Annotated in this window: 111 protein-coding genes and 1 tRNA gene (1 of these 112 running past the window's edge); 42 read left to right on the forward strand and 70 right to left on the reverse strand. The window is 74.0% G+C overall.

The features are described 5' to 3' along the window. On the reverse strand, positions 1–409 hold a 409-nt coding region (locus LPA27_RS02775), incomplete at its 3' end, for a PmbA/TldA family metallopeptidase (RefSeq protein ID WP_324251232.1). A 57-nt stretch (positions 410–466) separates the two neighbouring features. On the opposite strand from LPA27_RS02775, the gene LPA27_RS02780 reads away from it, so the two are divergent. Further along, entirely contained in the window at positions 467–1,213 is a 747-nt protein-coding gene (locus tag LPA27_RS02780; RefSeq protein ID WP_056864474.1) for a sulfotransferase family protein, read from the forward strand. Positions 1,214–1,315: 102 nt separating this feature from the next. Here the strand turns inward: LPA27_RS02780 and LPA27_RS02785 are convergent, their stop codons facing one another. The 5 genes from LPA27_RS02785 to pepN form a co-directional block, all read right to left on the reverse strand. Then, positions 1,316–4,552 (reverse strand): AAA family ATPase, encoded by a 3,237-nt coding sequence (locus LPA27_RS02785; RefSeq protein WP_228941431.1) that lies wholly within the window; start codon positions 4,550–4,552, stop codon positions 1,316–1,318. Next, positions 4,552–5,823: an exonuclease SbcCD subunit D gene (locus tag LPA27_RS02790; RefSeq protein WP_228941432.1), complete on the reverse strand. Its 1,272-nt coding sequence runs from the start codon at positions 5,821–5,823 to the stop codon at positions 4,552–4,554. The genes LPA27_RS02785 and LPA27_RS02790 overlap by 1 nt, the downstream gene beginning before the upstream one ends. Positions 5,824–5,939: 116 nt before the next feature. Beyond that, positions 5,940–6,992 carry an NAD(P)-dependent alcohol dehydrogenase gene (locus LPA27_RS02795; protein ID WP_056864472.1) on the reverse strand — a complete coding sequence of 351 codons (1,053 nt, stop codon included), beginning with the start codon at positions 6,990–6,992 and terminating at the stop codon, positions 5,940–5,942. A 144-nt stretch (positions 6,993–7,136) separates the two neighbouring features. Further along, entirely contained in the window at positions 7,137–8,012 is an 876-nt protein-coding gene (locus tag LPA27_RS02800) for a formate dehydrogenase accessory sulfurtransferase FdhD (RefSeq protein WP_056864471.1), read from the reverse strand. Further along, positions 8,009–10,546, reverse strand: a complete 2,538-nt coding sequence (gene pepN, locus LPA27_RS02805; RefSeq protein WP_228941433.1) for an aminopeptidase N — start codon at positions 10,544–10,546, stop codon at positions 8,009–8,011. Before pepN ends, LPA27_RS02800 begins: the two co-directional genes overlap by 4 nt. Positions 10,547–10,698: 152 nt before the next feature. Between pepN and LPA27_RS02810 the strand changes: the two genes are divergently transcribed. Then, positions 10,699–12,441 carry a SpoIVB peptidase S55 domain-containing protein gene (locus tag LPA27_RS02810; RefSeq protein WP_056904094.1) on the forward strand — a complete coding sequence of 581 codons (1,743 nt, stop codon included), beginning with the start codon at positions 10,699–10,701 and terminating at the stop codon, positions 12,439–12,441. Between the two features lie 99 nt (positions 12,442–12,540). Here the strand turns inward: LPA27_RS02810 and LPA27_RS02815 are convergent, their stop codons facing one another. Further along, positions 12,541–13,539, reverse strand: a complete 999-nt coding sequence (locus tag LPA27_RS02815) for an NADP-dependent oxidoreductase (RefSeq protein WP_228941434.1) — start codon at positions 13,537–13,539, stop codon at positions 12,541–12,543. A gap of 214 nt (positions 13,540–13,753) precedes the next feature. Between LPA27_RS02815 and LPA27_RS02820 the strand changes: the two genes are divergently transcribed. Further along, positions 13,754–13,897 carry a hypothetical protein gene (locus tag LPA27_RS02820; protein WP_156697893.1) on the forward strand — a complete coding sequence of 48 codons (144 nt, stop codon included), beginning with the start codon at positions 13,754–13,756 and terminating at the stop codon, positions 13,895–13,897. A gap of 119 nt (positions 13,898–14,016) precedes the next feature. Here LPA27_RS02820 and LPA27_RS02825 read toward each other — a convergent pair whose 3' ends face one another. Then, positions 14,017–14,310: a hypothetical protein gene (locus LPA27_RS02825; RefSeq protein WP_056904092.1), complete on the reverse strand. Its 294-nt coding sequence runs from the start codon at positions 14,308–14,310 to the stop codon at positions 14,017–14,019. 105 nt (positions 14,311–14,415) lie between these two features. Between LPA27_RS02825 and LPA27_RS02830 the strand changes: the two genes are divergently transcribed. Next, on the forward strand, positions 14,416–14,910 hold the full coding sequence (locus tag LPA27_RS02830) for an OsmC family protein (RefSeq protein ID WP_228941435.1): 495 nt from the start codon (positions 14,416–14,418) through the stop codon (positions 14,908–14,910). Between the two features lie 112 nt (positions 14,911–15,022). Here the strand turns inward: LPA27_RS02830 and LPA27_RS02835 are convergent, their stop codons facing one another. The 12 genes from LPA27_RS02835 to LPA27_RS02890 form a co-directional block, all read right to left on the reverse strand. Further along, positions 15,023–15,781 (reverse strand): peptidylprolyl isomerase, encoded by a 759-nt coding sequence (locus tag LPA27_RS02835; protein WP_056864467.1) that lies wholly within the window; start codon positions 15,779–15,781, stop codon positions 15,023–15,025. Positions 15,782–15,833: 52 nt separating this feature from the next. Then, a complete protein-coding gene (locus LPA27_RS02840; protein ID WP_228941436.1) occupies positions 15,834–16,907 on the reverse strand; it encodes an alanine racemase in 1,074 nt (357 codons plus the stop codon). Beyond that, positions 16,907–17,749, reverse strand: a complete 843-nt coding sequence (locus LPA27_RS02845) for an aldo/keto reductase (RefSeq protein ID WP_228941437.1) — start codon at positions 17,747–17,749, stop codon at positions 16,907–16,909. The genes LPA27_RS02840 and LPA27_RS02845 overlap by 1 nt, the downstream gene beginning before the upstream one ends. Before the next feature lie 83 nt (positions 17,750–17,832). Then, on the reverse strand, positions 17,833–18,291 hold the full coding sequence (locus LPA27_RS02850) for a hypothetical protein (RefSeq protein ID WP_228941438.1): 459 nt from the start codon (positions 18,289–18,291) through the stop codon (positions 17,833–17,835). Positions 18,292–18,308: 17 nt separating this feature from the next. Further along, positions 18,309–18,533: a hypothetical protein gene (locus LPA27_RS02855; protein ID WP_056864463.1), complete on the reverse strand. Its 225-nt coding sequence runs from the start codon at positions 18,531–18,533 to the stop codon at positions 18,309–18,311. A 69-nt stretch (positions 18,534–18,602) separates the two neighbouring features. Next, positions 18,603–19,706 carry a glycoside hydrolase family 26 protein gene (locus tag LPA27_RS02860; protein WP_228941439.1) on the reverse strand — a complete coding sequence of 368 codons (1,104 nt, stop codon included), beginning with the start codon at positions 19,704–19,706 and terminating at the stop codon, positions 18,603–18,605. Positions 19,707–20,031: 325 nt separating this feature from the next. Continuing rightward, on the reverse strand, positions 20,032–20,610 hold the full coding sequence (locus tag LPA27_RS02865) for a hypothetical protein (RefSeq protein WP_228941440.1): 579 nt from the start codon (positions 20,608–20,610) through the stop codon (positions 20,032–20,034). After that, entirely contained in the window at positions 20,607–21,134 is a 528-nt protein-coding gene (locus LPA27_RS02870; RefSeq protein WP_228941441.1) for a DUF6286 domain-containing protein, read from the reverse strand. The genes LPA27_RS02865 and LPA27_RS02870 overlap by 4 nt, the downstream gene beginning before the upstream one ends. Beyond that, a complete protein-coding gene (locus tag LPA27_RS02875; RefSeq protein ID WP_056904085.1) occupies positions 21,131–21,544 on the reverse strand; it encodes an Asp23/Gls24 family envelope stress response protein in 414 nt (137 codons plus the stop codon). The genes LPA27_RS02870 and LPA27_RS02875 overlap by 4 nt, the downstream gene beginning before the upstream one ends. Beyond that, a complete protein-coding gene (locus tag LPA27_RS02880; RefSeq protein WP_082500291.1) occupies positions 21,537–21,713 on the reverse strand; it encodes a DUF2273 domain-containing protein in 177 nt (58 codons plus the stop codon). The genes LPA27_RS02875 and LPA27_RS02880 overlap by 8 nt, the downstream gene beginning before the upstream one ends. 378 nt (positions 21,714–22,091) lie before the next feature. Continuing rightward, the gene (locus tag LPA27_RS02885) at positions 22,092–22,439 is read right to left on the reverse strand and encodes a hypothetical protein (RefSeq protein WP_228941442.1); all 348 of its coding nucleotides are present in this window, start codon (positions 22,437–22,439) and stop codon (positions 22,092–22,094) included. 4 nt (positions 22,440–22,443) lie between these two features. Further along, a complete protein-coding gene (locus LPA27_RS02890) occupies positions 22,444–22,917 on the reverse strand; it encodes an Asp23/Gls24 family envelope stress response protein (RefSeq protein WP_056864457.1) in 474 nt (157 codons plus the stop codon). A 216-nt stretch (positions 22,918–23,133) separates the two neighbouring features. Between LPA27_RS02890 and LPA27_RS02895 the strand changes: the two genes are divergently transcribed. The 3 genes from LPA27_RS02895 (at position 23,134) to LPA27_RS02905 (ending at position 26,111) form a co-directional block, all read left to right on the forward strand. Continuing rightward, entirely contained in the window at positions 23,134–23,700 is a 567-nt protein-coding gene (locus LPA27_RS02895) for an RNA polymerase sigma factor (protein WP_228941443.1), read from the forward strand. Beyond that, complete coding sequence (locus LPA27_RS02900; RefSeq protein WP_228941444.1) at positions 23,691–24,218, forward strand: hypothetical protein; 528 nt, start codon at positions 23,691–23,693, stop codon at positions 24,216–24,218. Before LPA27_RS02895 ends, LPA27_RS02900 begins: the two co-directional genes overlap by 10 nt. 153 nt (positions 24,219–24,371) lie before the next feature. Further along, positions 24,372–26,111: a hypothetical protein gene (locus LPA27_RS02905; RefSeq protein WP_228941445.1), complete on the forward strand. Its 1,740-nt coding sequence runs from the start codon at positions 24,372–24,374 to the stop codon at positions 26,109–26,111. Positions 26,112–26,252: 141 nt separating this feature from the next. On the opposite strand, the gene recQ is transcribed toward LPA27_RS02905, so the two are convergent. Both recQ and LPA27_RS02915 read right to left on the reverse strand, forming a co-directional pair. After that, positions 26,253–28,094, reverse strand: a complete 1,842-nt coding sequence (recQ, locus tag LPA27_RS02910) for a DNA helicase RecQ (protein ID WP_228941446.1) — start codon at positions 28,092–28,094, stop codon at positions 26,253–26,255. A 98-nt stretch (positions 28,095–28,192) separates the two neighbouring features. Continuing rightward, the gene (locus LPA27_RS02915) at positions 28,193–28,570 is read right to left on the reverse strand and encodes a pyridoxamine 5'-phosphate oxidase family protein (protein WP_228941447.1); all 378 of its coding nucleotides are present in this window, start codon (positions 28,568–28,570) and stop codon (positions 28,193–28,195) included. Positions 28,571–28,628: 58 nt separating this feature from the next. Here LPA27_RS02915 and LPA27_RS02920 point away from each other — a divergent pair, with 58 nt between their 5' ends. Further along, complete coding sequence (locus LPA27_RS02920; protein ID WP_228941448.1) at positions 28,629–29,423, forward strand: DUF3626 domain-containing protein; 795 nt, start codon at positions 28,629–28,631, stop codon at positions 29,421–29,423. Positions 29,424–29,500: 77 nt separating this feature from the next. On the opposite strand, the gene LPA27_RS02925 is transcribed toward LPA27_RS02920, so the two are convergent. Continuing rightward, positions 29,501–30,073, reverse strand: coding sequence for a hypothetical protein (locus tag LPA27_RS02925; protein ID WP_228941449.1), 573 nt, complete (start codon positions 30,071–30,073; stop codon positions 29,501–29,503). Positions 30,074–30,166: 93 nt separating this feature from the next. Here LPA27_RS02925 and LPA27_RS02930 point away from each other — a divergent pair, with 93 nt between their 5' ends. From LPA27_RS02930 to LPA27_RS02950, 5 genes are all read left to right on the forward strand, one after another. Beyond that, positions 30,167–30,745 (forward strand): MOSC domain-containing protein, encoded by a 579-nt coding sequence (locus tag LPA27_RS02930; protein WP_228941450.1) that lies wholly within the window; start codon positions 30,167–30,169, stop codon positions 30,743–30,745. Positions 30,746–30,782: 37 nt separating this feature from the next. Further along, positions 30,783–31,772: a phosphotransferase gene (locus LPA27_RS02935; RefSeq protein WP_228941451.1), complete on the forward strand. Its 990-nt coding sequence runs from the start codon at positions 30,783–30,785 to the stop codon at positions 31,770–31,772. A gap of 9 nt (positions 31,773–31,781) precedes the next feature. Then, positions 31,782–32,330: a GrpB family protein gene (locus tag LPA27_RS02940; RefSeq protein ID WP_228941452.1), complete on the forward strand. Its 549-nt coding sequence runs from the start codon at positions 31,782–31,784 to the stop codon at positions 32,328–32,330. Between the two features lie 29 nt (positions 32,331–32,359). After that, entirely contained in the window at positions 32,360–33,640 is a 1,281-nt protein-coding gene (locus LPA27_RS02945) for an MFS transporter (RefSeq protein WP_228941453.1), read from the forward strand. Positions 33,641–33,782: 142 nt separating this feature from the next. Next, positions 33,783–34,481 carry a class I SAM-dependent methyltransferase gene (locus LPA27_RS02950; protein ID WP_228941454.1) on the forward strand — a complete coding sequence of 233 codons (699 nt, stop codon included), beginning with the start codon at positions 33,783–33,785 and terminating at the stop codon, positions 34,479–34,481. Between the two features lie 184 nt (positions 34,482–34,665). Here LPA27_RS02950 and LPA27_RS02955 read toward each other — a convergent pair whose 3' ends face one another. The 4 genes from LPA27_RS02955 to LPA27_RS02970 all read right to left on the reverse strand — a co-directional run bounded on the left by LPA27_RS02955 (position 34,666) and on the right by LPA27_RS02970 (position 36,785). Next, on the reverse strand, positions 34,666–35,133 hold the full coding sequence (locus LPA27_RS02955; RefSeq protein WP_228941455.1) for a hypothetical protein: 468 nt from the start codon (positions 35,131–35,133) through the stop codon (positions 34,666–34,668). A gap of 9 nt (positions 35,134–35,142) precedes the next feature. After that, the gene (locus LPA27_RS02960; RefSeq protein ID WP_228941456.1) at positions 35,143–35,379 is read right to left on the reverse strand and encodes a hypothetical protein; all 237 of its coding nucleotides are present in this window, start codon (positions 35,377–35,379) and stop codon (positions 35,143–35,145) included. A 100-nt stretch (positions 35,380–35,479) separates the two neighbouring features. Continuing rightward, on the reverse strand, positions 35,480–36,211 hold the full coding sequence (locus tag LPA27_RS02965; protein ID WP_228941457.1) for a carbon-nitrogen hydrolase family protein: 732 nt from the start codon (positions 36,209–36,211) through the stop codon (positions 35,480–35,482). A gap of 88 nt (positions 36,212–36,299) precedes the next feature. Further along, positions 36,300–36,785, reverse strand: a complete 486-nt coding sequence (locus tag LPA27_RS02970; RefSeq protein ID WP_228941458.1) for an AAA family ATPase — start codon at positions 36,783–36,785, stop codon at positions 36,300–36,302. Between the two features lie 30 nt (positions 36,786–36,815). On the opposite strand from LPA27_RS02970, the gene LPA27_RS02975 reads away from it, so the two are divergent. Further along, positions 36,816–37,241 (forward strand): GNAT family N-acetyltransferase, encoded by a 426-nt coding sequence (locus LPA27_RS02975; protein WP_228941459.1) that lies wholly within the window; start codon positions 36,816–36,818, stop codon positions 37,239–37,241. A 51-nt stretch (positions 37,242–37,292) separates the two neighbouring features. Here the strand turns inward: LPA27_RS02975 and LPA27_RS02980 are convergent, their stop codons facing one another. Together LPA27_RS02980 and LPA27_RS02985 are read right to left on the reverse strand one after the other, a co-directional pair. Then, positions 37,293–37,919 (reverse strand): GrpB family protein, encoded by a 627-nt coding sequence (locus LPA27_RS02980; RefSeq protein WP_228941460.1) that lies wholly within the window; start codon positions 37,917–37,919, stop codon positions 37,293–37,295. 10 nt (positions 37,920–37,929) lie between these two features. Continuing rightward, positions 37,930–38,772: an alpha/beta fold hydrolase gene (locus LPA27_RS02985; RefSeq protein ID WP_228941461.1), complete on the reverse strand. Its 843-nt coding sequence runs from the start codon at positions 38,770–38,772 to the stop codon at positions 37,930–37,932. Between the two features lie 36 nt (positions 38,773–38,808). Here LPA27_RS02985 and LPA27_RS02990 point away from each other — a divergent pair, with 36 nt between their 5' ends. The 6 genes from LPA27_RS02990 to LPA27_RS03015 all read left to right on the forward strand — a co-directional run bounded on the left by LPA27_RS02990 (position 38,809) and on the right by LPA27_RS03015 (position 41,856). Beyond that, on the forward strand, positions 38,809–39,459 hold the full coding sequence (locus tag LPA27_RS02990) for a CG0192-related protein (protein WP_228941462.1): 651 nt from the start codon (positions 38,809–38,811) through the stop codon (positions 39,457–39,459). Positions 39,460–39,485: 26 nt separating this feature from the next. Then, positions 39,486–40,061 (forward strand): hypothetical protein, encoded by a 576-nt coding sequence (locus tag LPA27_RS02995; RefSeq protein ID WP_228941463.1) that lies wholly within the window; start codon positions 39,486–39,488, stop codon positions 40,059–40,061. Between the two features lie 86 nt (positions 40,062–40,147). Beyond that, the gene (locus tag LPA27_RS03000) at positions 40,148–40,564 is read left to right on the forward strand and encodes a hypothetical protein (RefSeq protein WP_156697892.1); all 417 of its coding nucleotides are present in this window, start codon (positions 40,148–40,150) and stop codon (positions 40,562–40,564) included. Between the two features lie 50 nt (positions 40,565–40,614). After that, on the forward strand, positions 40,615–41,007 hold the full coding sequence (locus LPA27_RS03005; protein WP_267477177.1) for a DUF6314 family protein: 393 nt from the start codon (positions 40,615–40,617) through the stop codon (positions 41,005–41,007). A gap of 183 nt (positions 41,008–41,190) precedes the next feature. Next, the gene (locus LPA27_RS03010) at positions 41,191–41,352 is read left to right on the forward strand and encodes a hypothetical protein (protein WP_193660834.1); all 162 of its coding nucleotides are present in this window, start codon (positions 41,191–41,193) and stop codon (positions 41,350–41,352) included. Between the two features lie 177 nt (positions 41,353–41,529). Beyond that, entirely contained in the window at positions 41,530–41,856 is a 327-nt protein-coding gene (locus LPA27_RS03015) for a hypothetical protein (protein WP_228941464.1), read from the forward strand. 37 nt (positions 41,857–41,893) lie between these two features. Here the strand turns inward: LPA27_RS03015 and LPA27_RS03020 are convergent, their stop codons facing one another. Together LPA27_RS03020 and LPA27_RS03025 are read right to left on the reverse strand one after the other, a co-directional pair. Next, positions 41,894–43,567: an alkaline phosphatase D family protein gene (locus LPA27_RS03020; protein ID WP_056904067.1), complete on the reverse strand. Its 1,674-nt coding sequence runs from the start codon at positions 43,565–43,567 to the stop codon at positions 41,894–41,896. Positions 43,568–43,698: 131 nt separating this feature from the next. Beyond that, complete coding sequence (locus tag LPA27_RS03025; protein ID WP_056864437.1) at positions 43,699–44,730, reverse strand: zinc-dependent alcohol dehydrogenase family protein; 1,032 nt, start codon at positions 44,728–44,730, stop codon at positions 43,699–43,701. Positions 44,731–44,833: 103 nt separating this feature from the next. Between LPA27_RS03025 and LPA27_RS03030 the strand changes: the two genes are divergently transcribed. Continuing rightward, a complete protein-coding gene (locus LPA27_RS03030) occupies positions 44,834–46,360 on the forward strand; it encodes a helix-turn-helix domain-containing protein (protein WP_056864692.1) in 1,527 nt (508 codons plus the stop codon). A gap of 175 nt (positions 46,361–46,535) precedes the next feature. Here the strand turns inward: LPA27_RS03030 and LPA27_RS03035 are convergent, their stop codons facing one another. After that, positions 46,536–49,676: a crotonase/enoyl-CoA hydratase family protein gene (locus LPA27_RS03035; RefSeq protein WP_228941465.1), complete on the reverse strand. Its 3,141-nt coding sequence runs from the start codon at positions 49,674–49,676 to the stop codon at positions 46,536–46,538. A gap of 58 nt (positions 49,677–49,734) precedes the next feature. Between LPA27_RS03035 and LPA27_RS03040 the strand changes: the two genes are divergently transcribed. The 4 genes from LPA27_RS03040 to LPA27_RS03055 all read left to right on the forward strand — a co-directional run bounded on the left by LPA27_RS03040 (position 49,735) and on the right by LPA27_RS03055 (position 53,429). Further along, on the forward strand, positions 49,735–50,424 hold the full coding sequence (locus LPA27_RS03040) for a TetR/AcrR family transcriptional regulator (protein WP_228941466.1): 690 nt from the start codon (positions 49,735–49,737) through the stop codon (positions 50,422–50,424). Between the two features lie 106 nt (positions 50,425–50,530). Next, complete coding sequence (locus tag LPA27_RS03045) at positions 50,531–51,400, forward strand: glycerophosphodiester phosphodiesterase (protein ID WP_324251233.1); 870 nt, start codon at positions 50,531–50,533, stop codon at positions 51,398–51,400. After that, on the forward strand, positions 51,397–52,818 hold the full coding sequence (locus tag LPA27_RS03050; RefSeq protein WP_228941467.1) for an MFS transporter: 1,422 nt from the start codon (positions 51,397–51,399) through the stop codon (positions 52,816–52,818). Before LPA27_RS03045 ends, LPA27_RS03050 begins: the two co-directional genes overlap by 4 nt. Before the next feature lie 224 nt (positions 52,819–53,042). Continuing rightward, positions 53,043–53,429, forward strand: a complete 387-nt coding sequence (locus tag LPA27_RS03055) for an RNA polymerase-binding protein RbpA (RefSeq protein ID WP_056864435.1) — start codon at positions 53,043–53,045, stop codon at positions 53,427–53,429. Between the two features lie 44 nt (positions 53,430–53,473). Here the strand turns inward: LPA27_RS03055 and LPA27_RS03060 are convergent, their stop codons facing one another. The 4 genes from LPA27_RS03060 to LPA27_RS03075 form a co-directional block, all read right to left on the reverse strand. After that, positions 53,474–54,049 carry an FxsA family protein gene (locus LPA27_RS03060; RefSeq protein WP_228941468.1) on the reverse strand — a complete coding sequence of 192 codons (576 nt, stop codon included), beginning with the start codon at positions 54,047–54,049 and terminating at the stop codon, positions 53,474–53,476. Beyond that, entirely contained in the window at positions 54,046–54,858 is an 813-nt protein-coding gene (locus tag LPA27_RS03065; RefSeq protein ID WP_056864434.1) for a polyprenol monophosphomannose synthase, read from the reverse strand. Before LPA27_RS03065 ends, LPA27_RS03060 begins: the two co-directional genes overlap by 4 nt. After that, complete coding sequence (gene lnt / locus LPA27_RS03070) at positions 54,855–56,435, reverse strand: apolipoprotein N-acyltransferase (protein ID WP_228941469.1); 1,581 nt, start codon at positions 56,433–56,435, stop codon at positions 54,855–54,857. Before lnt ends, LPA27_RS03065 begins: the two co-directional genes overlap by 4 nt. A gap of 355 nt (positions 56,436–56,790) precedes the next feature. Beyond that, complete coding sequence (locus LPA27_RS03075; RefSeq protein WP_228941470.1) at positions 56,791–57,426, reverse strand: TetR/AcrR family transcriptional regulator; 636 nt, start codon at positions 57,424–57,426, stop codon at positions 56,791–56,793. A gap of 79 nt (positions 57,427–57,505) precedes the next feature. On the opposite strand from LPA27_RS03075, the gene LPA27_RS03080 reads away from it, so the two are divergent. From LPA27_RS03080 to LPA27_RS03105, 6 genes are all read left to right on the forward strand, one after another. After that, positions 57,506–58,252 (forward strand): enoyl-CoA hydratase/isomerase family protein, encoded by a 747-nt coding sequence (locus tag LPA27_RS03080; RefSeq protein WP_228941471.1) that lies wholly within the window; start codon positions 57,506–57,508, stop codon positions 58,250–58,252. Then, a complete protein-coding gene (locus LPA27_RS03085) occupies positions 58,245–59,780 on the forward strand; it encodes an AMP-binding protein (RefSeq protein ID WP_228941472.1) in 1,536 nt (511 codons plus the stop codon). The genes LPA27_RS03080 and LPA27_RS03085 overlap by 8 nt, the downstream gene beginning before the upstream one ends. Continuing rightward, positions 59,777–61,408 (forward strand): amidohydrolase, encoded by a 1,632-nt coding sequence (locus LPA27_RS03090; protein WP_228941473.1) that lies wholly within the window; start codon positions 59,777–59,779, stop codon positions 61,406–61,408. The genes LPA27_RS03085 and LPA27_RS03090 overlap by 4 nt, the downstream gene beginning before the upstream one ends. After that, the gene (locus tag LPA27_RS03095; protein ID WP_228941474.1) at positions 61,405–62,079 is read left to right on the forward strand and encodes a GNAT family N-acetyltransferase; all 675 of its coding nucleotides are present in this window, start codon (positions 61,405–61,407) and stop codon (positions 62,077–62,079) included. Before LPA27_RS03090 ends, LPA27_RS03095 begins: the two co-directional genes overlap by 4 nt. 85 nt (positions 62,080–62,164) lie before the next feature. After that, a complete protein-coding gene (locus LPA27_RS03100) occupies positions 62,165–63,631 on the forward strand; it encodes a KamA family radical SAM protein (RefSeq protein WP_056864430.1) in 1,467 nt (488 codons plus the stop codon). 175 nt (positions 63,632–63,806) lie between these two features. Beyond that, positions 63,807–64,754: a type IV toxin-antitoxin system AbiEi family antitoxin domain-containing protein gene (locus LPA27_RS03105; RefSeq protein ID WP_228941475.1), complete on the forward strand. Its 948-nt coding sequence runs from the start codon at positions 63,807–63,809 to the stop codon at positions 64,752–64,754. 228 nt (positions 64,755–64,982) lie between these two features. Here LPA27_RS03105 and LPA27_RS03110 read toward each other — a convergent pair whose 3' ends face one another. Then, positions 64,983–65,438 (reverse strand): Lrp/AsnC family transcriptional regulator, encoded by a 456-nt coding sequence (locus LPA27_RS03110; RefSeq protein WP_082502899.1) that lies wholly within the window; start codon positions 65,436–65,438, stop codon positions 64,983–64,985. Positions 65,439–65,515: 77 nt separating this feature from the next. Between LPA27_RS03110 and LPA27_RS03115 the strand changes: the two genes are divergently transcribed. Both LPA27_RS03115 and LPA27_RS03120 read left to right on the forward strand, forming a co-directional pair. Next, complete coding sequence (locus LPA27_RS03115) at positions 65,516–66,421, forward strand: 5'-3' exonuclease (protein ID WP_056864684.1); 906 nt, start codon at positions 65,516–65,518, stop codon at positions 66,419–66,421. A gap of 77 nt (positions 66,422–66,498) precedes the next feature. Beyond that, a complete protein-coding gene (locus LPA27_RS03120; RefSeq protein WP_228941476.1) occupies positions 66,499–67,155 on the forward strand; it encodes an SDR family oxidoreductase in 657 nt (218 codons plus the stop codon). A 115-nt stretch (positions 67,156–67,270) separates the two neighbouring features. Here the strand turns inward: LPA27_RS03120 and LPA27_RS03125 are convergent, their stop codons facing one another. From LPA27_RS03125 to LPA27_RS03215, 17 genes are all read right to left on the reverse strand, one after another. After that, positions 67,271–70,087 carry a DEAD/DEAH box helicase gene (locus LPA27_RS03125; protein ID WP_228941477.1) on the reverse strand — a complete coding sequence of 939 codons (2,817 nt, stop codon included), beginning with the start codon at positions 70,085–70,087 and terminating at the stop codon, positions 67,271–67,273. Positions 70,088–70,097: 10 nt separating this feature from the next. Then, positions 70,098–70,529 (reverse strand): hypothetical protein, encoded by a 432-nt coding sequence (locus LPA27_RS03130; protein ID WP_228941478.1) that lies wholly within the window; start codon positions 70,527–70,529, stop codon positions 70,098–70,100. Further along, the gene (tatC, locus tag LPA27_RS03135; RefSeq protein WP_056864426.1) at positions 70,526–71,362 is read right to left on the reverse strand and encodes a twin-arginine translocase subunit TatC; all 837 of its coding nucleotides are present in this window, start codon (positions 71,360–71,362) and stop codon (positions 70,526–70,528) included. Before tatC ends, LPA27_RS03130 begins: the two co-directional genes overlap by 4 nt. A gap of 22 nt (positions 71,363–71,384) precedes the next feature. Continuing rightward, positions 71,385–71,672, reverse strand: a complete 288-nt coding sequence (gene tatA, locus LPA27_RS03140; protein WP_082500281.1) for a Sec-independent protein translocase subunit TatA — start codon at positions 71,670–71,672, stop codon at positions 71,385–71,387. Positions 71,673–71,757: 85 nt separating this feature from the next. Then, positions 71,758–72,768 (reverse strand): helix-turn-helix transcriptional regulator, encoded by a 1,011-nt coding sequence (locus LPA27_RS03145; RefSeq protein WP_228941479.1) that lies wholly within the window; start codon positions 72,766–72,768, stop codon positions 71,758–71,760. Then, a complete protein-coding gene (locus tag LPA27_RS03150; protein WP_056864424.1) occupies positions 72,765–73,754 on the reverse strand; it encodes a helix-turn-helix transcriptional regulator in 990 nt (329 codons plus the stop codon). Before LPA27_RS03150 ends, LPA27_RS03145 begins: the two co-directional genes overlap by 4 nt. Next, on the reverse strand, positions 73,751–74,707 hold the full coding sequence (locus tag LPA27_RS03155; protein ID WP_228941480.1) for an FKBP-type peptidyl-prolyl cis-trans isomerase: 957 nt from the start codon (positions 74,705–74,707) through the stop codon (positions 73,751–73,753). The genes LPA27_RS03150 and LPA27_RS03155 overlap by 4 nt, the downstream gene beginning before the upstream one ends. Before the next feature lie 108 nt (positions 74,708–74,815). Next, the gene (gene pafA, locus LPA27_RS03160; RefSeq protein WP_056864422.1) at positions 74,816–76,177 is read right to left on the reverse strand and encodes a Pup--protein ligase; all 1,362 of its coding nucleotides are present in this window, start codon (positions 76,175–76,177) and stop codon (positions 74,816–74,818) included. A gap of 114 nt (positions 76,178–76,291) precedes the next feature. After that, entirely contained in the window at positions 76,292–77,947 is a 1,656-nt protein-coding gene (locus tag LPA27_RS03165) for an amidase (RefSeq protein WP_267477174.1), read from the reverse strand. Beyond that, positions 77,923–78,228 (reverse strand): hypothetical protein, encoded by a 306-nt coding sequence (locus LPA27_RS03175; RefSeq protein ID WP_056864420.1) that lies wholly within the window; start codon positions 78,226–78,228, stop codon positions 77,923–77,925. Before LPA27_RS03175 ends, LPA27_RS03165 begins: the two co-directional genes overlap by 25 nt. A 203-nt stretch (positions 78,229–78,431) precedes the next feature. After that, complete coding sequence (gene prcA / locus LPA27_RS03180) at positions 78,432–79,241, reverse strand: proteasome subunit alpha (protein ID WP_228941481.1); 810 nt, start codon at positions 79,239–79,241, stop codon at positions 78,432–78,434. Further along, a complete protein-coding gene (gene prcB / locus LPA27_RS03185; protein ID WP_416383225.1) occupies positions 79,238–80,062 on the reverse strand; it encodes a proteasome subunit beta in 825 nt (274 codons plus the stop codon). The genes prcA and prcB overlap by 4 nt, the downstream gene beginning before the upstream one ends. A 20-nt stretch (positions 80,063–80,082) precedes the next feature. Beyond that, positions 80,083–80,280, reverse strand: a complete 198-nt coding sequence (locus LPA27_RS03190) for a ubiquitin-like protein Pup (RefSeq protein WP_056864417.1) — start codon at positions 80,278–80,280, stop codon at positions 80,083–80,085. A gap of 41 nt (positions 80,281–80,321) precedes the next feature. Further along, positions 80,322–81,830 carry a depupylase/deamidase Dop gene (dop, locus tag LPA27_RS03195; protein ID WP_324251234.1) on the reverse strand — a complete coding sequence of 503 codons (1,509 nt, stop codon included), beginning with the start codon at positions 81,828–81,830 and terminating at the stop codon, positions 80,322–80,324. 76 nt (positions 81,831–81,906) lie between these two features. Continuing rightward, positions 81,907–83,607: a proteasome ATPase gene (arc, locus tag LPA27_RS03200; protein ID WP_156697921.1), complete on the reverse strand. Its 1,701-nt coding sequence runs from the start codon at positions 83,605–83,607 to the stop codon at positions 81,907–81,909. Positions 83,608–83,825: 218 nt separating this feature from the next. Continuing rightward, positions 83,826–84,737, reverse strand: a complete 912-nt coding sequence (locus LPA27_RS03205; protein ID WP_228941520.1) for a tRNA (adenine-N1)-methyltransferase — start codon at positions 84,735–84,737, stop codon at positions 83,826–83,828. Positions 84,738–84,903: 166 nt separating this feature from the next. After that, the gene (locus LPA27_RS03215) at positions 84,904–86,070 is read right to left on the reverse strand and encodes a site-2 protease family protein (RefSeq protein ID WP_056864414.1); all 1,167 of its coding nucleotides are present in this window, start codon (positions 86,068–86,070) and stop codon (positions 84,904–84,906) included. 76 nt (positions 86,071–86,146) lie between these two features. Between LPA27_RS03215 and LPA27_RS03220 the strand changes: the two genes are divergently transcribed. Continuing rightward, positions 86,147–87,073, forward strand: a complete 927-nt coding sequence (locus LPA27_RS03220; protein WP_228941482.1) for a RecB family exonuclease — start codon at positions 86,147–86,149, stop codon at positions 87,071–87,073. Here LPA27_RS03220 and LPA27_RS03225 read toward each other — a convergent pair. The 5 genes from LPA27_RS03225 to metH all read right to left on the reverse strand — a co-directional run bounded on the left by LPA27_RS03225 (position 87,034) and on the right by metH (position 94,100). Next, positions 87,034–87,759: a response regulator gene (locus LPA27_RS03225; protein ID WP_228941483.1), complete on the reverse strand. Its 726-nt coding sequence runs from the start codon at positions 87,757–87,759 to the stop codon at positions 87,034–87,036. The two genes, LPA27_RS03220 and LPA27_RS03225, sit on opposite strands and share 40 nt — an antisense overlap. Beyond that, complete coding sequence (locus LPA27_RS03230) at positions 87,756–89,060, reverse strand: sensor histidine kinase (protein ID WP_228941484.1); 1,305 nt, start codon at positions 89,058–89,060, stop codon at positions 87,756–87,758. Before LPA27_RS03230 ends, LPA27_RS03225 begins: the two co-directional genes overlap by 4 nt. A 28-nt stretch (positions 89,061–89,088) precedes the next feature. Further along, positions 89,089–89,484 carry a hypothetical protein gene (locus LPA27_RS03235; RefSeq protein WP_228941485.1) on the reverse strand — a complete coding sequence of 132 codons (396 nt, stop codon included), beginning with the start codon at positions 89,482–89,484 and terminating at the stop codon, positions 89,089–89,091. A gap of 157 nt (positions 89,485–89,641) precedes the next feature. Next, positions 89,642–90,364, reverse strand: coding sequence for an HAD family hydrolase (locus tag LPA27_RS03240; protein WP_056904048.1), 723 nt, complete (start codon positions 90,362–90,364; stop codon positions 89,642–89,644). Continuing rightward, positions 90,357–94,100: a methionine synthase gene (gene metH, locus LPA27_RS03245; protein ID WP_267477175.1), complete on the reverse strand. Its 3,744-nt coding sequence runs from the start codon at positions 94,098–94,100 to the stop codon at positions 90,357–90,359. Before metH ends, LPA27_RS03240 begins: the two co-directional genes overlap by 8 nt. Before the next feature lie 169 nt (positions 94,101–94,269). Between metH and LPA27_RS03250 the strand changes: the two genes are divergently transcribed. Next, positions 94,270–95,118 carry a PAC2 family protein gene (locus LPA27_RS03250; RefSeq protein ID WP_056864408.1) on the forward strand — a complete coding sequence of 283 codons (849 nt, stop codon included), beginning with the start codon at positions 94,270–94,272 and terminating at the stop codon, positions 95,116–95,118. Positions 95,119–95,146: 28 nt separating this feature from the next. On the opposite strand, the gene mshC is transcribed toward LPA27_RS03250, so the two are convergent. From mshC to LPA27_RS03270, 4 genes are all read right to left on the reverse strand, one after another. Continuing rightward, on the reverse strand, positions 95,147–96,385 hold the full coding sequence (gene mshC, locus LPA27_RS03255) for a cysteine--1-D-myo-inosityl 2-amino-2-deoxy-alpha-D-glucopyranoside ligase (RefSeq protein WP_228941486.1): 1,239 nt from the start codon (positions 96,383–96,385) through the stop codon (positions 95,147–95,149). A 135-nt stretch (positions 96,386–96,520) separates the two neighbouring features. After that, a complete protein-coding gene (locus LPA27_RS03260; RefSeq protein WP_156697887.1) occupies positions 96,521–97,297 on the reverse strand; it encodes an SCO1664 family protein in 777 nt (258 codons plus the stop codon). 19 nt (positions 97,298–97,316) lie between these two features. Continuing rightward, positions 97,317–97,892: a DUF3090 domain-containing protein gene (locus LPA27_RS03265; protein ID WP_056864678.1), complete on the reverse strand. Its 576-nt coding sequence runs from the start codon at positions 97,890–97,892 to the stop codon at positions 97,317–97,319. 10 nt (positions 97,893–97,902) lie between these two features. Next, positions 97,903–98,625 carry a histidine phosphatase family protein gene (locus tag LPA27_RS03270; RefSeq protein WP_056904047.1) on the reverse strand — a complete coding sequence of 241 codons (723 nt, stop codon included), beginning with the start codon at positions 98,623–98,625 and terminating at the stop codon, positions 97,903–97,905. Here LPA27_RS03270 and corA point away from each other — a divergent pair. Then, positions 98,624–99,664, forward strand: a complete 1,041-nt coding sequence (gene corA, locus LPA27_RS03275) for a magnesium/cobalt transporter CorA (RefSeq protein ID WP_162242278.1) — start codon at positions 98,624–98,626, stop codon at positions 99,662–99,664. The genes LPA27_RS03270 and corA overlap by 2 nt on opposite strands. Positions 99,665–99,692: 28 nt before the next feature. Here the strand turns inward: corA and LPA27_RS03280 are convergent, their stop codons facing one another. Continuing rightward, positions 99,693–100,517 (reverse strand): undecaprenyl-diphosphate phosphatase, encoded by an 825-nt coding sequence (locus LPA27_RS03280; protein ID WP_056864406.1) that lies wholly within the window; start codon positions 100,515–100,517, stop codon positions 99,693–99,695. Positions 100,518–100,612: 95 nt separating this feature from the next. On the opposite strand from LPA27_RS03280, the gene LPA27_RS03285 reads away from it, so the two are divergent. Together LPA27_RS03285 and LPA27_RS03290 are read left to right on the forward strand one after the other, a co-directional pair. Then, positions 100,613–101,560, forward strand: a complete 948-nt coding sequence (locus LPA27_RS03285; RefSeq protein WP_056864405.1) for an aldo/keto reductase — start codon at positions 100,613–100,615, stop codon at positions 101,558–101,560. A 34-nt stretch (positions 101,561–101,594) separates the two neighbouring features. Beyond that, entirely contained in the window at positions 101,595–101,819 is a 225-nt protein-coding gene (locus LPA27_RS03290) for a DUF5703 family protein (RefSeq protein WP_193661619.1), read from the forward strand. Between the two features lie 24 nt (positions 101,820–101,843). Here LPA27_RS03290 and LPA27_RS03295 read toward each other — a convergent pair whose 3' ends face one another. Next, a complete protein-coding gene (locus LPA27_RS03295; protein ID WP_267477176.1) occupies positions 101,844–103,199 on the reverse strand; it encodes a M20/M25/M40 family metallo-hydrolase in 1,356 nt (451 codons plus the stop codon). Positions 103,200–103,301: 102 nt separating this feature from the next. Here LPA27_RS03295 and LPA27_RS03300 point away from each other — a divergent pair. Continuing rightward, positions 103,302–103,387: transfer RNA gene (locus tag LPA27_RS03300), tRNA-Leu, on the forward strand. Positions 103,388–103,749: 362 nt separating this feature from the next. On the opposite strand, the gene LPA27_RS03305 is transcribed toward LPA27_RS03300, so the two are convergent. From LPA27_RS03305 to LPA27_RS03320, 4 genes are all read right to left on the reverse strand, one after another. After that, positions 103,750–104,220 carry a YdeI/OmpD-associated family protein gene (locus tag LPA27_RS03305; RefSeq protein ID WP_228941487.1) on the reverse strand — a complete coding sequence of 157 codons (471 nt, stop codon included), beginning with the start codon at positions 104,218–104,220 and terminating at the stop codon, positions 103,750–103,752. A gap of 600 nt (positions 104,221–104,820) precedes the next feature. Further along, positions 104,821–105,231, reverse strand: a complete 411-nt coding sequence (locus tag LPA27_RS03310) for a hypothetical protein (protein ID WP_228941488.1) — start codon at positions 105,229–105,231, stop codon at positions 104,821–104,823. 97 nt (positions 105,232–105,328) lie between these two features. Then, complete coding sequence (locus tag LPA27_RS03315; RefSeq protein ID WP_228941489.1) at positions 105,329–106,612, reverse strand: methyl-accepting chemotaxis protein; 1,284 nt, start codon at positions 106,610–106,612, stop codon at positions 105,329–105,331. Further along, entirely contained in the window at positions 106,609–107,169 is a 561-nt protein-coding gene (locus LPA27_RS03320) for a PAS domain-containing protein (protein WP_228941490.1), read from the reverse strand. The genes LPA27_RS03315 and LPA27_RS03320 overlap by 4 nt, the downstream gene beginning before the upstream one ends. A 179-nt stretch (positions 107,170–107,348) precedes the next feature. Between LPA27_RS03320 and LPA27_RS03325 the strand changes: the two genes are divergently transcribed. Continuing rightward, complete coding sequence (locus LPA27_RS03325; protein WP_056864401.1) at positions 107,349–107,780, forward strand: Fur family transcriptional regulator; 432 nt, start codon at positions 107,349–107,351, stop codon at positions 107,778–107,780. Positions 107,781–107,844: 64 nt separating this feature from the next. Continuing rightward, the gene (gene katG / locus LPA27_RS03330; protein ID WP_056864400.1) at positions 107,845–110,139 is read left to right on the forward strand and encodes a catalase/peroxidase HPI; all 2,295 of its coding nucleotides are present in this window, start codon (positions 107,845–107,847) and stop codon (positions 110,137–110,139) included. A gap of 97 nt (positions 110,140–110,236) precedes the next feature. Here the strand turns inward: katG and LPA27_RS03335 are convergent, their stop codons facing one another. Further along, positions 110,237–110,683, reverse strand: coding sequence for a pyridoxamine 5'-phosphate oxidase family protein (locus tag LPA27_RS03335; RefSeq protein ID WP_193660874.1), 447 nt, complete (start codon positions 110,681–110,683; stop codon positions 110,237–110,239). Positions 110,684–110,830: 147 nt separating this feature from the next. On the opposite strand from LPA27_RS03335, the gene LPA27_RS03340 reads away from it, so the two are divergent. Then, positions 110,831–111,728, forward strand: partial view of a universal stress protein gene (locus LPA27_RS03340; RefSeq protein WP_228941491.1) — the 5' portion only. 53 nt of this gene lie beyond the right edge of the window; 898 of the gene's 951 nt are visible here — the first part of the coding sequence; the start codon lies at positions 110,831–110,833; its stop codon lies beyond the right edge, outside the window.

Below are 111,728 nucleotides of genomic sequence, written 5' to 3' on the forward strand. Positions count from 1 at the left end.
CGAGCGGGTTGACGGCGTAGGAGGAGACCCAGGTGACGTCGTCGTGCACCGGCTCGGGCGCCAGCACCACCGGCTCCGCGGTCATGCTCGCGGCGACCTCGGCCACCCCGACCGCGGTCTCCGCCACGCGGCGGGCCTCCTCGGGGGTCAGCACCACGCCGGAGGCGAAGCCCCAGGACCCGCGGTGCACCACCCGCACGGCGAAGCCGAGGTCCTCGCTGTCGCTGGCGTCCTGGAGCACCCCGTCGCGCACCGCGAGCGACTGGTAGCGCACCCGCTCGAAGCGGAAGTCGGCGTGCGTGGCCCCCAGCTCGGCGGCCCGCGCGAGGGCGGTCTCGCCCAGCGACCGGAAGGGCAGCGCCAGGAACGTCGGGTCGAGCCTGGCCTGGTCGGGTCGCGCGGCACTCATGGCGCCGAACCTAGCCGACGCGGCCCATGGGCGCCGCCCGTCAGTAGGGTGAGCGCCATGGAACAGCGCCCCGTCTCCCGCTGGCTGCCGGGTCGTCGCCGCCCCGCGCCGCCGACCGGCCCCGCCTGGCTCGGGCTGGGTGCCCAGCGCTCGGGCACCACCTGGTTCACCGAGCTGCTGACCCAGCATCCGGAGGTGGGTCTCGGCACCAACGGCAAGAAGGAGCAGCAGCTCTTCCACCGCGTCGCCGACGGCCTGGTGCCGGCCCAGGAGTACGCCGACCTCTTCCCCGCCGACGGCCTGCGTCGCGGTGAGTTCACCCCGCAGTACCTGCGCCACGCCTCGCTGCCGGCCTACGCCGCGGCCCACCTCGCCCCGGAGGTGCCGGTGCTGGTGCTGCTGCGCGACCCCATCGAGCGCTTCCGCAGCGCCATGCGGTGGGCCGGCACACGCGGCAAGTCGTGGCCCTACCCGCTGCAGATCACGATGCAGACCTTCAGCGGCTTCTACGCCGACCAGCTCGACACCTGGGCCGCCGCGATCGGGCGCGAGCGACTCACGGTGATGGTCTACGAGCAGGTGCGACGCGACCCCCAGCCCGCCGTCGACGCGGTGTGGCGGGCCCTCGGCGTGGAGCCCGTGCCGCTGGCGCAGGTCGAGCGCGAGTCGACCTCCTCGAGCCGGGTCGAGTGGGACTGGCCCGAGGGCCTGAGCGACTCGCTGCGGGTGATGTACGGCCCGCAGCTGCCCCGGTTGCGTGACGACTGGGGTCTCGACCTCAGCGCGTGGACCCAGATGCTCTGAGCCGGGACGCGTCGTCCCCGGGGCCGCGCCGGGCCGCCGGCGACCGGGGCGGCCGCCACGGTCAGGTCGGCCGCGACCGACGCCGCGGCCGCGACGGACCGGTCAGCGGCTGACGGCCAGCGTCGACCCCGACCGCCCCTTGCTCACCTGGAGGCGGGCCGTGATGCGGTCGCGCATCTCGCCGACGTGGCTCACGACGCCCACGACGCGTCCCCCGTCGCGCAGCGAGTCGAGCACGTCCATGACGTCGTCGAGGGTGTCGGCGTCGAGCGACCCGAAGCCCTCGTCGACGAAGAGGGTGTCGAGGTCGGCGCCGCCGGTCTCCTGCGTGATGACGTCGGCCAGGCCCAGGGCCAGGGCGAGGGAGACCACGAAGGTCTCACCGCCCGACAGTGTCGCGGGGTCGCGCGACTCCCCGGACCAGTCGTCGCGCACGAGCAGGCTGAGCCCGCCGCGGGTCTCACCGGCGCCGCGGCGCCCGGAGTGCTCCAGGGCGTAGCGGGCGTCCGACATCCGGGCCAACCGCTCGTTGGCCGCGGCCACCACCTGGGAGAGCCGGTAGGCGAGGACGTAGGCGGAGAGCCGCATCTGCAGGGCGTTGTCGGCGGCCTTGCCCTCGACGAACGTGGACAGCCCCGTCGCCAGCTCCAGCCGCTCGCGCACCGGCGCCCACTGCTCGAGGGCACGCTCCAGCTCTCGCACCAGGTCGGTGAGCCGACCGCAGCGCGTGGTCCAGGTGGCGGCCACCGCGCGCGCCGACTGGAGCTCGGTCTCCGCGGCCTCCCAGGCGCTCTGCGCGGCGGCGGGGTCGGTGTCGGCGCCGTCACGGGGACCCACGTCGCGCAGCTCGTCCTCGACCCGGGTCAGCGCCCGGTCGTGGGCGTCGACGGCATCGGCCAGCCGCTCCACCTCGGGCTCCTCCAGCACCGCCGCCAGAGCGGCGCCCGGGTCGGCGAAACCGGCCTCGGCCGCGGTCTCGGCCAGACGCGTCCGGGCGTCGGCGACAGCGTCGCGCCCCCGCTCGAGGTCCTCGAGCGCCGTCCGTGCCTCGCGGAGGCGCTCGGCCTCGCCGCGCAACGAGGCCAGCAGCGAGCCCAGGTCGCCGGGCTCGCCGTCGTCGTCGCCGTCGTTGTCGTTGTTGCCGTCGTCGCCGACGTTGCCGACGTTGCGGCGACCGACGCGCTCGAGCACGGCGGCGATCTCGGAGCGGATCTCGGCGATCTCGGCGGTCACCGCGCGGGCCGTGGCCTCGTGGTCGGCCACCGCGGCGTGCGCCGCCTGGAGGCGGTCGGCGAGGTCGCCACGCCGCTGCTCGAGGCGACGCTCCTCGGTCTGGAGGGCCTCGACCTCCGCTGCGGCCGCCGCGCCGGTCGTGGCCTGCTCGCGCAACGCGGCGGCGCGGGACTCGAGCGCCTCGAGGGCCTCCCCGCCCGACCGCTCGCGGGCGAGGGCGTGGCGCGTCCTCAGGTCGCGCAGGTGCGACTCGCGCACGTGCTCGTCGGCCTTGGCGTCGTCGAGCGCGCGCTGTGCCTCCTTCTCCGCCGCCGCATCGGCCGAGCCGGGGGCGGCGACGGCCTTGGCCGGGTGCTCGGCGGAGCCGCAGACGGGGCAGCAGCCGCCGACGGCCAGGGCGCCGGCGAGCTCGGCGGCCATGGCCTCGATGCGGGCCTCGCGCACGGAGAGCAGGTGCTCGTGGGCCTGGCCGGTGGACTCGCGCGCCTCCAGCCACACCTCGTGGGCCTGGGCGGCCGACGTCTCCAGGCGGGCGGCCTCGAGGGCGGCCTCGAGCCGTGCGGTGGTCTGGTCGAGGTCGGCCCGGACGACGCCGAGGAGGGCGGTGGCGGCGCGGGCCGCGTCGAGACGCTCGCGCGTCGCGGCCAGGAGGGCCGGGAGCGCTGCGGCCTGCTCAGCGTCACGGGCGAGGTCGGCTCGCAGACGCTCCAGCGCGGCACCGGTCCGCTCCTCGAGGCGGCGCGCCGTGACGAGGCGCTCCTCGCGCGGCACCAGCGCGGTGACACGTGCCGCAGCGTCGACCGCCGCGGCCTCGCGCTGCGCCAGGTCGTCGGCGGACGGTCCGGTGGACGCACCGGTGCACGGGGTGGACGTCTCGTCGGACAGCTCGCGCCGGTCACCGTCGGACAGCGCGCCGAGGGCCGCTGCTGCCCGCCGCTCCGCGGCGTCCGCCGCCAGGGCGCTCTCCTCGGCCCAGCGGTGGAGGGGCGCCACGGCCGCGGCCCGCCGGGCCTCGGCGAGCCGCACCCTGCGTCGCTGCTGCGCCGGCTCCTCGGCGACCAGTCGGCGGTGCTCGGACTCGGCGACGCGGCGGCGACGGTCCCGCTCGGCCGCGAGCCGGGCGCGCTCGAGCGCCTCCCGGGTCTCGCGCTCGCCGAGCGCGGCCGCGGCCACGGCCTCGGTGGTCGCCGCCAGCGACGAGGTCGCCAGCGCGCGCAGGTCGCGACCCCACGCCAGCAGGGTGCCGTCGGCCGCCAGCAGGTCGAGGCCCGGCACCGTGTCGACGGTCGTGTCGGCGGTCGTGTCGGCGGTCCTGGCGGCGCCGGACCCGGTGACGGCGCCCGGGGCTGCGCCGGGCGTGGCGTCGGGCGCGGCGTCAGGCGGGGCGTCAGGCGGGGCGTCTGCATCGGCGGCTCCAGATGCGAGGCCCGGCAGCGCGGCGTCAGCGGCCTCGCTGACTCGACTGACCAGGTCGGCGACGCCCTCGCGGCGCGACTCGGAGTCGCGGCGCAGCGCGGTGCGGTGCTCGCGCAGCCAACGCTCGACGTCCTCGAAGCGGCCGGTGCGGAAGAGCTGCTGCAGGAGCCGGTGGCGCTCCTCGGAGCGGGCGCGGAGGAAAGCCTGGAAGCGGCCCTGCGGGAGCATGGCGACCTGGGTGAACTGGGCGACGTTCATGCCGACCAGGCCGGTCACGAGCTGGCCGGTCTCGTCGAGCCGGGTCGACAGGGTCGTCCACTGACCGCCGACCCGCTCGGCGACCACGACGCTGGCCTGCTGCGTGGTCATGCCGGTGCCGCGCCGCTTGGGCCGTTCCCACTGCGGGGAGCGGGTGATCCGGAAGCGGCGTCCGGAGAGCGTGGCCTCCAGCTCGACGCGGGGCGCCACGCCCTCGGCGGCGTGGTCGGAGCGCAGCCGGCGCGCGGCGTTGCGGTCGCCGGGCACGTCGCCGTAGAGCGCGAAGCACACGGCGTCGAGCACGCTCGTCTTGCCGGCGCCGGTGGGGCCGGTGAGCAGGAAGAGGCCCGCGGCCGAGAGCTCGTCGAAGTCGACGGAGACGGTGTCGGCGAAGGGGCCGAAGGCGGTGACCTCGAGGTGGTGCAGCCGCATCAGAAGAGCCGCCCGTCGGCCGCGGCCGCGGAGGCGGCCAGCAGCATCTCGGGGTCGGCCCGGTGGTCGGACTCCTGGTCGGACCCGTGGTCGCCGGGGCGCCGCACCGGATCCAGGTCGGGGTCGTCGCAGCAGGCGTCGACGGCGCGCCGCAGCAGCGCCCGCTCGGCCGGGGAGGCCTCCTCGCCCCTCATCGCGGTCATGAACTCCAGCGCGATGTCGTGGTCGCTGCGGCCCTGGGTGCGGCTGGACGGCACCGCTCCGACCGTGACGGGGGTGCTGTCGAAGCCCAGGACGAGGGTGTGGGGGAAGCGGCGCCGCAGCCGCTCCATGGCTTGCGCGGGGCGGCCCGCGTCGGTGAGGGTGACCTGCACCCAGGACTGCTCGTGCTCGGCGAGTCGCGGGTCGCTCAGCAGGGTCTCCAGCTCGCCCCGCAACCGGGCCAGCGGGCGGGGCACCGGGGCGTCGACGAACTGCGCCGACAGCCTCGCCGTGCCCTCGCCGGGCGCCGCGGGTGCGCCGAGGTCGACCAGCCAGGACCCCTTGCGGTGGGTGGCCTCCGAGAAGGAGTACGCCAGGGGCGATCCGCTGTAGCGGACCGCGTCGGTGAGGGTGTGACGGCCGTGCAGGTGTCCGAGCGCGGTGTAGTCGACGCCGTCGAAGACCGACGTGGGCACCAGCGAGACACCGCCGACGCTGATGTCGCGCTCGGAGTCGCTGGACTCGGCGCCGGCGACGAAGGCGTGCGCGAGCACGACCGACCGGGTGCCGGGACGCCCGGCCAGGTCGGCGCGCACGCGCCGCACGGCCTCGGTCAGGGCCGCCTGGTGGGAGCGGGAGGTCAGGCCCCACGGCTCGCGCACGGCGTCGGGGTCGAGGTAGGGCAGGCCGTGGACGGCCACCGGACCGTGCTCGTCCTCGAGCAGCACGGGGCGCCCGACGGTGGCGGGGTCGGTGCGCAGGTGCACGCCGGCGGCGTCGATGAGGCGCGCGCTGAAGCCGAGCCGCTGGGCGGAGTCGTGGTTGCCGCTGGTGACCACCACCCGGGCCCGCGACGCGGCCAGCCGGGAGAGCGCCTCGTCGGCGAGGCGCACCGCGTCGACCTGCGGCAGCGCACGGTCGTAGACGTCTCCGGCCAGCACCACGAGATCGACCTGCTCGGACTCGACGACCGCCAGCAGGTGGTCGACGTAGGCCGCCTGGTGGGTCAGCATCCCCTCGCGGTGGAACGACCGGCCCAGGTGCCAGTCGGAGGTGTGCAGGATGCGCATGGGAAGAACCTACGAGGGGCCGCCGACACTGCGGGGGACCCACGCCGCACGGCCCCGGGACGGGGTCCCGGGGCCGTGCGGTCGCCGCCACGGGGGCGGCGACGAGAGGTCGCCGCTCAGCCCTCGAGGGCCGCCATGTCGATGACGAAGCGGTAGCGGACGTCGCTGCCCACGACGCGCTCGTAGGCCTCGTCGATCACGGCCGGCTCGGGGGCCAGCACCTCGACCTCGGCCCCGATGCCGTGCTCGGCGCAGAAGTCGAGCATCTCCTGGGTCTCGCGGATCCCGCCGATCTTGGAGCCGGCCAGGCTGCGGCGCATGCCGGCCAGCGAGAAGGCGTGGTAGGTGTCGGCGTCGGCGGGGATGCCGACGTTGACCATCGCGCCGTCGAGGCGCAGCAGCGAGAGGTACTTGTCGACCGGCAGCGTCGCGGCCACGGTGTTGACGATCAGGTCGAAGGTGCCGGCGAGGGACTCGAAGGTCTCGGGGTCGGAGGTCGCGGCGTAGTGGTCGGCGCCGAGACGGCGGCCGTCCTCCTCCTTCTTCAGCGACTGGCTGAGCACGGTGACCTCGGCGCCCATGGCCGCGGCGATCTTGACACCGAGGTGGCCCAGGCCGCCCATGCCGACGATGGCGACCTTCTTGCCCGGCCCGGCGCCCCAGTGGTGCAGGGGGGAGTAGGTGGTGATGCCGGCGCACAGCAGGGGAGCGGCGACGTCCAGCTCGATGCCCTCGGGGATGCCGAGGGTGTAGTCCTCGTGGACCACGATCTGCTTGCTGTAGCCGCCGTAGGTCTCGACGCCGTCGTAGTCCTTGCCGTTGTAGGTCGGCACCTCGCCCTTGAGGCAGTACTGCTCCTCGCCGGCGCGGCAGTTCTCGCACTCGCGGCAGGAGTCGACGAAGCAGCCGACGCCGACACGGTCGCCCACGGCGTACTTGGTGACGCCCGGGCCGACCTCGGCCACGGTGCCGGCGATCTCGTGGCCCGGGACCATCGGGAAGATGCCCTCGGCCCACTCGTTGCGGGCCTGGTGGATGTCGGAGTGGCAGATGCCGCTGTAGGCGATGTCGATCAGCACGTCGTGCTCACCGACGGCGCGGCGCTCCACGGTGCTGGTCTCGAACGCAGCGCTCGGGGTCGGCACGGACAGGGTGGCGGTGGTGCTCATGGGGTCGTGCTCCTCTGGTGTCGCGGATGAGGGACGACTCCACGCTAGGCAGGCGCGGGCCGGGATCCGCCCACCCCCTTGGGTCAGACACCGCCGGAGCGGGGAACGTCACAATGCGCCGCCGGTGACCGGCGGTGACAGGGCTCAGACATAGCGCACGGTACGCCGCGGCGAGGTGAAGCCCCACAGCTCCAGGCCGCTCTGGGCGGCCAGCTGCGCCGACAGGCTGGTCGGGGCACCGACCGAGACCAGGGAGCCGAAACCGGCGGTGACCGCCTTCTGCACCAGCTCGAAGCCGGCACGTCCGCTCACCACCAGGCAGGCGCCACCGGGTCGCTCCCCGGCCATCGCCCGGGCGCCGCTGACCTTGTCGACGGCGTTGTGGCGACCGACGTCCTCGCGCACCAGGACCGCCTCGCCGTCGGCGGTGAAGAGCCCGGCGGCGTGGATGCCGCCGGTGCGGGCGAAGACCGGCTGCCGCTCGCGCAGCAGGTCGGGCAGACGGCGCACGACGTCGGCGGTCGGCGTGGCGCCCTCCCAGCGCGCGCCGCGCGCGATGTCGAGCACCGCCGAGACGCTGTCGGCGCCGCAGACGCCGCAGGCCGATGACCCGGCCGAGAGGGCGTCGTGGCGGTGGCCCGGCGGCCGGGCCGGGGGCTCGGCCAGGGTGAGGGTCACGACGTTGAACTCCTGCTCCGGGGCGAGGTCGACGTCGGTGCAGTAGGCGATGCCCGCGATGCCGGCGGGCCCGGGCAGTCCCTCGTGCACGGCCCACCCCGCCGCGAGCTCGAAGTCGTGACCGGGGGTCCGCATCGTCACCCAGGCCCGGTGGGCCTCGGCGCCGGGCCAGGCGAGCCGGATCTCGAGCGGCTCCTCGGTGACCAGCCGGTCCTCGTGGCGGCGGACCTCGTCGGGCCCCTCGCCGTCAGGGCCGGCTCGGTGCTCCTCGACCCGCGTGCGGACGGTGGGCCCGGGACGCCGGGCGCGGGCACCGGGAAGGCCGCGCGCTGCGCCGCTCATGCGCCGAAGGCCCGGGCGACGGCCAGGCGGTGCTCGAGGTCGTCGGTGGCGTCGACGACGCGGCGGCGCACGGTGGCGTCGAGGCCCGGGGCGTCGGCCGCGGCGTGCAGCGCCGCGACGGTCTCGTCGCGCAGCGAGGTGAGGGGGAAGAAGGCGGTGACGACCTGGCCGAGCACCCAGCCCTGGTGGACCTCGGCGATGGTGGGGAGCGCCTGGAGGTAGCGGGCGACGTAGGGCTCGGTCAGGTGCTCCTGACCGGGGCGCCACAGCCCGAGCCCGGCGGCCTCGAGCTCGTAGTTGGTGGCGGGGACCGCACCGGTGAAGCGCTCCCAGGCGAACTCCTTGGCGGCGGCCTCGGGCAGCGACGCGACGGCCCTCGCGTGCTCGACACGGGTGCGGGTGGTGGGCTCCTGGGCCAGCCAGCGGTCGAGAGCGGACCGGTCGGTGGCGCCCAGCGCGGCGAGCCGGACGAGCAGGCGCCAGCGCAGCTCGTCGTCGACCTCGACGCCGTCGGGCAGTCCCTCGCCCGCGATCCAGTGCTGGAGGCGGTCGGCGGGTGCCGTGGCGGCGGCGGCCTGGAAGGCGGCGAGCTGGAGGGTCGAGCCGGCGGGAGCGGCGAGCGCCCCGGCCAGCCCCGCCTCGTGCACCCGCGCCGCGGCGTCGTCGCCGTCGGTGGTCAGCGGCAGCACGTCGCGCAGCAGCCACGGCACGGTGAAGGCGATGGCCGCGTCGCTGTCCTCGGTCGGCAGCCAGGCCTCGACGAGGTCGACCACCGCCCCCGGCGCCACCGTGGCGTGGTGGTAGCCGCTGCGCACGCCGTTCCACACCCCGGCCCGCAGCAGCGCGTCGTCGGTGCGGGGGAGCAGCGCGGGCAGCTGCGCCAGCGTCTCGCCGTCGGGCTCGACGACGGCCCACGTGTCGTCGTAGGGGTCGAGCACCACCGCGGCCCCCGCCTCCGGCTCGTACGGCGTGCGCCCGCCCCGGGTGGTGACCCGGGTCAGCGCCCACGGGCCGGTGCCGGCGGTGCCGCCGGACGGAGCCGTCGCCCGGGCGGTCGCGACGCGGAAGGTGTGCGACCGGTCCGCCGGGCTGCCGGGCGGCGGCGTGCGCACCAGCTCGCCGGCGGAGCGGTCGAGCACGATGCGGTCGGGCCCCGCGGTGACCAGCCAGCCGCGGGTGAAGTCCGAGAGGTCGCCGGCGCCGGCGCGCTCCCAGCTCGCGAAGAGGTCGTGCATGGTGGCGTTGCCGAAGAAGTGGCTGCGGAAGTGGTCGACCGCGCCGGCGAGGAAGACCTCGTCGCCCATCGTGGCGTTGAGCTGCTTGAGGATGCTCGAGCCCTTGGCGTAGGAGATCCCGTCGAAGTTCTGCAGGGCCGCCGTGGCGTCCTCCTCGCCGTTGCCGGCGACCGGGTGGGTGCTGGGCCGCTGGTCGGCCAGGAGGCCCCACTGCCGGCGCGAGAAGGAGTTGTAGACCCAGGCGTCGGTGTACTCGGTGACGTCGGCGGTGACCCGGTTGCCCATGTACTCGGCGAAGGACTCGTTGAGCCACAGGTCGTCCCACCACAGCGGGGTGGTGATGTTGCCGAACCACTGGTGGGCCATCTCGTGGGCCACGGTCGTCGCACGCTGGATGCGCTGGCCGCGGGTCACCTTGCTGGAGAAGACGAGCTGGTCGCGGAAGGTGACGCAGCCGGGGTTCTCCATGGCGCCGGCGTTGAACTCCGGCACGAAGGCCTGGTGGTAGTCGCCGAAGGGGTAGCGGATGCCGAAGAGACGGTGGAACTCGTCGAAGCACTGCTTGGTCATGGTCAGCAGCTCCTCGGCGTCGGCGTCGAGGTCGGCGGCCAGGCTGGCCCGTGCGCTGAGGCCCAGGGGGATGCCGTCGTGCTGGTCGCGCACGAGGTGGTAGGGCCCGGCGACCAGGGTGACGAAGTAGGTGGACAGCGGCTGGCTCGTCTCGAGCTCCCACACGCCGGGCTCGGGGTTGGTGGCCGGGGCGTTGCCGATCACGACCCAGTCCTCGGGCGCGGTGACGTGCAGCGTGTAGGGGGCCTTGAGGTCGGGCTGGTCGAAGCAGGCGAAGACGCTCGGGGCGGCGTCCATGAAGGACATGCCGTAGACGTAGTGGCGCCCGTCGGCGGGGTCCACCGAGCGGTGCAGCCCCTCGCCGTCGTTGCGGAAGGCCATGACCGCGTCGACGACGAGCTCGTGGGGACCCTCGGTGGTCTCGAGGGGCAGGCGCCCGCGTCGCAGGAGGTCGACGTCGACGGGGTGCCCGTCGAGGTGCACGGAGCGCAGCGAGGCCGGCTTCAGGTCGACGAAGGTCGTCCCGCCGCGCGAGGTGAACCTCACGGTGGTGACCGAGCCGAAGGTCTCGGTGTCGGAGGCGAGGTCGAGGCGCAGGTCGTAGGACTCGACGTCGAGCAGCGCGGCGCGGGCGACCGCCTCCGCGCGCTTGAGCCCACCGGGGGCGGCGGCCTCGGCGGAGGCGGTGGGGTCGGTCGGCGGGGCGGTCGGGGTGTCGGCGGAGCTCACTCCCTCACCCTAGGACGTGCCTCCCACGGTCACGATCGGGCCACGGTCACCAACCTGCCCGGCCCGGCGTGCAACCAAAAGGGTGAGGAGCACGTCACCCTTCACGAGGGACGCAGACCGCGCCCTCGCCACACAGGAGGAATGAGGACGCGATGACGCGACCCAGCACCACGCGCCGGGGCCGGGCCCTGGTCGCCAGCACCGCCGCAGCCGGACTGTTTCTCGGGGCCGCAGCCGTCGCCTCCGGGCCGGCACAGTCCGCCGAGCCCGCCGAGGACTGCACCCCCACCTACCCCCAGGAGCAGATCACCGCGGACGCCGCGGTGACCGGCCTGACCGTCTCCGAGGGCACCACGCCCGAGGCCTTCGAGGGCTCGATCATCGGCGTGCTCGACGACGGGATCGCTCCCGGCGTCGACATGATCATGGCCGACCTCACCTCGCCGGCCATCGACGCGGCCGGCGGCATCTGGTCGGGCATGTCCGGTTCGCCGGTCTACATCGACGGCCAGCTGGTCGGCGCCGTCGCCTACGGCCTGTCGTGGGGATCCTCGCCGATCGCGGGCATCACCCCCTTCGCCGAGATGGACGACTACCTCACCTCCGGCACGCGCCGCGTCGACGTCGACGCGCGCGCGGCCCGCCAGATCGCCGCGAGCTCCGACGTCACCGCGAGCCAGGCCGAGCAGGGCTTCCGCCAGCTCCGCATGCCGGTCGGCATCAGCGGGATGACGCAGAAGCGCATCGACATGGTCCGCGAGAGCGACAAGAAGTACTTCTCCGAGCAGACCTACGCGGTCGGCGCCGTGGGTCGCGCGGCCGCGGCCGACGCCACCGAGGAGACCATCGTCGCCGGAGGCAACCTCGCCACCACGCTGTCCTACGGCGACGTGACCGCGGGCGCCGTCGGCACCGCCACCTCGGTCTGCGGCGGAGAGGTGGTGGGCTTCGGCCACCCGTTCGCCTTCTTCGGCGAGACCACGCTGGGTCTCAACCCGGCCGACGCGCTCTACGTCCAGCCCGACAGCCTGGGCGCGCCCTTCAAGGTCGCCAACATCGCCCCCGCCGTCGGCACCATCACTGACGACCGCACCACCGGGATCACCGGCACCTTCGCCACGCTGCCCGACACCACCACGGTGGCCTCGACGGTCAGCTTCGACGGCCGCGAGCGCACCGGCAGCAGCGACGCCTACGTCAAGCGCTTCCTCGCCGACACGGTCTTCGGCCAGCTGCTGGTCAACCACGACCGCGTGCTCGACTCCTACATCCCCGGCACCGAGGCACAGAGCTGGACCATCACCGGCACCGACGAGCTGGGTGCGCCCTTCGAGATCTCCTCGGCCGACACCTACGTCTCGGACTACGACATCTCCTTCGAGTCGGTCTTCGAGCTGGCCGACCTCGCCTACGCCCTGAGCCGCATCGACGGCGTCCAGGTCGACGACATCACCGTCGACAGCGACGTCGACACCTCCACCGACACCCTCAAGGTGACCGGTCTGCAGCAGCGCAAGGGCGGCGAGTGGACGACGATCGGGCGCCGCACCAACCTGGTGGCCAAGGCCGGGAGCACCCTCGACCTGCGCGCCGTGCTCACCGCGGTCGACGACACCGTCACCTACGCACCGGTCTCGGTGAAGATCCCGTCGCGCGCCAAGCGCTCGGCCTTCCTCGTCGTCCAGGGCGGTGCCTCGGACTACACCAACAACTACCGCATCAAGTCGGTGGCCCAGGCCGTCAAGGCCTACGCCGACCCGGTCCGCAACGACGAGGTCTCCGCGGAGCTCTACGCCAACGGCAAGGGCCTGCGACGCTCCTTCGTCACCCAGAGCGGTCCCTACGACGAGGTCGTCCGCGGCCAGCGCTACGTCGACATCCGCGTGCGCCGCTGACGCGACCGCACCACCCTCGCAGCACAGCACGACCCGCACACACGACGGCGGGCCCGGACCACCTGGTCCGGGCCCGCCGTCGGCGTGTGGGGGGCTCGCTCAGAGCCGCACGAGCATCTTGCCGGTGTTGGCACCGTTCAGCACGCCGAGGAACGCCTCGACGGCGTGGTCGAGCCCGTCGGCGAAGGTCTCCCGGTGCTTCAGCGAGCCGTCGGCCACCCAGGCGCCGGCCTTCTCGTAGAACTCCGAGGCCAGGTCGTAGTGGTCGGTCACGATGAAGCCCTGCAGCCGCAGCCGCTTCTGCACCACCATCATCATGTTGCGGGGGCCCGCGGCCTGGCTCGGGTCGTTGTAGCCCGCGATCATGCCGCAGACGGCCACCCGGCCGAAGTCGTTGAGGTGCGTGATGGCGGCCTCGAGGTGCTCCCCGCCGACGTTGTCGAAGTAGACGTCGACCGGGCCGTGCTCGCCCAGCCGGTCGCTCACCCGGCCGTCGTGGTAGTCGAAGGCGGCGTCGAAGCCGAGGTCGTCGGTCAGCCACGAGACCTTGTCGGCCGAGCCGGCGGACCCGATGACCTTGCCGGCGCCCAGCAGACGCGCCATCTGGCCCACGGAGGAGCCGACGGCGCCGGCCGCACCGGACACGAAGACGGTCTCGCCCTGCTTCATCTCGGCGATGCGGGTGAGGCCGACGTAGGCGGTCAGCCCGGTGCTGCCGAGCACGCCGAGGTAGGTCGAGGCGGGCAGCGTGGAGACGTCGAGCGTGCGCACGGCCTTGCCCGACACCACGGCGTGCTCGCGCCAGCCCAGCCCGTGCAGCACGGTGTCGCCGACCTCGATGCCCTCGGCGCGCGACTCCAGGACCTCACCGACCGCGGCCCCCTCGAGGGGCGCGTCGAGGGCGAAGGGGGGCACGTAGGACTTCGCGTCGTTCATGCGTCCGCGCATGTAGGGGTCGACCGACATGACGTCGGTGCGCACGAGCACCTCGCCCTCGCCGAGGTCGGGGAGCGTGGTGGTGACGAGGCGGAAGTCGTCGGGCACGGGCGCGCCGGAGGGTCGTCGGGCTAGGTGGATCTCGCGGGTCTCGGTGGTCATGTCCTCGATGGTGCCACCGGCTCCCGAGGGGCGACGGAGGTGGTGCTGGCAGGGCGTCGACGGGTGCGCGACATCACAGCCTCGAGGATGAGGTGCGGTGTGTAGCAGTCGCTACGATGTAAGAGTCGAAAACGACGATGACCAATGACAGGTGTGCGGGTACCCGCACACCGGACGCCAGCCCCGAGACGGGGCGAAAGGGATGAGAGACACCATGAACTCGCAGCTGTACGTCGCCTACGGGATCTCCTCGACGAGGTTCCGCCCCGAGCGTGAGGCGACCGAGCGGCGGAACCTGGGTCTCCTGCTGGCGCACCGCCGACGCGTGCGCCTGGGCCTCGAGCCCGCCGAGGACTGAGCCCGGGCCGCCGGAGGGACTCCGGCGCCCCGGACGGTCGACGGGCCCCCGACACCACTCCGGTGTCGGGGGCCCGTCGTACGTCGTGGCCCCGGCCCGCCTGGGGCCGGGTCCGGGTCCTACGGCTGCACGGCCAGGGCGAACTCGACCTTGCCGTCGGGGTGCACGGCGGCGTCGAGGATCTTGTCGTCGAGCAGCAGCGCGGCGGTCTGGTCGAGGTAGACCGTGGCGCCGTCCTGCTCGACGGTGACGTCGCCCGGCTCGGGCGCCGCGGCGGTCGACACCAGCAGCGCCGGCTCCACCTCGCTCTCGGAGACGATGCGGAGGCCGGCTGCGCCGGGCTGGCCCGGCTGGGCCGGCTGGGCCGCGAGGTCGGTGACGATGGACTGGGCGTTCTCGGTCAGGAAGAGCACGTGCTCGCCTTCCGATGGGGTGCGGGGGGACCACTCGAACGTCTCTCGGCTGGGCGCTGAGGTCAAACCGGACGACCTCCCGGGCGTGTCTGGGAGGCTGCTGGCATGGACGAGACCATGCAGCAGCCTCCGACCCCGACCCCCGACCACGTGCGCGAGCCGGGCCGAGACCCCGCGACCCGGCGGGCGGTCGACCTCGAGCGCATCGGGGAGCGCCGCTACAAGGCCACCAACGGCCGCGGTGGCGTGCTGCCGGTCGGGTCGGGCGACGACCCCGACTTCACCCCGGTCGAGCTGCTGCTCGCCGCTCTGGTCGGCTGCGGGGCGGTCGACCTCGACCACGTCACCGGCAAGCGGTCGCCCTTCGCGTCCTTCGCGGCGCGGGCCGAGGGGCACAAGGTGCGCGACGAGCAGGGCAACCACCTGGTGGACCTGCGGGTCACCTTCGACGTGACCTTCCCCGAGGGCCCCGAGGGCGACCGGGCGCGCGAGGTCGTGCCGCGCACCCTGCAGATGGTGCAGGAACGCCTGTGCACGGTGGGGCGCACGGTCACCCTGGGCGAGCCGGTCACCTTCGCCGCGGGCGACCTGGGCCACTGAGCCCGGGCGCCCAGGACCGAGCGCCCAGAACCGGGCCCTCAGAACCGAGCGCCCAGAACCGGGCCCTCAGAACCGGGCCCCCAGAACCGGGCCCCCGGGGCCGCGGAGCCGGTCAGCCGACGGTGACGCTCTCGATGTCGACCGGCGTGGCGGGCGCGCCGTCGCCGGTGCCGTTGTCGGTGCCCTCGTCGCCGATCTCGGTGAGCAGGTCGAGGCCGGCGTCGTCGATGGTGCCGAAGACGGTGTAGTCCGGCGGCAGCGGCGACTCCTCGTAGACCATGAAAAACTGCGAGCCGCCGGAGTCGGGGTACATCGTCTTGGCCATGGCCAGGGTGCCCGCCGGGTAGGTCTCCTCGCCGGTCAGCTCGTCGGGGATGGTGTAGCCGGGCCCGCCGGTGCCGGTGCCCGTCGGGTCGCCGCACTGGAGCACGTAGATGCCCTCGGTGGTGAGGCGGTGGCAGGTGGTGCCGTCGAAGTAGCCCTGCTCGGCGAGGCTGACGAAGGAGTTGACGGTGCAGGGTGCGGCGTCGGCGTCGAGGGTCAGGCCGATGTCGCCGGCGCTGGTCGCGACGTCGGCGCTCACCTCGCCGCTGACGGTGGGGGTGGTCTCGGGCGGGTCGACCTCCTTCGCGGGCTGACCGTCCTGCGGGTAGTCGCAGGAGCCCGACCCGGCGGCGGACCCGTCGTCGGAGGGGGAGCCGGAGGCGCTCTCGGAGGTGGCGGGGCTCGCGGCGGAGGTGTCCTCGGCCGTCGGCTCCTCGTCGGACCCGCAGGCGGCGAGCGAGGTGAGGCAGGCGACGACGGCGACGGCGGCCAGGGGGCGGGTCGCGGCGCGGCGGGCGAGGACACGGGGGGCGGGTCGGGTGCGCATGGCGCCGATCGTAGGCGCCGGGTGTGAGAGCAGCCTGAGCGGCCCGGCGCGCTCAGCCGTTCTGCCCGCGGGCCGTCACCGACCACGCGCGCAGGCCGCCCGCCTCCTCCACCCACAGGTCGTCGGCCAGGTTGACCGCGGAGCACACGTGGTTGGGCACCACGTCGAGCACCGAGCCGAGCGCAGGCAGGGCGGCGCCGCCGAGCTCGACGGTCGCGTGGTGCTCGGAGAGGGCGGTGATCCGGGCGCCGGGGTGGTCGAGCAGCCGGCCGAAGCCGGAGGAGTACGCCGCTCGGTCGGCACCCAGCACCTTGCTCCCGGCGTCGAGCACCAGGCGACCGTGGGCGTGGCTGACGACCGTGGCCCGGCAGGTGAGCGCGATGTCGGCGGGCTCGACGACGCCGAGCTCCCACTGCTGGGCGTCGCCGAAGACGTAGACGCCGGGGCGCAGCTCGTCGACCACGTCGGCGGCACCGGGCACGAGGCTCGCGGCGAGGGTCGGCGTCGAGCCGCCCGAGACCACGCGCACGTCGATGCCCTCGTCGAGCAGGGCGTCGCGGGCGGTGCGGAGGGCCTCGATCTCGTCGCGCACGGCCGCGGCGGTGGCGCCCGGGGCGTAGCCGTGGCCGGGGAACGTGAACACCCCGCGCACGACGAGACCGGCCCGGCGGGCCGCGACGGCGACGTCCCCGGCCCGGTCCGCCGGCACCCCGGTGCGGTGGTGGCCGGAGTCGACCTCCACGAGCACCTCGACCCCCGACCCGCCGAGGCGACGCCCGGCGTTGGCGGCGCCGGCGACGGAGTCCACGCCGATGGCCAGCCGGCAGATCTCGGAGAGGTCGTGCAGGCGGGAGGCGCGGTCGTCGTCGAGCCAGAGGGGGTAGGCGATGAAGACGTCGGTGCAGCCGTGGCGCGCGAAGACCTCGGCCTCGCCCACGGTGGCGACGGTGATGCCCACGGCGCCGGAGACCAGCTGCAGCCGGGCGATCTCGGCGCTCTTGTGGGTCTTGACGTGCGGGCGCAGCGAGACCTGCAGGCTGCGGGCGCGCTCGGCGGTGCGGCGGACGTTGCGGCGCAGGCGGTCGAGGTCGACGCGGAGGTGGGGGGTCGGCGGGGCCGACGCCATCACATCTCCTCGTGGGTGTCGGGATCCCCGCCGAAGAGCCGGCCGTCGACGCGAGCGAGGGCGGAGATGTCGGCGACCTCCGCGTCGGTGAGCTCGAAGCCGAAGAGGTCGAGGTTGGCCCGCTGTCGCTCCGGGGTGGCCGACTTCGGCACCGGCACGGAGCCCAGCTGCACCTGCCAGCGCAGGATCACCTGACCCGGGGTGACGCCCAGGCGGGCGGCGGGGCCGGTGACGGCCGGCTCGTCGAGGGGGGCGTTGCGCTTGCCCAGGGGGCTCCACGACTCCGTGCGGATGCCGAGACGCTCGTGCACCGCACGCATCGCGGCCTGCGGGAAGTGCGGGTGCATCTCGATCTGGTTGACCACCGGTGTCACGCCGGTCTCGTCGATGATCCGCGCCAGGTGGGCCTCGGTGAAGTTCGAGACCCCGATCGAGCGCACCAGGCCGTCGCGCTGGAGGTCGACCAGGGCGCGCCAGGCCTCGGCGTACCGGTCGACGCTCGGGTTGGGCCAGTGGATGAGGTGCAGGTCGATGCGCTCGAGCCCGAGGGCGCGCAGCGAGCCCCTGACGCTGGCGACCGCCTCGTCGTAGCCGTGGTCGCGACCGGGCAGCTTGCTGGTCACCACCAGCTCGTCACGATCGACCTCGGCCCGCCTGACCGCCTCGCCGACCGCGGCCTCGTTGCCGTAGTTGACCGCGGTGTCGAGCAGGCGGTAGCCCGCCGCGATCGCCGACCCGACGGCCTCGACGCACGCGTCGTCGCGCAGCGGGTAGGTGCCGAACCCGACGGCCGGGAGCGTCGTGCCGTCGAGCAGGTCGTGGGTCGGGATCGCAGGTGCCATGGGCTCCAACCTAGTCTCGTGGCGCCCGTCACCACCGCGCCCGTGGGCCAGGTGCCGGGTCAGGTGCCGGGTCAGGGGCCGGGTCAGGGCGCCTGGGGCCCGCGGTCGTCGGGAGCGGCCTCGTGGTGGCGTCGCCCGCGGGTGCGCTCCGACTCCTTCATCTCGGCCTCGAAGAGGTGGCGCCGCCCACCGACGAGCTCCTCGCGGGCGGTGCGCTCGAGGTCGCGGAAGACCGACCAGTAGGTGTCGTCGTACTCCTCCATGATCTGGAAGGTCCAGCGGCCCTCGATCACGTTGCGGCCCACGAGCTCACGCTCGATGCGGTCGGCCAGCTCGGTGTGCCCGGCCTCGCGCAGCTGCTCGACACCCTCACCGAGGGTCAGGTCGGCGGTGCCGGAGAGCCGGTGGAAGGTGTACAGGTGGCCGCGCGCCACCTCGACGGCCTCCAGGGCCTCGGAGATCTTGCCGAGGGCCTCGACGGTGGCGTCACTGACGCCGTCGGGGCGCCGGTGCTCGGCGACGGGACCGTCGCCGGAACCCACCTCGGGCGCTGCGCCGGTCAGGACAGCACCGACGCGGCCTGCACCGGCCCGTCGCCCTCCTCCGCGGCCTCGATCGCCTCGGCCAGGGCCGTCACGTCGGCGTCGGGCAGGTCGAGGCCGGCCTCGCCGAGGCCCTTGCGCAGCTCGGCCTCGACGGTGCCCTCGGGGGCCGACTCCTGGTAGGAGGTCACGCGGTCGACGACGGCCTGGACGGCCTCGGTCTTCTCGTTGCTCTCGGTCATGGGTCGAAACTAGGCGCCGAGCAGCGGCGGCGGCCCCACCCCTACGGGGGTCGGTGCCGGTCGGCCTCCTCAGGAGGCGAAGGCGCCCACGCCGGCCCGGAAGGCGTCGTGGGAGGCCTGGCTGCTGGTGATGCGCCAGTCGGCCTCCTTCTGGAAGTGGAACCAGGTCAGCCCGCGCACCTCGCGGTGCTGGTCGAGGTAGGTCCACATGTCACGGATCCAGCCGGCCTTGTCGCCCACGCCCTCGGGGCAGCCGACCTCGCCGATGAAGACGGGCTTGGCCGTCAGCGAGGTGAGCTGGGCGAGGCCGGGCCCGAAGACCTCCCCGAAGGACTGCCAGGAGGTGGAGGGGATGAGTCCGGCCCAGTTGTAGCCGTCGAGGCCGACCCGGTCGACCCACCGGTCGCCGGGGTAGAGCCCGGGGAGCGCGACGGACCCGGGGAAGGGCACGTTGGGGGTCCAGGTCCAGATCGCGTTGGTCGCCCCGACCGAGCGGAAGATGCCGACCACCCGGCGCCAGGCCGCGACGTAGTCGCCGGAGGTGTTGCCGTTGACGCCCTCCGACCAGGGGTACCAGCTGCCGTTCATCTCGTGGGCGAAGCGGAAGGCGACCGGAGCGCCGTAGGCCTTCACCTGCTGCGCCCAGCGCGTGACGTAGGCGTCGAAGGCGCCGCCGGCGATGCGGTCGAGGGAGTAGGCGGGCTGGTCGGGCGTGCCGACAGCGGGGTCCCAGGGCTCCCAGGTGACCTCCGGCACGGCACCGGTCGAGGCGACCCGGCGGGCGTCGGCGGTGGGGAAGTCGGCGGCGTAGTGCCACGAGGAGTAGAAGGTGAGCTGGGTGGCGCGCCGGCCGAGGCTGGAGGCGAGGGCGTCGGCCTCCGACAGCTCCGTGGGGGCGCCGGGGATGGCGAGGCCGAAGACACGGGCCGGCAGGGTCCTCGCCCGGGCCTTGCGGGTCGTGCGCGACACACGGTCGAGGGCGGTGGCCACGGGCTTGTCGACGGTGTCCGCGGCCAGCGGACCGGCTGCGCCCGCGACGGCGGCCGGGGCCGGTGCCGCGTCGGCGACGGCCGGCAGCGCGCCGAGCCCCACGACGGTGGCGGCGGCGAGCGCGGTCGCCACGAGGGCGCGACGCAGCCCGCGGCGGGGCGGGAGGGGGTGCAGGTGGGACATGGCAGACCTCGGGGGCGGTCGTGGTCGCGGGCGATGGGTGGTCGCGCGCGGGTGGGGTGGGGGGCGACGGTGCCGTACGCCGGCTCGGGGAAGCCGGTGTCGTGCGGGCCGGTGTCGTGCGGGGGAGGGCCGGCGGGTCACGGCCCGTGGGGGACGGGTCGCCCCACCAGGGTCGCACCCCTCGCCCCGGTCGGGGAGCCACTCACCCCGGCAGGGGGGGCAGTGGTCCAGACCCCCGGGGGCCGACGGTGTGACCTGCACGACGAACGACCCCCGATCCCTCAGGTCGAGGGGTCGGGGGTCGATGTCGCGTCGATCGGGTCCGTTACTGCACCCGCACCCGGTCGGTGCGCTCACGGCGAGCCGCCTTGGGCCTGTCGAGCACGACGCGCACCGCCACGTCGCCGGCCGGGAAGGCCTGCTCCACCTCGCGGGTCACGGTGGTGACGGCGTCGCGCAGCTCCTGCACCTCGGCGGTCTCCTCGACGCGGCCCCTCAGCTCGACCACGGTCGAGCCCCGGTGGGTGCGAGCGGTGCCCGACAGGCCCGTGACCGGCGCGAGGGACTCCAGGCGCGCGGCGGTCGCGTGGGCCAGCGAGCGGAGGTCGACCTCGAGGCGACCCTCGGGGCCGCTCGCCGGGAGCCGGAGCGCCGGGACCGACGCCGGCCTGAGGTGGGCCAGGACCCAGGCCAGGCCGAGCAGGCCGAGCAGCACCCCCACGGCGGCGGAGGCCCACGGCCACCAGCTGGTGGCCAAGACGTCGTCGACGGGGGCGGTGTCGAGGGTGTCCCCCCACGACAGCACCCACCCGAAGCGCCAGTCGAGGAGGGCCAGCGACACGGCGACGAGCACCAGCCCGACGAGGGCGACGACCAGGCGGTCGGTCTTCGCGGGCGCGGTCATCGCGGTGCCTCCTGGGCGTGGACGGAGATGCGGGCGGGGGAGAAGCCGTCGAGATCGGCGGCGACGGTCTCGCGCACACCGGCGACGGTCTGGTCGGTGTCGCGCGGCGCGACGACCTCGACGCGCACGCGATGACGGCGGGAGACCGTGGCGCTGGCGCCGACGACGCCGCTGCTGCGGTCGGCGCGCTGGCGTGCCAGGGCGGCCACGGCGTGCGCCGAGACCCAGAGGTCGCCGTCGGCGGTGGCCGGCAGGTGCGTGACCGGGGCGGGCTTGAGGGCCAGCACGAGGAGCACCAGCCCGACGAGACCGGTCACCGCGGCGGCCACCACGACCGCGGTCGTGGCGCCGAGTCCGTCGAGGCCGTCCACGGCGTCGCGCAGCCAGGGACTGCCGCCGGTCCACCCCTGGGCGACGGCGAGGTCGCGCACGGTGACGACGGCCAGCGCGACGAGCGCCAGCGCGAGGAGCAGGGCCACGGGCACGACGGCCGATCGGCCCCGGGGCGGGTTGCGACGGCTCACTGGACCCGCCCCCCTCGCCCGTGGTCGTCGGCGGGCTCAGCCTCGACGAGGTGCACGGTGACGTCGACCGTCGTGATGTCGATCCCGCTGATGCGGGAGGTCTCGCGCTGCACCGTGGCCCGCACGCCCTCGGCGATGTCCGAGACGGCGCAGGGCCACACGGCAGCGACGTCCACCTCGACGCGGGCCCGTGCCCCGTGGACGGTGACGGTGGCGTGCGGGGAGCCGGATCCGGTGAGGCGACCCAGGGCCGACCCCACCGAGGACCCCAGGGCCGAGCCCATCGCCGGGCGGCGCGACACGGTGCCGGGCGCCTCGAGCGCCGCGCGCTCCGCGACGTGCTGGAGGGCACGCGTGCGCACGTCGAGGCGACCCCGGTCCTCCGGGGGCGCGAGGGCGGGCTCAGCCACGACGGCCCCGCACCAGCGCGCCCAGGTCGAGCTCGCCGTCGACGTGGCCGCCGATGAGGTAGCCGGCTCCGCCCAGCACGACGCCGAGCAGCAGGCCGAGCAGGCCGCCGACGACGATGGCGATCGCCAGCAGCAGTCCGGCGATGAGGCCGATGGTGGAGGTGGTCATGGTGGTGTCTCCTTCAGAGTTGGCCGTAGCGGCGAGAGCCGGGCAACGACCGTGGGATGCGGCGTCTGACGTCGCCCACGAGCCGGCGGCTCGTGGTGCGCACTGCTCGTCTGGCCCGCGACGCCGCGGTCGAGGTGACGGTGATGGTGGGGGCGGACGCCGGGCCGGCGGCCGGGCCGTCCCCCCACGGCCCGACCCCGGCGGTCGGGGTGCCTCCTGCGGTGCGACCCGCTGTGCTCCCTGTGCTCCCTGCCGCCCGCGCCGCCTCGAGGGCGTCGAGCGATCGCATGACCGCGACGAAGGTCGCCGCGTCCCCACCCACGTCGGGGTGGTGACGCCGGGCGGCCTCGCGGCGCAGGGCGCGCAGGTCGGGGTCGTTCATCGGGACGCGCCGCCCGGGGGCTCGACGTCCTCGACGACGACGTGGACCGGTCCGGGCACGAGGGGACGGACCACCTCGCGCACGGCGGCCGTGGTCGTCGCCACGGCGGCGCCCCACGTCAGCACGACGTGGACCGAGGCCCCGGGCTCCAGCAGCTTCACGCCGGAGACCCGGCGCCCGGGCAGGTAGGTCGCGACCTCGCCGAGCACGCCGCCGTGCAGGTCGGCCACCCCGGGCACGGCCAGGACGGCCGCAGCGACAAGGTCGACCTGCTCCGGGGCGTCGTCGGACGACCCGGCCGGGTGCCGGTCGGAGACGCCGAGGTCCTCGGGCTGCTCGGTCACGCGCTCACTCGACCCGCGGGGCGCTGGAGGCCGAGGTGTCGGCGTCGTCCGAGCCGTCGTCGAGGAAGATGTCGTGCACGGTGATGTTGACCTCCGTCACCTCCAGGCCGGTCATGCGCTCGACCGAGCCGATGACGTTGCGGCGCACGGCCTGGGCGAGGTCGGCGATGGAGACGCCGTACTCGGCGACGAGGTCGAGGTCGACGGCGGCCTGCCGCTCGCCCACCTCCACGGCGACGCCCTGGCTGAGGTTGGTGCGCGAGCCGGGGATGCGGTCGCGCAGGGCGCCGACGGCGCGGGCGGTGCCGCCGCCGAGGGCGTGCACGCCGCTGATGTCGCGTGCGGCGATGCCGGCGATCTTGGAGACGACGGCGTCGGCGATCGAGGTGCGGCCCTGCTCGCTGGCGAGCGCGCCGGTGCCGCGGGTGGCGACGTCGGTGGTCGTGGTGGCGGTGGTCTCGGGCTTCTTCTCGGTCATGGGTGAACCTCTCTGTTCCCTGGTCGTCGTGCTGCGCGGGTGGTGTCCCCGCGCTGACGGTGCACGCACGTCGTGCGTCTGACATCAGGTAGTCGCGCAGTCCTCCCCGATCGTCACGGATCTGGTGGTGTGATGTGGAGCACGCGGTCTCCGCGAGGAGTGGGGACCACTGGGGTGGGGAGGTCGGTGGGCCTGCCTGGACAGGATGGAGCCGTGGTGACCGCCGAGCCTCCCGAGGAGGAAGCCTCCGACGCAGCGCTGGTGCGCGCCGTCGGCGCGGGTGACGCCGAGGCCTTCCGAGAGATCGTGGACCGCTACGGTCCGCGGATGTACCGCTACGCCCTGCGGCTCGTCGGCGGCAACGACACCGACGCGGCCGAGGTCACCCAGGAGGCGCTGATCTCGGCGTGGAAGGACCTCGGCACCTTCCAGGGCCGCTCCAGCCTCAAGACCTGGCTCTTCCGGCTGGTCCACCGCCGCGCGGTGGACCTGCAGCGCCACCGGCGTCCCACGCCCATCAACGACGACCTGCTGTCGCGCTTCGTGCCCGAGGCCAGTAACAACCCTCTCCAGGACGTGCTCGACGCCGAGCTCCTGGCGGCCTTGCAGCAGGCGCTGGACGAACTACCGTGGCACCAACGCGCGGTGTGGCTGCTGCGCGAGGTCGAGGGCATGTCGTACGACGAGATCGGCGAGGCGCTGGCCCTCCCGGTCGGAAGCGTCCGCGGTCACCTGCACCGCGGACGGCGGACCCTGGCGGAGAGGATGGCGCGATGGCGGTAGAGCCGCAGCGAGACGACGGTGACGACCTCGTCGGCGCCGACCAGCCCGATGTCGTGGGAGGCGAGCTCCTCGACCGCGCCCTGCGCGCCGTGCGCGAGGACGACCCGGGCGGCTTCGAGGGTGTGCGCAGCTCCGTGCTCGAGCGGGTGCGGCGCACCGTCGTGCCGGCCGACCCGGTCCTGCTGCGACGCGCCGACGGCGGCGTCGACCACGATCCCGACGGCTCGCGCACCTGGGTCTCCAGCCGGGTGGTGCGCTCGGCGGTGAGGCGTCTGGCGCAGCAGCGCGTCGCGAGCGCCCCGGCGTCGGTGCAGGTGGACGTCGACGCGGAGCGCGTGACCCGGGTGCGACTGGGTCTCGTGTGCTCCTACGGCACCGACGTCCGCGCGGAGGCCGCCGAGGTGCGCGGGGAGGTCCAGGAGCTCCTGGTGTCGCTCGTCGGGCCCAATCCCCGGGGCGCGGTCGACGTCGACATCGACGTGGTCGACGTCGTGGAGGGCGACCCGCGCCTGGTGTGAGCAGGGAGAAAGGCCTCCTCCCGGCGCGGATCGACGTACCGTGGCTCCGGTCGTCGGCCGACCCCCGCGGGGGCGCCCCCGCGCCCCGTGCCCTCGGGTCGTCCCGGCGCGGCTTCACCTGCCCCTCTCCGTCGCCCCCCTCAGGAGACCTTCATGCGTGACTCGGGTCCGCTCGCGTCCAGACCGTCCCGTCGACGCGCCACCGGCGCAGCCGTGGCCTGCTTCCTCGCCCTCTGCGTCGGCTCGGTCGCGCTCAGCGCCCCCGGCCAGTCGGCGCCGTCGCCGGAGCGGGCCACCACGGCGCCCCGCCCGGCGGGCGACCTGCGCACGGGCCCCGACGCGTTCGTCGGAGGGCAAGCGCTCCTCTTCAGCGGGCGGGTGGGTCCGCGACGCAAGCAGGCGATCCGTCTGCAGTTCCACATGAACCGTCCGGGCGACGTCTGGACCGACGTCCAGGACTCCCGCGGCACGACCGACGGGTCCGGGGCCTTCCGGTTCACCTTCCCCGCACCGGCCATGGAGAACATCAGCTACCGCGTGGCCTCCTCGTCCGGCGTCACCCCGGGGCGGCTGCTGCGGGCCCGCGCCCAGGAGGTCGTGCTGTCCCTCGGGCGACGCCACCCGGCGGCGTACGTCGACCGCCCCTTCGTGCTGAAGGCGGACACGACGCCGGTGGTCCGCGGACGCCGCCCACCGGTCTTCCCCGGTCGTCGCGTGGAGCTGCAGGAGCGCGTCGACGGACACCGCTGGCGCACCGTCGACACCGACACCACCGACGCGCGCGGGCGGGCTTTCTTCACCCGCACCGAGGCCGAGGTCGGCAACCACGTCTACCGCGCCCGCCAGGACGACTGGACGCAGGGCGGCGACCGGATCGGCTGGTTCGCGTCGTTCCCGACCACGTTCACGGTCGTCGCGGAGCCGCCCCCGGCGCCCAGCCCCACTCCGGACCCCACGTCCAGCACCACCCCCAGCACCATCCCCAGCGGCACCTCCGGCGGCGCCGGCTCGCGCGCGGACACGCCCGCGGTCACGACGACGGCGACACCCGCAGCGGTGCCGGCCCGGCTCACCGTGACCCGGGCGCAGGAGAGCGACGCGCAGCCCGCACGTGCGGCATCGGGCGACGCCGTCCTCACCACCGCCGGGCGCGCGTCGGGCTCGACCAACGCCAGCTCCCGCTGGGGCTGGGGTCCGTCGCTGTTCGACTTCGCCTGGGAGTTCGGGGAGTCCCTCACCTCCCGTCCCTACCGCGGCAGCCGGCTCGAGGGCGGGTGGCGCGACACCTCCAACGGCACCGGTCGGGCCGCGCACGTCAACGGCGGCCTCTTCCTGCAGAGCGGCTCCGGCGCCACGGCCCGCCACCGCGGCACCACCACCGCCACCCTCGACGGCAACGCCCAGCGCACGGGGCGGTGGGAGTTCCGGCTGCGGGCCTCGGCCGACCGCGGCCGCGCCGCCGACTACGACGTGCGCGTCGAGCTGGTGCCCGAGGGCTCGTCGATCGACGCGTGCACCGGCCCCGTGGTCACGGTCGCCGACTTCACCATGCGCGAGCGGGGGATGCGCTTCGGCGTGCGCTCCCGCGAGGGCGGCACGGCCCGGGTGGGACGCGAGGCGGTCAGCCTCACCGACCAGCCCCGCAACGTCGCGGTCGAGGTGGGTCGGCGTCACGTGACCTGGTTCTACGACGGCGCCGTGATCGGCTCGGTCGACGTGGCCGACCTCGGCGCGCCGCTGACGCCGCGCATCAGCCTCGTCGGCAAGCGTCGGTCGACGATGAGCCCGACCGTCCTCACCACCGACTGGCAGCGCGCGTGGACCCTCGACCACGGGAAGCAGGTCCGGTCGGGGCCCTCGCTCGGCCGGGTCCGGACCGACCCCGCCTGCTGACCGGCGCCAGCGGCGTCAGCGGCGGTCCGCGACCCGGACGCGCGGGGGTCACGAGGCGCGGTCACGGCGCCCACGGTAAAGGACTGCCGCGGCTCGTGACCACCACGACCCGGGCGCGACCCGCGCGGGGCGCCGGACGGCTCAGGCTCCGTCGCCCCCGGTGACCACCGCGAGGAGACCCTCGCCCCAGCGCTCGAGCTTGCTGGCGCCGACCCCCGAGATCGAGCCCAGGGCGTCGAGGGTGGTGGGTGCCTCGGCGGCGACGTGGCGCAGCGTGGCGTCGTGGAAGACGACGTACGCCGGCACGCCGGCCTCCTTCGCGGTCTCGGCCCGCCAGGTGCGCAGCCGCTCGAAGAGCGCAGCGCCCTCGGCGTCGAGGTCGACGACGTCGGCGGTCTTGGCGCGGCGCTCGTTGCGGCTGCGGGTGGAGCGCTTCGGCTCGGTGCGCAGGTGCACCTCGCGCTCGCCGCGCAGGACGTCGGTGGAGGCCTCGGTGAGCTCGAGGGTGCCGTAGCCGTCGGCGCCGACGGCGAGCAGGCCCTGCGCCAGCAGCTGGCGCACCACACCGCGCCACTCGCCGGCGCTGAGCTCCGTGCCGACGCCGAAGACGGTGAGGCTGGTGTGGTCGAGCTCCACGACGCGGGCGGTGGCGTTGCCCAGCAGGATGTCGACGACGTGACCGGCGCCGTAGCGCTGTCGTCGCTGCGCCAGCCGCACCACCGCGGAGAGCAGCTTCTGGGCGGCGATCGTGCCGTCCCACGTCTGCGGGGGAGCGGTGCAGGTGTCGCAGTTGCCGCAGGGCTGGCCCTGCTGGCCGAAGTAGGCCAGCAGCTGCACGCGGCGGCACTGCACGGTCTCGCAGAGCGCGAGCATCGCGTCGAGGTGGGCGCCGAGCCGACGGCGGTGGGCGGCGTCGCCGTCGGAGGTGTTGATCATCCGGCGCTGCTGCACGACGTCGGCCAGGCCGTAGGCCAGCCAGGCGGTGGCGGGCAGCCCGTCGCGACCGGCGCGGCCGGTCTCCTGGTAGTAGCCCTCCACCGACTTCGGCAGGTCGAGGTGGGCCACGAAGCGCACGTCCGGCTTGTCGATGCCCATGCCGAAGGCGATGGTCGCGACCATCACCAGCGAGGGCTCGCGCAGGAAGCGCGACTGGTGCTCCGCGCGCTGCTGCGCGGGCAGACCCGCGTGGTATGGCAGGGCGGGGATGCCGTGCTTGCTCAGGTGGGCCGCCGTCTCCTCGACCGACTTGCGCGAGAGGCAGTAGACGATGCCGGCGTCGCCGGCGTGCTCGCTGCGCAGCAGGTCGAGCAGCTGCTGGCGGGGGTTGTCCTTGGCCACGATGCGGTACTCGATGTTGGGGCGGTCGAAGCTCGCCACGAACTGCCGCGCCTCCGCGAGCCCCAGGCGGTGCACGATCTCCTCGGCCGTCTCCCGCGTGGCCGTCGCGGTGAGCGCCACCCGGGGCACCCCGGGCCAGCGCTGGCCCAGCACGGTGAGGTTGAGGTAGTCGGGACGGAAGTCGTGGCCCCAAGCCGAGACGCAGTGGGCCTCGTCGATGGCGAAGAGCGCGATCCGGCCGGCGTCGAGCAGCCGCAGCGTCTCGGCCACGGCGAGCCGCTCCGGGGCGAGGTAGAGCAGGTCGAGCTCGCCGGCGACGTAGGCCTGCTCGACCGCGCGTCGCTCGTCCGTGGTCTGGGTGGAGTTGAGGAAGCCGGCCCGCACCCCGAGCGCGTCGAGGGCGTCGACCTGGTCCTGCATCAGCGCGATCAGCGGCGAGATGACGACGCCGGTGCCCTCCCGCACCAGCGAGGGCACCTGGTAGCACAGCGACTTGCCGCCGCCGGTGGGCATGAGCACCAGCGCGTCGCCGCCGCCGACGACGGTGTCGATGATCTCGGCCTGGTCGCCGCGGAAGGCGTCGTAGCCGAAGACCCGCTCCAGCACCTCGAGGGGCGAGCCGGCGGGGGAGTCGGTGACGGTCATGGGGTCCATCGTGCCGACCCCTCCCGACCGTACGCCGACCCGGGCCACCCCACCTGTGGACGCAGCGGCCGTCGCGGGCCCGCGTCGGGCGTGTGGTCTCAGGCGTCGGGCCGCAGCAGCCAGCGCTCCACGGCCACCTCGACCAGCACCCGGGCGCCGTAGCGCGACGGGTCGGCGGCGTCCCACCCGTCGTACCGCTCGGCGAACGCCGCCAGCACCGCCGCGTGCGCCTCGCGCCCCCGCGGTCCGGACAGGTCGTGGACGACCGCGCGCCCCTCGCCGACGGTGGGGTCGGCCGCGGTGCCGTCGAGGGCGAGCGAGACCCGCGGGTCGTGCTCGAGGTTGCGCGTCTTCACGGCCGCGCGGGAGGTCGCGATCCAGACCACGTCGGCGTCGCGCACGAACCACACCGGGGTCGTGTGGGGCGAGCCGTCGGGACGCAGCGTGGTCAGCCACAGGCAGGGAGGGGCGCTCACCCGCCGATCGTCACAGATCCCCGTGACGCCCGCGCGCTGCTGCCCTAGGCTGACGGTCGTGGACGCCGGTGCCGACGGAGCCCCCGCTGCGCCCGCGCGCGCCGTGGAGGCCGTGACGGTGCAGTTCCACCCCGACTGGCCGCACGGTGGCTCGACCGTGGTGGCGTCGCTGGCCGCCGACGGTCGCTATCGCTCGCAGTTCGTCACGGGCGTCTCCAACGGCGGACTCACGGCCTTCCCCGGCGGCGACCGGTGGCGGTGGGAGAGCAGGCTCTTCGCCGGGCGCTACGACAAGGCCCCTCCCGGCGACCGCCCGGTCTACGGCGCCTGGAACCGTCACGCCGACCCCTACGGCGGCGCGGTGCGCTTCGGCTCGTCTTACCTGCGGCTGCGCCCGGAAGTCGTCACACGCTCCACGTTCTGCTTCCCCGACTCCGTCCTCGAGCCGGACCCCGCCGACGTGGGGGAGGCCGACCTGCTGCCGCGCCTGTGCGCGATGGCCGACGCCTCCGGTCTCGACCCCCTCGACGACTGCGTGGAGGCCCACGTGCATGGGCCGCTGAGCCTGGCCGACGACGTCGAGGCCCTCGTGCTCGACCCGTGCTACGCCGGCACCGAGGTGAGCGGGATAGCCGCGAAGCAGGGATGGCCGGTGGAGCTGCACCCCGGCTTCAGGGCAGCCGCCGACGACCTCGACCCCGCCTACCGCGGCGCGCACGTCGTCGACCTGGCCCGCAGGCTGGGCGGGGAGCTGACGCCCGCGGTGCTGGGCCGGGCGGCCCGGTCGGGGGACCACCCGCCGCAGACGGTCAAGCAGCTGTGGCACTGCCTGGCGCGCTTCGGGCGAGGGTGACCCCGGCCCACGACGTGAGCCCACTCCGGGCCGTCCGGGCCGTCCGGGCCGTCCGGGCGGTCCGGAGAGGGCGGCGGTCAGCGGTCTCGCAACCACGCGTCGAGGGCGAGGGTGACCTCGGTGTGGGCCGCGAGCATCGCCCCCGGGTCGCCGGGCACCCGCAGCACGTGGTCGCCGGGGACCAGCACGGTGCGACCGCCCAGGGCTGCGAGCACGGTGCGGTCGAGGTAGGGGTCGGACTCCCCGATGGCGGTGAGCTGCGGTGCGGGGTACGCCAGCAGCGCCTGGCTCACCAGCGGCTCGGTGAGCAGCGGGGTCAGCCACGCGGCGGGACAGCCGAGGTCGGCCGCGACGGGAGCGGCGAGGGTGCCCAGCGACTTGGCCACGACGACGAGCCGGCCGTCGTACCCCTCCGCGGCGGCGCGCAGCTGCTCGCCCACCCAGACCGCCTCGTCCTCGACCTCGAGCGCTCCGCGGGCGGCGGGGTCCCACCAGACCTGGCGCACGTGCCACCCGCGGGCCAGGGCGACCTGGGCGGCGAAGAACAGCAGCGGGGCGTCGGGGGAGTACTGCCTGCCCGGCAGCACGACACACAGGCCGCGGACGCCCTGGGGCGAGGTCTCGGCGGCGAGGTCGACGTAGCGGGTCACCGTGACAGCCTCGGCGCGGCCCGCGACGTCGTCAACGTGCCTGGTCGTCGCGGCTAGCCTCGGTGCATGGCCGGGACAGGCAGGGTCGTCGCCGTGAGCCGGGACGAGACCCACCGCTTCAGCAAGACCCCGCGTGAGTCGATCACCCTCGTGACCGGCCTCGGCGTGGTCGGCGACGCCCACGCGGGTGCGCTCGTGCAGCACCGCTCGCGCGTGCGCCGTGACCCCGGCCGGCCCAACCTGCGCCAGGTGCACCTGATCCAGGACGACCTGCTCGCCGAGGCGCGCGCGGCCGGCCACGACCTCGGCCCGGGCGGGCTCGGGGAGAACGTCCTCACCACCGGGGTCGACCTGCTCGCCCTGCCGACCGGCACCCGTCTGCGCCTCGGCGAGGTGGTGCTGCGCGTGACCGGACTGCGCAACCCGTGCCGCCAGATCGAGGACCACTCCGCCGGGCTGCTCAAGGTCGTCGTGGGCCGCGCCGACGCCCGGCACTCGACCTCCGAGGTCACCCTCGGTCCGACCGGCGGGGCGGAGTCGATCGACGGAGTCGGCATCACCCGCCGGGCGGGCGTCATGGCCGTCGTCGAGCGCGGGGGAGAGGTGCGCCCCGGCACGGCGGTCGAGGTCGAGCTGCCGCCCGAGCCGCACCAGCGGCTCGAGCCGGTCTAGGACCGCTTGTGCGCGCCGCTCATGATGGGGTGGACCGGTGAGCGACTCCCCGACGACCGCGCCGCAGGTCGCGATGCTGTGGGAGGACGCCGACCCCGACCGCGTGCTGCGGCAGCGCTTCGGCCTCGACGGCGCGGCCGCAGCCGGGCGATGGGTGTGCTCGCTGGTGGGGCGGGTGTGGGGCGCGCACGACGTCGCCTGCGAGCGGATCGTCCTCAGCGACGTCAACGCCCTCGCCTGGCTGTCGACCGACGACGGACCCCGGCTGGCGAAGTGGACGCGCTCACAGGAGCGCTTCGCCCGGCTGCAGCAGCTCGCGGGGCTGACCGGCTGGCTGGAGGGGGAGGGACAGCCGGTCTCGGCGCTGGTGCCGGCTCGCGACGGACGGCTCCAGGTCGAGCACGACGGGGTCTCGACGGGTGTGCAACGCGTCGTGCGCGGCGAGCTGCTCGACGTCGACGACCCGGCCCAGGTCCGGGCCGCGGGTGCCGCGCTCGCGCGTCTGCACGTGGCTCTCGCGCGCTGGCCGGGCGGCGTGCACCTCGCGGGCTCGCCGGATTACGTCGACCCGCGGCGAGCCCTCGCGGGCAGGCTCGGGGCCGACAGCAGCCACCTGCCAGCCCCGGCCGGTGCCCTCCTGCGCCGCCTGCTGCGGGAGGCACCCGAGCTGGGTGGCGCGCCCCAGCTCGTCCACGGCGACGTCCGCTCGGCCAACGTGCTGTGCCGGGGAGCCGAGGTCGTGGCGCTGCTCGACCTCGAGGAGGCCCGCGCCGAGCAGCGCGTGGTCGAGCTGGCGCGGGCCGCTGTGCTCCTCGGCACCCGCTTCCACGACTGGGCGCCGGTCCCGGGCGGGGTCCGCCAGACGTTCCGGGCGGGTTATGAGTCGGTGAGCCGGCTCTCGCCTGCCGAGAGCCGTTGGTTCGACGTCGTGGAGCTCGCGACGTCCTGGGCGATGGTGCCGACGGGTGGAGATCCGACAGGCTGGGGGAGCGAGGCCCGAGCCGTCACGACCCGCCTCGGCGGCTAGCATCGCTGGGTGCCGGTCGAGGTGGTCCCGTACTCCGCGCAGTGGCCTGTGCAGTTCGACCGGGTCGCCGCGCAGCTGCGGTCGGCCCTGACCACGGTGCCCTCGGCGTACGTCGAGCACGTCGGCTCGACCGCGGTGCCCCGCCTGGCCGCCAAGCCGGTGCTCGACATCGACGTCGTGGTCCCCGCGGATGACGTCGACGCCGCCGTGGCGGCGTTGGAGTCGGCCGGCTACGTGCACCGCGGCGACCTCGGCGTGCCCGACCGCGAGGCCTTCCACGCACCCGACGACGACCCGCGGCGTCACGTCTACGTCTGCCGCGCCGGCACCCTGAGTGTGCGCAACCACCTCGCCGTGCGCGACGTGCTCCGGCGCCGCGAGGACCTGCGCGAGGCCTACGCCGCGGTCAAGCTCGCCCTGGCCGCCGACCCCGCCATGGACATCGACACCTATGTCGCCCGCAAGTCGGCGGTGCTCCAGGAGGTGCTCGCGGTCGCGGACCTCACCGCCGAGGAGCGACGCCGGATCCTGCGGCTCAACGACCCGAGCAGCGCCTGAGGGACGTGAGGCACGACTAGCCTCGGACCATGGCGCAGCCGCGGGCGGGGGACCGGAGGACGCGCCCGACCGGGCCGGTCGCGCCGGGATTCCGGTGGTTCTGGACGGGGGAGACGGTCTCGGCGGCCGGCTCCTACGTCACGGTGCTGGCGCTGCAGACGCTGGTCGTGCTCGACCTCGGGGGCGACGCACAGGACGTCGGCTGGCTCAACAGCAGCCGGTGGCTTCCCTACCTCGTCATCGGTCTGCTGGTCGGTGCCTGGGTGGACCGCTGGCCCCGTCGTCCCGTCATGATCGCCACCGACCTGGCCCGGGCGGCGCTTCTCGTGGCGATCCCGCTCGCGTGGTGGGCCGGGGTGCTGACCCTCCCGGTGCTGCTGGGGGTCGTGGTCGCCTTCGGTGCCGCCTCGCTGTTCAACGACGCCGCCTCGCAGTCGTTCGTGACGCGGCTCGTGCCACGGCCCCGACTCCAGCAGGCCCATGCCCGGCTCGACACCGGCGACGCCGCCGCGCAGACCACCGGGCCCGCGCTGGCCGGGGGCCTCGTCAGCCTGGTCGGCGCGCCGCTCGCGGTGCTCGTGGACGCCGTGAGCTTCCTGCTCTCCGCGGCGGTCGTGTGGCGACTGCGGGTGGAGGAGCCACCGGCGGTGGACCGCCGGGCTCGTCCCTCGCACCTGCGCCGCGAGGTGGCGGCCGGGATCCGGTGGGTCTACCGCGACTCAGGCCTCACCCGGCTCGCGGTGTCCACCCACGTCTGGTTCGCCGGCCAGGCGGTCCTCGGGGTGGTGATCGCGCCGTACGCCCTGGTGGAGCTCGGCCTCAGCGCCTTCCAGCTCGGCCTCGCCGTCGCCTGCGCCGGGGCGGGGGCCGTGCTGGGCGCCGCCGTCACCGGCGTGGTGGGGCACCTGCTCGGCACCGGTCCGACCATCGCTGCCGCCCGGGTGCTCGCGGTCGCTGCGGCGCTGGTGACGGCGGGTGCGGCGTCGGTCGGCGCGGGGGAGCAGGGGACTGCGGTGGTCGTCTTCGCCACCGGTCAGCTGCTCTCCGGCCTCGGCATGGGCCTGAGCAACTCCCACGAGATGGCTTACCGCCAGCTGCGCACCCCCGACGGGCTCCAGGCACGCACCAACACGACCATGCGGTCGGTCAACCGCGGCATCCTCGTCGTCGCGGCGCCCGCCGCCGGGCTGCTCGTGGTCCTGCTCGGCAACGCAGCCGCCCTCCTCGTCGCCGCCGCGGTCTTCGCGGTGTCGGTCTGCGTGCTGCTCACACCCACGATGCGGGCCGACCGGTCCACGGTCTCGACCTGAGTCCCTCCGCCCGTCGCCTTGACGCGAGCAGGTGGAGGTGGTGCGTTGGTCCGGGCACCGATCCGGGCACCGATCCGGGGGAGCAGGGGGATCCCGGCGCTCTCGGTGCGACCACCGACAGCGCGAGGGGACGAGGACGACGATGCGGGCCGACCACTACGACGACTTCGCCGAGGCCTACGCCCGCGACAACGAGTCGAACCTCTTCAACGCCCACTACGAGCGACCCGCCATGCTCGACCTCGCCGGCGACGTGACCGGACGTCGCGTCCTGGACGTCGGGTGCGGCGCGGGCGCGTTGGCGCAGGCGCTGCGGGACCGCGGGGCCCTGGTGACCGGCCTCGACGCGAGCCCGGCGATGGCCGCGCTGGCCCGACGGCGCCTCGGCGACGACGTCGACGTCGTGGTCGCGGACCTCGCCGAGCCGTTGCCGTTCGCCGCAGGGGAGTTCGACGACGCCGTCGCCTCGCTGGTGCTGCACTACCTGCCGGACTGGTCAGGCCCGCTGGCCGAGCTGCGACGGGTGCTGGAGCCCGGCGGTCGGCTGCTGCTCTCGGTCAACCACCCGGTCATCCGCCCGGTCGTCTACCCGCAGGAGGACTACTTCGCGACGACGGCCTACACCGAGGACTACACCTTCGACGGCCGCACGGCGGCGCTGACCTTCTGGCACCGACCGCTGCACGCGATGACCGACGCGTTCTCGCGGGCCGGGTTCCGGATCTCCACCCTGGCTGAGCCGCCGTTCTCGCCGCAGACACCGGCGGAGCTGCTGCCGCCCGACCTCGGCGACCGCACCGCGTTCCTCTGCTTCCTCTTCTTCGTCCTGGAGGCACGGTGACCCACCGTCTCGGCCGTTCGTCGGGACGTGGCTCGGGAGCAAGTACCGGGGAGGGGCGGATACGTCCTCCACGGCTGTCATTCGCCGCGACCTGACATAATGTCAGTTATCGGCGGCATGTTCAGGCCGCGGTGAATGGGTCGAGAGGGTGCTGATCGCGGGTCAGAACCCGTCAGCGTCGAGCTCAGGACCCGGCGAGGCTGGCCCCGGTCCACGACTCGTCCTCGGAGACGTTCCGGATGACGTCGAGCCAGCCCGGGGGCTCGAGGGCAGGCTGGTCGCCGTCGTCGATCTCGGCGACCAGCGAGCCGTCCTCGTGCTCGTCGACGACGACCAGCAGGCCGTCGCGGCGGACCATGTGGCGCCGCTTGCGCAGCACCCGGCTCGGCAGCGCGGCCAGGACGGCCCACTCGGCGTCGTCGAGGTAGAGGTTGGTGCACGCGACCTCGGCCGGGCCGTCGGTCAGCCGTACCTTGTGCCCGAGCTTGCGGACGACGGTGCCGTCGGCCTCCCGCACCTCGCGCAGCCGCAGCCGCGTGCCCGTGACGTAGCGGTCGACGATGTCCTTGGTGCTCGACACCTCCTCGGGGATCCGACGGACCAGCCAGCGGCGCTCGCGCTCGACCACGGCGTACTTCAGTGAGACGGACATCGCGACAGGCTAGGGCCCGGAGGGGTTCGGGCCCGACGACCCGGGCTGGTGGAACCGTACGGCGTCGCGCTGGGCCTTCGCCGCGCTGGCACGGGCGCGCTGGTCGGCCTCGTGGCGGCTCGACAGCTGCTCTCCCCCGGTCTCACCGCTGCGCAGGCGGCGTGCGAGCCGACCAGCGCTGACCCAGCCGGCGACGGCGTAGAGGACGACGGCCGCCAGACAGGCGACGAGGATCCAGGTGAACACGACGGGCCTCCCGAGACGGAAAGTAAAGACGACGCGATCCTAGGCCACAGCGACACCGGGCGCGGCTGACCGCGCAGGACGGTCGCCCTGCCGACTCGGGCTACGTCGGGGCGACGAGCGTGGCACGCACGACGCGGCCGACGGCCTCGTCGGCCTCGACCAGGACCGATCCGTCGGCGGCGACGACCACCGAGCGGCCGGCGGTCTCGGTGAATCCCCCGCCGGTGCCGCCGGCGTGACTGGCGATGAGCACGGGCACACCGAGCGCGCGACTGATCACGAAGGCCCGTGCACGGCACTCGACGACGTCGGCGGGCACGTCGACGACACCGGCGGCGTAGAGGTCGACACCGAGCGGGGCCAGACCCGCGGTGTGCTGGCTGGCTCCGGTGTCCTTGCAGATGGCCAGGCCGACGACCCAGCCGTCGACCGTCGTGGTGGCTGGGCCGTCGCCGGGGGTGAAGCGGCGGTGCTCGTCGCCGTGGAGCCAGCTCTTGCGGTAGGCCAGCGAGACCCCGTCGCCGTCGACACGGACGGTGGCGATGAAGAGGCGGTCCTCGACGGCCACGGGAGCGCCGACCAGGGCCACGGCTCCCGCCCGGGCGCAGGCCTCGACGATGACCGCCCAGTGCGGGTCGTCGAGCTCGACGGGCTCCGCGTCCAGCTCGTAGCCGGTCAGCGAGAGCTCCGGGAAGACGACCAGGCGGGCACCGGCCGAGGCGAGGGCGAGGGCGTGCTCGCGCGCGGTGGCGGCGAGGTCACCGCGATGGACCCTCGGCTGCGCGACGGCGACGGGCAGGTCGGGCAGGTCGGGCAGGTCGGGCTTGCTCACGCGGCACACGATCCCACGGCCCGTCGCGGCACCACGCGCCACGGCGACCCCACGCGCCACGGCTACCGGAGTGCCGCGACCACCCCTCTCAGCTGCTCGGCCCCGTCTGCGGGGCGTCGACCACCACGAGCGGCCCCTCCTCGGGCGTCGGCGCCTCGACGTGGTCGACGTAGCGCTCGGCCAGCGCCTCGTCGATGACGAAGTCGTCGGGGTGCGCCGCACGACGCCCGCGCAGGCGGGCCAGCACGGTGGCGCGGTCGGTGGCGAGGTGGACGGTCTCGGGCACGACGCCCAGCGGCGCCAGGAGCCGGCGGTAGTCGTCGCGCATCGCGCGCGACCAGAAGGAGAAGTCGAGCACCACGTCGGCGCCGTCCCCGACCAGCTGCAGCAGACGGGCGCGCAGGTCGGTCTCGATCTCGGCCCGGACCCCGGGTGGCAGCGGCACCGTGGTGATCCCGCGCCGCCACATCTCGACGTCGAAGGACAGCCGGGTCATGCCGGCCGTCTCGAGACGTCTCGCGTAGGTCGTCTTGCCCGACCCGGCCGGCCCGCACATGAACACCACCCTCGGCATCCCGCCAGGCTAGTGCGCGAGACTCGCTGCGTGATCCGCCCCCTGAGCACCGACGACCTCGACGCCTGCGTGGAGATCTACGTCGAGACCTTCGCCGCCCCGCCCTGGGAAGAGTCGTGGGCGCCCGTCGACGCGCGCCTCCGCCTGTCCGACTTCCTCGCGACACCGCGCAGTCTCGGGGTCTGCGCGCTCGACGCCGGGGCCGTGGTGGGGTTCGCACTCGGGCACCGCGAGCGCTCCGGACCCGAGGACCACTTCCTGCTCCAGGAGATGTGCGTCGCCCCCGGCCGCCAGCGGGCCGGCGTCGGCGGCGCCCTGCTCGAGGCGCTGGGAGCAGCGATGCCCGACGTACGGCACTGGTTCCTGCTCACCGCCCGCGACAGTCACGCCGCCGACTTCTACGCCCGGCATGGCTTCCGCCCGGCGGGCCGGCTCGGAGTTTTCGTCCGACCCTGAGACGTCCGAGCCCGAGCCGTCCGACCCGGAGTCGGCGAGCGTGTGAACGGGTCAGTCCGACAGGCCTGCGGCGCGGAAGGCACGGGCGTAGATCGCGCGCACCACGTCCTGCTTGCGGGCGTTGTAGAGCATCGAGTGCTCCCCCGCCGCGCTCGCGGCGTCGGCGGCGGAGCGCTTTGCGGCGGCGTAGAGCTCCCGCTCGTCGGGGTGCGCGCGCAGCCAGTCGCGCAAGAGTCGGTGCTTCCACGGCTCCGCACTGTCGGGCCCGAAGACGTGCAGGTGGCAGCCGAGGCTCTCCCCCAGCGCCGGCGGGTCGAGGCGCAGCAGCCGGTGGCCCTGCCACCACGGCTCACGCACGGTGAGCACGAAGCCCAGCGCCTCCAGCGCCGGCACGTAGGCGTCCTCGTCGTCGGGGTCGGCGAGCACCAGGTCGAGGTCGAGGGTGGGCTTGGCGGCGAGCCCCGCCACGGCGGTGGAGCCCACGTGCTCCAGCATCAGCACCCGCCAGCCCAGGGCGGTGCGCAGCTGCGCCATGACCTCCTCGGAGCGCTGCGCCCAGGAGGGGTCGGGGTCGACGACGACGACCGAGGGGCTCGGGCCCCTCCCGGCGACCCAGGGCGACTCCCCCGGCGGCGGCGCGTCGCCGGCGAAGGACACGATCTGGGCGCGGGTCGGCATGCCGGTCAGGCTAGAGCGCCGCGGTGAGGAAGACGCGCAGCGCGGAGACGAAGGCCTCCGGCCGCTCCGAGTGCACCCAGTGCCCGGCGCCCTTGATGGTCACCTGGCGCGTGCGCGGGAAGAGGGCACGCATCAGCGGCTCGTGCTCGGGCTGCACGTACGCCGAGCGTGCGCCGGCCATCCACAGCACCGGGTGGTCGAACGGCGCGACGTCGTCGAGCTCGGGGAAGCCCGCGATGGCGGGCAGCTCGCGACGCAGCAGGTCGAGGTCGGCCTGCCAGCGGAAGCCGTCCTGGCCCGAGCGCAGGTTCTGCAGCAGGAACCCGCGCACCCGCTCGTCGTCGATCGGGCCGGCCAGACCCGCGTCGGCGTCGGCGCGGCTGGTCAGCGCGGGCAGGTCGAGCCCGGCCAGCGCCCCCAGCAGGTGCTCGAACTCCCCCGCGCCGTCGCTGGGCGCCGGGGAGATGTCGACCACGACGAGCCGGTCCACGAGGTCGGGGTGACGCAGCGCGAGGACCATCGCCACCTTGCCGCCCATCGAGTGGCCCACGAGGTGCACCGGGCCCTGCGCGGCGTAGCTGGCGCGCAGCCAGGCGGCGACGGTCTCGGCGACCGTCTCGTAGTCGGCGGTGCCGGTCCACGGTGAGCGGCCGTGGTTGGGCAGGTCGACGAGCACGGAGCGGAGGTCGGGCTGGAGGGCCTTGGCGACCTGGGTGAAGTTGCGACCCTGCCCGAAGAGCCCGTGGAGGAAGACGACGGTGGGGCCGGTCGAGCCGACCTCGGTCGTGTGCAGCGCGGGCGGGGGCGTGTCAGAGGTCGACGGCTCGGGGGCAGCGGCGTCGGGCGAGGTCACCGGTGCAGCCTAGGAGCCCCGGCTAGCCTGCCGGGCATGGCCCTCCTGCACCGCGCGAGCATCGTCCCGACCAAGCTCGAGGCGATCAACGCCTGGCTGCCGCAGCAGCCGTGGGCGCTCGACGCGGGCGAGGTCGAGACCCTGGGCGCCTTCCGGTTCGACGACCCGGCCGGCGAGGTGGGTGTGGAGACCTTCCTCGTGCGCGACGCCGCCGGCGGTGTGCTCCAGGTGCCGCTGACCTTCCGTGGCGCGCCGCTGCCCGACGGCGAGCGCTGGCTGGTCACGACCATGGAGCACACCGTGCTGGGTCCGCGCTGGGTCTACGACGGCTGCGGCGACCCGGCCTACGTCGCGACGCTGGCGGCCACGATCGCCGACGCGGCCGGCGAGGCCCGCGAGGTGGTGCGCCAGGACGACGGCACCGAGGTGGAGCGCGACCCGTCGGCGCGCGCGAGCGGCACCGGCGGCGCTGCGCCGCTGGCGGACACCGCACTCGACGTCGGGCGCGCGCTGGGCGAGGAGGCCGTCACCGACGTCGACGGCTGGACCCTCGTGCGGGTCGGGGGCGCGACGCTCGGCGTCTCCCGTCACCCCGCCGCCGCCCCGGCCGACCCGCCGGCCGGTGTGCTCACGGGCCACGCGGGCGAGGCGACCGGCCCGCTGCTGCTCGCCACGCTCACCAGGTGAGGGCTGCGGTCCGGCAGGATGGCGCCGTGATCCCCCTCGTGGCCGGCCTCAGCACGACCCAGCTCGTCGCGCTGATCGTCGTCCTGCTCATCGCGCTCGCCGTCGTCTCGGCCGTCGTGACCCGCTTCCTGGTGCGGCGCGGGCTGCGCACGCCCTTCGCGATCCGCCAGATCAACAAGGGCCGCGACAAGGTGGTCTCGATGGTCAAGCGCCCGATCACGATCATGGTGCTCGACGAGGTCGCCGACGTCATCCAGACCGGTCACTACACCAAGAACATCTCCGACGCCCTGCTGGAGAACCACGACGAGCTCAAGGCCCTCGTCACCGAGAAGGTCCGCCACGACCCGACCTCCCGGCTCATCGGACGCCTGCCCGGCTACGACCTCGTGGTCTCCGAGGTCACCGAGACCACGCTGCGGGTGCTGATCGAGATGCTCGGCGACCCCCGGATGGACGAGCTGGTCTCCGACCTGCTGCGCAACAACCTGCAGCAGATCAAGCTCGCCGTGCGCGAGCGGCAGAACGAGCTGCTCCCGCCCCCGCCTCCGCCCGATCCCCCGCCCCACCTGGCCCACCGGCGGCGGCGCACGCCCGGCTAGGATCGGCCCCAGCAGCACCCCGCACGAGCGCAGCCCGGCTGCACGCACCACCCCCGATCGAACTCCGAGCAGAGAGCGGCCCGACCGTGTCCCTTCCCGTGTCCCGGCCCGAGGCGTCGACCCCGGCCACCCCCGAGACCGTCACGCAGCAGCCCTACGTCGCTCCCCCGCCGGTCGCCGGCCCGCTCGGCTGGGCCCTGGCGCTCGGCGCCGCGACGGCGCTCCTGCTCTCCAGCTGGATGCTCTACTCCACCGACACCCCCGACGGCATGTGGTCGGGCTACATCTCGCAGTCCTTCGCGCTGGTGATCATCCTCGCGGCGCTCTCTCTCAAGGTCGACCTCCCGGCCGCGCCCGCCATCGGCGTGCTCTTCCTGTGCGGCATCGGCCTGGTGCTGGTCGGCATCTTCGCCAACAGCTCGACGACCGTCATGGTCAGCGACCTGTCGGCCGGCATCGTCGTGCTGATCGCCGCGACGCTGCGCACCACCCAGAGCCGCTGACGCCGGCTCCCCCGCCCGGCCGGTCGACCCCGGCCGGGCCGCTCGACCTGCTGGGCACGTGGTCGGTCGAGCGCGACATCGACGACCGCCACGACGGGCTGCGCCGCAGCGTGGTGGGGCTCGCCGAGCTCAGCCTCCTCGGCGACGGCCGCGTGAGGTGGCACGAGCACGGCACCATGTCCTGGCCAGGCACGAGCGTGCCCGTCTCCCGCACCCTCTACGTCGAGCCCCGCGACCAGGGCTGGTGGGTCACCTTCGAGGACGGACGCGACTTCCACCCCTGGGAGCCCGGCGTGCAGGTCGACCACCCCTGCGGGCGCGACCACTACCGCGGGCTGCTCGAGCCCGGCTCCCCGGCCGGCGGCTGGACCATCACCTGGGAGGTCCGGGGCCCGGCGAAGGACTACACGATGGTCGCCGCGCACCGCCCGCTGCACGGCTGATCCGACGGCCCGGCGCCACACGTGGTCACAGGTGACCACGGCGCATGGCCCGTCTGGGCCAGGCCTCCCCCGCTCCGTCCGGACAGTCTTCGCGACGCGCGTGTCGTTCACCTCACATCGGCCCCCCGGTGTCCGTACGGTCAGGGGACGGATCCCGGACCGACGCCGAGAGGAGGAACCGCCATGTGGGACACCACCCCCGCCACCGACACGCACCTGTCGCACGACATGCCGTGCCTGCGCTGCGGCCACGCCGTGCACACCTTCCTGGCCTGCGGCGACAGCTGCTCCTGCGAGCCCGTCGTCATGCCGGGCACCCCCGTGCGCACCGCCCGCGTCGCCTGACCCCGCAGGCCGGCCACGAGGCCCGCTCCGGTGGTTGAGGAGCGAGCGCCAGCGAGCGTCTCGAAGCCACCACCCGGCCATGGCGGTCGTGGAGGAGCGCCTCGGCACCAGCCGCCTTCGCACGCACGTTCTGTCATCCTGGTGCGCGACCGAGTCACCGACCCGCGAGGACCAGCCGTGCCCCCACGCCCCGAGGTCGTGTGCCTCTGCGGCTCCCTCCGCTTCGCCGAAGAGCTGACCGAGGCGACGCGCGTACTCACCCTCGCCGGGGCGATCGTGCTCGCGCCGGTCGTGCTCGACCGGCCGTCGGACCTGTCCGTCACCGACGAGCCCGTGAGCGAGGAGCAGCGCACCGCGCTCGGTGAGCTCCACCTGCGCCGCATCGACCTGGCCGACCGGGTCCTGGTCGTCGCCCCCGGTGGACACCTCGGCGAGTCCACCCGCCGGGAGGTCGCCTACGCCCGTGCCCAGGGCAAGCCCGTCGCCTTCGCCGGGCCCGCCTGAGCGGGCTCCCCTCCCCGGGGTCGACCCGCCGCGCGGCTCAGACGTCGACCGAGGACACCGCGCGCCAGACCGGCCGGTCGTGGTCGCCGTCGCGGACCTCGCCGGTCGACCAGGTGATCGACAGCCCGCCGGGGCGCACGTCGAGGGTGGCCAGCAGGTTGGTGAACCACGGCCCGTCGGTGACCTCCCAGTGCAGCGGCGAGCGCAGGGTGCGCCGCCCCATGACCCAGCCCCGCGGGCGGGCCTTGCCGCGCACGCCCAGCGAGAAGGCCAGCCGCATCACCGTGGGCAGCGGGTTGCGGATGGGCGAGCACACCGCCTGCACGATCCGGCTGCGCGCCTCCACCCCGGCCCTCGGGTCGGGCCAGGCGCGGGCGAGGTAGCTGTGGTGCACGTCGCCGCTGAGGAAGGTGACGGTGATCGGGGCCCGGCCCCGCTCGCCGGCGGCCACCTCGCGCGCCATGAGACCGACCTTGCGGAAGCCGTCCTGGAACGCGGCCCAGTGCTCGATGTCGACGGCGCGGCGCAGCTTCTCGGCGAGTCGCGCGACGTGCTTGCCCCACACGCCCTCCGCGACCGCCTCCACGACGGCCTCGGTGTGGTGCAGGCCGGGGGCCATGAGGAACGGCAGCGAGGTGCCGATGAGCAGGTGGTCGACGTCGCCGCGCATCTGCGAGTCGAGCCACGCCATCTCCTCGTCGTCGATGATCGAGCGCAGCTGGGGCTCCAGCACGCGGGCGGCGCGGGAGTCGACGACGACCAGGCGCGCCTGGGTGTCGAAGGTCCGGGCGTAGCTCCACCGGTAGGTGGTGGGCTCGCGGTCGGCGAGGTCGGCCAGCTCGTCGAGGGTCTGGGTGAGGTCGAGCTCCTCGGGGCCCTCGTGGCCGGCCACGAGCTGCCACACCCGGTCCTCGGCGCGACCGGCGGCGTCGAGGTTGCCCAGGTGCTGGTAGACCCAGTAGGAGGCGAGCCCGCCGACGATGCGGCCCTTCCACCACGAGGTGGCCTCCATGTCGCGTCGCCAGGTCACCGAGGTGTTCCAGTCGTCGCGGATGTCGTGGTCGTCGAAGATCATCGCGCTGGGCACGGTCGAGAGCAGCCAGCGGTTGGCGGGGTCGCTCCAGGCGAGGCGGTAGAGCTCGGCGTACTCCTCGTAGTCCTGCAGCTCCCAGCCCGGGTCCTGGTCGGGGTCGCGCCGTGCGGCGATGAAGTCGCGCATCGACTCCGAGGTCTCGTCGGCGTAGACCTGGTCGCCCAGGAACATCATGAGGTCGGGCCGTCGCTGCTCGGGGTGACGGATCAGGTGCAGGCCGAAGGTGCGCAGCGAGTCGACGCCGAAGCTCTCGTGGTGCTCCTCGTCGTGGGGCACCGCGACGCGGCACGACCCGAAGAGCAGGTGCAGCGGACGCCCGGCCAGCAGGGTCCCGATGACCGAGTCCTCCTGGGGCGTCTCCGGCGGGGGCCAGACCTCGGCGCCGTCGAGGGAGACGGTGTAGGCCGAGCGCGACCCCGGCTGGAGGCCGGTGAGCTCGACGAGCGCGTAGTGGTGCCCGTGCACCCGCCAGGTGCGGGCCTGCGCGCTCGGGCCCGCTCCCCCGCCCTCGGCGGTGGTGCTGACCGTGACCGACGTGGCGTCGGAGGTCTCCACCCAGATCGTCGCCGACGTCTCGTCGACGTGGCGCAGCAACGGTCCCAGCACCAGCTCGGTCATGCGTCCTCCCACCGGTCCGTGCGGACCTCTCCCGCGGGCACGCTACTCGCGGCCGACGGCGCCGGGCCCACCCGTGTGGGCCCGGCCGCTGCCGGGGCGCGCGGCGGCGCGCCCCGGTCCCTCCGGTGCCCTCAGGGCTGCAGCAGCACCTTGGTGGCGCGGCGCTCGTCCATGGCGGCGTAGCCCTCGGCGACCTGGTCCATCGGCAGGGTCAGGTCGAAGACCAGCCCCGGGTCGATGCGGCCGGCCAGCACGTGGTCGAGCAGCTCGGGCAGGTAGCGGCGCACGGGGGCCATGCCGCCGGCGAGACCGACGTTGTGGGAGAACATCCGCCGGATCGGCAGCTCGACGCCGTGCGGTACGCCGACGAAGCCGACCGTCGAGCCGGGGCGGGCGACCGTGAACGCGGTGCGCATGGCCTGGTCGGTGCCGACGCACTCCAGGACCGCGTCGGCCCCGACGCCCCCGGTGATCTCCATGACCTCGGCCTCGCCCTCCTCGCCGCGCGTGGCCACCACGTGCGTGGCGCCGAAGTCGCGGGCGATGCGCTGGCGCGACTCGTGGCGCGACATGACCACGACCTTCTCGGCGCCCATCATCGAGGCCGCGAGCACACCGCACAGGCCGACGGCCCCGTCGCCCACGACCACGGCCGTGCCGCCCTCGGCGACGCCCGCGCTCACCGCGGCGTGCCAGCCGGTGGGCATGACGTCGGAGAGGGCCATCAGCGAGGGCACCAGGGCGGGATCGGGGCGGCCGTCGCCGAGCACGCCGTCGACGCGCACGAGGCTGCCGTCGGCGTGGCCGACGCGGGCCAGCTCGCCCTGGCCGCTCTGGGTGATGGAGAGGTCGACGCAGGCCGACTGCATGCCGGCGCGGCAGTGGGCGCAGGTGTTGTCGCAGTGGTCGAAGGGCACGACGACGAAGTCGCCGACGCGGATCTGGGAGACCGAGGAGCCGACCTCCTCGACGACGCCGATGCACTCGTGGCCGATGGTGGAGCCGGCCTTGATCGGGTTCTCGCCCCGGTAGGGCCACAGGTCGGAGCCGCAGATGCAGGCGGTGGTGACACGGACGACGGCGTCGGTGGGCTGCTCGACGCGCGCGTCGGGCACCTCCTCGAAGCGGATGTCGCGGGCAGCGTGGATGGTGGTGGCCTTCATGGTGCCGATCCTGGCACGCCCTCCCCGACCGCCCGGAGCGGCCCGACACGCGCGGGTCACGGAGGATGCGGCGCTATCTCACATGTGAGTTACCGTGGACGGCATGAGCGAGGGATACAAGGGTCGGATCGGCAACCTCATCCGCGACGCCCGCAAGCACCGAGGCCTCACCCAGCACCAGCTGGCCGAGCTGCTCTCCACCAGTCAGAGCGCGATCAACCGCATCGAGAAGGGCCATCAGAACCTCTCCCTGGAGATGCTGGCCCGCATCGGCGCTGCGCTCGACTCCGAGATCGTGGCCCTCGGCGCCGGTCCGACGCACCTGCGCGTGAGCGGTCCGACCACGCTGACCGGCAGCATCGAGGTGAAGACCTCCAAGAACGCCGGCGTCGCGCTGCTGTGCGCCTCGCTGCTCAACCGCGGGCGCACGACGCTGCGGAAGGTCGCCCGCATCGAGGAGGTCAACCGTCTGCTGGAGGTGCTCGGCAGCCTCGGGGTGCAGACCCGCTGGCTCAACGCCGACAACGACCTGGAGATCATCCCGCCCAAGGAGCTGCGCCTCGACGCGGTCGACGAGACCGCGGCGCGGCGTACGCGCTCGGTCATCATGTTCCTGGGTCCGCTGCTGCACCGCGCCGACGCCTTCGAGCTGCCCTACGCCGGCGGCTGCAACCTCGGCACGCGCACCGTCGAGCCGCACATGGCCGCGCTGCGGCCCTTCGGCCTCGAGGTCAAGGCGACCGACGGGATGTACCACGCCCAGGTCAACCGGGCCATCGAGCCGGGCCGCCCGATCGTGCTCACCGAGCGCGGCGACACCGTCACCGAGAACGCCCTCATGGCCGCCGCGCTGCACCCGGGCACCACGGTGATCCGCAACGCCTCGTCGAACTACATGGTCCAGGACCTCTGCTTCTACCTCCAGCGCCTCGGCGTCACCGTCGAGGGCGTCGGCACCACGACGCTGACCGTTACCGGTTGCGAGGTCATCGACGTCGACGTCGACTACGCCCCGGCCGAGGACCCGATCGAGGCCATGTCGCTGCTGGCCGCCGCGATCGTCACGAAGTCCTCGATCACGATCCAGCGCGTGCCGATCGAGTTCCTCGAGATCGAGCTGGCCACGCTGGAGGAGATGGGCTTCCGCTACGACCGCACCGAGGAGTACGTCGCGCGCAACGGCCACACCCGGCTGGTCGACCTCACCACCCACGCCTCCGACCTGCACGCGCCGCTGGACAAGATCCACCCGATGCCGTTCCCCGGCCTCAACATCGACAACCTGCCGTTCTTCGCCGTCATCGCCGCGGTGGCGACGGGCCAGACGCTGCTGCACGACTGGGTCTACGAGAACCGCGCGATCTACCTCACCGAGCTGACCAAGCTCGGCGCCTCGGTCAAGCTGCTCGACCCCCACCGCGTGATGATCGAGGGGCCGACGCACTTCTCCGGCACCGAGATCGTCTGCCCGCCGGCGCTGCGCCCGGCCGTGGTGATCCTGCTGGCGATGCTGGCCTCGAAGGGCACCTCCGTGCTGCGCTCGACCTACGTCATCCACCGCGGTTACGAGGACCTCGCCGAGCGCCTGAACACCCTCGGCGCCTCGATCGAGACCTTCCGCGACATCTGAGGTCGGGCCGCGCCCGGCGGTGCGGGTGTCACCAGCCGGCCGGTGAAACCCGCACCTGTCGGCCCACGCACGGGCCGACAGGTGCGGGTCCGGGCCGACAGCTCCGCCTCCCGCCGTACGACGGGCACGCGCGGCACGGGTGCGCCCGCGGCCCCGGCAGGGGCGGCGGCCGGGGTCAGCGACCCCGCCACACCGGGTCGCGACGCTCGGCGAAGGCCTCGACGCCCTCGCGGGCGTCGTCGGAGAGCAGCACCGCCGAGGCCAGCTCGCCCTGCCGCTCGAAGGCCTCGGCGGACGCCCAGCCCGGTGACTCGTCGACGACCCGCTTGCCCAGCGCGACGCTGAGGGGTGCGTTGCCGGCGATCCGCGCGGCCAGGGCGACGGCCTCCTCGAGGGCGTCGCCCGGCGCCACGAGCCGGTTGACCAGGCCCAGGGCGTGCAGGCGCGGCGCGTCGACGGGCTCGCCCAGGAGCACCAGCTCCATGGCGACGTTGCGCGGCAGCCGCTCGCGGGCGCGCACCATGCCGCCGGCGGCGGCCACCAGCCCGCGGCGGGCCTCGGGCAGCCCGAAGGTCGCGTCCTGCGCGGCCACGACGAGATCGGCGGCGAGCACGAGCTCGCAGCCCCCGGCGAGCGCCGCTCCCTCCACCGCCACCACGAGCGGCGTCGTGGGCGGTCGACCGGTCAGCCCGAGGGGCCCGCGCCCGGCGGTCACCGGCAGCTCGCCGCGGGCGGCGGCCCGCAGGTCCATGCCCGCGCAGAAGGTGCCACCCGCTCCGGTGAGCACGATGGCCCGCACCCCGGGGTCGGCCTCGGCGTCGTCGACAGCCTGCTCGAGTGCCTCGGCGGTGCGGGCGTCGACGGCGTTGCGCACCTCCGGGCGGTCGAGCGTGACGACCAGCACGGCACCGCGACGCTCGGTGCGCACCGGAGGGCGCGGCGCCGCGGGCAGCGGGGCCGGCGTCGAGCCCGGGCGCCCGGGGGCGGTCACCACGAGACGCTCCTCCCCGCTCCCGCTCCCGCTCCCGGTCCCGCCGCCGACGGCGACCTCGACCTCGGCGCCGAGCAGCACGTCGTCGACCATCGCCGTGACGAGCGCGGGGTCCTCGCTGCGCACCAGCACCCGCTCCCCCGTCGGCGTGAGCAGGCTGGCCACGACGGCCTCGGGCTCGCCGGAGCGGTCGTAGGGCAGCGTGGCGGCCTCCACGACGGCGGGTCCGGCGTAGGAGGCGAGCACGGGGCGCCGGGGCGGCCGGTCCACCACCGGGCGCAGGTGGGCGAAGGCGCGCTCGGGCGGGGTGGCGGAGTAGAGGCCGAGGGCGTGCTTGGTGGCGTACCAGCCCAGCGAGGTGCTGAGCCCGAGCGCCCCCGGGCGGGCCCGCAGCAGCGGCACCATCGTGGCGACGGCGTGGCTGCCGTAGTTGTTGCCGGGACCGCCGGCGAAGGTGAGCCCGCCGGTGACCGTCAGGGGTCGGGCGGGGTCGTCGAGCGGCAGTCCGAGCGCGTCGGCCGCGATCTCGACCGCGGAGGGGAAGCAGGCGTAGAGGTCGACCAGGTCGACGTCCTCGATCGAGGCGCCCGCGTGGGCCAGCGCGGCCGCGCCGATCGCGGCGATCGCGGGCGAGCGCGACAGGTCGTCGCGCTCGGAGACGAACCACTCGTCGTGGGCCGAGGCGCCCGCGTGCACGAAGACCCACCGCTCCTGCGGGACGCCGGCGGCCTCGGCGGCGGCGACGCTGGTCAGCACCGTGCCCGTGGCCAGGTCGACCTGCAGGTTGGCGCACAGCAGCTTGGTGTACGGCGCACTGACCGCGCGGTTGTCGGGTGCGGGCGTGGCCAGGTCCTCCGCGGCGACCCGGTGCGGCGACCACGCGTAGGGGTTGGCGGCGGCGACGCCGGAGAAGCGCGACCACAGCCGCGCCACGTGGTCGAGGTGCTCGCTCGCGCTGCGACCCAGGCGCCGGCGCACCGCCGACTCCAGCAGGGCGTAGACGTAGACGGGCGCGCCGAGGCCCACCCCGGTCTCCGCCTCGGTGTTGGCGACGCGGTCGACGCCGACGGTGCGGGTGGGGGCGGTGCCCTCGGGCTGGCGGGGCCAGTCGAGCTCGATCCCCAGCGCCTGCGCCCGCGAGACCGTGGCGCCCGCCTCCGCGCCGGCGAGCAGCACGACGTGCGCGCGACCCTCGGCCACGGCCTCGGCGGCGTCGTTGACGACCAGCTGGCCGCCGTCGCCGCCGTAGGGGCTCGACTGCACGGTCGCGACCGGAGTCGCGCCGACGCCGGCGGCCACGAGGGCGGCCTGGTCGGCGTAGGTCCACGACGCGCTGGGCACGGCGTAGACGTGGTCGGCGGCGGCGAGCAGGTCGAGCGCCGCGCCGGCGTCCTCGGCGGCGAGCCGCAGCGCCTCGACGGCCAGCGCGACGGGGTCGCGGTCGGGCCGGGCCGCCGGGTCGGGGTCGCGCTGCACGACCTGGCCCACGCCCACGATCACCGGGGTGCTCGCCTCGAGCATCCGGCCCGAGGCCCGGTGGAGCACGGGGGCGGAGCCGACCCGCAGCCGCGGGCCCGCCGGTGCCGCGCCGCTGAGCGCCTCGGAGAGCGCCACCAGCGAGGAGGCGAGGGCGGCCTCGACGCTGCGGGTGGCGGTCGTGCCGACGGGGCCGCGCAGGGGTGCGCCGTCGAGACCGGCGTCGAGCCTCACCACGCTGCCGCCGTCGGTCGGCGCGACGCGCAGCCACAGCGCGAGGGTGACGCCCATCGGACCGGTGCCGCGCAGGGCCAGGCCGTGCTCGTCGGCCGCCTCCACCCGCCAGCGCGCCTCGGCGGGGATGTCCATGAGCAGGATCTGCTGGCGCAGGGTGTCGCCCTCGGCCAGCACCTCCGGCACGTCGCCGCGGTAGGCGGCGTGCAGGGTCAGCCACGAGGCGAGCGCTCCGGTGGAGTGCAGCTGCTCGACCACCGCCGCTGCGGGCGACGCCACCGACCGGGCCGCGCCCACGTGCCGCGCGAACCCGTCGAGCCCCGCGGGCGCGGGCATCGCGGCGTCGGGGTCGAGCACGCCGTGCTCGCCCGTCCCCGCGCCCTCCTCCGGCCCGCTGCGCGCGGAGCCGGCCAGCCCCACCCGCGCGGCGAGGCCCTCGCCCACCCCGGCGGCCAGGCCGCGCACCAGCCCCGGGGTCCGCGCGAGCGCCACCGATCCCCGCGCCCCCGCCGTCGTACGCCGCACCGCGCGCGCCACCCGGTCGGCGGGGGCGGGCGCGCGGCCGGGGGCGGCGGGTCGGGCGGGGTCGGTCGCCGCGGAGGGCTCGGGGTCCATGGGCCCAACATACCGTCGGCCCGGACTGTTTGTGGGCCAGGACCGTTAGCCTGGCCCGATGACCGCGACCCGCCCGTCACACCCCCGGCGCAGCCAGGCCGAGCGCAGCGCGGCGACCCGGACCCGGGTGCTCGACGCGACCGTGGCCTCGCTGCTGGAGAAGGGCCACGCCGCCACCACGCTGGCCGAGGTGCAGCAGCGCGCCGGTCTGGCCCGCGGCACGCTGCTGCACCACTTCCCCACCCGGGCGGCGCTGATGGTGGCGGTCGTCGAGGAGGTCGCCGCCCGGCGCCTCGGGGTGCTCGGTGAGCGGGCCGGCACCAGCACCGGCACCAGGGCCGACGCGCAGGCCGACGCGCGGGCCGGCACGCAGGCCGACACGCAGGCCGGCCCGCAGACCGGCTGGGACGCGGCGGTCGACCTCGTGCAGGCCGACCTGGCCGACCCCGTCTTCCTGGCCGTCCTGGAGCTGTGGGTGGCCGCGCGCACCGACCCCGACCTCAGGTCGGTGCTGGGCCCGGTCGAGCGCCGGGTCTTCGCCACGGTGCACGCCACCGTGGCGGGGGTCGTCGGCGACGAGGACCCCCGCGTCGCGACCCTCGTGCAGTTCACCGTCGACCTGCTCACCGGCGCCGCCATGACCCGGCTCGTCGACCCCGGTGGCTCCGCGCAGGCGCGGGTCGTGGAGCGGTGGCGGCGCGCCCTCCCCGTGCTCCTCGGGCGCGCCGACGCCGACACCTGGCTGTGACCCGCCCCCGACCGGCCCCCACCCGCGCCGGGCCGGCGGCCGACACGCGCGGCGGGCCCCACCCGCCGCTCCCCGGGGCCGGGCGCGGAGGTGCATACTCACGCCCGTGACCCGACGCCCGCGCACCTCGGCCGCACCGCGGGCGTCGCGGGCCGACGCGGTGCCGGCGTACCTGCGGGAGGGCACCACGGACGCCGGGCCGACGCGACCGGTGCTGGCCTTCGCCCACCGCGGTGGGGCCTTCCACCCCGAGATCGAGGGTCTGGAGAACACGCTGGCGGCCTTCCGCCACGCCGCCGACCTCGGCTACCGCTACCTCGAGACCGACGTGCACGTGACCCGTGACGGCGTCCTGCTGGCCTTCCACGACAGCGTGCTCGACCGGGTCAGCGACCAGCGCGGCGCGATCTCCTCGCTCAGCCTGGCCGAGGTCCGACGAGCCCGGGTCGGCGGCCGGGAGCAGGTGCCGACCCTGGCCGAGCTCTTCGACGCCCTGCCCGGGGCCCGCTTCAACGTCGACCTCAAGTCCGACGGCGCCGTGGCGGCCCTCGCCGACTTCGTCGCCGCGCGCGAGGCGTGGGACCGGCTGCTGGTGGGCTCGTTCTCCCCGCGACGGCTGGGGCGGTTCCGCCGGCTCACCGGCGGGCGCGTGGCCACCTCGGCCCACCCCGTGGAGGTGGCGGTGTGGCGGCTGTGCCCCAGTGCGCGCCTCGCCGACCTGCTCACCGGACGGCGGGTCGCGGCCCTCCAGGTGCCACGGGAGCGGCGGTGGGGCCGCTGGCGGCTGCAGGTCGTGACCCGCTCCGTCGTGCGCCGGGCGCACGCGGCCGGCAAGCACGTGCACGTGTGGGTCGTCGACGACCCCGAGGAGATGACCGCGCTGCTCGACCTCGACGTCGACGGCCTGATGACCGACCGCACCGACGTCCTCCGCGAGGTCCTCCTCGCGGCGGGGCGGTGGAGGGAGCCCGCATGAGCACCGACCCCGAGCAGTCGACCGGCGCCCCGCGCGGGGTCGCCGACCTGCGTCCGCTGGAGCGGCGGCGCGAGCAACGGGCCTGGAGCTGGTACGACTGGGCCAACTCCGCCTTCTACACCTCGGTGCTGACGGTGCTCTTCGCGCCGTACATGATCACCGTCGCCGGGCGGGCCGCCGGCTGCCCCGACCCCGACGAGACCTGCAGCCGCACCGTCTCGCTGCTGGGGCTCGACCTGGCCGCCGGCTCGCTGCCGGCCTACCTGACGACCTTCGCCACCATCGCCAGCGCCTTCGTGCTGCCCGTGGTGGGGGCCTTCGTCGACGGCTCGGCGCACAAGAAGCGCCACATGGCCGGCTTCGCGTGGGCCGGCGCGCTCGCCGGGTCGCTGCTGTTCTTCATGGAGGGCGACGACTGGCAGCTCGGCGCGGTCGCCGTGGTGGCCGCGAGCATCCTCGGCGGCTGCTCGCTCGTGAGCTACTACGCGATCCTCGTCGACATCTCCACCGTCGAGGAGCGCGACCGGGTCTCCTCGCGCGGCTGGGCGTGGGGCTACCTCGGCGGAGGCCTGCTGCTCCTGCTCAACCTCGTCGTCGTGCTGGGCCACGACGCCTTCGGCATCGGCACCGAGCTCGCCGTACGGCTCTCGATGCTCTCGGCGGCGCTGTGGTGGGCCGGCTTCACGATCGTGCCCTTCGTGCGGCTGCGCGACCACCAGCCCTCCCCCGAGGCGCCGTCGCGCGAGGGCTCCCTCGTGCAGCGCAGCTTCGGGCAGCTGTGGACCACGATGCGCGAGCTGCGCGGCTACCCGATGACCATGACCTTCCTGATCGCCTACCTCTTCTACAACGACGGCATCCAGACCGTCATCGCGAGCGCCTCGACCTACGGCTCCAAGCAGCTCGGTCTCAGCCAGACGGTGCTCATCGCGACCATCCTGATGATCCAGTTCGTCGCCTTCGGCGGCGCGCTGCTCTTCGGCCGGCTGGCCTCCACCCACGGGGCCTACCGCTGCCTGTTGTGGGGCACGGTCGGGTGGATGGCGATCGTCGTCGCCGCCATCGCCCTGCCCGCGGGCGACGTCGGGCTCTTCGTGCTCACCGGAGCCGCCATCGCGGTCGTCATGGGCGGCACCCAGGCGCTGTCGCGCTCGTTCTTCAGCCTGCTCATCCCGCGCGGCCGCGAGGGCGAGTACTTCGCGCTCTACAACGCTGCCGAGCGCGGCACCTCGTGGTTCGGCACGCTGCTCTTCGGCGTGGTCTTCCAGCTCACCGGCTCCTACCGCCCCGCCATCTTCGCCCTCCTGGTGTTCTTCCTGCTGGGCTTCCTGGTGCTGCTGCGCCTCGACCCCCGGCGCGGCATCGAGGAGGCCGGCAACACCGTGCCGGCCTCGCTGATGCGGCGGGCGGCGGCCTGAGGGGCTCGCCCGCCGCCCGGGGGCCGCATCCTGAGAGGCGACTGTGAATCCGCGGGGGTGAGCCGCGTCGCGGTGTTTTCCGGAATTGTCCGGACCTCAGTACCGTTGATCACTTCGTGAGACCGGCATCGCGACGGCCGCTGCGTTCCCGCGGCCCACGGCGACCGTGCCGTGCTTCGGCCTCACGTCAGACCACCCGGGGGACAAGGAACTGGAGGTGCCTCATGGCTGAGCGCACGTTGCGCGGAGCGCGACTCGGAGGACAGAGCTTCGAGGACGAGCGTGGCATCGAGTTCGCGGCCCGCCAGCAGGTCGGCTACCGCTGCCCGCAGGGTCACGGCTTCGAGATCACGATGTCGGTCGAGGCCGAGATCCCGGCGGTGTGGGAGTGCCCGCGCTGCGGCGCCGAGGCGCTGAGCACGTCGGGCATCGAGAAGGAGGTCAAGGCCGAGAAGCCGGTGCGCACCCACTGGGACATGCTGCTCGAGCGCCGCTCTGAGAAGGAGCTCGAGGACATCCTCAAGGAGCGCCTCGAGCTGCTGCGCGGCGGCGAGATCGGCCCGGCCCACCTCCACCGCGCCAACGCCAAGAAGCGCCAGGCCTCCGCCTGACGCCCGCGCGGGTCCGGCCCCGGCCGGACCCCGCGACGCGGCGGCTACTCGCCGTCGACGACCTCGCCCCGGACCACCGGCCCCTGCGGCCCCGGTCCGGGGCGTCGTGCGTCCGGGCGGGGTGCGCCCGGGAACCCGCCCGGGAAGCCGCCCGGTCCGGCGGGGCCGCCGCCGGCCACACCCCCCACCAGGCGTCGCGAGACGAGCGTGGTGAGCACGCCGCGGAAGAGCGGGCGCGTGATCGGCAGGATGAGCAGGATGCCGAAGACGTCGGTCACGAAGCCCGGGCTCAGCATGAGCGTGCCGCCCAGCACCACCAGCCCGCCGTCGGCCAGCTCGCGCGCGGGCATGCGCCCGGCCTCCAGCGTGGTGCGCATCGCCCGCCACGCGCGCGCCCCCTCGCGGCGGATGAGCCATCCCCCGAGGATGCTGTCGAGCACGAGCAGCAGCACGGTCCAGCCCACGCCGATGACCTGGCCGACCTGGATCAGCACGTAGATCTCGACGATCGGCATCACCACGAAGGCGACCACGAGCAGCAGCGCCCAGGGGCGGCGCCGGCCGGCGGCCGGGCTGCCGGGTCGCCGGCCGGGCCGGGGTGCGTCGTCGGGCTGGCTCACGGGCGTCCCGCCCCGCTGCGCGCGCGGTGCGAGCGGCCCGACCCGGCGGTGCGGGCGCGGCGGCGGCGTACGGCCTCGGCGAGCTGGCGGCGCCGCTCGCGCAGGCCCCACTCGGTGACGCGCCGCAGCGACTCCGAGGCCACCGACCCGCTCATCTTGGAGTCGCCGCGCACGCGCTCGACGAACTCGATCGGCACCTCCCGCACCCGCAGGCCCGCCCGCAGCGTGCGGGCGGCGAGGTCGGTCTGGAAGACGTAGCCCGTCGAGGCGACCGTCGACAGGTCGATCTTCTCCAGGGTGGTGCGCCGGAAGACCCGGAACCCGGCGGTGGCGTCGCGCACCGACATGCCCAGGAGCAGGCGCACGTAGAGGTTGCCCCCGCGCGAGAGCGCCTGGCGGTGCCACGGCCAGTTCACGACCGAGCCGCCGGGCACCCAGCGCGAGCCGATCACGAGGTCGGCCTGCTGGAGTGCGTCGAGGAGGGCACCGAGCTGCTCGGGCTGGTGGGAGCCGTCGGCGTCCATCTCGCCGATGACGTCGTAGCCGGCGCGCAGCGCGACGTCGAAGCCGTGGAGGTAGGCCGCTCCCAGGCCCTCCTTGGCGGTGCGGTGCACGACGCTGACCTGGGGGTCGGCCGCGGCGAGGGCGTCGGCGAGGTCGCCGGTGCCGTCGGGCGAGCCGTCGTCGACGACGAGCACGTCGACGTCGGGCTGCGCCCGGCGCAGCCGCCCGACGATCCAGGCGATGTTCTCGGCCTCGTCGTAGGTCGGGACGACCATGACGACGCGGCCGAGTCCGGCGATGCTCATGCGGGGCCTCGTTCGCTCGAGTGACCGGCGAGCGCGGGCGCGCTCCCGGAGGTGCGGTGCGTGAGTGTGGGTCGACGACGATACGGGACGACGGCCGCCAGGAGTCCGAGGAGCGACGCCAGGATGCACAGCCGGGCCACCCACGGCCCGACCCTGACCCCCGGGGTGACGGTGCTGGTGAGCCCGACCTCCGAGACGAGCACGGCGGTGGTGCGGGGGTCGGCGGTCTCCACGACCTCGCCGGTCGGCGAGACCACCCCCGAGACGCCGTTGGTGGAGGCCACCACCGTCCAGCGCCCGGTCTCGATCGCCCGCAGCCGCGTGATCGCGAACTGCTGGTCGATCTGGTCGGTCTGGATGAAGGTGGCGTTGGAGGTCTGCACGGTGAGCAGCTCCCCGCCGCGGGTCACCTGGGCGTAGATGCCGTCGTCGTAGGCGATGTCGAAGCAGATGGCGTCGGCCACGCTCACCCCGGCGACCTCGAGCGGCTCCACCCGGGTGCCGGCCCGCATGTCGCGCTGGATGCGGGCCAGCTCGCCGAAGTTGAAGTCGAGCAGCTGTCGGAAGGGGATGTACTCCCCGTAGGGCACCGGGTGCCACTTGGTGTAGCGCTCCCCCGCCCCGCTGACCGGGTCCCACACGATGCCCTGGTTGAGCACGTGGTCGGGGCCGTCGTCGACCAGCCCGCCGACCACGACCGGCACCCCGATCGCGCCGACCGCCCGCTCGATCCCGGCACGCGTCGTGACGTCGCTGAAGGGGTCGACCGCGGTGGAGTTCTCCGGCCACAGCACGAAGTCGGGACGGGCCGCCTCGCCGCGCGCGACGTCGTCGGCGAGGTCGACGGTGGCCTGCACGTGGTTCTCGGTCACCTGGCGGAAGTCGTAGAGCACGTCGTTGCCCAGCGGTCCGGGCACGTCGCCCTGCACGGCGGCGACGGTGGCGGTGCTCGGGGCCTCGTCGAGCTCGCGCGCCCCCGCGTCGTACGGCGCGAGCGCCGGCACCGCCAGCAGCGCGACCAGGCCCGCCAGTGCTCCGCCCGCCGCGAGCCGGGAGCGGCCCGTGGCCACCACGAGCCAGGCCAGCAGCGCCGAGCCGAGCGCGAGCAGCGCGCTCACGCCGACCATGCCGACCCACGGCAGCGAGGCGGCCACCGGGGTGTCGACGACGGCGAAGGCCAGCCGGCCCCAGGGCATGCCGCTGAAGGGCCAGCCGCTGCGCACGACCTCGGCGGCCACCCAGGCGGCGCCCGCCCACAGCGGCCAGGCGCCTCGTGTGCGCGGCGCGGTGGAGAGCCGTGCCACCGCGGCGCCGAGGGCGGCGTAGAAGAGCGCCTCCACCACCGACAGCGCGATCCAGGCGGGCACGGCGACGGCGCGCATCCACCAGATGTGCACCAGGTAGAAGGACAGCCCGAAGACGAGGCCGACCACCAGCCCGCGCCGCGCCGACAGGCCGTGGGCGCAGACGAAGAAGCCGGCCACGGCCAGTGGCAGCACCGCCGGCACCGCGACCGGCTCGAAGGCCAGCGAGAGGGCGACACCGGCGAGGAGGGCGCCCAGGCTCCGGATCAGCACGCGACCACGGTACGGGGCGTGTCCCGGCAGAGGTACGGAAGGATCCCGGCACCCGTCGGTCCAGCCCGGGCGAGACCGGCTGCCGCGGCCGCGCTGTTGTCTAGGGGGACCAGGATCCTTCCGTGCCCACTCCCGCGGAGCGGACCGACCTCCGCGAACAGCGTCGGACAGGTGCGTGGCACCCACACCCTCCGACACGGCCACTCGGACGTCGGTCCGACTCCCGCGATCTGCGCGAGCGGACGGCACACGATGACTTTCTGCGCGCCCGGGTGTCAACCGAGCGCTGACCTGCGGCGACGCGCGTCTGCGCAGGTCAGCGCGGCGCTCTGGATCGTGAAAATCCCCGAGAAATCTAGACCGGTCGCGGCGTGTCGCCGTCGACGCGCCGACCCGCTGTGGCAACAGCCCCGAGGAGGGCGCGGGCGAGGTCGACGTACTGCTCCGCGAGGTCGGGCAGCGCCGTCGGACCGGTCGGGTCGAACCACCGCGCGACCCCGCTGCACATCTCCAGCAGGGCCCGGCGGGCCAGGGCCGGCGAGCTGACGTGGAAGAGCCCCGCCGCGAGCCCGGCGTCGATGGTGTCGTGCCAGACCGCCTCGTAGCGGTCGCGGAGCCCGACCACCTCCGCGCGCACCGGCCCGGTGAGCGCGGCGACCTCACCGTCGACGACCCGGGTCTCCAGCGGGCGCTCGCCGTGGCTGCGCACGTGCAGGCGCACCAGGGCGCACAGCCTCTCCCCCGGGTCGGGCTCCCGGGCGGCCACGTCCTGCGCCTCGGCCAGCAGCCGCTCGAGGCTCTCGCGCATCAGGGCGCCGAGCAGCTCCTCCTTCGACCCCATGTGGTGGTAGAGCGAGGCCGAGGAGAGCCCGGCGCGCTCCGCGAGCTGGCGGATCCCGGTGCCGTGGTAGCCGCGCTCGGCGAAGAGCTCGAGGGCGGCCTCGCGCACGCGCTGCGCCGTCGGGGCCGGTGCGGTCTCCGCGGCTCTCATCCGGCCTCCCGGTGGTGTAGCGTCGGATCCGATCGATCGATCGATCGATGGAGCCCGAGACTAGCAGGAGGCCGCGCCGGTGAGCGTCGACTACACCTACGACGGCACGGTGGCCCAGCTCCACCTGGCCCGCCCCGAGCGGCTCAACGCCGTCGTCCCCGCCCTCACCGACGCCCTCGCCGCCGGGCTGCGGCGCGCCGAGGCCGACGGTGCGCGCGCCGTGGTCCTGGCCGGGCGCGGCCGGGCCTTCTGCGCCGGCCACGACCTCAAGGAGCCCGAGCCGGTCGAGACCGTCCTGGAGACCCGGGCCCGGCTCGAGGCCATCCAGGACGTCACCCGGCTCGTGCGCCGCTTCCCCGGCCCGGTCGTCGCCGCCGTGCACGGCTACGCCCTGGGTGCCGGCGCGGAGTTCGCGCTGGCCTGCGACGTGGTCGTCGCCGCCGAGGACGCCGCCTTCGGCTTCCCCGAGGTCAGCGTCGGCCTCAGCGTCACCGGCGGGGTCTCACGGCTGCTGCCCGTGCTCGTGGGCTGGGCCCGCGCCAAGGAGCTGCTGCTCCTGGGCGAGCGGGTCTCCGGCGCCGAGGCCGCCGCGATGGGCCTGGTCGCCCGCTCCGTGCCCCCGGGCCGGCACGAGGAGGTCGCCCTCGAGCTCGCGCGCCGCGTCGCCGCACGGCCGCCGCTGTCGGTGAGCCTGGCCAAGCAGGTGCTCGACCTGGGCCTCGACGCCACGATCGAGGAGGCCATGGCCCGCGAGGTCGACCACGCCGTCCTCACCTCGCTCTCGGGCGAGGGCGAGGCCCCCCGCGAGGAGTTCGTCCGTGGCTGAGGTCGACGCGCCGGGGACGCCCCGGGAGGAGCCGCCGCTGGCCGGGGCCGACCTGCAGGACGCCAGCCTCGCCGACCTCGTCGTGCGGGCCGCGCGCCGCTGGCCCGACCGACCGGCCTGGACCTTCGAGGACGCCGACGGCGGCCTCACCCGGCTCGACTTCGCCGCGGTCGAGGCCCGCACCGCCGCGTGGGCGCAGCAGCTGCGCGAGCGCGGCGTCGACCAGGGTGACCGCGTCGGCGTGCTGCTGGGCAACACCGCCGACTTCCCGACCGCGTGGCTGGCGCTGGCCCGGCTCGGTGCGGCGATGGTGCCGCTCAACGTCCGCTACCGCAGCGCCGACGCGGGCCACGTGCTCGCCGACGCCGGTGTGCGGCTGGTGCTGGCGTCCCCGGCGTACTCCGCGGTGCTGGCGGGCGTCGAGCCGGCTCCCGAGGTGCTCGACGTCGCCGACCTCGACGCCGGTGCCGCCACCGTGGCGCCCTTCGAGCAGCGGCCGGTCGACCCCGCCACGACCGCCAACGTGCAGTACACCTCCGGCACCACCGGTCGCCCGAAGGGCTGCCTGCTCCCCCACCGGTACTGGACGACCCTCGCCGGCTCGCTCACCACCGGGTTCCCCCACCTCACCGGCGACGACGTCATGCTCACCGCCCAGCCCTTCCACTACATCGACCCGCAGTGGAACGTCGCGACCGCCCTGCTGGCCGGGGCCCACCTCGTGGCCCTCGACGGCTTCCACCCCTCCACCTTCTTCGCCCGCGTGCGCGCCCACGAGGTGACCTACTTCTACTGCCTGGCCTCGATGCCCGTGCTGCTGCTGCGCATGGACCCCGACCCCGCCGACCGCGACCACCGGGTGCGCGCGGTGCAGTGCTCGGCGATCCCGCCCGGGCGCCACGCCGAGATCGAGGAGCGGTGGGGGGTCGGCTGGCACGAGGCCTTCGGGATGACCGAGACCGGCGCCGATATCCGCGTCGGCGCCGAGGAGCACGACGCGCTGGTCGGCACCGGCTGCCTGGGCCGGCCCGCCGCCCACCGCGAGGTGCGCGTCGACGACGACGGGCAGCTGTGGCTGCGCGGGCCGGGCATGATGGACGGCTACCTCGGACACCCCAGCCCCTTCGACCCCGACGGCTGGTTCCCCACCGGCGACCTGGCCCGCCTCGACGAGCAGGGCCGTGTCTACCTCGCGGGCCGCATGAAGGACATGATCCGCCGCAGCGGGGAGAACGTCGCCGCCCACGAGGTCGAGGACGTGCTCCAGTCGCACCCCGAGGTGCGGCTGGCCGCCGTGCTCGGCGTGCCCGACGAGGTGCGCGGCGAGGAGGTCAAGGCCTACGTCGTGGCGCCCGGCCTCGGTGAGGACGCGCCCGAGGTGCTGCGTGCGTGGTGCGAGGAGCGGCTCGCAGCCTTCAAGGTGCCGCGCTACTGGGAGCTGCGCGCGTCGCTGCCGCTGACCGCCTCCCAGCGCGTCGAGAAGGCCGCGCTGCGCCGCGAGGCCGCCGCTGCCGGGGCCGCCTCGTGAGCCCCGCGCTGCAGGCCGACGTCCTGCTCACCAACGCCCGGGTCCGCACCCTCACCGGCCCCGGTCGCGCCGACGTCGCCTCCCATCTCGCCCTGCTCCACGGTCGGGTGGTGGCCACCGAGGAGGTGCCCGCCCGGCGGGTGGTCGACCTCGGCGGCGCCGTCGTCGTGCCGGGCTTCCACGACGCCCACAACCACATGGCGTGGTACGGCCTCAGCCTGGCCGAGGTCGACCTGCGACTGCCCGACCTCGACGCGCTCTACGCCGCGGTCGCCGAGCGCGCCGCGACGCTCCCCGAGGGCGCCTGGGTGGTCGGAGCCGGCTACGACGAGAACAAGATCGGCGCCCACCCCGACCGCGACGCCCTCGACCGCGCCGCCGGCGGACGACCGGTCTGGCTGCGCCACACCTCCGGCCACATGTGCGTGGTCAACACCCCGCTGCTCGCCGAGCTGGGGCTGGCCGACGCCGCCCGCGACGTGCCGGGCGGCCTGGTCGTGACCGACGCCACCGGCCGGCCGACCGGGCTGCTGCAGGAGCAGGCGCAGCAGCTGCTCAACGCGCTGGTGCTGCCCTACCCCGTGGCCACGCTGGTCGACGCGATCGAGCGCGCGGGGCGGGTCTACCTCTCGCAGGGCATCACCTCGGTGGTCGAGGCCGGCGTGGGCGGCGGCTGGATCGGCAAGAGCCCGGTCGAGGTCGCGGCGTACCTCTCCGCGCGCGAGCAGGGCCGCCTGCCCGTGCGGGTGGAGCTGATGGTGGCCGCCGACGCGCTGCACCCGCTCACGGCGCACGTCGACGACGACATGCCGCTCGGCCTCGACCTGGGCGTGCGCACCGGCCTGGGCGACGACCGGCTGCGGCTCGGGCCGGTCAAGGTGTTCTCCGACGGCTCGCTGATCGGCCACACCGCCGCCATGTGCGAGGACTTCTCCGACACCCCCGGCGAGCGGGGCTACCTCCAGGACGACGCCGAGGCGCTGCGCACCCGCATCCTGCAGGCCCACCGCTCGGGGTGGCGCGTGGCCGCCCACGCCATCGGCGACGCCGCCATCGACCTCGTCCTCGACGCCTACGCCGAGGCCCAGGATCGCTGGCCGCGACCCGACGTGCGCCACCGCATCGAGCACTTCGGGGTCTCGCGGCCCGACCAGGTGCTGCGCGCCGCGGCGCTCGGGGTGGTGCCGGTGCCGCAGGGCCGCTTCGTCGGCGAGATCGGCGACGGCATGCTGCGGGCGCTCGGCCCGGAGCGCTCCGGGTGGGCCTACCGCCACCGCACCCTGCTCGACGCGGGGATCGTGGTGCCCGGCAGCTCCGACCGGCCCGTCGTCGACGGCGCCCCGCTGCTGGGCATGCACGACATGGTCAACCGCCTCACCGACGGCGGGCTGCCCTGCGGGCCCGACGAGGCGGTGACCGGGCTCGAGGCGCTGGTGTCCTACACCTACGGCTCGGCCCACGCCTCCCGGGTGGAGACCAGCCGCGGCACCCTGGCGCCGGGCATGCTCGCCGACCTCGCCGTCCTGTCGGCCGACCCCGGCGACCCGATCGAGGTCGACCCCGCGCGGCTGCGCGAGGTCGAGGTGCGCGAGACGTGGCTCGGTGGCGAGCGGGTGTGGTCCGCGTGAGCGCCCGTCTGGTCGAGCTGTCGTCCCTGGGGGCGGCGGACGTCGAGGCGGTCCGCGCGATCTACGAGGGCGCCTTCCCCGACGAGCTGCTCGCCCCCTTCGAGGACCTCCTCGTCGACCGGATGCTCGTCTACCTCGCCGGGGAGGACGGCGAGGACGGCGAGGACGGCGAGGACCGCCGGGGCGTGCCCGTCGGGCTGGCCCTGGTGCGCGACCTGGTCGACGCCGCGCCCGCCGGGCGCGGCGACACCGGCTGGACCTTCCTGCGCTACTTCGCCGCCGGGCGGCGCGGGCAGGGCATCGGTTCCGCGCTGTGGGCCGAGCTCACGGGACGGCTGCGCGCGGAGGGCCGCACCCGGCTGGTCTGGGACGTCGAGGACCCCGACGAGCCGGGTCTGGCGGGTCACCTGGTCGAGGAGCACCGCCGTCGCATCGTCTTCTACGAGCGCCTCGGCGGACGGCTGCAGCCCGTGCGCGACTACCTGCCGCCCCACGACGACGGCCACGCCCCGCGGCTGCTGCTCATGGACCAGCCGCTCACCCCACCCGCCGACGGTCAGGACGAGGTCGGCCTGCGGGAGCTGGTGGAGACCGTCTACGCGCTGCGCTACGGCGTGCCCGCCGACGACCCCGTCGTACGTCGGACCCTGACGGCGAGCGGACTGGTCTAGAGGACGACGGCCTCAGCACCGCGACACCGAAGATCTTGCGGCGCGTAGTTCGACACGCAGGAGGATCTTCGTTTACGGTTCCCTTATGAGCATCGAGACGTCCATCGCCTCCCTGGTGGAGGACCAGACGGGTCAGCCGTACCCGTACCGCCGCGTCGAGCTGGTCGAGCCCGACTGGACCCGGTTCCCCGGCTGGCGCGACGTCACCGCCGAGGAGTGGGCCTCGGTGCAGTGGCAGCGCTCGCACTGCGTCAAGAACGTGCGCCAGCTGCGCGAGCTGATGGGCGACCTGCTCGACGAGCGGTTCTACGCCGACCTCGAGCGCGACCAGGCCGAGCGCGCCACCATGTCGATGCTCGTGCCGCCGCAGATGATGAACACGATGGCGCCGACCACCGAGCCCGCCGGCCCCGGCTCGCTCACCGACGCCTTCTACGCCGACCCGGTGCGCCACTACATGATCCCGGTCTTCTCCGACCGCCGCACCGACTGGTCCTCCCACCCCTACGCCACCCGCGACTCGCTGCACGAGCACGACATGTGGGCCACCGAGGGCCTCACCCACCGCTACCCCACCAAGGTGCTGGCCGAGCTGCTGCCGACCTGCCCGCAGTACTGCGGCCACTGCACCCGTATGGACCTCGTGGGCAACTCCACCCCGGTGATCGAGAAGCTGAAGTTCGCCGGCAAGCCCACCAACCGCATCGAGGACATGCTCGACTACCTGCGCCGCACCCCCTCGGTGCGCGACGTGGTCGTCTCCGGCGGCGACGTCGCCAACATGCCGTGGCCCCGCCTCGAGGCCTTCCTGATGTCGGTGCTCGAGATCGAGAACGTGCGCGACATCCGCCTGGCCACCAAGGCCCTCGTCGGGCTCCCCCAGCACTGGCTGCAGGACGACGTGCGCGAGGGCGTCGCCCGCGTCGCCGGTCTGGCCCGCGCCCGCGGCGTCTCGCTGGCCATCCACACCCACGCCAACCACGCCAACTCGATCACCCCGCTGGTCGCCGAGGCCACCCGCGCGATGCTCGAGGCCGGCGTGCGCGACGTGCGCAACCAGGGCGTGCTGCTCAACGGCGTCAACGCCGACCCGCACGCGCTGCTCGACCTGTGCTTCCGGCTGCTCGACGGCGCGCAGATCATGCCCTACTACTTCTACATGTGCGATATGATCCCGTTCTCGGAGCACTGGCGGGTCTCGGTCGCCGACGCCCAGCGCCTGCAGCACCACATCATGGGCTACCTCCCCGGCTTTGCCACCCCGCGCATCGTCTGCGACGTGCCCTTCGTCGGCAAGCGCTGGGTGCACCAGCTCGCCGACTACGACACCGAGCGTGGCATCTCCTACTGGACGAAGAACTACCGCACCTCCATCGAGGCCGCCGACCCCGAGGCGCTCACCCGCACCTTCGAGTACTACGACCCGATCCACACCCTCCCCCAGGCCGGCCGCGACTGGTGGGCCGAGCACGGCGAGCTCGACACCTCCGCCCTCAAGGCCGCCGAGATGGCCGAGGCCTCCCGGCGCACCGCCGCCCTCCAGGCCTGGTGAGTCGCTGACCGCGCGTCGCGGGTTTCGCCAGCCGGCTGGCGAAACCCGCACCTGTCGGCCCACGCACGGGCCGACAGGTGCGGGTCCGGGCCGACAGGCTCGGGTGCCGCGGGGTTGTCCACAGCCGCGGCGTACGGCGGGTTGAGGCGGGTCGGGCCCGGTCATCCTCCGAGGCATGGACCCGACCCCACGCCTGCACGCTGTGAGCGACGTCTTCGCCACCCGTGACGCGCTCGCCCTCGGCCACGACGACACGAGCATCGCCCGACTGGTGCGCTCGGGCGAGTGGCACCGGCTGCGCCACGGCGCCTACTGCGCCGGTGCGCTGTGGCGCGATGCCGACGCACGCCGGCGCCGGCTACTGGTGGCCGAAGCGGCCTACCAGGCGGCGCGCTCCCACGTGGTGCTGTCGCACACGAGTGCGGCCGACCTGCTCGGGGCCGAGGTGTGGGACCTGCCCGACACGGTCCACCTCACCCGCACCGACGCACGAGCCGGTCGCTCGCAGGCCGGGGTGGCGCAGCACCGCGGGACGGTCAGGGTCGGCGACCTGACCCGCCGCGACGGCCGCTGGGCTACGTCGGGCACGCGCACCGCCCTCGACGTCATCAGCCTCACCGACGTCGAGCACGGTCTGGTCGTCACCAACGCGCTGCTGCACCGCGGCGAGACCTCCGTGCCCGCGCTGCGGCAGGGCCTGGCGAGCACGGTCCGCTGGCCCCGCCACCTCCACGCCCGGCTGGTCGTCGGACTGGCCGACGGGCGCTGCGAGAGCGTCGCCGAGTCGCGCACGATGTACCTGTTCTGGCGCCACCACCTGCCGACACCGACCCCGCAGTACGTCGTCCGCGACGCCCGCGGGGTGATCGTCGCCCGGCTCGACTTCGCCTGGCCCGACCTCGGGGTGTTCGCCGAGGTCGACGGCAAGGTCAAGTACACGACGCTGCTGGCCCCCGGCGACTCCGCGGCCGATGCCCTGCTGCGCGAGCGTCGGCGCGAGCAGCTCGTCGTCGGTCTCACCGGCTGGCGCTGCGTCCGCCTGACCTGGGCCGACCTGCAGCACCCCGAGCGCACCGTCGCCCGCGTCCGTGCCGTGCTCGCCGGCGGCCTCTGGGCCGCCTGACCCACGGCCCCGCGCCCGGCCCAGGTCTGGGTCTGGGCCCGGGTCTCGGCACGGGTCTCGGGGCGCACAGCTCGGCGACCGGGCCCCGGTGGGCTCCTCGTCCCCCTCAGGAATCGGAGATCGGACGACTGGTCGGCCCAGACCCGCACCTGTCGGCCGACGCGTGGGCCGACAGGTGCGGGTTTCGCCAGCCGGCTGGTGAAACCCGCCACCGGCGCCGACCCACCCTCAGCCGGTCACCGGGCGGTTCTCGTAGTAGGTGGAGAGGACCATCGTGGTGCGGGTGGAGACGTTGGCGGCGTGGCGGATGCGGGCCAGGAGGTCCTCGAGGGCGGCGGGGGTGGCGGTGCGGACCTTCAGCACGTAGGACTCCTCGCCGGCCACCGACCAGCAGGACTCGATCTCGGTGAGGTGCTGGAGCCGGTCGGGGCAGTCGTCGGGCTGCGAGGGGTCGATGGGCCGGATGGAGATCAGCGCGGTCAGCGGCAGGCCGATCTCGGCGTGGTTGATGGTGGCGCCGTAGCCCTGGATCAGGCCGCGGGTCTCCAGGCGCTTGACCCGCTGGTGCACCGCCGACGTCGACAGCCCGGTGGCCTTGCCGAGGTCGGTGTAGGACATCCGCCCGTCGGTGGCGAGCAGCTCGAGGATCCTGCGGTCGGTGGCCTCGACGTCGGATGTGGTCACGGCCGACAGCGTAGGGCAGGCCGCGTGGGAGACTGCCGGGCGTGACCAGCCCGCAGACCGACGCCCCCGGCCGCCTGATGCTCCTCGACACGGCGTCGCTCTACTTCCGCGCGTTCTTCGGCGTCCCGGAGATCACCGGCCCCGACGGCACCCCGGTCAACGCGGTGCGCGGCCTGCTCGACTTCATCTCCCGCCTCGTCGGCGACTACCGCCCCACCGACCTCGTCTGCTGCTGGGACGACGACTGGCGCCCGCAGTGGCGCGTCGACCTGCTGCCCTCCTACAAGGCCCACCGCGTCGTGGAGGAGGTCGAGTCCGACCCCGACGTGGAGGAGGTGCCCGACCCGCTGCAGGTGCAGGTGCCGATCATCCGTGACGTGCTCGAGGCCGTGGGCCTGCGGGTCGTGGGCGCCCCGGGCTTCGAGGCCGACGACGTCATCGGCACCTTCGCCACCGGCGCGGGCCAGCCCGTCGACGTGGTCACCGGCGACCGCGACCTCTTCCAGCTCGTCGACGACGCCGCCGACGTCCGGGTGCTCTACATCGCGCGCGGGGTCGGCAACCACGAGCGGGTCGACGACGCCTGGGTCCGCGCCAAGTACGGCGTGGGCGCCGGGCAGTACGCCGACTTCGCCACCCTGCGGGGCGACGCCTCCGACGGGCTGCCGGGCGTCGCCGGGGTCGGCGACAAGACGGCCGCGACGCTGCTGTCGCGCCACGGCGACATCCCCGCCATCCTCGCCGCCGCCCAGGACCCCGACTCCGACCTGGCCAAGGGCCCGCGGGCCAAGGTCCTGGCCGCCACCGACTACCTCGCCGTGGCGCCCCGCGTGGTCGCGGTGGCCCGCGACATCGACCTCGAGCGCTCCCCCACGGCGCTGCCCTCCTCGCCGGCCGACCCCGAGCGGCTGGCCGACCTGGCCGCGCGCTGGGGCCTGGAGTCGCCGGTGCAGCGCCTGCTCGGCGTGCTCGGCCAGGCCTGAGACGCCCGCTGGGCCGCCCGCCCCGACCCCCCGCTCGGGTGATCGGCGCGGCGCGGGGGCGACGTACGTTGGACGGCATGAGTCGAATCGCGATCGTCGGGGGCCACGGCAAGGTGGCCCAGCAGCTGCACGGTGTGCTGAAGGACCACGGCCACGTGCCGGTGGCCCTCGTGCGCAAGGAGGAGTACCGCTCCGAGCTCGAGGCCCTGGGCGCCGAGGTGCGCCTGCTCGACATCGAGGCCGAGGACGCCGACGGGTTCGCCGCGGCCTTCGAGGGCTGCGACGCGGTCGTCTTCGCCGCGGGCGGGGGCGCCGACGGCAACATCGAGCGCAAGCGCACCGTCGACCTCGAGGGCTCGACCAAGTCGATCGAGGCCGCCGGCAGGGCCGGGATCCGCCGCTTCGTGCAGGTCTCGGCGATCGGCGTCGACAACCCCGTGGGCGACGACGTCGAGGACGCGTGGAAGGCCTACGTCGACGCCAAGCGCGGCGCCGACGAGGCGCTGCGGGCCAGTGACCTGGACTGGACGATCATCCGCCCCGGCGGCCTGACCGACGACCCGGGCACCGGCCAGGTCGCGCTGGCCGAGACCCTCGAGCGCGGCGAGGTCTCCCGCGCCGACGTGGCCGCCGTGGTGGCCGCGTGCCTGGTCGACGACCGCACGATCGGCAAGCAGTGGGAGCTGGTCGGTGGGTCCACCCCGGTGGCCGCGGCGATCGAGCAGGTGGTCTGAACCCCACCCCCAGCTCCACCCCCTGCCCCGCCATCTCCCACGACGGCCTGCCACCGATCCCGGTGGCGGGCCGTCGTGCGTTCGCGGGCCGGGGTCGGACCGGGGGCGGACCGGGTCAGTCGGGCAGACCGGAGTAGGCGACGACGCCGCGCTTCATGCGGGTGATCATCTCCCGCGCCGTACGCCGCAGGGGCGTGTCGCCGGCGGCGTCGGCGACCTGGCCACCGAGGTCGAGCAGCTGCTTCATGCGGCGCACGAAGTCGCCGGCCGACATGTCGCTGTCGCCGAGCACGTCGTCGAGGTCGTCGCCCTCGCACCAGCGGTAGGCGATCCACGCGAAGCCGAGGTCGGGCTGGCGCAGGTAGTCGAGCTTGTGGTCCTTCTCCAGGCGGTCGAGCTCCCCCCACAGCCGCACGGTGGCGGTCATGGCCTCGCGCGTGGCGCCGCCGGGCAGGCGGGGCGAGGTGGGGTCCTCGGCGCGACGGGCCTCGAACACCAGGGCCGACAGGGCGGCGGCGAGGCCGGAGGCGGGCAGGGCGTCCCAGAGCTTCTCGCGGATGGCCTCGGCGGCCAGCAGGTCCATGTCGGAGTAGAGCCGCATCAGCCGCTTGCCCCGGTCGGTGACCCGGGCGTCGCTGGGGTCGTCGCCGTCGGGGGCGAGGTAGCCCAGCGCGCTGAGCACGTCGCAGACGCGGTCGAACTGGCGCGCGACCGTGTTGGTGCGGTTCTCCACCCGGCGCTGCAGGGTGGTGGCGTCGCGCTCGAGCTTGAAGTAGCGCTCGGCCCAGCGTGCGTGGTCCTCGCGGTCGGGGCAGTCGTGGCAGGGGTGGGCCCTGAGCTGCGCACGCAGCCCCAGGACCTCCTCGTCGGCCCCGGAGCGGGCGATGGAGGAGCGGCGCGAGCCGCCGCCGGCGCTGGGCGGCGGCACGACGCCCTGGGTGCGCGAGCGCAGCGCGGAGGCCAGGTCGCGGCGCATCTGGGGGTTGCGGCCGTTGAAGCTCTTGGGGACCTTGATCCGGGTGAGCGCCTGCACCGGGGTCGGGAAGTCGATCATCGCCAGCCGGCGGGCCTGACGGTCCATCGTCACCACAGAGGGGCGCGGCGCCTCCTCGTCCCAGCCGGGGTCGACCACGACGGCTAGGCCGGCGAACTTGCCGGTCGGCACCTCGATCACGTCGCCCACCTTGAGCAGGCGCAGCGACTCGATGGCCTCGGCGCGGCGGTCGGCCCGCTTGGCGCGGCTGGCGTCCTTCTCCACCTCGCCGATGCGCTTGCGCAACCGGGCGTACTCCATGAAGTCGCCCCGGTCGCACTGCGCGGCCTCGGCGTAGCCCTCGAGGGCGTCCTGGCTCTTGCGGAGCTGGCGGGCCAGCCCGACGACCGCCTTGTCGGCCTGGAACTGCGCGAAGGACTGCTCGAGCGTGGCCCGCGCGCGCTCGCGGCCGAACTGGTGGACCAGGTTGACGGCCATGTTGTAGGAGGGCCGGAAGGAGGAGCGCAGCGGGTAGGTGCGGGTCGAGGCCAGGCCGGCGACCTCGCGCGGGTTGGTGCCGGGCTGCCAGAGCACGACGCCGTGGCCCTCGGTGTCGAGACCGCGGCGCCCGGCCCGCCCGGTGAGCTGGGTGTACTCCCCCGGGGTGATGTCGGCGTGGGTCTCGCCGTTCCACTTCGAGAGCTTCTCGATGACCACGGTGCGCGCGGGCATGTTGATGCCGAGCGCGAGGGTCTCGGTGGCGAAGACGACCTTGCACAGCCCGCGCAGGTAGAGCTCCTCGACGACCTGCTTGAAGGCCGGCAGCATGCCGGCGTGGTGGGCCGCGACACCGCGGGTGAGCCCGTCGAGGAAGTCGTGGTAGCCCAGCACGTGGAGGTCGTCGTCGGGCAGGTGGCGACAGCTCTGCTCCACGAAGGCGTAGATGGCGTCGCGCTCCTCGGGCGTGGTGAGCCGGATGCCGGCGTTGAGGCACTGCGAGACCGCGGCGTCGCACCCGACCCGGCTGAAGATGAACACGATCGCGGGCAGCAGGCCCTCGCGGTCGAGGCGCTCGATGACGTCGTAGCGGCTGGGGATCCAGACGCGCCGGCCGTTGCCGACCTGCTTGGGCCCGCCCTTGCCGCGCGCTCCCTTGGGCGAGCGCCGGTCCTTGATCCGGGAGGCGGCCCAGTCGTCGCGGGCGACCTTCATCAGCTCCTCGTTGACCGGGGCGCCCTCCTTGACGAAGCCGGCGGCGGCGTCGACGTCGGAGGAGGCGAAGAGGTCGAGCAGCCGCTTGCCGACCATGACGTGCTGGTAGAGCGGCACGGGCCGCTTCTCCTCCACGATGGTCGTGGTGTCGCCACGCACGGTCTCCAGCCACTCCCCGAACTCCTCGGCGTTGGAGACCGTGGCCGACAGCGACACCACGGTGACCGAGTCGGGCAGGTGGATGATGACCTCCTCCCAGACCGCGCCGCGGGAGCGGTCGGCGAGGTAGTGCACCTCGTCCATGACCACGAAGCCGAGGCCGTCGAGGGTGCGCGACCCGGCGTAGAGCATGTTGCGCAGCACCTCGGTGGTCATCACCACCACGGGCGCCTCGCCGTTGACGGTGTTGTCGCCGGTCAGCAGCCCGACCTGGTCGGGGCCGTAGCGGGCGACGAGGTCGTGGTACTTCTGGTTCGACAGCGCCTTGATCGGGGTGGTGTAGAACGCCTTGCGCCCGGTCTGGAGGGCCAGGTGGATCGCGAACTCCCCCACGATGGTCTTGCCCGACCCCGTGGGCGCTGCGACCAGCACGCCGCGGCCGTCCTCGATCTCGCGGCACGCGCGACGCTGGAAGTCGTCGAGGCCGAAGTCGTACATCGCCTCGAAGTCGTGGACGACGGGGTGCCTGCGGTGCGCGCGGTAGGAGGCGTAGCGCTCGGCCGGGGTCATCTCGTCAGCCGTGCTCATGACCCCCAACCTACGGGAGCGGCCCTACCCCGATCCGCAGCAGGACGCTGTAGTGCTCCGGCGAGCCGCCGACCGCCTTGGCCAGGCGCCCGAGGGCGTCGAGCACCAGGTCGGCGCTGAAGGACCGCCCCGGTACGGCGAGGGTCAACCGGTCCTCCTCGGGGCCGTCGGCCGGCTGCACCAGCAGCACCTGGCCGTGGCGCCACGCCAGGTGGGCGCGGGAGCGCACGTCGTCGGCGGCGACGGGGCGCGGGTGCGCCTCGTCGACGGCGAGCAGGTCGCACGGCAGCGGACCCGACCCGGCGGCGCGCCCCGAGAGCACCCCGGTCACGCGGTGGCCGCTGAGCACCCCGGACTCGGCGGCCCAGGTGACGTCGTCCTCCCCGAGCCACTCGGGCAGCTCGAAGGGGTCGAGGTCGTGCAGCGTGGCGGCGGCGCTCACAGGGTGGAGATCTCGTCGGGCGAGAGCCCGGCGTTGATGCCGCGCGCGGCGCGCCGCTTGTCGTTCCACCGGGCGATGACCTCGGAGACGAAGAAGAGCAGCACCATCGGCACGGCCATGAACGTCATGGTGAAGGGGTCGGTGGAGGGGGTGGCGACCGCGGCGAAGAGGAAGACGCCGACGATGATCCAGGGCCGGTGCGCGGCCAGCGACTTGCCCTTGACGACGCCGGCGAGGTTGAGCATCACCACGAAGAGCGGGATCTCGAAGGCGATGCCGAAGACGAGCAGGGTGCGGCTGAAGAAGGTGAGGTACTCGTTGAACTCCACGAGGTTGGTCAGCCCGTCGGGGGTGAACCCGATGAGCACCTCGAGGCCCTTGGGCAGCGTGACGTAGCCCAGCACGATGCCGGCGAAGAACAGGGGTCCGGCGATGGCGGCGAAGACGCGCGTCCACTTGCGCTCGTGGGGGTGCAGCCCCGGCAGGATGAAGGCCCAGATCTGGTAGAGCCAGACCGGGCTGGTCAGCACCAGCGTGGCCAGGCCGCACAGCTTGAGGTAGAGCAGCAGACCGCCGCCGGCGCCCGAGGTCGTGGCCTGGGTGCGGTCGGCGCCCAGGGCGTCCTGGGCCTGCTGGTAGGGGTCGTTGACGACCGCGAAGAGCGGGTCGAAGAAGAACAGCGAGATGATCAGGGTGACCAGGAGTGCGAGCACGACCTTGAGGATGCGTGCACGCAGCTCCCGGAGGTGGTCCGAGAGGGCCATCCGGCCGTCGGACCCGATCGGGTGGACCGGCTTACCGACGAAGAGCTTGACGACTCCGGAGATCGACACGGGTGGGAGGTGTCGTCGCGGCTCAGCTGCGGTGCTGGTCGGTCGGGCGCTGCTCGGTCAGGTCCTCGGCCGGGGTGGGGGCGGGGGTCGGCGACGGCGGGAGCTCGGCGGCCGGCGTGGTGTCGGCGGCGGTGCCCTCCTTGTCGTCGTCGTCCTTGAGGCCCTTGGTCTCGGCCTTGAAGATGCGCAGCGCCTGGCCGGTGCCACGGGCGAGGTCGGGGAGCTTGGCCGCACCGAAGACCAGGATGACGATGGCGAGGATGACGAGCCACTCCGCGCCCTGGGGCATGCCGATCATGGGGAGGAACATCAGGACCTTCTCTGTTGGGTGTGCGTGCGGGTCTCGGTCGGGTGCCCGGAGGCGTCGACCGCGACGAGGTCCACTGTACGCCTCGTCATGTGTAGAGACCGAGGGTTGACCTGGCCGCTGCTGTGTACGTCTGGGTGAACTCTGGGTGAGCGCCGTCGCGGTCGACCACGCGGGCGTGCGGGGTGAGCCGGAGCAGGAGGCGGGTCAGCCAGCGCGGGTCGGCGACGAGCAGGTCGACCTCGACACCGCCGTCGGACTGGGGCCGCACCTCCTCGACGGGGTAGTACTCCACGACCCACCGCGCCGGGGGGTCCAGGCGCAGCGTCACCGGGGTGGTGCCGCCCGAGCGTGCGAACATGCCCTCGGCGAGGTCGCGCGGCGGCTCGGGGTCGGTCACGACAGGTGATTCGGAGACGACGGCCTCACGGATCCTGTCGAGGCGGAAGAGGCGTGGCGCCCCGGCGAGGTGGCACCACGCGTCGAGGTAGGCGACGCCGCCGGAGGAGACGACGCCGCGCGGGTCGACGGTGCGCACCGACTCCTCGTCGCGGCTGGGCACGTAGTAGGTCAGGTCCACCTGGCGCCCCCGGTCGGCGGCGTCCTGCAGGCGGGTGGCCAGCAGGGCGGTGTCGGGGTCTCCCCCGTCGGCGCCCGGGTCGATGCGGGGTGCGGCCGACCCGGCGGCGGCCGCCGCCTCGAGCTTGGCCAGCGCGCGGTCGACGACCTCGCGGGTGTCGGGGCGCGCGCCGTTGCGCAGGGCCCGCAGCGCCACGATCACCGCGGTGGCCTCGGTGGGGGTCAGCCGCAGCGGACGGGCGAGGTAGTCGGCGTTGGTCACGCGGACGACGCCGTCGCCGTCGGGGTCCTCGAGGGCGTCGAGGTCGACGTCGATGAGGTCGTCGGGGTAGCCCCCGGGCAGACCGCACATCAGCAGGACCTTGAGGTCCTTGAGCAGCTGTCGCGGGGGCACGCCGAGGGCGGCGGCCGCCTCGTCGAGGCGCACCTGGCCGTGGGCGTGGAGGTAGGGCACCAGCGTCAGCAGCCGGGCGACCTGGTCGCGGGCGCCCGGGGCGGGGGCGGGTGTCGGCGGGGTCATGCGACACCGCCGGCCGTGCTGGCACGGTCCAGGCCGGCGCGGAGCCGCTCGACGACCTGGGCGCGCAGCTCGAGCGGCTCCTCGACGCAGACGTCGGCGCCGTGGCCGAGCACCTCGTCGGCCAGGCCGAGGGTGTCGCGCTCGAGCACCACGCGGTCCCAGGTGGTGTGGTCGTCGGGACCCACCACGTCGGTCTCCACCCCGGCGGCGCCGCGGCGCAGCTGGTGGCCCGCGCCGCGGCGCACCAGCAGGACGGCGCGCTGCACCACGGGGGCCGGGGCCAGGCGCCGGGCCACCGCGCTCACGTCGGTGCCGGCGGGCACGTCGTAGGAGCCGGCGGGGCCGTCGGGCCGCGCCTCGCCCTCGACGCGGGAGAGGCGGAAGACGCGCTCCTCGCCACGGTCGGTGTCGAGGCCCACGACGTACCACCGCCCCGAGTAGCGGGTGACGCCCCAGGGCTGGAGGTGACGGGTCGTCACCTCGTCCTGGCCGGGGCGGCGGTAGCCGAAGACGACGGGGGTGCGCTCCGCGGTGGCCTCCCAGAAGGCGTCGAAGGACGGCTCCTCGGCGCTCAGGCGGGGCTCGACGATGTCGAGGGCCGTGACGTCGACCGGCGCTCCGAGCGCGCGGAGCTTGCGCACGGCCTCGGTGGTGGCGTCGGCGAGCTTGGCGTGCTGCCAGACCCGGGTGGCCAGGCCCACGACCGAGGCCTCGTCGGGGGTCAGGTCGATGTCGGGCAGGGCGAACTCGTCGGGCCGGATCCGGTAGCCGGGCTCGTCGTCGAAGTAGGTGTCCATGCTGCCCACCTCGATCGGCACCCCGAGCGAGCGCAGCTCGTCCTTGTCGCGCTCGAACATCTTCTCGAACGCCTCGGAGGACGAGCCGGGGTAGAGGATCGAGCGGATCCGCTCCTTGGGCACGAAGTGCCGCTGGACCAGCAACATGATCAGCAGGTTCAGCAGGCGCTCGCTCTTGCGGACGCTCACCCCGCGCCGACGATGTCGATCAGGAAGTAGATCGTGTCGGTGCCCGTGATCCCGGCGTCGGGGTTGCCCTTCGCGCCGTAGCCGAGGTCCGGCGGGATGGCGAGCACGACGCGCGAGCCGACCGGCACGCCCTCGAGGCCCTGCGCCCAGCCCTCGACCAGCCCGCTCAACGGGGAGGTGAGGAAGTCGGGCTTGTCGTAGTTGCCGTCGAAGGGCTTGGCCTTGGCGTAGACCTGGCCCAGGTACTTGACCTGCACGGTGTCGTCGGCGGTGAGCGCGGGGCCGTCGCCCTCGACGAGGGTCTGGCTGCGCAGCTCGCCGGTCGGGCGCGGGCGGCCCTTGAAGCGCATCGCCTCGGGGTTGCCGTCCTCGTCGAGGACCAGGTCGGGGGTCCAGGCCGCGCCCTCGGTCTCGTAGGGCTCCGAGATGTCGTAGGGGCCCATGATGTCGAAGACGATGACCACCGGGTCCTGGTTGCCGATGCCCAGCGCGGGGCTGCCGGCGCCGCCGAAGGGCTCCTCGGCGTTGAAGGCGACCGCCACGCGCGAGCCCACCGTCTGGCCGACCAGGGGGTCGGTGAAGACCGGCACCAGGTCCTCGGCCGAGAGGTCGAGCGCCTGCGGTGCGCCGTCGTCGGTGTAGGTGCTGAAGCTCTGGCTCTCGGTGTAGCCGTTGCCGACCCAGTAGTTGACCAGCACGGTGTCCTCGGCGGTGACCTCCGGGCCGTCGCCCTCGACGAGGGTCTCGACCTCGGGGTCGGCGTCGGCGTCGAAGCTCATGGCCGACGACCACGTGACGTCGGGGTCGGTGCCGACGTCGCCCCCGATGCTCAGCGCGGACAGGCCCTCGGAGGTCTCGCCCTGGGCGCCGACCTCCTCGCCGCACGAGACGAGCGTGGGGGCGAGCAGCAGCGGGAGCAGCACGGCCAGCGGCCTGCGGAGGTGTCGTGACACCGGTACATCCTTCACGTGGCGGTCGTCGGGGCCGGCGGTGGCCGGTGACCCAGGAGCGACCTGCATCCTACGAGGCGGCCCCACCGGGGCCTGCGGCCCCTCGCCGGGTCACATGCCGTCGATGAGTCGCTGCACCCGCTCGTCCTCGGCGCGGAAGGGGTCCTTGCACAGCACGGTGCGCTGGGCCTGGTCGTTGAGCTTGAGGTGCACCCAGTCGACGGTGAAGTCGCGGCGCCGCTCCTGGGCGCGACGGATGAAGTCGCCGCGCAGCCGGGCCCGGGTGGTCTGCGGGGGCACCGACTTGGCCTCGAAGACCTTGAGGTCGTGGGTGACCCGCGCGACGGCTCCCCGCTTCTCCAGCAGGTAGTAGAGGCCGCGGCCGCGGTGGATGTCGTGGTAGGCCAGGTCGAGCTGGGCGACGCGGGGGTGGCCCATCGGCAGGCCGTGCTTGGCGCGGTAGGCCTCGATGAGCTTCCACTTGATGACCCAGTCGATCTCCCGGTCGACCAGCCCCAGGTCGTCGGACTCCACCGCCTTGAGCCCGCGCTCCCACAGGTCGAGCGCGCGCTCGATCGTGGGGGTGCTGATCTCGCGGCGGTCGACGAAGTCGCGGGCCTTGGCGAGGTACTCCCCCTGGATCTCCAGGGCGCTGGCCTCCCGGCCGTTGGCCAGACGCACCTTGCGCCGCCCCGTCATGTCGTGGGAGATCTCGCGGATCGCGCGGATGGGGTTCTCCATGGTGAGGTCGCGCATCACCACGCCCTCCTCGATCATCCGCAGCACCAGGTCGCAGGTGGCGACCTTGAGCATCGTGGTGGTCTCGCTCATGTTGGAGTCGCCGACGATGACGTGCAGGCGGCGGTACTTCTCGGCGTCGGCGTGCGGCTCGTCGCGGGTGTTGATGATGGGGCGGCTGCGAGTGGTGGCGCTCGAGACGCCCTCCCAGATGTGCTCGGCGCGCTGCGAGACCGAGTAGGAGGCGCCCCGCGGGGTCTGGGTCACCTTGCCGGCGCCGACGATGATCTGGCGGGTCACCAGGAAGGGGATGAGGATGTCGGCCAGGCGGGAGAACTCCCCGGCGCGGCCCACGAGGTAGTTCTCGTGGCAGCCGTAGGAGTTGCCGGCGGAGTCGGTGTTGTTCTTGAACAGGTAGATCTCACCGGCGATGCCCTCGTCGTGGAGCCGCTGCTCGGCGTCGAGCAGCAGGCCCTCGAGGATCCGCTCGCCCGCCTTGTCGTGGGTGACCAGCTCGGTGATGTCGTCGCACTCCGGGGTGGCGTACTCCGGGTGGCTGCCCACGTCGAGGTAGAGCCTGGCGCCGTTGCGCAGGAAGACGTTGCTGCTGCGGCCCCAGCTGACGACCTTGCGGAAGAGGTAGCGCGCCACCTCGTCGGGGCTGAGCCGGCGCTGCCCCTTGAAGGTGCAGGTGACGCCGTACTCGTTCTCGATCCCGAAGATCCGACGGTCCATGAGGAGACAGTACGTCGCTCCGCGCGGGATCGGGGGGCGGAACGCCGCAGCGGGCGGCGACTCCCCGCAGGGAGCGCCGCCCGCGCGTGCCGAGGCGTGCCGGTGCGTGCCGGGTCAGGCGGTGAGGCGGGCCACCTCGTCGGCGCTGAGGCGGGGCGCGGCGCCGCGACGTCCGGCGACCCGGCCGCCGAGGTCGGGGTCGGCCGGGCGGCGCAGGTGCCAGTCGGTGACGGCCTGATAGGCGGCGACCACCTCGATGAGGCGGTCCTCCTCGTAGGGCGCGCCGCCGAGGACCGTGCCGACGGGCAGGGTGTCGGGGCCGGCGCTGGAGGCGGCGAAGCCGATCGGGAAGCCGATCTCCGGCAGGCCCAGGATGTCGAAGGGCACGACACTGGTCTGCAGCAGCACGTCGCAGTCGGCCATGACGGTGTCGAGCACGTCGCGCAGCAGCCGGTGCTTGGCCCGCTGCCCGGTGATCCACTCGTCGCCGGAGAGGAAGAGGCCCTGCACCCACGAGGTCAGCGAGACCCCGAACCTCGTCGGGTCCTGCTGCAGGAGGCGCAGGAAGGGCTCGGTGCGCTCGGGCAGGCGCACCGCGTTGAAGGTGCCGGTGAGCAGGGCCCAGTCGTCGGGGTAGGTGACGTCGACCAGCGTGAGCCCCGGGATCGCGTCGAGCGCGGCCAGCGCCTCGGTCTGCAGCGCGAGGGCCTCACCGGTGAAGCTCGCGAGGTACCCCTCGGGCACGCCGATCCGGGTGGCCCGGCGCGCCACGACCCTGCCCTTGCGGTCGACCTTCGGCAGCGCGGAGGCGATGAAGTCGGGCTTGCGGGGCAGGCCCTGGGTGCGGGGGTCCTGGCTGTCGACGCCAGCGAGCACCTGGAGCATGATCGCGGCGTCGAGCACGTCGCGGGCGAGTGGCCCCACGTGGTCGCGGGTGTAGGTCAGCGGCACGACGCCGTGGAGCGAGACCCGGCCCATGGTGGGCTTGAGGCCGGTGAGGTTCTGCCGGTTGGCCGGCAGGATGATGCTGCCGCCGGTCTGGGTGCCGATGGAGGAGCAGGCCATCCGTGCCGCCACCGACGTCGCGGGACCGGTCGAGGAGCCGCCCGGGTCGACGCCCGCGTCGGCCGGGGTCCACGCGTTGACCGTGGTGACGGTGCCGTTGGGCAGGGTGGCGCGGGTCGTCGCCAGGGGACCCATCTGACCCTTGCCCACCATGACCGCTCCCCCGGCCTGCAGCCGCGACCAGGCGGTCGCGTCGTAGGTCGGCACGAAGTCCTCGAAGATGGTCGAGTTGGCCGTGGTCGCGACGCCGGCGGTGAAGAAGTTGTCCTTGATCGTGAGCGGGATCCCGGCCAGCGGTCCGCTCACCCTGCCCCGGTCGACCGCCCTCGCCCGGGCCCGGGCGGCTTCGGCCGGTCGGGCGTTGAAGGCCTGGTAGACCCCGTCGTAGGTGTCGGCCCGCTCGAGGTGGGCCGAGACCAGCTCGGTGGCGGTGACGACGTTGCGGCGCAGCAGCTGGGCCGCCTCGGCCAGCGTCGCCTCGGTGGGGTCGGCCTTGGCCGCGGCCCTCACCGCGACGTTCGGCAGCCTGATGCCGGCGATGGCCCGCGCGGTGGCGGCGCGCTCGGCGGCGCTGCCGGCGGCGGGTGCGGCGGCCGCACCCTCGGTCGTGCCCACCACGCCGAGCGCGGCGGCCGCGCCGGTGGCGGCGAGGAAGGCACGGCGGTTGACCTCGGCGACCATCAGGCGTCCACCTTCCCGGTCCACGCCTCGACGATCGAGGGGTACTCCAGCGGCGGTGCGACCTGCTGGGCGTAGAGGTCGTCGTCGGTCGGTGAGCCGCTGGCGGGTCGCCAGGTGTTGATCGCGCCGGGCGTGGAGCGCACGAAGCCCTTGAGCGAGGCGACCAGGGAGTCCTGGGTCGGCACGCCCGTGGCGGCGTCGAAGGTGGTGGGCAGGAGGGAGAGGTCGAAGCCGGAGACGAGCAGGCGGGCCTTGACGAAGGCGGTGAGCTCCTCGTCGGTGAGGCTGGCGGCGGAGACGGGCATGCAGGGCACCTTTCGGGCGGGCGTGGGGTCGAGCCCGACCGTAGGAAGGCCGATCGCGCGTGCGGTGTCGACGGTGTGACCGGGGGATTTCGTGGGACGCCGGTGTGTGTCGCCCGTGGGCCCGCACGCCACGAGCCCGCCCCGGACGTGGGTCCGGGGCGGGCTCGGGCGGTGCTGGTGCCGGTGCTGGTGCCGGCCGTGGCTCAGGGCGCGACGGGGGGCTCGCCCTCCACCTCGCCGGCTCCACCGAGCAGGTCGGGCGTGGTGGTCTCCCCCGCCGCCGGCTCGGGCGCCGCCGAGGCGCGGTCGCCGAGGAGCTGCTCGAGGCGCGCGGGGCTGAGCCTGACGAACTTGCGCGGGCGCTGGCGCGTGCGGTCGAGCACGGCGACCTCGAGGTCGCGGGTGGCGATGACCCGGTCGCGCGCCACCCCCTTCTCGTCCGGGGTGTGGCCCAGGGCCGCCACCGCCAGGCGCAGGGCGTCGCCGAGCGCGGCGCCCTCGTCGTACCGCTCCTTGAGGTAGCCCGCGACGACGTCGGCCGCACCGCCCATGACGGCGTAGCCGTGCTCGTCGGCGACCTGGCCGTCGTAGGTGAGCCGGTAGACCTGGTCCTCGGCGGCCTCGTCGCCGATCTCGGCCACGAAGAGCTCGACCTCGTAGGGCTTCTCACCGCCGCTGGAGAAGATCGTGCCCAGGGTCTGGGCGTAGGCGTTGGCCAGGGCACGGCCCGACACGTCGCGCCGGTCGTAGGCGTAGCCGCGCATGTCGGCGAGGCGCACCCCGGCGATGCGGAGGTTCTCGAACTCGTTGTAGCGCCCCACCGCGGCGAAGGCGATGCGGTCGTAGATCTCGGAGACCTTGTGCAGCGCCTGGGAGGGGTTCTCGGAGACGAACAGGACGCCGTCGGCGTACTGGATCACCACGACCGAGCGGCCGCGGGCGATGCCCTTGCGCGCGAAGTCGGCCCGGTCCTTCATCAGCTGCTCGGGCGAGACGTAGAACGGCGTGCTCATGCGCGCCCACCTCCGGTCAGCGGGGCGGTGGGTCCGTCGGGGTGGGACATCCGGCCCGCGATGACACGGTCGGCGACCGCCGCGACCTCGTCGCCGGAGAGGCGTCGACCGCCCTCGGCGGTGATGACGTGGACGATGGGGAAGATGCGTCGCGCGACGTCGGGCCCGCCGGTGGCGGAGTCGTCGTCGGCGGCGTCGTAGAGCGCCTGCACGGCCAGCGTGACGACCTCGGCCTCGGTGAGGTCGGGGCGGTAGAGCTTCTTCAGCGAGCCCCGGGCGAACATCGAGCCCGAGCCGACCGCGGTGTAGCCGGTCTCCTCGTAGCGCCCGCCGGTGACGTCGTAGCTGAAGATGCGACCGCGGGCGTCACCGAGGTCGAAGCCCGCGAAGAGCGGCACGACGGCCAGCCCCTGCATGGCCATGCCGAGGTTGGAGCGGATCAGCGCCGAGAGCCGGTTGGCCTTGCCGTCGAGGGAGAGCGTCGTGCCCTCGATCTTCTCGTAGTGCTCCAGCTCGGTCTGGAAGAGCCGGATCATCTCGATGGCCAGCCCGGCGGTGCCGGCGATGCCGGCCGCGGAGTACTCGTCGGTCGCGAAGACCTTCTCGATGTCGCGCTGCGCGATGATGTTGCCCATCGTGGCGCGACGGTCACCGGCCAGCAGCACGCCGCCGGGGAAGGTCGCCCCCACGATGGTCGTGCCGTGCGGCGCGAGGTCGCCGGCCTGCCCCTGCGGCAGCGCCCGGCGCCCCGGCAGCAGGTCGGGGGCCTGGTCGGCGAGGAAGTCGCTGAAGGAGGACACCCCCGGCTGGAGGTAGGACACGGGAAGTCGTGGACCGGGGATCACTGGCCGCCCTTCTGGATGAACGACTTCACGAAGTCCTCGGCGTTGGTCTCGAGCACGTCGTCGATCTCGTCGAGGATGTCGTCGACGTCGGCGTCGATGGTGCCCTTGCGCTCGGCGACATCGGTCTCGGGGGCCGTCTCGACGGCCTCCTCGGTCTCCGAGGACCTGCGCGGCTGCTTCTGCTCCTGTGCCATACGCCGACCCTAGCGACTCCCCGGGCGCGACGAGCCGGGACTCAGCGGGTGAGCGCGGCGAAGAGCTGCTGGGCGGTCTCGCAGCGGTCGAGGAGCTCGCCCACGTGGGCCCTCGTGCCGCGCAGCGGGTCGATGGTCGGCACCCGCTGGAGCGACTCGCGCCCCGGCAGGTCGAAGATCACCGAGTCCCACGAGGCCGCGGCGACGTGGTCGGCGTACTTCTCCAGGCAGCGGCCACGGAAGTAGGCGCGGGTGTCCTCCGGCGGGTCGTGCATGGCGTCGTCGACCCCGGGCTGGTCGAGCAGGCGCTCGATGCGCCCGGCGCCGACCAGGCGGTGGTAGAGCCCCTTCTCGGGGCGGATGTCGGAGTACTGGAGGTCGATGAGGGCCAGCTTGGCGTCGTCCCAGTCCAGGCCGTCGCGCGAGCGGTACTGCTCGAGCAGCTTGAGCTTGGCCACCCAGTCCAGCTCGCCGGCGCAGAGCATCGGGTCGCGCTCGAGCCGGTCGAGCACCGACTCCCAGCGGGCGAGCACGTCGACGGTCTGCGCGTCGGCGTCGTCGCCGAGGCGGTCCTCGACGTACTTGCGGGCCAGCTCGAGGTACTCCATCTGCAGCTGCACCGCGGTCAGCGTGCGCCCGTCGCGCAGCCGCAGCAGCTGGCGCAGCGTCGGGTCGTGCGAGACCTCGCGCAGCGCGGCGACGGGGCCCTCGACGGCCAGGTCGCGGTCGAGGAAGCGGTCCTCGATCATGGCCAGCACCAGCGAGGTCGTGCCGACCTTGAGGTAGGTCGACACCTCGGCGAGGTTGGCGTCGCCGATGATGACGTGCAGGCGGCGGTACTTCTCGGGGTCGGCGTGCGGCTCGTCGCGGGTGTTGATGATCGGGCGCTTGAGCGTGGTCTCCAGGCCCACCTCGACCTCGAAGAAGTCGGCGCGCTGGCTGACCTGGAACCCGTGCTGGCGACCGTCCTGGCCGATGCCGACCCGGCCGGCGCCACAGACGACCTGGCGGCTGACGAAGAACGGCGTGAGGTGCCTGACGATGTCGGCGAACGGGGTCGAGCGGCGCATGAGGTAGTTCTCGTGCGCGCCGTAGGAGGCGCCCTTGCCGTCGGTGTTGTTCTTGTACATCAGGATCGGCGCGCCGCCGGGCAGCTGGCCCGCCCTGACCTGGGCGTCGAGCATGACCTGCTCGCCGGCCTTGTCCCAGCGCACGATGTCGAGCGGCGTGGTGACCTCGGGCGTGGAGTACTCGGGGTGGGCGTGGTCGACGTAGAGCCGGGCACCGTTGCTGAGGATCACGTTGGCCAGGCCGAGGTCCTCGTCGGTGAGCTGCGAGACGTCGGCCACCTGGCGCGACATGTCGAAGCCGCGGGCGTCGCGCAGGGGCGACTCCTCCTCGAAGTCCCACCGGGCCCGGCGGGCGCGCACCGTGGCCGAGGCGTAGGCGTTGACGACCTGCGAGGAGGCCACCATCGGGTTGGCGTGGGGCTGCCCGGCCACGGAGATGCCGTACTCGACCTCGGTGCCCATGACCCGTCGCACGCTCATGCCGCGAGCCTACGCCGCAGGTGCCTGCGGCTCCGCGGCCACCGGGGGTCCGGTCGGCCGCGGAGCCGGCGGCGGACTACAGGTACTGGCCGGTGTTGGCGACGGTGTCGATGGAGCGCCCCGGCTCGGTGCCCTGCTTGCCGGTGATGAGCGTGCGGATGAAGACGATCCGCTCGCCCTTCTTGCCCGAGATCCGCGCCCAGTCGTCGGGGTTGGTGGTGTTGGGGAGGTCCTCGTTCTCCTTGAACTCGTCGACGCACGCCTGGAGCATGTGCGAGACCCGCAGGCCGCGCTGGTCGTGGTCGAGCAGGTCCTTGATGGCCATCTTCTTGGCACGGTCGACGATGTTCTGGATCATCGCCCCGGAGTTGAAGTCCTTGAAGTAGAGGACCTCCTTGTCGCCGTTGGCGTAGGTCACCTCGAGGAAGCGGTTCTCCTCGGTCTCGGTGTACATCCGCTCGACGGTGGCCCGGATCATGCCGGCCACGCACGCGTCGCGGTCGCCGCCGAACTCGGCGAGGTCGTCGGCGTGCAGCGGCAGCGAGGTCTTGAGGTACTTGCTGAAGATGTCGCGCGCCGACTCGGCGTCGGGGCGCTCGATCTTGATCTTCACGTCGAGACGACCCGGGCGCAGGATCGCGGGGTCGATCATGTCCTCGCGGTTGGAGGCCCCGATGACCAGCACGTTCTCGAGGAGCTCGACGCCGTCGATCTCGCTGAGCAGCTGCGGGACGATGGTGTTCTCGACGTCGGAGGAGACCCCGGAGCCGCGGGTGCGGAAGAGGGAGTCCATCTCGTCGAAGAACACGATCACCGGGGTGCCGGTGCTGGCCTTCTCCCGGGCGCGCTGGAAGACCAGGCGGATGTGGCGCTCGGTCTCGCCGACGTACTTGTTGAGCAGCTCGGGGCCCTTGATGTTGAGGAAGTACGACTTGCCCTCCTGCCCCGTCCTGGCCGCGACCTTCTTGGCCAGGCTGTTGGCGACGGCCTTGGCGATGAGGGTCTTGCCGCAGCCGGGCGGGCCGTAGAGCAGCACGCCCTTGGGCGGCTTGAGCTCGTGCTCCTTGAACAGCTCGGGGTGGAGGTAGGGAAGCTCGACGGCGTCCTGGATCATCTCGATCTGGCCGCCGAGGCCGCCGATCGACTCGTAGGCGATGTCGGGGACCTCCTCGAGGACCAGCTCCTCGACCTCCGACTTCGGGACCTTCTCGTAGACGTAGCCCGCCCGCGAGTCCAGCAGCAGGGAGTCGCCCGCGCGGATGGTCTCCTGGCGCAGGGGCTCGGCGAGGCGCACGACGCGCTCCTCGTCGGCGTTGGCGATGACCAGGGCCCGCTCGCCGTCGGCGAGCAGCTCCTTGAACATCACGACCTCGCCGACCTGCTCGAACTCCAGGGCGGCCACGACGTTGAGGGCCTCGTTGAGCATGACCTCCTGGCCGCGGCGCAGGTCGTCGAGGTCGACGCCCGGGCTGACCGTCACCCGCAGCTTGCGCCCACCGGTGAAGACGTCGACGGAGTCGTCGTCGTTGCGCGACAGGAACGTGCCGAAGCCGGCCGGCGGCTGGGCCAGACGGTCGACCTCCTCCTTGAGCTTGAGGATCTGGTCGCGCGCCTCCCGCAGCGTCTGCGCGAGGCGCTCGTTCTGCGAGGTCACCGCGGCCAGCGACCGCTGGGTGTCGGCCAGGCGCAGCTCGAGGCCGCGCGGGCTCCCCGGAGCCTCGGAGAGGCGACGACGCAGGTCACCCACCTCCTGCTCCAGGAAGCGGACCTGGGTCATGAGCTCCTCGGGGCTCGCGCCCCCCGTGCCGTACCGACTCGAGCCTGACGGGTTCTCCGACGTCATCAGCGCACCTCCTGTGCTGGCGACACTACCCGCGCGACGACGTCAGGGAAGGGCGGATCCCACGGTGTCGGTCACGTTTTGGTCGCGCGCCCGACACCGCCGCGCCACCGGCACCGCCGTGCACCCGGGCGGGTGGCGGCGAGCGGGCCGACTCAGTCGGAGGCGGGGTCCTCGACCGGCACGTCGGGCGGGCGGGGGCCGGAGTAGTCGGGGCCGTAGGCGCCGGGCGCGGGACGACGGGTCTTGCGCGGCGGGCGCTCGCCCGGAGCCATCCGGCGCGCGGTCACCAGGAACGCGGTGTGGCCGATCATCTTGTGCCCCGGTCGCACCGCCAGTCCCTCGACGTGCCAGTCACGCACCAGCGACTCCCACGGCTGGGGCTCGGTGAAGCCGCCGTGGGCCCGGACGGTCTCGACGAAGCGGGAGAGCTGGGTCGTCGTGGCGACGTAGGCGCAGACGATGCCGCCGGGCACGAGCGCGTCGGCGGCGGCGTCGAGGCACTCCCAGGGCGCGAGCATGTCGAGGATGATGCGGTCGCAGCGCTCCCCGGAGGCCGGCAGCGCCTCGGCCAGGTCGCCCAGGCGCAGCTGCCACGCAGGGTGGCTGCTGCCCTCGGGAGCACCGAAGAACTGGTGGACGTTGCGCTGGGCGACCTCGGCGAACTCCTCGCGGCGCTCGTAGGAGTTCACCCGGCCGAAGGGGCCGACCGCGCGCAGCAGCGAGCAGGTGAGCGCGCCGGAGCCGACCCCGGCCTCGACCACGCGCGCGCCCGGGAAGATGTCGGCCAGGGCCACGATCTGGGCGGCATCCTTGGGGTAGACGACGGCCGCGCCGCGGGGCATGGAGACGACGAACTCCGAGAGCAGCGGGCGGAAGACGAGGTACTCCCCGCCCGCCGACGAGGCGAGGGTGAAGCCCTCCTCGCGCCCGATGAGGTCGTCGTGCTCGAGGTGGCCGCGGTTGGAGAAGAAGCGCTTGCCCGGCACGAGCTCGAAGTTGTGCCGGCGGCCCTTGGTGTCGGTCAGGCGCACCCACTCCCCCGCGCGCAGCGGTCCACGGTGCACACCCGACCACGCCTCCGGCGGTACGTCGGGATCGCGGGCCGGCTCGCCCGCGGCGTCGGGCTGCGGCTCGGCGGGCCCGCCGGCCTCGGCGGGCTCGGCGGGCTCGGTCGGCACGGGCTGCTCAGGCTGGTCGGGCACGGCCGGAACCCTAGGCCATCGGACGCGCTCAGCCCGCAGTGGCGCGGAACGCCGCCTCGAGGTCGGCGGAGGAGAGCACCCCGAAGACCGAGCCGTCGTCGGAGACCAGGACGTACTCGCTGGCCGGCTCGCTGCCCATCGCGCGCAGCAGCCCCTCCCCGCTCAGACCGACCGGGAGGGTCAGCCCGGGCGCCAGGGCCCGGCTGACGGTGGAGGTGGCCACCCAGGGGCGACGCTCCTCCGGCGTGGCGAGGAGGGCGGCCTCGTTGACGACGCCCACCGGGCGACCGTCGGGGGCGACGGTGACGATGCTCCCGGCCGCGGCCTCCTGGGCGCGGCGGACCGCCTCGGCGAGGGGCAGGTCGCTCGGCACCGCCAGGGTGCGCCGGGCCAGGTCGCGCGCGACGAGCGCCGGCAGGCGTCGGCGCAGCCGGGCGTGCGTCATGGCCGCGCTCGACCCGGCCCACAGGAAGGTGGCGACCACGAAGGCCAGCACGTAGTCGAGCAGGTCGGGGGCCACACCGGTGAGCGCCTGCTGCGCGGCCGGCCAGAACAGCACGGCCACCGCGGTCACCCGGCCGCCCCAGCCGGCGACGATGCTGCCGCGGTGCTGGTCGCCGGTGGCGCCCCACACGGCCGCCTTGAGCACCCGCCCCCCGTCGAGCGGGAGGCCGGGCACGAGGTTGAGCACGCCGACCAGCAGGTTGGAGGCGGCCAGGATGCCGATCCCCAGGCGCAGCAGGCCGTCGGGGGTGACCCACCACAGCCCACCCGCCACCGCGCCGACGGCCAGGGAGGTGAGGGGGCCGACGACGGCGATCCAGAACTCCTGGCGCGGGGTGCGCGACTCGGCGTCGATCGTGGTGGCGCCGCCGAGGAAGTGCAGCGTGATCGCGGTGACCCGGAAGCCGTAGCGGCGGGCGACGACGGCGTGGGAGGCCTCGTGCAGCAACACCGAGCCGTAGAGCACCACGGCGAGGACGACCCCCACGACGTACTTCAGCGCTCCCAGCCCTCCCCGGGCCGCCTCCACCTGCGGGGCGAGGATGACCGAGATCAGCGCCGCGACCAGGAACCACGAGGAGGAGACGAGGACGTCGCTGCCGGCGATGGTGCCGACCTTGAACGTGCCCGCGGGGCGCGCGCGGCCTCGCTCGGGGGTCGGCGGGTCGCCCTGTGGGCCGGTCGGGGACACGCTGCGAGGCTATCGGACCCGCGGTGGCCCGCTCACGGGCGCGGGGACGTCGGCGGTCGGCCCTAGGCTGCCCGGCATGGCCAGTCCCACCGTCCCGACCGTCGCCGACTCCCCCGCCGAGCGGCTCTCGACACCGGTCGACGGCGTCGAGGTCGTGGGTGCCCTCTCGCCCAGCCGGGCCGGCGACTTCACCACGTGCCCCCTGCTCTACCGCTTCCGCACGATCGACCGCCTGCCCGAGCCGCCCAGCGTCGACGCCGTGCGCGGCACGCTCGTGCACAAGGTGCTGGAGGACCTCTTCGACCTGCCGGCCGCCGAGCGCACCCCCGAGCGCGCGAGCACGATGGTCGACCCGACGTGGGAGGCGCTGGTCGAGGCCGAGCCGGGCCTCGCCGAGCTCTTCGAGGACCGCGAGGGGCCGCAGGCCGCGGCCTGGCTGGCGTCGTGCCGCGTGGTGCTGGACCGGTGGTTCACCCTCGAGGACCCCACGCGGCTCGAGCCGGCGGAGCGCGAGGTCTACGTCGAGACCGTCCTGGAGTCGCGGCTGCTGCTGCGGGGCTTTGTGGACCGGCTCGACGTGGCGCCCGACGGCGCGCTGCGCGTGGTCGACTACAAGACCGGACGCTCCCCGGGCGAGGGCTTCGAGGCCCGTGCGCTCTTCCAGATGCGGTTCTACGCCCTGGTGCTGTGGCGCACGCGCGGGGTCGTGCCGAAGGTCCTGCAGCTGGTCTACCTGGGCAACGGCGAGATCGTCCGCTACGAGCCCGACGAGGCCGACCTGGTCGCCACCGAGCGCAAGGTGGAGGCCATCTGGGCCGCGATCCGCAGCGCCCGCGAGAGCGGGGAGTGGCTGCCCAGCCCCGGACGGCTGTGCTCGTGGTGCGCCCACCAGGCCCTCTGCCCGGCCTTCGGGGGCACTCCCCCGCCGCTGCCGGTCGTGGGGCCCTCCGACGCCGTGTCGGCTCAGGTGTCCGAGGGCGCCCCCGGCACCTCCACGCCCTGACGCTCGGCCCACAGCGCGGCCTGCGTGCGGTCGACGACGCCGATCGCGGCGTAGACCCGCGTCAGGTGGGCCTTGACCGTGCGGTCGGTGATGCCCAGGCGGCGGGCGATCTGCTTGTTGGCCAGACCGGCACGGACGAGTCCCAGCACCTCCAGCTCGCGGCGGGTCAGCCCCGCCGGGGTGCTCGCGCGGCCCCCGGGCGGCGGCACGCCGGGACCGCCCGTCCCGGGCAGGCGACCCCCGGACGGCTGCCGGGAGCCGAGGAGCCGCCGCGCGGCGCGGGGGTCGAGAGGGGACTCCCCGCGGCTGACCGCGTGGACCCCGGCCACGAGCACGTCGGGGTCGGCGTCCTTGAGCAGGTAGCCGACCGCACCCGCGTCGAGGGCCGCGACGATGCGCTCGGAGTCGGAGAACGACGTCAGCACCAGCACCTCGGCCAGCCCCTCGGCGACGACCGCGCGGGTCGCCTGCACGCCGTCGACCCCCGGCATCTGCAGGTCCATCACCACGACGTCGGGTCGCAGCCGTCGTGCGAGGTCGACGGCCTCGGCGCCGTCGGCGGCCGACCCGACCACCTCGACCCCGGCGCTGGCGGAGAGCAGCTGCGAGAGACCGTGCCGCACCACGGCGTGGTCGTCGACGAGCACGACCCGCACGACGGGCGCCGCGGGCACGGGGTCGCTCACCGCTCGACCCTCAGCAGGACGCGGGTGCCCTCGCCGGGCGCGCTGTCGACCAACAGGGAGCCGCCGGTGTCCTCGACGAGGCTCTGCAGGCCGCGCAGGCCGTAGCTGCTGCGGTCGCGGACCGCCTCGGGGTCGAACCCGACGCCGTCGTCGGCCACCTCGAGCACGAGTCCGGAGGGCGCGGCGCCGACCTCCACCGAGAGCCTCCCGGCGGCGGAGTGCCGGATGGCGTTGCGCACGGCCTCCTGCGCCACGCGCCAGACCAGCGCCACCTCCGCGTCGGGCGCGTGGGCCACGTCGTCGTGCACGGCCACGGTGGCCTCGATGCCCGCGGCCTCGGCGGGCGCCACGAGGTCGGACAGCGCGGCGGCCAGCCCGCGCGCGTGCAGGTCGGGCGGGTGGATCTCCGCCAGCAGCGAGCGCAGCGCCTTAAGGCTGTCGCGCAGGGCCACACCGGTGTCCTCCAGGAGGTCGCGCGCCCGGGTGGGTGTCGCCGGGTCGCGGCTCAGCGCCGACAGGGAGAAGGCCGTGCCGGCGAGGTCCTGCACCACGCCGTCGTGCAGGTCGCGCGCGATGCGGCGGCGCTCCGCGTCGGAGGCGCTGATCGCCGAGCGCAGCAGCCGCTCCCGGTCACGGGACGCCGTGCGGAGCTGCCGGGTGAGGAGGGTCAGCAGACAGGTGACGATCACCACGAGGAGGAGGAAGGGGCCCACGGTGATCCAGCGGTAGGCGTTGTAGATCTCCTCGCGCCGCGACTCGATGTCCTGCACGTCGTAGAAGGCCTCGACGAGCACCTGCCGTCCCTGCGGCGTCTGGCTCCCGGTGAAGACCTGGACCAGGTCGTCCGGAGAGCCGTCGGGCCCGGCGGGCACCAGGGGTGCCCGGTCCCCCGCCGGCGCCGATCCCGTGCCTCCGTCGAGCAGCGCCGCCTCCTCGGCGGCGGTGAGGGGGTACACCTGTCCGATCAGGCTGAGGTCGGGGGCGTAGACGACCGTGCCGTCGGCGGCGCGCACCGTCAGCGCCTCGATCCGCGCCGGGCTGTTGGACACCAGCTGCCGCATCTCCCGGTCGAAACGGTCGAGGGTGCCGGGGAGCGACTTGCTGCTGCCGGGGAACAGACGCTCCTTGAGGTAGGGCTCCACCAGGGCGGCCGTGACGAGGCGGTTGGTCGCCCGGCGCTCGGCCAACGCGCCCTCCTCGGCGGCGCGGTCCGCGAGGCGTCCCGCGACGACCGCGATCACGACCAGGAGGGCGCCGCTGACGAGGAGGAACCCGACGACGGGGTGGCGCAGCAGCCTCATGGTCCTCAGATCGTGACAGCGGGCTCGGTCAGAAGATGACCTCACCCTTGCAGATCACGCCGTTCGCCGTGTTCTCAGCCCGGAACTCGATGTCGTCGGCCCCCCCGAGGTCGATCATCGACCGCGAGATGCGGAAGGACCGGTCGGCGTCCTTGGCGCGCACCTCGCCCTTGGCCGAGAAGTCGTCGTTGTGGCGCATGCGCCACTCCCAGACGTCGTCGTCCTCGGAGAAGACGCTGCCGACGACGGTGAGGCGTCCGTTGCCGTCGGCGCTGACACGGAGCCTGTAGCTCGACGTGCTGTCACCGCGGCAGCCTCCCCGATCAGTCTCGCCGTCACCCGCCGCCGCACCAGGTGCGGTGGCGAGGGCCGCTGCGCCCACCATGCATAAGGACGTGACGACGAGACTGATCCGGGCCGGCACCGCTGCTCTCCTCCGCTTCCGCGGAGTCGAGTAGCGTCCCCGAGGTGAGGTAAATCTGACCGACGCGAGAGGGTCTGCGCCACTGTCCTCTGGTACTAGGACCCCGGTACGACCCGGACGGGTCGACCTGCGTGGGCGCCGGTCCATCCCGGCGGCCTCAGCGGGCACGCCGCCCCGCCCCGGCTGCGGCGTGGGTGGCGGCGAGGTCGTCGACGCCGAGCCCGTGCAGGCTGTCGCGGAAGACCCGGCGCGGCCCGGGCGGCACCGCCACGTGGTGCGGCACCACGAGCACCGAGCACCCGGCCGCGGCGGCCGAGGCGGCGCCGGTGGCGGAGTCCTCGACGGCCAGGCAGTGCGCAGGATCGAGCCCCAGCCGCTCGGCCGCGAGCAGGTAGGGGTCGGGGTGGGGCTTGCCCCGCTCGACCTGGTCGCCGGTCACGACGACGTCGAAGCTGGCCTCCGGGAGCGCATCGACGACCGGCTCGACGAAGCGGGTCCACGACATCGTCACCAGCGCCGTCGGGAGCCCCGCCGCGCGGGTCGCGGAGAGGAGCTCGCGGGCGCCCGGCCGCCACGGCACGTCGACGCGCACCTGCTCGACGACACCGTCGAGCAGGCGCTCGACGATGGCGCGGGGGGTGAGGTCGAGGCCCATGCGCTCGCGGATGTAGACCGCCGAGTCGAGCAGGTCGTTGCCGACCAGCCGCATCGCGTCCTCGTGGGTCCACGTCGCACCGTGCTCGGCGGCCAGCGCGTGCTCCGTCGCGATCCAGTAGGGCTCGGTGTCGACGAGCGTGCCGTCCATGTCCCACAGGACCGCCGCGGGCAGCGCTCCACCGGGGCTGCGTCCGGCGGAGCGCACGAGGTCGGCCTCAGTCATCGGGGTCGTAGCCCAGGCTCGGCGAGAGCCACCGCTCCGCCTCCGCGAGCGACCAGCCCTTGCGCGCGGCGTAGTCCTCGACCTGGTCGCGACCGAGGCGACCGACCACGAAGTACTGCGACTGCGGGTGGCTGAAGTACCAGCCCGACACCGACGCGCCGGGCCACATGGCCATCGACTCGGTGAGGGTGATCCCGGTGGTCTTCTCGACGTCGAGGAGGTCCCACAGGGTCAGCTTCTCGGTGTGGTCGGGGCAGGCGGGGTAGCCCGGCGCGGGGCGGATGCCGGAGTACTTCTCGGCGATGAGGTCCTCGTTGCTCAGCTGCTCCTCGGGCACGTGGCCCCAGAACTCCGTGCGCACCCGCTGGTGCAGACGCTCGGCGAAGGCCTCGGCGAGGCGGTCGGCCAGCGACTCCAGCAGGATCGCGCTGTAGTCGTCGTGCTCGGCCTTGTAGGCCTCGACGCGCTCGGGCAGGCCGATCCCGGCGGTGACCGCGAAGCCGCCGACGTGGTCGGCGATGCCCGTCTCGCGGGGAGCGACGTAGTCGGCCAGCGAGCGGTGGGGCACGCCCTCGCGGTGCTCGCCCTGCTGGCGCAGGTGGTGGAGCACCGTGCGCACCTCGGTGCGCTCCTCGTCGGCCCACACGACGGTGTCGTCACCGTCGCCGTTGGCCGGCAGCAGCCCGTAGACCCCGCGCGCGGTGAGCCACTTCTCGGCCACGATGCGGTCGAGCATCTCCTGGGCGTCGTCGTAGAGCTTGCGCGCGGTCTCCCCCGAGGCGGGGTTGTTGAGGATGTCGGGGAAGCGCCCCTTCATCTCCCAGGCGTTGAAGAAGGGCTGCCAGTCGATGTACTCGCGCAGCTCGGCGATGTCGTAGTCCTCGAGGACGTGCACGCCGGGCCGGCGCGGTGCCGGGGCGTCGTAGCCGCTCCAGTCCACGGGGGTGGCGTCGGCGCGGGCCCGGTCGTAGGGCGGCAGGCGACGCTCGCTCTTGCCGGCGTGACGGGTGCGCAGGGAGTCGTAGTCGGCCTTGACGTCGGCCAGCAGGGCCTCGCGGCGCGTCTCGTGCAGCAGCGCCGCCGCGGTGGGCACCGAGCGCGAGGCGTCCTTGACCCAGACGACCGGTCCGTCGTAGCGGGGGTCGACCTTGACCGCGGTGTGGGCGCGCGAGGTGGTGGCCCCGCCGATGAGCAGCGGGATGGTCAGGCCCTGGCGCTGCATCTCGGTGGCGAGGTTGACCATCTCGTCCAGCGAGGGCGTGATGAGGCCCGACAGCCCGATGATGTCGGCGCCGACCTCCTGGGCGGTGTCGAGGATCTTCTGCGCCGGCACCATGACGCCGAGGTCGATGACCTCGTAGTTGTTGCACTGCAGCACCACACCGACGATGTTCTTGCCGATGTCGTGCACGTCGCCCTTGACCGTGGCCATGACGATCGTGCCGTTGGTCTCCTTGGCGGTGGCCAGCGCCGGGTTGTCGAGCTTCTCCTGCTCGATGAACGGGATGAGGTAGGCCACGGCCTTCTTCATCACGCGCGCCGACTTCACCACCTGCGGCAGGAACATCTTGCCCGCGCCGAAGAGGTCGCCGACGACGTCCATGCCCGACATCAGCGGGCCCTCGATGACCTCGATCGGTCGACCGCCGCGCGCCGCGATCTCCCGACGCAGCTCCTCGGTGTCGGACTCCACGTGGGCGTCGAGCCCCTTGACGAGGGCGTGCGTGATGCGCTCCCCCACCGGGAGCTCGCGCCAGGCCTCGGTGACGGCCTCGACGGCCTCGCCAGCGCGGTTGTGCTCCTCGGCGATCTCCAGCAGGCGCTCGGCGGCGTCGGGGCGCCGGTCGAGCACGACGTCCTCGATGCGCTCGCGCAGCTCGGGCTCGACCTCGTCGTAGACCACCAGGGCCCCGGCGTTGACGATGCCCATGTCGAGGCCGGCCTCGATGGCGTGGAAGAGGAAGACGGCGTGGATCGCCTCGCGCACCGGGTTGTTGCCGCGGAAGGAGAAGCTGACGTTGGAGATGCCGCCCGAGACCTTCGCGCCGGGGAGGTTCTGCTTGATCCAGCGGGTGGCCTCGATGAAGTCCAGCCCGTAGGACGCGTGCTCCTCGATGCCGGTGGCCACCGCGAAGACGTTGGGGTCGAAGATGATGTCCTCGGGCGGGAAGTCGACCTCGTCGACCAGGATCCGGTAGGCGCGCTCGCAGATGGCCTTGCGGCGCTCCAGGTTGTCGGCCTGGCCGTCCTCGTCGAAGGCCATGACCACCGCGGCGGCGCCGTACTTGCGGCACAGGCGGGCCTGGGCGCGGAAGGCGTCCTCGCCCTCCTTCATCGAGATCGAGTTCACGATGGCCTTGCCCTGGACGTTCTTCAGGCCGGCCTCGATCACCTCGAACTTCGAGGAGTCCACCATCACCGGCACCCGGCTGATGTCGGGCTCGCTGGCGATGAGCTTGGTGAAGCGGTCCATGGCCGCGACGCCGTCGATCATGCCCTCGTCCATGTTGACGTCGATGACCTGCGCGCCGTTCTCGACCTGCTGCGCGGCCACTGACAGGGCCGCGTCGTAGTCGCCGGCCTTGATGAGGTTGCGGAAGCGGGCCGAGCCGGTGATGTTGGTGCGCTCGCCGATGTTGACGAAGAGGCTGGAGGAGTCGACCGTGAAGGGCTCGAGGCCCGAGAGGCGCAGCGCGGGGCCCACCGACGGCACCTCGCGGCGGGTGCGACCCTCGACGGCGCCGGCGATGGCGGCGATGTGGGCCGGGGTCGTGCCGCAGCAGCCGCCGACGATGTTGACGAAGCCGGCCTCCGCGAACTCCCCCACGACCGCGGCCGTCTGCTCCGGGGTCTCGTCGTACTCGCCGAAGGCGTTGGGCAGCCCGGCGTTGGGGTAGCAGGACACGAAGGTGTCGGCGATGCGCGAGATCTCCGCGACGTAGGGGCGCATCTCGCTGGCCCCGAGGGCGCAGTTGAGGCCGACCGCGATCGGTCGGGCGTGGCGCACGGAGTCCCAGAAGGCCTCGGTGACCTGGCCCGACAGCGTGCGCCCCGAGGCGTCGGTGATCGTGCCGGAGATGATGACCGGCCAGCGGCGCCCGGTCTGCTCGAAGAGCGTCTCGAGGGCGAAGATCGCCGCCTTCGCGTTGAGGGTGTCGAAGATGGTCTCGACCATCAGCAGGTCGGCCCCGCCGTCGACGAGGCCGCGCGCGGCCTCGAGGTAGGCCTCGACGAGCTGGTCGTAGGAGACGTTGCGCGCGCCCGGGTCGTTGACGTCCGGGGAGATGGAGGCGGTGCGGGTGGTGGGACCGAGCGCACCCGCGACGTAGCGCGGTCGCTCCGGGGTGGCCACCTCGTCGGCGACGCGGCGGGCCAGCCGCGCGGCCTCGAGGTTGAGCTCGCGGGCCAGCTCGGCCATGCCGTAGTCCGAGAGCGAGACGGCGTTGGCGTTGAAGGTGTTGGTCTCGAGCAGGTCGGCGCCGGCCTCGAGGTACTCCCGGTGGATGCCCGCGATGATGTCGGGCTGGGTCAGGGTGAGCAGGTCGTTGTTGCCGACCAGGTCGCTGGGCCAGTCGGCGAAGCGCTCGCCGCGGTAGCCGGCCTCGTCGGGCCGGTCGCGCTGGATCGCGGTGCCCATCGCGCCGTCGAGCACCAGGATCCGCTCCTGCAGGGCGCGGGTGAGCGCCTCGGTGGCGTCGGGACGCCAGTCGACGGAGGTGTCCTCGGGCTCGGGCAACGCAGCTCCTCTCGGGGGGCGCCGCGCTCGACCCGGACGACGGTGGCCGGGCGTGCGCGGGCGGTCTGGCCAGCGTAGGAACAGCGTCCGAGGGCCGGACAGGATTCCCAGATCGTGACACCGGTCCGCGGACCGGACGAAATCCTCACCCGTCTCCTAGGCTGGCTCGATGATCGAGATCCAGGACGGCTCCGAGCTGGTGGACCCCATCGTCATCGCTGCCTTCGAGGGCTGGAACGACGCCGCCGACGCCGCCTCCTCGGTCGTGGACCACCTGATCCGGGTGTGGGGCGCCCGCATCGTCGGCGCGGTCGACCCCGAGGACTTCTACGACTTCCAGGTCAACCGACCGCTGGTCGGTGTCGACGAGCACGGCCACCGTCGCCTGACCTGGCCCACCACCCAGATCGCCGTGGCCTCCCCGCCCGACCTCGACCGCGACGTCATCCTCATCCGCGGCATCGAGCCCAACATGCGCTGGCGCCAGTTCTGCGCCGAGCTGCTGGCGGCCTGCGACGAGCTGGGCGGCAACCTGGTGGTGACCCTCGGCGCCCTGCTCGCCGACACCCCCCACACCCGCCCGATCCCCGTGACCGGCACCGCGACCGAGCCCGAGCTGGTCGACCGTCTCAAGCTCGAGCAGTCCACCTACGAGGGCCCCACCGGCATCGTGGGCGTCTTCCAGGACGCCTGCGTGCGGGTGGACATGCCGGCGGTCTCCTACTGGGCGGCCGTGCCCCACTACGTCGCGCAGCCGCCCTGCCCCAAGGCGACCCTGGCGCTCATCGGCCAGCTGGAGGACCTGCTCGAGGTCTCGATCCCCCTCGGCGAGCTGCCCGAGGACGCCCGCGCCTGGGAGCGCGGGGTCGACGAGCTGGCCGAGGACGACGAGGACGTCGCCGACTACGTGCGCTCCCTCGAGGAGACCCGCGACACCACCGACCTGCCCGAGGCCTCGGGCGAGGCGATCGCGCGGGAGTTCGAGCGCTACCTCAAGCGCCGCACCGACGGCGACTGACCGGCCCCGCCCGCCGGCCGGGGCCGGCTCAGAGGGCCAGGCCGAGCGCGGCGTCGAGCAGCACGTGGACGCTGCGCGCCGCGTCGGGGTCGGAGGTGTCGGCCAGGCCGTGGGTGCCGAGGGTGGCGTCGACCCACGTGTCGACGGCGGCGAGCGCCCGCGGGGCGTCGAGGTCGTCGGCCAGCGCCGCGAGCACCTCGGTGACGACCGGCTCGGCCGGGGCGCCGGCCCCGAGGGCGATCGCCTTGCGCCACTCGGCGAGGCGGTCGACGTTGTCGAAGAGCTCGGCGTCGGTCCACTCCCAGTCGCTGCGGTAGTGGTGGCGCAGCAGGGTCGCGCGGATCGCCATCGGGTCGACGTCGCTGTTGCGCAGCGCGGAGACGAACACCAGGTTGCCGCGCGACTTCGACATCTTCTCGCCGTCGTAGGCCACCATCCCGGCGTGGGAGTAGACCTGGGCGAAGGGCGTGCCCGGCTCGGCGACCTGGGCGTGACCGGCGCACATCTCGTGGTGGGGGAAGACCAGGTCGCTGCCGCCGGCCTGCACGTCGAAGGCGCCCCCGAGGTGCTCCATGGCGATCGCGGTGCACTCGACGTGCCAGCCCGGGCGGCCGGGGCCGAAGGGGCTGGGCCACGACGGCTCGCCCTCGCGCTCCCCGCGCCACACGACGCAGTCGAGGGGGTCGCGCTTGCCGGGGCGGTCGGGGTCGCCGCCACGCTCGGGGAAGATCCGCAGCATGGCCTCGCGGTCCAGGCCCGACTCCTCGCCGAAGGCCGGGTCGGCGGTGACCGAGAAGTAGAGGTCGTCCTCGACCCGGTAGACCGCACCGGCGGCCTGGAGCCGCTCGACGAGGGCCACCACGAGGGGGATCGACTCGACGGCGCCGACGTACTCGGCCGGGGGCAGGACGCGCAGGGCGGTCATGTCCTGGCGGAAGAGCTCGGTCTCGCGCTCGGCCAGCGCGGTCCACTCGACGTGCACCTTGGTGGCGCGCTCCAGGAGCGGGTCGTCGACGTCGGTGACGTTCTGCACGTAGGTGACGTCGTGGCCGGCGCTGCGCCAGGCCCGGTTGAGCAGGTCGTAGGCGACGTAGGTGGCGGCGTGACCCATGTGCGTGGCGTCGTAGGGCGTGATGCCGCAGACGTAGAGCCGGGCCGCGCCGGTCGGCGTGGTGGTGACCAGCTCGCCGCGCGGGGTGTCGTGGAGGGCGACCGCAGGGCCCTTCACGGGGAGGGTCGGGATCTCCGGGGCAGGCCAGGCACGCATGCCGCGCACTCTAGCCAGTCGGGTCGACGGCGCTGGTGGACGGTGCCGTTCGGCGGTGCCGTTCGGGGCCGTTCGATGGTGCCGTTCGGCACGACGTCGTGCGCGGTGGGCGCGCGCTCACGGACGGCGCGAGCCTCAGAACGGCGGCCAGGGGATCGCCGGGTGCTCGCCGCGCGGCGCCGGCAGGGACCCGCGGTGCAGCAGCCGGTCGCAGCGGCGCGCGATGCAGTCGATCTCGAGGTCGGTGAGCAGGGGCGCCAGCGACGCGCCGAGCGCGCCGGCCAAGCCCTCGCGGACCGCCGTGACCGCGCCGCGCTCCTCGTCGGTGAGCGGCTCGCCGACCCAGCCCCAGAGCACGGTGCGCAGCTTGTGCTCGTGGTGGAAGGCGATGCCGTGGTCGACGCCGAAGCGGTGGCCGTCGGCCATCTCCAGCACGTGGCCGCCCTTGCGGTCGGCGTTGTTGACGACCACGTCGAAGACCGCCATGCGTCGCAGGGCCGGGGTGTCCTCGTGGACCAGCGCGATCGGCCGGTCGCGGGCGTCGAGGCCGTCGAAGACGTGGAGGTAGCCCGGCGGCACCTCGCCCTCGGGCACCAGCGTCACCGCCTCCTGCTCGGCGTCGGGCTCCTGCCACTGCTGCACCATGCCCGGGCCGTGCGGGCCCCCGCGCAGCCAGGTGCGGGGCACGACGCCCCAGCCGGTGGCCTCCGAGACCAGGTACGCCGCCACCTCGCGGTGGGCCAGCGTGGCCCCGGGGAAGTCCCAGAGCGGCTTCTCCCCCGCGATCGGCTTGTAGACCACGCGGGTGCTGCCGACGGTGCCGAGGAAGGTCGCGTTGGACGCCGGCATGATCCGGCCCTCGAGCACGAGCTCGGCCGACTCGAGCACGTCGAGCGGGTCGGAGGTCTCCACGGTGGTCAGACGCCCCGGGTCAGGGCTCGCGCCGCTTGAACCCGTTGGCGCGCACGCACAGGTGGCCCTCGGGGTCCATCGGGTTGCCGCAGAAGGGGCAGCTCGGACGACCGGCCTCGAGCACCTGCTCGCTGCGCTTGACGAAGGCGCGGGCCTGCCCGGCGGGCAGGCGCACCAGCAGCACCTCGTCGGGCTCGGGCTCCTCGAAGTCCTCGTCGACCTGGTCGGGGCTCACGACGGCCGCCTCGGTGAAGGGGAAGACCTCGATCACGACGCGCTCGTCGTCGGGGTCCCACGACAGCGTCATCGTGCCGGCGCGGAACTCCTCGTCGATCGGCTGCTCCAGCGGCGCGGTGTCCTCGGTGCCGATCGGTGCCACCGCGGGCACCAAGGCGTCGCTGAGGTCGCTCGACATGACGTCGTCGAGCAGCTCGTCGATGCGCTCGGCGAGCGCCGCGACCTGCTGCTTCTCGAGCGCCACGCTGACGACGCGGGCGCCGCTGCGGGCCTGGAGGAAGAACGTGCGGGCACCGGGCGGACCGACGGTGCCCGTGACGAACCGCTCGGGCGGGTCGAATCCGTGGACGACAGGCATGGGCTCCACCCTAGGGCTGCCCGGCAACGTCGCCGGGACCCGCTCCCCCACCCACCGCGGCGTCCGACGTACGCCGGGATCCGCGGGCCTTCTTCGGCGGCACCAGCCAGCCCAGGTCGCCGGCGTGGGTGTTGGTGGCGAGCACGTAGGGCCGGCTGTCGGTGTAGCGCACGATCGAGATCGACGCGGGGTCGACGTTGATGCGCTGGAAGAGGTCGAGGTGCATGCCCAGGGCGTCGGCCAGGACCGACTTGATGATGTCGCCGTGGCTCACCGCCACCCAGACGGCGCCGGGGCCGTGCTCGGCCTCGATCGCCGCGTCGTGGCGCCGCACGGCGGCCACGGAGCGGGCCTGCATGGTCGCCATCGACTCACCGCCCGGGAAGGCGGCCGCCGAGGGCTGCGACTGCACGACCTTCCACAGCTTCTCCTTGGCGAGGTCCTTGAGCGCGCGGCCCTGCCACTCGCCGTAGTCGCACTCGCTGATGCCCTTCTCGCTCAGCGTCGGCACCTCGCCGGCCTGGGCGGCCAGGAGCGCCTTGGCCGTCTGGCGACAGCGCTCGAGCGGGCTGGTGACGAGGGCCGCGAGGCGCACCGGGGCGAGGCGCTCCCCGGCCCGCTCGGCCTGCGCGCGGCCGGTGTCGTCGAGCTTGACGCCGGGGGTGCGCCCGGCGAGCACGCCGGAGGCGTTGGCCGTCGTGCGGCCGTGGCGGACGAGGATCACGGTTGCCATGGCGCCGAGCCTAGACAGCCGCTCCCACGGCCCGGCCGCCGTGGCCTACCGTGTGCCGGTGATCGTGGACAGTGCGCTCTACCGTGACGGCTCGCGCGTGCCGGTGGACTGCGGCCCCCAGGAGCTGCACGCGATGCGTGCCGCGGTGCGGCAACCGGGCGACTTCGTGTGGGTCGGGCTCCACCAGCCCGCCGAGCACGAGCTGGAGGACGTGGCGCTCGCCTTCGGGCTGCACCCGCTGGCCGTCGAGGACGCGGTCAAGGCCCACCAGCGGCCCAAGCTCGAGGTCTACGGCGACAGCCTCTTCCTGGTGCTCAAGACGCTCTGGTACGTCGACGAGGACGACGCCGTCGAGACCGGCGAGATCAGCCTGTTCATCGGCGCCGACTTCATCGTCACGGTGCGCCACGGGCAGGGCTCGGAGCTGCAGTCGGCGCGGCGCTACCTGGAGTCGAAGGAGTCGGTGCTGACCCACGGCCCCTCCGCGGTGGTCTACGCGGTGACCGACCGGGTCGTGGACGCCTACATCGCGGTGGTCGACTCCCTGCAGGAGGACGTCGACGAGGTCGAGGCGTCGGTCTTCTCCGACGTGCGCACCCGCGACGCCGCCCGGATCTACACGCTCAAGCGCGAGATCGCCGAGGTGCGGCGTGCCGTGATGCCGCTGCGCGAGCCGATGCGGCGCTTCGCCTACGGCGACGTCGACGGCATCGACGACGACGCCGCCCCCTTCTTCCGCGACGTCTCCGACCACCTGGTGCGGGCCGCGGAGTCGGTGGACACCCTCGACGCGCTGCTGTCGACGGCCTTCGACGCCCACACCGCCCAGATCTCGGTGCAGCAGAACGACGACATGCGCAAGATCTCCGCCGGCGTCGGGCTCGTCGCGGCGCCCACGCTCATCGCCGGGGTCTACGGCATGAACTTCGACCACATGCCCGAGCTGCACTGGGCCCTGGGCTACCCGATGGCGCTCGGCCTGATGGCGCTGACCTCGGGGCTGCTGTGGATGTTCTTCAAGCGCTCCGGCTGGCTGTGACGCGGGCCCCCGCCGACGGCCGGCCGGCTCAGGCGGCCAGCACGCCGGTGCCGACCAGCACCAGGACGGCCGTGCCCAGCACCACGCGGTAGACCACGAACGGCGTGTAGGACCGGGTGGAGACGTAGCGCAGCAGCCACGCGATCGCGGCGTACCCGACGAGGAACGAGACGACGGTGGCCACGATGGTCGGGGTCCAGCCGTAGGGGTTGTCGCCGCCCGGGATCTCGCGGAGCTGGAAGACCCCGGCGCCGACGACCGCGGGGATGGCCAGCAGGAAGGCGTAGCGAGTGGCGGCCTCGCGGTCGTAGCCGAGCAGGCGGCCCATCGAGAGCGTGGCCCCCGAGCGGGAGACGCCGGGCACGAGGGCGGCGGCCTGCGCCAGCCCCATGAGCACGGCGTCGCGCAGGGTGATCTGCTCGATCCGCTTGTCGGTGCGGCCGAGCTTGTCGGCCAGGCCCAGCACGAGGCCGAGCACCACCAGCGTCGTGCCGATGATCCACAGGCTGCGGAAGTCGCGCTCGATGACGTCCTTGAGCGCGACGCCGAGCAGCACGATCGGGAGCGAGCCGACGATGATGAACCACCCCATGCGAGCGTCGAGGTGGCCGCGGTACTCAGGACGCACCAGGGAGCGCAGCCACGTGGTGGCGATGCGCCAGATGTCCTTGCGGAAGTAGATGAGCACCGCGAGCTCCGTGCCGACCTGGATGACGGCCGTGAACGCCGCGCCCGGGTCGCCCCAGCCGAAGAGCTCGGGGAAGATCCGCAGGTGGGCGCTGCTGGAGATCGGCAGGAACTCGGTGAGTCCCTGGATGACGCCGAGGACGATGGCCTGGAGGAGTTCCTGCACGGAGGAGGACTCTAGGCCCGTCGGACGCCGGTGTTCTCGACCACCACCGTCGTGGCGCGCCGTGCGTGGCGTCGGCCACTGGCTAGGTTGTCGCCATGCAGCAGCGCTCCCTGGGTCTGACCGGCCTGCAGGTCTCCCGCCTCGGCCTCGGCACGATGACCTGGGGCCGCGACACCGACGAGCACGAGGCCCGCGACCAGCTGGTTGCCTTCGTCGAGGCCGGCGGCACCCTCGTCGACACCGCGCCGGTCTACACCGAGGGCCGCTCGGAGCGGCTGCTCGGCTCGCTGCTGGGCGACGTGGTGCGGCGCGACGAGGTGGTGCTGGCCACCAAGGGCGGGCTCGAGGCGCACCGCGGCGGCGTGCGGGTCAGCACCTCGCGCGGCGCGCTGCTGGCCGGGCTCGACGCCTCGCTGGAGCGCCTGGGCGTCGACCACGTCGACCTGTGGCAGGTGCACACCTGGCACGACGGGACGCCGCTGGAGGAGACGCTGCACGCCCTCGACCTGGCCGTGACCTCCGGACGCGCGTCCTACGTCGGCGTGAGCAACTACACCGGCTGGCAGACTGCGCAGGCCGCCACGTGGCAGCGCGCCGTGCCCGGGCGGGTGCCGCTGGCCTCGACCCAGGTGGAGTACTCCCTGCTCCACCGCGGGATCGAGGACGAGGTCCTCCCGGCCGCACAGGCGCTCGGCCTCGGTGTGCTGCCGTGGTCGCCCCTGGCGCGCGGCGTGCTGACCGGCAAGTACCGCACGGGCATCCCGGCCGACTCGCGCGCCGCGGTCGACGAGTACGCCCCCTACATGGACCCCTACCTCGACGAGCGGGCCGCCGGCATCGTCGGCGCCGTGTGCCGCGCCGCCGACGGTCTCGGCTGGTCGCCGCTGCAGGTGGCCCTGGTGTGGGTCCGTGACCGGCCCGGGGTCACCTCGCCTATCGTGGGAGCACGTACGGCGGCACAGCTGCGGGTCGCCCTCGACGTCGAGGGTCTCGCGCTCCCGTCCGAGATCGCCGATGCTCTCGACGACGTCTCCGCCGACTGACTCCAGACCGCCCGCCACCTCACCAGGAGGCCCCGTGAGCCGCGCGCCCCTGCACCGACGTACCTCGTGGTCGCCCGTCGAGTGGGAGTTCGACAAGGTGACCTTCGACCGTCACTTCTCGCGCAACGTCGTCACCAAGCTGCTCGTCGAGCGGGCCGAGCACGGCGGCTGGGAGCTCGACCGGGTGCGGATCGGCTCCGACGGCACCCGCCGGGTCATCCTGCGGCGCAAGATCATCAAGGCCGTCCGCACCGCCTGAGCCCCTCCTGGCCGGTCCGGCGGCCTAGACGTCGTCGAGGAAGCGGTCGAAGACCCGCGCCCCGAACTCCAGCGCGTCGACCGGCACCCGCTCGTCGACGCCGTGGAAGAGCGCGGTGAAGTCGAGGTCGTCGGGCAGCCGCAACGGCGCGAACCCGTAGGAGCGCATGCCCAGGCGCCGGAAGTGCTTGGCGTCGGTGCCGCCGCTCATCAGGTACGGCGCCACCACGGCGTCGGGGTCCTCGGCGAGCAGGGAGCGCGTCATGGCGTCGACCAGGTCGCCGTCGTAGGGGGTCTCCCACGGCTGCTGGTGCGACAGGAACTCGATCTCGACGCCCTCGCCGGTCAGCTCGGCCAGCGTGGCGAAGAACTCGTCCTCGAAGCCGGGCAGGAAGCGGCCGTCGACGTGGGCGGTGGCCTCGGTCGGGATGACGTTCACCTTGTAGCCCGCCCCCAGCATGGTGGGGTTGGTGGTGTTGCTGATGACCGCGCCGAGCATCCGTGCGGCACCGCCGAACTCCTCGATCAGACGCGGCGCGTTCTCGGGGGTGGCCTCGACCCCGGCGAGGTCGCCGACGGCGGCGAGGAGCACCTGCATGGTCGGCGTGAGCCGCACCGGCCACTCGTGGGCGCCGATGCGGGCCACGGCGCCGCTGAGCCGGGTGACGGCATTGTCGGTGTTGAGCATCGAGCCGTGCCCGGCCCGGCCGCGGGCGGTGAGCCGCATCCAGGCCATGCCCTTCTCGGCGGCCTCGATGAGGTACATCCGCCGGCCCCGCACCGTGGTGCTGAAGCCGCCGACCTCGCCCACGGCCTCGGTGACGCCGTCGAACTCCTCGCGGTGGTCGCGCACGAGCACCTCCGCGCCCTTGTGGCCCCCGGCCTCCTCGTCGGCGGTGAAGCACAGCACGACGGGGCGCGACGGCACCCGCCCGGCGCGGGCACGGGCCCTGACCACGCTGAGCAGCATGGCGTCGAAGTCCTTCATGTCGACCGCGCCGCGGCCCCACACGTAGCCGTCCTGGACCTCCCCGGAGAAGGGGTCGACCTGCCAGTCCTCGGCCGCGGCGGGGACGACGTCGAGGTGGCCGTGCAGCAGCAGTGCGTCGTCGCGCGAGCCGTCGCCGCCCCAGTGGGCCACCACGCTGGTGCGGCCCGGCTCGGACTCGTAGAGCCGGGAGGAGATGCCGACCTCGTCGAGCAGCGCTGCGACGTGCTCGGCCGCCTCGCGCTCGCCAGGACCCTCGGCGTCGCCGTAGTTGGAGGTGTCCATCCGGATCAGGTCGCGACAGATCTCGACGACCTCGCCGGCCGGGTCGTGCTCGGTCCCGGGGTGCGTGTCGGGGTGCGTGTCGGGTTGCTCGGAGGAGGGGTTGCCCATGGCGCCCAGCATGTCACCGAGGGCCCCGGAGGCCGACCCCTCGTGGGGGTGGGGCCCGATGCGGGACTTCGGCCGACGCTTTGTTACTGTTCCACCGCACTCGTCCGGGTGGCGGAATTGGCAGACGCGCTAGCTTGAGGTGCTAGTGCCCGTATTAGGGCGTGGGGGTTCAAGTCCCCCCTCGGACACTCAGAAGGCCCCGGCTCCACGGGGCCTTCTGTCATTTCAGCGGGGTTCTCGTACACACCGGTACCCGATCGGCGCCGTGGAATCGGGCCGTGCCGCCGATCGACAGCCGCGAACGGCCGGGCCGTCGAGCATGCCGCCGCGCGACACCGCGGCCAGCCGTGGACGGCGGCGTGGCCTGGCGAACGGAAAGGCGTCGACCACCGTGGCTGCGCGATGTGGTCCCGGGGAGGTGCGCCGCGCGATGGGTCGTCGCCTCGCCGGGCAACGTGAGGCGCGGCCACCGCCGGCAAGGCTCCGTCTCCGGCTCGCACGGGGACGTGTCACTCAGCGCCGCCGGCCCGACCTGCGCGCAGTCGCAGGCTCACCTCCCACCCACCTGCTCGATCAACGCCGACACCCGGCGTTCGCGCGTTGCGGCTCGAGCTGCCGACTCGATGGGCTGAAGCAGGCGGCGGCGCTCCGCAGCAGGTATGGCCTCGAAGGCGTCCGAGAGGGCTCTGTCCTCGAGTGCCGACGCCACGTCGTCGGGAACCGGCACGTGCTCGGGGTCTGCAGGACGCAGCTCACAGCTCACGACGTCACCGGGGACGACCCCGAGCCGCCGCTGCATCTGCTTCCCCAGGTAGACGAAGGAGTCGGCGATCACGTCGGCGCGGTTGATCCCGAGGTTGACCGCCGTCTCCTCGATGGTGCCCTCGACCCGTCGGGTGCCCCGATCACGGGCCGCGCTCTCCAGTGCGGGGTCGAGCCGGAGCACGGTGTAGACGTTGCGTCCCCACGGCAGCGGCTCGACGACCGCGTCGAACTCCCACCCCCCGCGGCCGTTCGTCACATCGAGACTGTGACACGACCCGTCGAACCGGCACCAGTGGCATCCCGGCGCGCGTGACCGACGAGCACGGCTGGCTCGCAAGCACCGAGGCCGGCGCCGTCCTGGGCGGTTCACCGCAGCAGGTCCGCTGGCTTGCACGCCACGGCCACGTCGAGGCAGAGGCCGTCGAGGGCCGCTGCGCTCCACGGTCACGTCGGTGCACGCCGACCCCGAGGAGCGGGCCCGCCGGGTCTCCCACCTGGTGCTGCCGCGCCACATCGAGCAGTCGGCGGCCGCGCGCGTTGCTGCGCCAGCCGCCGGGGAAGGCGGCTGGCAACCGGACTGCCTGCTGCACTGCGGAGGACCCGCCGGCCTTGCGGTGTCCGGCCACGCCGTTGAGGGAGCCGAGCCAGACCTCGTAGGCGAGCCCGGCCCCGTCGGTAGCGTCGGCGTGTGGTCCTCGCCCTGCTCGCTCACGTCGTGGTGCTCGGCCGCGCCCTGCCGGAGTAGGCGCCGGTCACCCTCGCCGAGCAGGCAGGGTGCGGCCCGCCGCGCGGAGGACGGTGACCACGCCGTGGCACCGGTGCCACGCCACGGCGCGACCAGGCCCGTCCTGCGGGCTCAGTCGACCGCGGTGCCGTGCGGCTGGCGGGGGCCCTGCGGCGTCGTGCGTCGGGCACGACGCCGGTCGCGCCCGCGGAGCCACTGCTCGGTGTGGACCAGTCCGGTGAGGACCCCGCCGAGTCCGACCCCCGTGCCGAGGGAGGACGACACCGGGCTGCCCCACGCCACCACCGCGAAGAGGAGGACGGCGACGACCGTGAAGGCCGCCGCGAAGTGGGTCAGGCGGTCGACCAGGTCGCGGCGGTGCAGCAGCTGCCAGGCGGCACCCGACGCACCGCTGACGGCGGCCACGGCGAACAGGTCCGCGCCGGTGGCCCGCTCGTCGAGCCCCACCTGCGCCGACCAGACGAGTGCTGCCAGCGGAAGGACGAAGGCCGCGCCGTGGCGACGGGGGGACGGCGTGCTCACGACGCAGATGCTGCCTCCTCCGGGGCTCCGCGACCGCATCGCCGGCAGCGGCGGCCGAGACCCGGCCCACCGAGACCAGGCCCACCGACGCCCGGCGTCACCGGATCTGCTCGAGGAAGTCGGCGACGTGGGTGCGCAGGTCGGTGGCCAGACGTGACAGCTCCAGGCAGGCGCTGGTCATCTCGACCGCTCCCGTGCTCGTGGTGCGGGTGTCGTCGGTGATGGTGGCGACCTCGCCGGTCACCGCGGTCACCGCCGAGGCGGCCTGCGAGGTGGTCTTGCTCAGCTCCTGGGCGGCCAGCCGCTGCTCGCCCACGGAGCCGGCGATGACCGACAGGCTCTTCCCCATCCCGCGCACGCCCCCGGAGATCGTCTCGATGGCGGTGACGGCCTCGGTGGCGGCCGCGCGGATCTCCCCGACCTGGTCCTCGATGCGCACGGTCGCCTCGGAGGTCTGGGCGGCGAGGTTCTTGACCTCGGAGGCGACGACCGCGAAGCCCTTGCCCGACTCGCCGGCCCGCGCCGCCTCGATCGTGGCGTTGAGGGCGAGCAGGCGGGTCTGGGCGGCGACCTCGCTGATCACGCGCACCACGTCGCCGATCTCCTGGGAGGCCTTCACGAGACCGGCCACCGTCTGCTGGGCGGCGGCGGCCTCCGCCGAGGCCGCGACGCCGACCTCGTCGGCGCTGCTGGTCTGGGCCTCGATGGCCCCGACGGTGCTCGCGAGCTCCTCGACGGCGGCCGCGGCCATGGTGACGGCGTCGGAGGCGGTGACGGCCTGCTCCCCGACGACCTCCGCCCGGGTGGCGGTGCCCTCGGCCGTCGCGGCCAGGCTGCGCGAGGTCGACTCCATCTCGGTCGACGCGGCGGCGACCTGGTCGGAGAGGCCGAGCACGGCCCGCTCGAAGGCGTCGGCGAGCTCGAGACGGCGCGCGTCCTGCGCCGCGAGCTCGTCGTGCGAGGCGGCCATGGAGGCGGTGGCGGCGTTGATGGTGCCGGCGCCGGCCCGGAACGAGCCGACCATCCCCCGCACCAGGAACGTGCGGTAGAAGCGGCCGTCGCTGGCGAACTCCAGCGACGCCGAGGCCTCGCGCACGAAGGCGTCGGTGAGGTCGAGCAGGTCGTTGAGCGCGGAGCGGGCCTCGCGCAGCTCGGGGGCGTCGCCGAGCACGCCCACCCGGGGCTCCAGGTCGCCGCGGGCCGCGGCCCGGCACACGGCGGTGAGGGCCAGCAGCGCCGAGCGGTACGCCGCCGCCTCGGCGGCCAGGGCGGCTGCCGGGTCGGCGGGGTCGGTCCGGTCACCGGGGTCGGCCGGGTCGGCCGGGTCGGCGGGGTCGGCGGGGTGCGCGGCCCCGACGGGACCGTCGTCGAGGAGCGTCATGCCGCCGCCCCCTCGGTCGGGGCCGCGGCGGCGTCGAGCGACCAGACCAGCTCGTCGTAGGTGGTGCCGCGGCGGGCGAGCAGGTCGTCCAGCAGGGCCGAGGACGCGGCCAGCGCCTCCGGGGTGCTGGCGTGGCGGGCCTCCTCGGCGACGAGAGCGGCGTAGAGGGGGCGGACCTGGTCGAGCGCGGCCCGTGAGGCGGTGCGGCGGTTGGAGTGGTAGCCGACCACGGTGCCGTCGGGCCCGACGGTGGGGGTGACGTGGGCGAGCACCCAGTAGTGCCCGCCGTCGGCGCGCAGGTTGACGACGTAGGCGAAGATCTCCTCCCCCGCACCGACCCGCTCCCACAGCAGCCGGAAGACCGCGCGCGGCATGTCGGGGTGGCGGATGAGGTTGTGCGGGCGACCGACGAGGTCGGCCTCCTCGTAGCCGCTCATCTCCACGAAGAGCTGGTTGACGTAGGTCATCAGACCCCGGGTGTCGGTCTTCGACACGATGATCCGGTCCTCGGCGAAGGTGTGCTCGACCCCGGTGGGCCTGATCCGCTGCTGCCGCATGGCTGGTGTCTCCTCCCGGGCCGCCCTCGCGTGCCCTCGACGCCCCGATCGGCGGGTGGGGCGCCCGGCGTAGGACCTGCCACGGAGTCGGGACCAAGGTCCTGCGGAGTCGGGACCGAGGACACGCCGACCGGCCTCCAGATCTTGATTCGATCCAGAAAAGCCGCCAGAGTAGGCGCATGAGCACCTCACCCACCGTCGAGGACCGGCTGCGCGCTGCGCAGCTGCGGGTCACCAGGCCGCGGGTGTCCGTCCTGGCCGCGGTGCACCAGCGTCCCCACGCCGACACCGACACCCTCATCAGCGCCGTGCGGGCCGACCTCGGCGAGGTCTCCCACCAGGCGGTCTACGACGTCCTGCGCGCGCTCACCGGCGCCGGCCTCGTGCGCCGCATCCAGCCCTCGGGCTCGGTCGCGCGCTACGAGGCGCGCGTGGGCGACAACCACCACCACGTCGTGTGCCGCAGCTGCGGCGCCATCGGCGACGTCGACTGCGCCGTGGGCCACACGCCGTGCCTCACCGCCTCCGACGACCACGGCTTCGAGGTCGACGAGGCGGAGGTCGTCTACTGGGGCACCTGCCCCGCGTGCGCGGCCGCGCGCCCCGCCTGACCCCGATCAGCAGCCACCACCACCAGCCATCACCTCAGTGACCGCCACTCCCGAAAGGTTCCAGATGAGCGACAACCAGGACCAGAGCGCCGCGCAGGGCGACACCGCCCCGGTCAGCCCCCAGGGCGTCGACCGCAAGGCCGAGCAGGGCTGCCCCGTCATGCACGACGGCGCCACCGCGCAGGGCAGCGAGAGCGAGAACCCGGTCATCGACTCCCCCACCCCGACGACCGGCGGACGCCCGCACGGCCTCAAGGACTGGTGGCCCAACTCCCTCGACCTGTCGGTCCTGCACGTGCACTCGACCAAGAGCAACCCGCTGGGCGAGGACTTCGACTACAAGCAGGCCTTCGCCGGCCTCGACGTCGACGCGCTGAAGCAGGACGTCACCCAGGTGCTCCGCACCTCGCAGGACTGGTGGCCCGCCGACTTCGGCCACTACGGCGGTCTGATGATCCGCCTCAGCTGGCACGCCGCCGGCACCTACCGCATCTACGACGGTCGCGGCGGCGCCGGCGACGGCGGCCAGCGCTTCGCTCCGCTCAACAGCTGGCCCGACAACGCCAACCTCGACAAGGCCCGCCGCCTGCTGTGGCCCGTCAAGCAGAAGTACGGCACCAAGGTCTCCTGGGCCGACCTGCTGGTCCTCGCCGGCAACGTCGCCCTCGAGGACATGGGCCTGCCGACCTTCGGCTTCGGCTTCGGCCGTGAGGACGTCTGGGAGCCCGAGGAGATCTTCTGGGGACCCGAGGACACCTGGCTGGGCGACGAGCGCTACACCGGCGAGCGCGAGCTCCACGAGTCGCTCGGCGCCGTGCAGATGGGCCTGATCTACGTCAACCCCGAGGGCCCCAACGGCAACCCCGACCCGCTGGCCTCGGCCCGCGACATCCGCGAGACCTTCGCCCGCATGGCGATGAACGACGAGGAGACCGTCGCCCTCATCGCCGGCGGCCACACCTTCGGCAAGACCCACGGAGCCGGCGACGCCGACCTCGTGGGCCCCGAGCCCGAGGGCGCTCCGCTGGAGGAGCAGGGCCTGGGCTGGAAGAGCCAGTTCGGCTCCGGCAAGGGCGTCGACGCCATCACCTCGGGCCTCGAGGTCACCTGGACCCGCACCCCGGTGCAGTGGAGCAACGACTACTTCGAGTTCCTGTTCGGCTACGAGTGGGAGCTGGAGAAGAGCCCCGCCGGCGCCTACCAGTGGGTGGCCAAGGACGCCGAGGACGTCATCCCCGGCCCGACCGAGGACGCCCCCCGGCGCAAGCCCACCATGCTCACCAGCGACCTCGCGCTGCGCGTGGACCCGGCGTACGAGAAGATCTCGCGTCGCTTCCTGGAGAACCCCGACGAGTTCGCGCTGGCCTTCGCCAAGGCCTGGTACAAGCTGCTGCACCGCGACATGGGCCCGATCAGCCGCTACCTCGGCCCCGAGGTCGCCGAGCCGCAGCTGTGGCAGGACCCCGTGCCGGACGTCGAGGGCCCGCTGGTCTCCGACGCCGACGTCGCCCGCCTCAAGCAGGCGGTGCTGGCCACCGACCTGACGGTCTCCGAGCTCGTCGCCACCGCGTGGGCCTCGGCCGCGACCTTCCGCTCCACCGACAAGCGCGGCGGAGCCAACGGGGCCCGCATCCGCCTCGAGCCGCAGCGCGGCTGGGAGGTCAACCAGCCCGAGCAGCTCGAGCGCGTGCTCGGCGTGCTCGAGGGCGTCCGCAGCGACTTCAACGCCGCGGGCGGGGCCCAGGTCTCGCTGGCCGACCTCATCGTGCTCGCCGGCTCCGCCGCGGTGGAGAAGGCCGCCGCCGACGCCGGGGTCGAAGTGACCGTGCCGTTCCGCGCCGGTCGCACCGACGCCACCCAGGAGCAGACCGACACCGACTCCTTCCGGGTGCTCGAGCCGCGCGCCGACGGGTTCCGCAACTACCTGCGCCCCGGGGAGAAGACCCAGCCCGAGGTGCTCCTGGTCGACCGCGCCTACATGCTCGACCTCACCGCGCCCGAGATGACCGTGCTGGTGGGCGGTCTGCGCGCCCTCGGCGGCAACGTCGGCGGCACCGCCCACGGCGTGCTCACCGACCGGCCCGGCGTGCTCACCAACGACTTCTTCACCCACCTGCTGTCCCCCGGGACCCGCTGGAAGGCCTCGGAGTCGGAGGAGAACGTCTACGAGATCCGCGACGTCGCCACCGACGAGGTGCGCTTCACCGCCACGCCGGTCGACCTGATCTTCGGGTCCAACTCGCAGCTGCGGGCGCTGTCGGAGGTCTACGCCGCCGACGACGCGCGGGAGAAGTTCGTGGGCGACTTCGTCAAGGCCTGGACCAAGGTCATGGAGCTCGACCGCTTCGACCTCGACTGAGCGACGACCCCAGCACGATCCCAGCGCCACCCCAGCACCACCACGGAGCCGCAGGTCCTCGGACCTGCGGCTCCGTGCCGTCGGTGGGGCAGCCGGCTCAGTCGGCGTCGGCCAGCTCCGCGGGCCTGGCCCGCAGCTGGAAGGAGCGGCCCGTCACCACGGTGGGGCGCAGCTCCACGACGTCGTACGTCGGGCCCTCCAGCCAGCTCTGGCGCACCTCCGCGTCGAGCCGGTGCTCCTCGCGCTCGTCGAGGCGGCGCAGCCGTCCGCGGGCCACGACCGACCACGCCGACGACGTGTCGTGCCAGTCGATTTCGAGCGCCACCTCCGAGTGCAGGGCCGCCGCGAGGAGCTTGCCGCCGGCCGCGGTGCGGAAGAGCAGCGCCCCGTCGTCGACGACGTAGTTGATCGGCACCAGGTGGACCTCGTCGACCAGCCGGTAGGCCAGACGTCCCAGCTCGTGCCGGGCCAGCCGCTCCCAGCACTCCTCGCTCGTGAGCTCGCCGGCAGCCGCCGGCCCGGTCGGTGCGCTGGCTGTGTCCATGCTGCGAGCCTGCCGCGGCCGGCCCCCGACCCGCAGGGGCGAAGGTCCCGCGGACCGGGGCCCTGGGACAGGTCCGCGACGGGCGGTGCGCGAGGAGCGTGGGGGTGACGGGACAGGCCCGTCACCGACCCGGGAGGACCCGCCACCATGGACAGCACCCGCCCCACCGACCAGACCGCGCCCGGCCGGCCCGGCGACACCGTCGTCGTGGCCGTCGGCGCCGAGGGCGCTGCCGGCGCGGTCGCCTTCGCGGTGCAGGAGGCCGAGCGCCACCACGCCCCCGTCCACGTCGTGCACGTGGTGCGTGCGGGGGCGGCCAACGGCTACCCCGAGCTCCTCGCCGACGTCTACGCCGCCGCCGACGACACCGTCAGCAGCGCCGTCCGGCTGGCGCGCGACCTCGGGGGGCCCGGCACGGTCGTCACCGGCGAGCGCCTGGACTCCGGCGGGCTCGTCCACGACCTGGTCGACCAGGGGCGCGGTGGCGCCCTCCTGGTGCTCGAGCGACGCACGACCAGTCGGCTGCACCACGTGCTGACCCGCTCCACGCTCAACGGAGTGGCGGCCAGGGCCGCGGTGCCCGTCGCCTCGGTGCCCACCGGTTGGCGACGGCCCCCGGCCGGCGCGGCCTCGGTGGTCACCGTGGGCGTGCAGGACGCGGGCGAGGCCGAGCCGCTCCTGCGCACGGCCTTCGAGCTGGCCCGCGAGCGCGGGTCGAGCCTGCGGGTGGTGCACTCCTGGTGGGCCCGTGGGCTCTGGTCCCCCGTCATCGACACCACCGTGCGCGCCGACTGGGAGGGCCGCGCACGCCGGGAGCTGGAGGGGGCCGTCGAGCCCCTGCGCGCGGGCTTCCCCGAGGTGCCGGTGGTGCTCCACGTGCGCCCCGAGCCGCCGGTCGAGGCCCTGCTCGACGCGGCGGGCCGCTCCGGCCTCGTCGTGGTCGGCCGGCGGCACCACCTCCTGCCGGTCGGGTCGCACCTCGGGCCGGTCGCCCGGGCCGTGCTCGACCACGCCACCTGCCCCGTGCTGATCGCCCCGGAGGCCG

It is taken from the genome of Nocardioides sp. Leaf374, assembly GCF_916862475.1.
Taxonomy (GTDB): domain Bacteria; phylum Actinomycetota; class Actinomycetes; order Propionibacteriales; family Nocardioidaceae; genus Nocardioides; species Nocardioides kribbensis.

Excerpts from the sequence above, each read along its gene's own strand:
- LPA27_RS02780 (WP_056864474.1), top strand. The coding sequence starts at position 467 with ATGGAACAGCGCCCCGTCTCCCGCTGGCTGCCGGGTCGTCGCCGCCCC.
- LPA27_RS02785 (WP_228941431.1), bottom strand. The coding sequence starts at position 4,552 with ATGCGGCTGCACCACCTCGAGGTCACCGCCTTCGGCCCCTTCGCCGAC.
- LPA27_RS02790 (WP_228941432.1), bottom strand. The coding sequence starts at position 5,823 with ATGCGCATCCTGCACACCTCCGACTGGCACCTGGGCCGGTCGTTCCAC.
- LPA27_RS02795 (WP_056864472.1), bottom strand. The coding sequence starts at position 6,992 with ATGAGCACCACCGCCACCCTGTCCGTGCCGACCCCGAGCGCTGCGTTC.
- LPA27_RS02800 (WP_056864471.1), bottom strand. The coding sequence starts at position 8,012 with ATGAGCGGCGCAGCGCGCGGCCTTCCCGGTGCCCGCGCCCGGCGTCCC.
- LPA27_RS02810 (WP_056904094.1), top strand. The coding sequence starts at position 10,699 with ATGACGCGACCCAGCACCACGCGCCGGGGCCGGGCCCTGGTCGCCAGC.
- LPA27_RS02815 (WP_228941434.1), bottom strand. The coding sequence starts at position 13,539 with ATGACCACCGAGACCCGCGAGATCCACCTAGCCCGACGACCCTCCGGC.
- LPA27_RS02820 (WP_156697893.1), top strand. The coding sequence starts at position 13,754 with ATGAACTCGCAGCTGTACGTCGCCTACGGGATCTCCTCGACGAGGTTC.
- LPA27_RS02830 (WP_228941435.1), top strand. The coding sequence starts at position 14,416 with ATGGACGAGACCATGCAGCAGCCTCCGACCCCGACCCCCGACCACGTG.
- LPA27_RS02835 (WP_056864467.1), bottom strand. The coding sequence starts at position 15,781 with ATGCGCACCCGACCCGCCCCCCGTGTCCTCGCCCGCCGCGCCGCGACC.
- LPA27_RS02840 (WP_228941436.1), bottom strand. The coding sequence starts at position 16,907 with ATGGCGTCGGCCCCGCCGACCCCCCACCTCCGCGTCGACCTCGACCGC.
- LPA27_RS02845 (WP_228941437.1), bottom strand. The coding sequence starts at position 17,749 with ATGGCACCTGCGATCCCGACCCACGACCTGCTCGACGGCACGACGCTC.
- LPA27_RS02855 (WP_056864463.1), bottom strand. The coding sequence starts at position 18,533 with ATGACCGAGAGCAACGAGAAGACCGAGGCCGTCCAGGCCGTCGTCGAC.
- LPA27_RS02860 (WP_228941439.1), bottom strand. The coding sequence starts at position 19,706 with ATGTCCCACCTGCACCCCCTCCCGCCCCGCCGCGGGCTGCGTCGCGCC.
- LPA27_RS02865 (WP_228941440.1), bottom strand. The coding sequence starts at position 20,610 with ATGACCGCGCCCGCGAAGACCGACCGCCTGGTCGTCGCCCTCGTCGGG.
- LPA27_RS02880 (WP_082500291.1), bottom strand. The coding sequence starts at position 21,713 with ATGACCACCTCCACCATCGGCCTCATCGCCGGACTGCTGCTGGCGATC.
- LPA27_RS02890 (WP_056864457.1), bottom strand. The coding sequence starts at position 22,917 with ATGACCGAGAAGAAGCCCGAGACCACCGCCACCACGACCACCGACGTC.
- LPA27_RS02900 (WP_228941444.1), top strand. The coding sequence starts at position 23,691 with ATGGCGGTAGAGCCGCAGCGAGACGACGGTGACGACCTCGTCGGCGCC.
- LPA27_RS02905 (WP_228941445.1), top strand. The coding sequence starts at position 24,372 with ATGCGTGACTCGGGTCCGCTCGCGTCCAGACCGTCCCGTCGACGCGCC.
- recQ (WP_228941446.1), bottom strand. The coding sequence starts at position 28,094 with ATGACCGTCACCGACTCCCCCGCCGGCTCGCCCCTCGAGGTGCTGGAG.
- LPA27_RS02945 (WP_228941453.1), top strand. The coding sequence starts at position 32,360 with ATGGCGCAGCCGCGGGCGGGGGACCGGAGGACGCGCCCGACCGGGCCG.
- LPA27_RS02950 (WP_228941454.1), top strand. The coding sequence starts at position 33,783 with ATGCGGGCCGACCACTACGACGACTTCGCCGAGGCCTACGCCCGCGAC.
- LPA27_RS02955 (WP_228941455.1), bottom strand. The coding sequence starts at position 35,133 with ATGTCCGTCTCACTGAAGTACGCCGTGGTCGAGCGCGAGCGCCGCTGG.
- LPA27_RS02970 (WP_228941458.1), bottom strand. The coding sequence starts at position 36,785 with ATGCCGAGGGTGGTGTTCATGTGCGGGCCGGCCGGGTCGGGCAAGACG.
- LPA27_RS02980 (WP_228941460.1), bottom strand. The coding sequence starts at position 37,919 with ATGCCGACCCGCGCCCAGATCGTGTCCTTCGCCGGCGACGCGCCGCCG.
- LPA27_RS02990 (WP_228941462.1), top strand. The coding sequence starts at position 38,809 with ATGGCCCTCCTGCACCGCGCGAGCATCGTCCCGACCAAGCTCGAGGCG.
- LPA27_RS03010 (WP_193660834.1), top strand. The coding sequence starts at position 41,191 with ATGTGGGACACCACCCCCGCCACCGACACGCACCTGTCGCACGACATG.
- LPA27_RS03020 (WP_056904067.1), bottom strand. The coding sequence starts at position 43,567 with ATGACCGAGCTGGTGCTGGGACCGTTGCTGCGCCACGTCGACGAGACG.
- LPA27_RS03025 (WP_056864437.1), bottom strand. The coding sequence starts at position 44,730 with ATGAAGGCCACCACCATCCACGCTGCCCGCGACATCCGCTTCGAGGAG.
- LPA27_RS03030 (WP_056864692.1), top strand. The coding sequence starts at position 44,834 with ATGAGCGAGGGATACAAGGGTCGGATCGGCAACCTCATCCGCGACGCC.
- LPA27_RS03035 (WP_228941465.1), bottom strand. The coding sequence starts at position 49,676 with ATGGACCCCGAGCCCTCCGCGGCGACCGACCCCGCCCGACCCGCCGCC.
- LPA27_RS03040 (WP_228941466.1), top strand. The coding sequence starts at position 49,735 with ATGACCGCGACCCGCCCGTCACACCCCCGGCGCAGCCAGGCCGAGCGC.
- LPA27_RS03050 (WP_228941467.1), top strand. The coding sequence starts at position 51,397 with ATGAGCACCGACCCCGAGCAGTCGACCGGCGCCCCGCGCGGGGTCGCC.
- LPA27_RS03055 (WP_056864435.1), top strand. The coding sequence starts at position 53,043 with ATGGCTGAGCGCACGTTGCGCGGAGCGCGACTCGGAGGACAGAGCTTC.
- LPA27_RS03065 (WP_056864434.1), bottom strand. The coding sequence starts at position 54,858 with ATGAGCATCGCCGGACTCGGCCGCGTCGTCATGGTCGTCCCGACCTAC.
- LPA27_RS03075 (WP_228941470.1), bottom strand. The coding sequence starts at position 57,426 with ATGAGAGCCGCGGAGACCGCACCGGCCCCGACGGCGCAGCGCGTGCGC.
- LPA27_RS03100 (WP_056864430.1), top strand. The coding sequence starts at position 62,165 with ATGAGCATCGAGACGTCCATCGCCTCCCTGGTGGAGGACCAGACGGGT.
- LPA27_RS03105 (WP_228941475.1), top strand. The coding sequence starts at position 63,807 with ATGGACCCGACCCCACGCCTGCACGCTGTGAGCGACGTCTTCGCCACC.
- LPA27_RS03115 (WP_056864684.1), top strand. The coding sequence starts at position 65,516 with ATGCTCCTCGACACGGCGTCGCTCTACTTCCGCGCGTTCTTCGGCGTC.
- LPA27_RS03120 (WP_228941476.1), top strand. The coding sequence starts at position 66,499 with ATGAGTCGAATCGCGATCGTCGGGGGCCACGGCAAGGTGGCCCAGCAG.
- LPA27_RS03125 (WP_228941477.1), bottom strand. The coding sequence starts at position 70,087 with ATGAGCACGGCTGACGAGATGACCCCGGCCGAGCGCTACGCCTCCTAC.
- tatA (WP_082500281.1), bottom strand. The coding sequence starts at position 71,672 with ATGTTCCTCCCCATGATCGGCATGCCCCAGGGCGCGGAGTGGCTCGTC.
- LPA27_RS03145 (WP_228941479.1), bottom strand. The coding sequence starts at position 72,768 with ATGACCCCGCCGACACCCGCCCCCGCCCCGGGCGCCCGCGACCAGGTC.
- pafA (WP_056864422.1), bottom strand. The coding sequence starts at position 76,177 with ATGGACCGTCGGATCTTCGGGATCGAGAACGAGTACGGCGTCACCTGC.
- LPA27_RS03175 (WP_056864420.1), bottom strand. The coding sequence starts at position 78,228 with ATGCCCGTCTCCGCCGCCAGCCTCACCGACGAGGAGCTCACCGCCTTC.
- prcA (WP_228941481.1), bottom strand. The coding sequence starts at position 79,241 with ATGAGCACGCCGTTCTACGTCTCGCCCGAGCAGCTGATGAAGGACCGG.
- LPA27_RS03190 (WP_056864417.1), bottom strand. The coding sequence starts at position 80,280 with ATGGCACAGGAGCAGAAGCAGCCGCGCAGGTCCTCGGAGACCGAGGAG.
- dop (WP_324251234.1), bottom strand. The coding sequence starts at position 81,830 with ATGAGCGTGCGACGGGTCATGGGCACCGAGGTCGAGTACGGCATCTCC.
- arc (WP_156697921.1), bottom strand. The coding sequence starts at position 83,607 with ATGACCCAGGTCCGCTTCCTGGAGCAGGAGGTGGGTGACCTGCGTCGT.
- LPA27_RS03220 (WP_228941482.1), top strand. The coding sequence starts at position 86,147 with ATGGCCAGTCCCACCGTCCCGACCGTCGCCGACTCCCCCGCCGAGCGG.
- LPA27_RS03230 (WP_228941484.1), bottom strand. The coding sequence starts at position 89,060 with ATGAGGCTGCTGCGCCACCCCGTCGTCGGGTTCCTCCTCGTCAGCGGC.
- LPA27_RS03240 (WP_056904048.1), bottom strand. The coding sequence starts at position 90,364 with ATGACTGAGGCCGACCTCGTGCGCTCCGCCGGACGCAGCCCCGGTGGA.
- LPA27_RS03250 (WP_056864408.1), top strand. The coding sequence starts at position 94,270 with ATGATCGAGATCCAGGACGGCTCCGAGCTGGTGGACCCCATCGTCATC.
- mshC (WP_228941486.1), bottom strand. The coding sequence starts at position 96,385 with ATGCGTGCCTGGCCTGCCCCGGAGATCCCGACCCTCCCCGTGAAGGGC.
- LPA27_RS03265 (WP_056864678.1), bottom strand. The coding sequence starts at position 97,892 with ATGCCTGTCGTCCACGGATTCGACCCGCCCGAGCGGTTCGTCACGGGC.
- corA (WP_162242278.1), top strand. The coding sequence starts at position 98,624 with ATGGCGCCGAGCCTAGACAGCCGCTCCCACGGCCCGGCCGCCGTGGCC.
- LPA27_RS03270 (WP_056904047.1), bottom strand. The coding sequence starts at position 98,625 with ATGGCAACCGTGATCCTCGTCCGCCACGGCCGCACGACGGCCAACGCC.
- LPA27_RS03285 (WP_056864405.1), top strand. The coding sequence starts at position 100,613 with ATGCAGCAGCGCTCCCTGGGTCTGACCGGCCTGCAGGTCTCCCGCCTC.
- LPA27_RS03295 (WP_267477176.1), bottom strand. The coding sequence starts at position 103,199 with ATGGGCAACCCCTCCTCCGAGCAACCCGACACGCACCCCGACACGCAC.
- LPA27_RS03315 (WP_228941489.1), bottom strand. The coding sequence starts at position 106,612 with ATGACGCTCCTCGACGACGGTCCCGTCGGGGCCGCGCACCCCGCCGAC.
- LPA27_RS03320 (WP_228941490.1), bottom strand. The coding sequence starts at position 107,169 with ATGCGGCAGCAGCGGATCAGGCCCACCGGGGTCGAGCACACCTTCGCC.
- LPA27_RS03325 (WP_056864401.1), top strand. The coding sequence starts at position 107,349 with ATGAGCACCTCACCCACCGTCGAGGACCGGCTGCGCGCTGCGCAGCTG.
- katG (WP_056864400.1), top strand. The coding sequence starts at position 107,845 with ATGAGCGACAACCAGGACCAGAGCGCCGCGCAGGGCGACACCGCCCCG.
- LPA27_RS03335 (WP_193660874.1), bottom strand. The coding sequence starts at position 110,683 with ATGGACACAGCCAGCGCACCGACCGGGCCGGCGGCTGCCGGCGAGCTC.